Source organism: Niallia sp. FSL M8-0099 (assembly GCF_038006945.1).
Classification (GTDB): domain Bacteria; phylum Bacillota; class Bacilli; order Bacillales; family Cytobacillaceae; genus Niallia; species Niallia circulans.
Map to the genome: position 1 here is coordinate 1,750,344 of NZ_JBBOWF010000002.1, position 115,343 is coordinate 1,865,686.

The window sequence follows — 115,343 nt, forward strand, 5'->3', positions numbered from 1 at the left end:
CTATTAATGTTGATTATATTTCGTCTTGGTACATTTATTCCTGTACCGTATGTGAATGCAGACTTTTTAAAAGCACAAGATGCTTTTAGCGCCTTCGGAATTTTAAATACTTTCGGTGGTGGAGCACTAAAGAATTTTTCTATTCTTGCAATGGGAATCATGCCGTATATTACAGCGTCTATTATTGTAAGCTTATTACAAATGGATGTTGTACCAAAATTTACGGAATGGTCAAAACAGGGTGAGGCTGGACGAAGAAAATTAACGCAGTTTACGCGTTACTTTACAATCGTTCTAGCACTTATCCAAGGTTTTGGTATGTCATACGGTTTTAATAATCTTGCTGGTGGTGCATTGATTACAAAACCTGGATTTTCATCCTATTTGGTAATTTCTCTTGTGTTAACAGCTGGTACAGCCTTTTTAATGTGGTTAGGAGAACTAATTACTTCTAAAGGGGTTGGGAATGGTATTTCTATTATCATTTTTGCTGGTATCGCAGCCGGAATTCCTTCTATTGCTAATCAAATCTATGCTCAGCAGTTTGACAACCCGGGTGATCAATTATTCCTTAATATTGTTACGTTAGCTTTAATCGTTCTAGCTGTCATTGCAATAGTAGTAGGAGTAATTTTCATTCAGCAAGCTCTTAGAAAGATACCAATTCAATATGCTAAAAGAATGGTAAACGGAAATAGCAGCACAGGTGGACAATCAACACATTTACCGTTGAAAGTAAACTCTGCTGGTGTTATTCCAGTTATCTTTGCAGTTTCCTTCTTGGTTACACCGAGAACTATTGCATCATTCTTACCGCAAAACGACGTTACTTCCTGGATACAAAGAGTATTTGACTATACTCATCCAATAGGAATGATTATATATACGGTATTAATCCTTGCTTTTACTTATTTCTATGCTTTCATTCAGGTGAATCCAGAACAAGTTTCTGAAAACCTGAAAAAACAAGGTGGATATATTCCAGGTATTCGACCTGGTAAAAGTACGCAAGATTATTTATCACGTGTTCTATCTCGTTTAACACTAGTTGGAGCTCTATTCTTAGCCATTATTGCAATACTTCCTGTATTTTTCATTAATATTGCAGGGCTTCCACAATCGGCTCAGATTGGCGGAACAAGTATTATAATCGTGGTTGGGGTGGCATTGGAAACAATGAAGCAATTAGAATCTCAATTAGTAAAACGACACTATAAAGGTTTTATTAAATAGTATAATTTAGGGGACGCTTGTCCCTTGAATTTTATGTAAGAGAACTTGAGGGGGAATACGCATGAATTTAGTCTTAATGGGGCTCCCTGGCGCAGGTAAAGGTACACAAGCTGAGAAGATTGTCGCGAAGTACGACATCCCTCATATTTCAACTGGCGACATGTTCCGTGCGGCTATGAAAGACGAAACAGAACTTGGACTAAAGGCAAAATCTTTTATGGATAAAGGTGAATTAGTACCAGATGAAGTGACAATTGGTATTGTTCGCGAAAGACTTAGCAAGGATGACTGTGAAAAAGGTTTTCTTTTAGATGGTTTTCCTCGTACAGTTCCTCAAGCAGAAGCTTTAGAAAATATTTTGTCTGATTTGAATAAGAAACTAGACTTTTGTATCAATGTTCAAGTGGATCAAGAGATATTAATGGAGCGTTTAACAGGCAGACGTATTTGTAAAAGCTGTGGTGCGACCTATCATCTAGTGTTTAATCCGCCAACCAAGCCAGATACATGTGATCGTTGTGGAGGCGAATTATACCAACGCGCTGATGATAATGAAGCAACAGTGAAAAATCGTTTAGAAGTTAATATCAAGCAGTCTCAACCATTACTTGATTTCTATGAGTCAAAAGGTTATCTTCGTAATATCAATGGACAACAAGATATTAATAAAGTATTCGTAGATCTTGACGAATTATTAAGTACTTTAAAATAAGAGTAACTTTTGCTTTGACTAATCTGTTCTCTAGCATGGAATAAATCAGAGATAATAAATAGAAGAATTGGGATGAAATGGCTGAGGAGTTTATTCCTAAACATGATGCATTTCCTTTTTTCAAAAGGTATAATAATTTTCATGGTTATATCTGTAACAAAAAAAGCATAACCGTGTTATTTTGACATGTTTATCTTCGTTAAAAGATTAATCAATTTAGATAATTGGTGCAGAGTATTTTGGATTTCATGGTAACTCCGCTTGAATTGCTTTTTTATCTAGTAGTGAAGAAGGTAATGTAACTATTATTCTTTCTATTATGACGATTGGTATTAGAACAGGTGTGCAGTTGTCGAACAGTCTACGAAATCCTTGAAATACGAAATCTATGTGGCTTTTCAAGTGAAACCAAGTATGAGTGGGAAGTTTTAAGGCTAGACTCATGAAGAATGATAATTTTTCTTGAAAAAGGTCATATAAATGCTTGTATACTTCGATACGATAAGACACAAGGCTGTTGATAGAATGTTCGTAATGAGAGGAAAGATCATTTCTTTCTTAAAATGAATGATCTAGCAATGCTAAGTTTAGTTGGTAGCATTAAACCTTTTTCTATTTCTTTGCCTATTATTATATTTTTTTATAATTAATAGCGGACGAAGTACCTTCTCTTATGGTATAATCAATTAGTTGCAGTTAAATGCAGTTTTATTATATTATAGGAGCAGTTCAGAGTAGTTTAATGTACACCGATCGTGTGACAAGAAGAGCTACACTTTGCTATATTAGTTAAGATGGATCTCGTATTTTTTTATGGAAAGGAGAGATTTTCGATGGCTAAAGACGATGTAATCGAAATTGAAGGCACAATCACTGAAACTTTGCCGAACGCCATGTTTAAGGTAGAATTAGAAAATGGTCATACTGTATTGGCTCACGTTTCTGGTAAAATTCGCATGCATTTCATCCGTATTTTACCTGGTGATAAAGTAACGGTTGAGTTATCTCCATATGACTTAACTCGCGGAAGAATTACTTACCGCTTTAAATAATCTGATTGCACTCCGTACTATCAAGGAGGTTAGGATAATGAAAGTTAGACCATCTGTTAAACCAATCTGCGAAAAATGTAAAGTTATCCGCAGACGTGGTAAAGTTATGGTTATCTGTGAAAACCCTAAACACAAACAAAAACAAGGTTAATAACAAGGAGGTGCGCATATAGATGGCACGTATTGCTGGTGTGGATATTCCACGTGAAAAACGTGTAGTAATATCTTTAACTTACATTTACGGTATTGGAAAAAATACTGCACAAAAAGTATTAGCAGAAGCTGGTGTTTCTGAAGATACACGCGTTCGTGATTTAACGGAAGATGAATTAAACAAGATCCGTGATATCATTGACGGTTTAAAAGTAGAAGGGGATCTTCGTCGTGAGATTTCTTTAAATATTAAGCGTCTAATGGAAATTGGTTGCTACCGTGGCCTTCGTCACCGTCGTGGTTTACCAGTTCGTGGACAAAACACGAAAAACAACGCTCGTACTCGCAAAGGTCCTCGTAAGACTGTAGCTAATAAGAAAAAATAATCGGTAAAGGAGGTACATTATAATGGCACGTAAAACTAATACACGTAAACGTCGTGTTAAAAAGAATATTGAGTCTGGTGTTGCTCATATTCGTTCTACTTTCAACAATACTATCGTAACTATTACAGACGTTCATGGAAATGCTCTTTCATGGTCAAGCGCTGGTGCACTTGGATTCAGAGGTTCTCGTAAATCTACTCCATTCGCTGCACAAATGGCTGCTGAAACTGCTGCAAAAGCATCTATGGAACACGGTATGAAAACTTTAGAAGTAACAGTTAAAGGACCTGGTGCAGGTCGTGAAGCTGCTATTCGTGCTCTTCAAGCTGCAGGACTAGAAGTTACAGCGATCAGAGACGTAACTCCAGTTCCTCATAATGGTTGCCGACCACCTAAACGTCGCCGAGTTTAATTTTTCTGTATAAATTTTCTATCCTTGTCTATAATGGGATATGACTAAAACTTTTAGAACCCGTACAGATTTATTAACTAACCCAGTTGTTGTGCACAAGCGGGAACGTAAACATGGGGAATTTCGGTAAAAATTGCCGAGGTTTCGACGTTTTGAAGGAGGGTATATCTTGATGATCGAAATAGAAAAACCAAAAATCGAAACGGTTGAGATCAACGATGATGCCAAATATGGTAAGTTCGTCGTAGAGCCACTTGAGCGTGGATATGGTACTACTTTGGGTAACTCCTTACGTCGTATTCTACTATCCTCACTGCCAGGTGCCGCTGTCACATCCATTCAAATTGATGGGGTACTTCATGAGTTCTCAACTATTGAAGGCGTCGTAGAAGATGTTACAGCTATCATATTAAATATCAAAAAGCTAGCATTGAAAATATACTCTGATGATGAAAAAACTTTAGAGATTGATATGCAAGGTGCAGGGGTAGTAACAGCAGCAGACATTACACATGATAGTGATGTAGAGATCTTAAATCCAGATCTTCATATCGCAACATTAGGTAGTAACGGAAATTTCCGCATGCGTTTAACTGCAAAGCGTGGCCGTGGATACACACCAGCAGAGCAAAATAAACGTGAAGATCAACCTATTGGTGTAATTCCTATTGACTCTATCTTTACGCCAGTATCTCGTGTTTCTTATCAAGTAGAGAATACTCGTGTTGGTCAATTGACTAATTATGATAAGTTAACTTTTGACGTGTGGACTGACGGTAGTACAGGTCCTCAAGATGCTATCGCACTTGGTGCAAAGATTTTAACTGAGCATTTGAATATCTTTGTTGGATTAACTGACGAAGCACAGAATGCTGAGATTATGGTAGAAAAAGAAGAAGATCAAAAAGAAAAAGTTCTTGAGATGACAATCGAAGAATTAGATCTTTCTGTTCGTTCTTATAACTGCTTAAAACGTGCTGGTATTAATACCGTACAAGAATTAGCGAATAAGACGGAAGAAGATATGATGAAAGTTCGAAACTTAGGTAGAAAATCTCTTGAAGAAGTAAAACATAAATTAGAAGAGCTTGGATTAGGATTAAGAAAAGACGACTGAGAAGTCTCTTGATTATGAACGATATCTATAAAGCTTGTATTTTAACAAAAGGAGGGAATCTCACATGGGTTACAGAAAGTTAGGACGCACAAGCGCACAACGTAAAGCTATGTTACGTGACTTAACTACAGACTTAATCATCAATGAGCGCATTGAAACAACTGAAGCTCGTGCAAAAGAACTTCGTTCTGTTGTAGAAAAAATGATTACACTTGGTAAACGTGGAGATCTACATGCACGTCGTCAAGCAGCTGCTTATGTACGTCATGAAGTTGCTAATGCTGAAACAAACCAAGATGCTGTACAAAAGTTGTTCAGTGATGTTGCTGCTCGTTATACTGATCGTCAAGGTGGTTACACTCGTATCATGAAAATGGGACCTCGTCGTGGAGACGGAGCACCAATGGTAATTATCGAGTTAGTGTAATAGGATTTTCAAAGAAACTTAGGGTGCGGGACAGTTTATATTGTTATGAAACTTGTTCAAGTGCCCTTTTTCTTTAATAATCCTCACTTTTAGATCAAGCCAATATAGAGTGTTATGATGAGCATTTATCTTTTTTAATGACTCGTCTAGCTCGTGCACCTCTTCTTTGGATTTAAATCGTTAGAAAGAGGTGCGGGCTTTTTTCATGTTTTATTAGGACTGCAGGGTGCTAAGAAGTGGAATACCATAAGATATATTTAACAAGCATAGAAAAAGGATATCAAAGATTATACAAATAATCTTATGTTAAACCAATTCAAAGCTCGCCCAATTGGCGAGTTTATTTTTTTATCTTGCTTTAACAATGAGTTAGAATAAAAACTGAAATATTTTCAGTGGGTTATTACATGCAGGTTGATAGTCATTAATAGGAATGTAGTAATTTTACTTTATTTATAATCAACAATATCTGGCAGGTAAATGGTGGGAATGTAATGGACCAAAAGATTTTAGTAAAGGTAGAAGATGTATCTTTTAAATATGAGGAGCAGACAGAATTTGCCCTTAATCATGTTTCTTTTCATGTAAACGCTGGTGAGTGGGTTGCGATAGTTGGACATAATGGTTCAGGTAAATCTACGTTAGCGAAGTTATTAAATGGATTACAATACTCTCATGAAGGTTCTATAGTCATCGATGGTATTCCGATAACGGAGGAGTCTGTCTGGGACATAAGGAAAAAGGTAGGAATGGTATTCCAGAATCCTGATAACCAGTTTGTTGGTACAACGGTGAAGGATGATGTGGCTTTTGGTTTAGAAAATAACGCTGTTCCAAGAAGTGAGATGGTAACAAGAGTAGAGCGTTCTTTGGAAAAAGTAAAGATGTTATCTTTTCTTGATCAAGAGCCGCACCATCTGTCTGGAGGACAAAAACAGAGAGTTGCTATTGCAGGAATAATTGCATTGAAACCTGAAATTATCATATTAGATGAGGCTACCTCTATGCTTGATCCTCAGGGAAGAGAAGAAGTCTTTGATATTATGAGAGAGCTGCAAAAAGAAAATATGACCATTATCTCGATTACTCATGACCTAGATGAAGCTGCTAAGGCAGACCGGATTATCGTAATGAATAAGGGTAGGGTATATAAGGAAGGTAGTCCTAAGGAAATATTTAAACTGCAGAAGGAACTTGTTGAAATAGGTTTAGATATACCTTTTACTATTAAGGTTAGAGAAAGCTTAATAAACAAAGGTATTTCATTAGAGGAAATATATTTAACAGAAGAAGAGTTGGTGACAGGCATATGGACATCTCACTTCAAAAAGTAGAGTATCGTTACCAGGAAAATTCTCCGTTTGAGCGCTTGGCGATAGAGGATGTAAGTTTTAATATTCCTTCTGGAAGCTATGTTGCCGTTATAGGTCATACTGGTTCAGGTAAATCTACCATTTTACAGCATCTTAATGCTCTTTTAACCCCGTCTAAAGGGAAAGTGGTAATAGGTGACCGTATACTTGAGGGTGGACAGAAACATAAGAACTTACGGAGTATCCGGCAAAGAGTGGGCATTGTTTTTCAGTTTCCAGAACAACAGTTGTTTGAAGAAACAGTAGAAAAGGATATCTGTTTTGGTCCTCTCAATTTTGGTATTCCTGAATCAGAAGCAAAGATCAGAGCTGTGAAGGCATTAAGTGAGGTAGGATTGTCGGAAGATTTTCTTATGAAATCTCCGTTTGATTTATCAGGCGGTCAGATGAGAAGAATAGCTATTGCTGGTGTGCTGGCTATGGAACCAGATGTACTTGTATTAGACGAGCCGACAGCTGGCTTAGATCCAAGAGGCAGACGAGAAATTATGGATATGTTTTATAAGCTTCATAAAGAGCGAAATTTAACGACTGTTCTAGTTACACATAGTATGGAGGATGCTGCTCATTATGCAGATCAAATAGTCATTATGAATAAAGGGAAAGTTCATCGTCAAGGGACTCCAATAGAAATTTTTAAAGAAGCAGAGGATTTAGCTGCGATTGGATTGAATGTTCCTGAAGTTGTACGATTCCAAAAGAAAGTAGAAGCAAAATTCGGAATGAAGATGGAACGAGTTCACTTAAACATGGAAGATTTTACGGATGAGTTAGCAGTGTATCTTCAGAAGAAAGTAGGGAGCAGTTAATGGGAAAAATGATTATAGGGCGTTTTATTCCCGTTGATTCTACATTACACAGAATGGATCCTCGTTCCAAGTTACTACTTGTTTTCCTATTTATTTGTATTGTATTTTTGGCTAATAATATTTGGAGCTATTTGCTATTGATTGTATATGTAGGTACTTTAGTCGCCATCTCCAATGTACCGATTAAGTACATTTATTTAGGACTGAGGCCAATTTTTTGGTTAATTATTTTTACGTTTATTTTGCATATTTTTTTCACGAAGAATGGAGAGCTATTGTTTGAATGGGGATGGATTACGATTTATAAAGAAGGTATTAGAATGGGGATTCTCATTTCTATTCGCTTCTTCTTGCTCATTATCATGACATCCTTGCTTACGCTGACAACTACGCCAATTGAGTTAACGGATGCAATTGAAACATTATTAGGTCCACTAAAAAAGGTGAAATTTCCTGTTTATGAGCTGGCGCTTATGATGTCTATCTCCTTGCGATTTATTCCGACTTTAATGGATGAGACAGAAAAGATTATGAAGGCTCAGATGGCAAGAGGGGTAGAATTCTCTAGTGGCTCCATTAAAAGCCGTGTACAAGCAATTATTCCTTTATTGATCCCTTTATTTGTTAATTCCTTTAAAAGAGCAGAGGAGCTTGCTATTGCGATGGAGGCACGTGGCTATCAAGGTGGAGAAGGAAGAACGAAATACCGCCAATTAATCTGGAATCCTATTGATACCATAATGATTATTATTTTGTTACTAATAACAGCTATGCTGTTTGTGTTAAGAACATAATGGAGAATGCGATGCAAAGATATAAATGTACAATTAGCTATGATGGATCGAATTATAGTGGGTTTCAAATCCAGCCAAAGGATCGAACCATACAAGGGGAAATCGAAAAGGCTTTAAAAAAGCTCCATAAAGGAGTAGAAGTAAAGATTCAAGCTTCGGGTAGAACGGATGCTGGCGTACATGCAAAGGGACAAGTTATTCATTTTGATAGCTCTCTTGATATACCTGCAGATAAGTGGCCGATTGCCCTAAATACTCTTTTACCTCACGATATTGTGGTTGCAGATGCAGAGACAGTACCCGACTCCTTTCATGCCAGATATCATGTAACGGCGAAAGAGTATCGCTATTTTATTCAATTAGGAGAGCGGAGAGATCCCTTTAAACGTAATTATGCCTATTATTATCCATATGCTCTAAATATGGAGGCGATGAGGGAAGCACTAAGTTATTTTATTGGAGAGTATGATTTTACTAGTTTTTGCTCTGCTAAAACAGACAAAGAAAGAAAAGTAAGAACGATTACTGGAGTAAAGCTTACAGAGGAAGACAATATGTTAATTTTTTCTTTCCAAGGGAATGGATTCCTTTATAATATGGTGCGGATTATGGTCGGTACCTTATTAGATGTAGGAAGAGGGAAAAAGTTACCACAAGATATTCCCGTAATTTTAGAGAAAAAGGATAGAAAGGCAGCAGGAAAAACAGCCTCTGCAAATGGATTGTATCTTTGGAAGGTATGGTATTAAACCATGATTCTTGCGACGCTGGGGAGAGGAGACTAATGCTTTCCTCCTTTTCCAAAAAGAGTACAGAAAGTGACCAAGGAATCCTTTTCTTATAAGTAAAAAGTGTTGTTCTTTGAGTAAAAGTCACGAAAAAAAGATTTTTTTCTCATAACAACTAAACCTGGTGTAACATTCCCTTGACATATGCTACTCTAGGATATATCATAATATGGTATGTATTTTAAACCCACATTAAGCCCCGGAACTTAATTGTGTGAACATATAGACGTAAGAACAGACATTTATATTTTAAAACAAACTATAACTTTAACATTTCAGGAGGGAAACTCATGCGTACAACGTTTATGGCTAATTCAAACAATGTTGATCGTAAATGGTACGTGATTGATGCTGAAGGCCAAACTTTAGGGCGTCTTGCTAGTGAGATTGCATCAATTCTACGTGGTAAACATAAACCAACTTTCACACCTCATGTGGATACTGGTGATCATGTAATTATTTTAAATGCTTCAAAAATTGAATTGACTGGTAAAAAATTAACTGACAAAATTTACTACCGTCACTCTATGCACCCAGGTGGATTAAAGCAAAGAACTGCTTTAGAAATGCGTACTAAATATCCAGAGCAAATGTTAGAACTTGCAATCAAAGGTATGCTTCCAAAGAATTCTCTTGGTCGTCAAATGTTTAGAAAATTACACGTATATGCTGGTAGCGAACATCCGCACCAAGCTCAACAACCAGAAGTTTACGAACTTCGTGGATAATTAATAAAGGGAGGTAAAACAAATGGCACAGGTTCAATATATCGGTACTGGTCGTCGTAAAAGCTCTGTTGCTCGTGTACGTTTAGTTCCAGGTGACGGACAAATCATCATCAATGGTCGTGAAATCGAAAATTATATCCCGTTTGCAGCTTTACGCGAAGTTGTTAAACAACCATTAGTGGCTACTGAAACAACTGGAAGCTACAATATTTTAGTAAATGTTAACGGTGGAGGTTATACTGGTCAAGCTGGCGCTATCCGTCATGGTATCGCTCGTGCTTTACTTCAAGTAGATCCTGAATACCGTCCAACATTAAAACGCGCAGGATTATTAACTCGTGACGCTCGTATGAAAGAACGTAAAAAATACGGTCTTAAAGGCGCTCGTCGTGCACCTCAGTTCTCAAAACGTTAATCAATGGGGTTCAAAGACTCTTTTCACTTCGGTGGAAGGAGTTTTTTTATGTCTAAAAGTTGTCTGTTATTATATTTGATGACACCTCATAACAGAATCCTTCATGAACCTCAGACTATATACTATTATTTTTCTCCAGCGAAACGATGGAGTGTAATTTTCCACCTTACTCCTCATTAAACTAGATTATTGCCCAATTTTTATTGAAAAATGAAGAATTATTTAGAACGAGAGTTGCGCTGTTTCTGTATAAATTGGACAAATGGATAAAATTAGTCTCAAATTGTTCCATTTTTGAACCACAGACTTTTTTTATTATTATAATGAAATTGAGAAAAGTGTTATATTAGAGCTTAATGGGAGGCGCAATTGAGCGAGATGAATAATAGTTATGAGTTTTTATGGGGGATCAACCACTGCAGTTTATCAATGTTAAAGAGCATGGAATGAGGAAGGGATATTGTTAACCATGAGAGTCCATTGTATATTTTGAATGTAAATGGTGTGCTGCAGGTGATCTTATCAAAGATATAAGGAACAAAGTAGATTTTCTGCTCATTGCACACTTACCTCATTTATAGAGCGGAGTACCCTAGAACATGTTTAATACTATGTTTTGTAATCAGGGGTTTAAAGAAATATTTTTTATTACATCCAATCATTCATATCTTCACATACTTGGAACATAATTTCAAAGATTGGGTTTGTTACTTTAAAGACACTGAGAGGGTAACTTTAATTGGCGAGAGCAAATTTTTTGGAGGATGAAGTATTGAAAAAATGTTATGGTCAGAATTAAGATTGACTGTTCTTAAGTAAAGGAAAGGCTGAATCGAAATTTAGATTTCTTACATTTACGACAACAGAGGCAGCTTTTGGGATTCAAGGCTAAATTCAAAATTTGTAAATACAAAAAAGCTAATTCACATTGATGCTAGATTAAGTGTAATCCTTAAAAAATATACTCTATAATGTGAGGTGAAGATACCATGATAGATAAAAAAACCACAGTACAATTTACGCTACTGACTTTTAGCATAGCCTATTTTGTGTCTGGTGCTTTGATTGTTCTTGAACCATTTGGATATTCGGTTTACAATTGGGTTCACACATTCAAGCAATTCTTAATGAATATTCCTTTTGCAATCTATATTTTGTCGCCTGCAATTGCTTCGTATGTCGTTTTAAAGAAAAATAAAAAAATAGCTGATTTTAAGGAATGGTTGAAAACTGTTTTCTACGTCAGAAACAACATATTTGTCTATTTGTTTGTTGTTGCAGGGCTTGCACTGTATTTCTTGATCCATATTGTAGTTTCAGACCGCCTAGAAATGATGCTGCCATTTTATACGTTTTTTCTTTCACTTCCTGGTAATCTTATTATTGGTGGCTTGGAGGAAGCTGGCTGGATGTACATATTGCAGTCTAAACTCGACAAAAAATACGGCTTTGTTTTATCTTCTGTTTTTACCGGAATTATATGGACTGTATGGCACATCCCTCTTTTCTTCATTCCGGGGACGAATCATGGTGAAGGGCTCATTAACTTTTGGATGTTTGTAGTTCAACTCATGGCCTTTCGATTTTTCCACGGGGCAATCTACAAAATTTCAGGAAAAGGCTTTGTCTTTATGTCCGTATTATTCCACACCATGTTCAATGCAGCATCCCCTATCTTTGGCACCATGACGATGACCTGGATGGGAACTATTGCTGCAAATGCTGCGATCGTTCTTGTGTCCATTTTAACCGTTGTGATATATGAAAAAAAGAGCATGACAATAATGCAAGTTAGAAAGCTATAGCATGATTGTAATTCCGCGGTTTAACCACTTTAACGAAGAATAGTTAAAGGAATTTTTAAATGCCTGACTTTAAATTTTTAATGGATATAGAATGACCTAGAGATGAAAAAAACTAAACTGAACACGTTAGTAGTAAAATAGAACATAAATACAGGGGTGAAACTTTAACATGCAATATGATGCAAAGAATGCTGAAGAATATTTGGAAATGCTTGAAGATGATTGGAGAAAAGAGAAACTGCTCGCGATTCGACAAATGATTTTTTCATACGCACCAGAACTAGGAGAGGTCATCCGCTATAAGATGTTGAATTATGGTAAAGAAGATAACTATATTTTTGCATTAAATGCCCAAAAACATTATGTCAGTCTCTATGTGGGTACAATAGAAAAAATCGAAAATGCAGAGGCCTTACTAGCGGGCTATAATTACGGGAAAGGCTGCATTCGCATTAAAAAATCGATAAAGATGGAAGATACGGGGTTGGCACAATTTATCCACAAAACCGTCGATAGGTGGCGTGCCGGTGAAGATACGGCATGTTAGCCATATAGGATGGAAGCTTTTTTGTGAGCTGAAATATTTATGGACAGCTGCAACAGTATAGAACAAGACCGCTAGTTAAAAGATAACTGATGAAGAAATTATGCAAAAGCTTGAAAATAGCGGTTCAGGGATTCAGAATTTAGGTAAGTGAGGAGATTTATATGATTAATAAAATTGGTAAAATCACCATCTATGTAGAAGACCAAGAACAAGCAAAATCGTTCTGGATAGAAAAGCTTGGCTTTATATTAAAGCTAGAACAACCGATGGGGCCTAATGCGACGTGGATCGAAGTCGGTCCTAATGAAGATGAATTTACTACGTTAATCCTTTATTCTAAATCATTAATGGAGAAGCAACAGCCCTCTAAAGTTGCTCATCCATCTGTTCTCTTCAGTACCGCTGATATTGAAGCGGCTTATGAGGATATGAAGCAAAAGGGGATAAAAGTGGATGAGTTATTAAAAATGCCATATGGAAATATGTTCGTATTTTATGACCAAGATGGAAACGAGTATATGTTAAGGGAAGATAAATAATCATGAGTGTCAGTTCCCCACTCTATTGTACTGTGAGAGAATAGGAGGACTGACCTTATTAAAATAGAAGCTTATATGGATTGTAAAGAAATCATCGAACAATATAACCTCGGCTATCATCCTCATTTCATGAAAGTTTTTCCCACAAAACGTGCTATAAACATGAAAGCTGTAAATAGTGCTGAAACCTTACTCCATATTGGATTGGGAACCGTATCTATGAATGGGGAGGGATTTACTGTACATGTTACAGAAGGAAAAAGCTAAAGTCGGGAATGCGCTTGTAACTGTTGATCTAGATATGATAAGAAAACGAGCAAAAAGGACAGTCATTCCAATAATTAATGGGAATACAAATGAAAATGCTGAATATAGATAAGCCATTATTATCGGGAAAGATTATTATAGCTAAAGAGACAATCTTGGCAGTTACAGTAAATAGTCACTTTTAATAATAAAAAATAAATGGTAGATAAATGACATGCAGCGGGGCATGATTGAATATGCAAAATGTATTATAGTAGAAACTTACTGTTACTAATAAAGTAAATGGAGAAAGGATATACATATGAAGTATAAATCAAGAAATGTACAGTTGAGAGAAATCGAAGCACCAATGCCTGATTGCAGTAGAGAACAGTTATTAATCGATGATGAAACGATAAAGACTAGATATGAAAATGTATTGCAAGAGATGAGAATGGATGGGCTTGATGCGTTATTGGTATATGCAGATCTTGAACATGGTGGGAACTTTGAATATTTAGTGGGATTTGTTCCAAGATTTGAAGAAGCTATATTGGTTCTTCACTCTAAAGGCAATGCCTTTCTAATCTTAGGAAATGAAAACTTTAATAAGGCACAATACTCTAGAATTCCAGCCCAAGGAATACATTGCCCGCACTTTTCCTTACCGAATCAGCCTATGGAACCAGATACTCCATTTTCAAGCGTCTTTCTTAAAGCAGGAATCCGAGAATCGATGAAAATTGGTTTAGTGGGGTGGAAGCACTTCACAAGTAAAGTTGAGAATAATCGAAATTTCTTTGATACACCTTCTTTTATTGTGGATACGATCAGAGATATTGTTGGGAAGGAGGGTTCCCTAACTAATAGAACAGATATTTTCATTGCTGGAAACCGTGGAGTACGGAGAGTGAATAATGCAAATGAAATAGCACACTATGAGTTTGGAGCATCTCTTGCGTCGGATTGCATCTTGCGTACTATAAATAAATTAGATGTTGGTGTCTCTGAAATGGAACTAGGTAAAGAACTGAATGATTTAGGCCAAAGAAATAGTGTAGTGACGATAGCATCCACGGGTAAAAGATTTGAAAAGGGAAATTTATACCCTATGTCTAAAAAGGTGACGAAAGGAGATGCCATTTCTTTAACTGTGGGATACAAAGGAGGATTATCCAGTAGGGCAGGATATGCTGTTATGGAACGCTCTGAGTTACCAGAAAGTAAAAAAAATTATGTAGAAGACTTAGCTGCTCCTTATTACACTGCTATTGTAGCATGGCTTGAGAATATTCGAATTGGGATGTCTGGTGGGGACATGTATAGCTTTATTAATTCTGTTCTTCCTAAAGAAGTGTTTCATTGGGAGCTATGCCCAGGACACTTGACGGCTGATGAAGAGTGGCTGGCCTCTCCGATTTATGAGAACTCGGATGAAATTATTAAAAGCGGAATGATTTTTCAAACTGATATAATACCACGTGTCGCTGGATATGATGGAGTATCAGCTGAAAGTACAATTGCACTAGCTGACGATGCATTAAAAGAGGATATAAGAAAAAGTTATCCTGAACTTTGGATGAGGATTCAAAAAAGAAAAGAATATATTAATGATTTCCTTGGAATTAAATTGAGTAATGATGTTTTACCATTATGCAGTACGGTTGCTTATCTAAGACCGTATCTATTAAATAAAAAACTTGCATTTTGTTACAATCATAATGGCTGAATTTAAGATTCTTCGTATAGTAGTTTAAAAAGTCATGTAATGTAATTGAATATAGGATACTTATCACCTCCTTGTAGCCAAATTTTCTTGTCAGAAAACTTATTACAAGGAGGTTTTATTATTAATAAATCAATTAAGCATATAAAAATAAATATTGCATAGAAATTAAATCTAAAATATAGGTAATACCATATTTTCCATAAATACTAAGATAGTCATTTGAAATGCTATTTTTGCTTATATAAAATATATTTTCATAAGCAATTTTTATACTCTTGTCCTGATTACCAGTTATTAAGAATTTATATCCTCGCAAACTTTTAACAAAATCAAGTGATAATTCTGCGAATTTACCGGATGCCGACACAGTTATAATTATATAGCAGCTTGCTGGTGCTTTTTTGCATTAATTCCAAATAATAATTTTGGTGTGGTTTGAATATTTTTGTGTCCTAAACGTTTCGATACATATGTAATATCTATATCATGGGCAAATAGAAACATTAATTTTGAATTTTGTGTTTTTAACGAAGTGATATCAAAAGTAGAACTAATTAAATGTCTAACTATGGTTGTATTGCTAGCAGTTCTCCATGTTGCATCCCGTTTCTCATACTGAAGTTTCCTTATTTTTATCGATACAAGATTGTATAAGTATACAGCTCGAAGAAGTTTGACGAGAAGGCAAAACAAAAGATATACAGAAGAAATATTATAACGTTTGATGTTGTTTTTCAATTTTCAAAATTGTAAGATCAACTTATCTACTCGGAGGTGATGTTAATGTATATAGGAAATGGCCATTACTGTTATTCAAATTCAACTGCAATGTTTCTTTCATCAATAGGAGAAAATGTATCTCCTCAACTTGTAGAAGTATTAACTGGTGTTGGATTAGGTGCCATGATAGAAAATGAAAAAAACCTTTTTTTTAGTATGAGAGATCCCGATGATGGTATCAATTATGCTCTAAACATCCTTGGATTTACTGCAGAAGAGCATCAGCAAGCTAGTGACTTAGATGACTCATTTACGTTGTTAAAAAAGCAAATCAAACAAAACCCTGTCATTCTAGGCCCTTTAGATATGGGGGAGCTAACATACCATCCGAATCATAAAAATTTACATGGTTCAGACCATTATGTGCTAGCTTATCAAATGGATAATAAAAATATTTATGTACAAGATCCAGCTGGCTTTCCATTTGTTCCATTATCACTGGACCAATTTAAGAAGGCTTGGATGGCGGAAGGGATTCCATATAGGAAGGGAATCAATAAATATTGGTCTACAGCAAAAAAGGTTGTCACATTAGACAATAACGAAATATATGAGAGAGCAATTGATTACTTTAAGAGAACTTATCGGGAATTCGAAAAAGCGGATATAGGGTTAATTGGAAGGGAAGCAATTTGTTTTTATGCGGATCAGTTATTAAATGCCCCTATTACAGCTGATACTATAGGGCATACAACATTCTTCCTTTTCCAATTAAGTGCAAGAAGAGCCAACGATTATGCAGTGTATTTTAAAGATAGGCATTCACGTCTATCAGAGTTGAAGATTGAACAGGCTAAGGTTCTTGGGATGTGTCATTCTATGTCTGTAAATAAAGATTGGAAAGGTATATCGGAGAAGTTAATGAGGCTAGCCGATTTAGAGGAGGAATTTAGATTGGAACTTTTAAAAGTCGGCAACTAATTATAATTATAGAGATTTCCACTTTAACAAACGAGTGCGTTGATATAAGAAGGGTTAACCTCCCTTTAAAGGGCAGCATTACTGCAAATTTATTAAATTAAAGTTAGTTTTAATACATTCGGAATGCTAAATGCTAGCACGCAACTTGCCGTTCTTATCTACTTTAATTACCGGGAAACAAGTAGACAGAACAGGGTTGCGTGTATGTGAATAGAGTATTCTATTATCAGTGGATTCTTTTAGAATTCAGTTTTAATTATTTTAATCAATTTTTCGACTTCTTCGTCATTACCAGGTTGAATATAGATTTCCTTTGGATACTCAATAATGTTTTTCGTATATTCCTGCATAGGTTCTTTTATTTGTTCTGCACTCGGCTAATGGGAAGGAATATCATATAATTGATAGTGCCATCTTCATTCCCACTGTATGTGATGGCACCATCAGCCATTGTTTTCCCTGATAACGATATAATGTCTTTCAGATATTGGACACTATTCTCACCCTAAGGATTTGCTGGTTCTCCAGCTGCAATATGCTGAACGCGTAATTCTTCAATATCCCCCTTTTTAATAAGTTGTAACCAAACGCGAGCATACTCAATGAATAGGCAGATAATATACTACCCTTTTTTTTCTTCTGGCTGATTATTAGAACTATTATTATTTGAAGGTTTATCGTTAAACTTATTACTGTCGGTTTTATTCCCTTCTGACTCAGCTGTTGTATCATCTGGTTCACTTGCTTGGTTGTCATCCTCATCTGAGTTATTCTGTTTTTCTTCTATAGAGCTATTTTCCGAGTTGCTCTTGATTTTACTTTTATCATTACTGTAGGCTATGAGAATAAATGACATTGTCGCAAGTATAGCTATAAGTTTTAAGTACTTTATCATTTTCTTCTCTCCCTTTGAAAAAAAATACGAGGATGTTACGATAAGAAATTATGTGGCAGTAAGAGGATGAGACTCCTTCTCTTACAGAGCTAAAAGCTTGGATGCGTGGTCATAGTTCAATTTGATAAAGAAATCTCCTTGAAAAAGGAGATTTTTTTGTCATTGGAGGAAACTTTTTTCATTAAAGCAACGTAGATAAGTAGAATATTTAAGGAGCGTGTTTACATGTATTTTTCTATCCCTGAACCAACAAAAAAAGTATCTAAAGAGGCTGTGAAAGTATGGCGGATATCGGAGGTGATATCTAATAGTACGATTCTTGTGGTATTGGGTGTTTGCTACTTCCTCTATTTTTATTTTTCATGGAAGGCGTGGATAGGTCCAATCATTATAGGTCTTGGCGTATTAACAATCTTGGCGGCATTATGGGGAATTTTTATTGCACCGCCATTAAAACAGCGTTATTGGCGTTATGACGTCAGTGAAGAGTTTATTCAACTGAAATGGGGAGTAATGGTCGAGAATCATCAATTAATCCCGATGACAAAAGTACAGTCGGTTGAATTAACACAAGGACCACTGCAAAGGAAATATCAATTATATTCCATAACGGTGGGGACGATGGGCACTTCGCATGAAATTCCTGCCATTCCAAAGGAAGAGGCTTATCGTTTACGTGATCAAATTGCTCATTTTGCAAAGATTAAGGAAGTGGAGTAATGGAAGGTATCAGGAAGCGGCAGCATCCGATTAAAATAGTTTTTGATATAGTTGGATTTGTAAAAAGTAATTTTTTCTTATTTATTATTTTATTTGTGTCACATTTTGGATCTGAAAAAATGTATATGAAGATATTCCAAGTTCTCTTTCTCCTCTATGCAATTGTGCAGCTTCTTAGCATCATACTGGATTGGTTTACACATACTTATTCAGTAGAAGAGGAAGCGCTACATATAAGGTCTGGGGTTTTTACAAAGTCGCATCGAGTAATCCCCTTTTATAAAATTCAAAATATACATCGACACACCTCTGTTTTTCATAAAGGGCTCCACCTAACTTCCTTAACATTGGAAACAGGAGAGACCGGAGATTCTAGTTCGATACCTTTAACAGTTATTCGCAAGAAAGAGGCAGATTGGTTAGAGTCTTATATCCATCAACCGGAAAATGTCTCAGCAGGAGACGGAGAAGAAGCTAAAACAGTTGCTGGAAGCGAAAGAACGGTTCACTTTCAGGTAACAAGAAGAGACTTAGTGAAGGCTTCTTTTTCTTCTTTGAGCTTTTTAGCGCTAATTCCATTATTAATTTCTTTTTTCTCCAATATAGAATCAATCTTTCAAATGGAAGTGGAGACAAGTAAGGTTCTTACTTATCTATTGGATCATATCTGGATGATAATTGGCGTAAGCATTGCTCTTTTGATTATAGGGGTTCTATTTGGTCTTGGTGTGACCTTCTGGAAATATGGCCGTTTTCAAATATCCTCTGATAAGGATAAGATTTATATAAAAAAAGGACTAGTTTCCGAAACGTCCTTTTCCATTCAAAAGGAGAAAGTGCAGGCGGTGAAAGTGATCCAACTTCCAATGCAAAGACTTTTGAAAATAGCTGAGGTGAAATTGGTGAGTGCCGGGGATATCGGGGATGAAGATTTAGAGGTAAACTCCTTGTTCCCATATATGCCAGTGGACCAAGCATATGAAATCATAGAAAAGATTCTGCCGGCGTATCGATTGAAAAAGCAAATGAAGAAGCTGCCTAAGAAAGCTCTATATGCCAGACTGCTTAGACCTAGTTATTTTGGGATAATCGCAGCAATTGGTCTTGTCTATTGGAAGCCAGAGATATGGTATATGGCGATATTATTGTTTATTTGGATTTATTTGTTGAGAGTATTGGATTACTTTAATAGCAGGTACATCCAAAATGAAGAATTTATTCAAGTGAAGAAGGGGACCCTGCAATCAACATTAATTTTGACAAAAAGAGCAAAGGTTATGGAAGTTAATGTGAAGAGATCCCGGTTACAGAGGAATTTTGGTCTTGCCACTATTGAATTCATCAATCGATCGCAGCCGATTGAGCAAACGGATTTAATCGATGTTCCAGCTTCAGATGCTAGTGAATTTTATCATTGGTATAATAAGCGACTGCGTGACATACATGTAAAAGGTTATATAGAGAACAACGAAGATGAAAATGGTAAGAAAGCACTGAAATAGCAACTATTCTTTTAATTGGATGCTAAAAGGTTTGTTAGACTAGTATCGTCTCATCTTGTTGGTTGAAAAATAACAGCAAGAGGTGAAATCAATTGGCAGTCATTACAAGCTTTGATATAAAAAAACGCGAGAAACAAATAAAATATGAAAGAGCAGTTCTTAAGGAAATATCCGTTAAAGAATTAAAAGAAAAGGTAGCTCACTATTTTGGCTCCTCTAACCTTACTTCTAGTATCTTAATGAACAGTGGTATAGAAGAGGCATGTTATGATGTGGCAATAGAGGCCTTTCTTTTAGGAGCGAATTACAGTAAATTTAGTGAATATGGCGAAGAAATTCAAGCTATAAAAAATAGATGCAAGGAAGAAGATGTTCATTTAAAAGAAACACTTTATCATTTTCTTCTTTATTGGGGCAGTGAGGAAAGCAATAAAAATGAATCCCTTTACTATTTATGCGAACAATTTGTTGATGAATGGTGGCTGGAAGGTTATATGAAAGCGAATAAGAGAAGAAAGCTTCGCTTACATTGAAAGATGGCATGAGGATGCCATCTTTTTGTTATGACCTGAAAGAAGGACTTGCTGTTCTAAAACCTCGTATTCCTCCATATAGTATGAATAAGGACGGGCATAGGGGGGAATGAGGTTAACTGTGAGTAAAAAGTGGAAAATAAGTATATATATCCTAGGACTAGCACTCCTTTTCTTTATTTTGCAACTTGATTTCTCAAATGATGATTCATGGGATGCCTGGAATTTGCCATTAACCGGAAAAGTAATCATTATTGATCCTGGACACGGCGGGCCTGATGGTGGTGCAGGGGATAATGAGGTATTGGAAAAGGATATTGCCTTAAGCGTTTCCTTAAAGCTTCGAGATTATCTGCAAGAGCAAGGAGCGTTAGTCATCATGACAAGAGAAGTGGATAAGGATTTGGCTAGTGAAAGTACGAAAGGCTATCGCAATCGAAAAGTTGAGGATTTAAAAGAAAGAATAAGCATTATCAATAAATCGGATGCGGATTTATTCTTGAGTATTCATTTAAATGCTATCCCTTCATCGAAATGGAGTGGAGCACAAACCTTCTATTCCTCTAAGCAAGAAGGAAACGATAGAGCTGCCAAGTTTATTCAAGACGAATTAATTGATAACTTAGAGAATACTACCCGAAAGGCAAAAACGCTGGAGAGTGTATACATACTTAAATATGCCGAGAGACCAGGAGTGCTAGTGGAGGTAGGTTTCTTATCAAATCCACAAGAAAAGGCAAAGCTTATGAAAGAAGACTATCAGGAGAAAATAGCAGCGTCTATTTATAAAGGGGTTAATCGCTTTTTTACAAATGAAGAGGAACTTGAAATTCAAGAATAGAGACGAATCATGTCTCTATTCTTATTTTTGTCGATTCTATTCCCGGGAAATAAATGCTGGTAATAACGTTTGAATCTTCAGAATGTAAACGATAACTATTTTTATGCTATACTGTTAGTAAAAATAGGAAAGGGGATTGCGTCATGATAACAAAAGAAGAAATTGAGAAGATAGTGGAGAATATGATCGATCCTTTTTTACATAAATCATTGCTTGAACTGAGCGCAGTGAAAGATGTCAAATGGAATGAAGAAAAAGGGCATGCCAGTTTAAAGGTTGCTGTAGCAAAGCTTGGTTCCGCCTATCAAATCGAGTTGCAAAATCAAATTGTCAGCGCGCTTAAAGAAAGAGGAGTAGAAAGTGTTGGGTTACGTTTTACGGAATTATCTAGTGCGCTTGTAGAGGAAATAATAAAGGAAACAGAATCTGAAGAGAAGAAGCCAATTTATATTGCCATTGCTAGTGGGAAAGGTGGAGTAGGAAAATCAACGGTTTCCGTAAATTTAGCTGTCTCTTTAGCAAGGATGGGGAAAAAAGTTGGGTTACTGGATGCTGACATATATGGTTTTAGTGTTCCAGATATGATGGGGATCACGAATAGACCAGAAGTAATAAAGGAGCGTATTATTCCGGTTGAGCGTTTTGGGGTTAAAGTTATTTCGATGGGATTCTTTGTTGAAGATAATACGCCTATTATCTGGAGAGGGCCAATGCTTGGTAAAATGCTGACAAGCTTTATGGATGAAGTAGAATGGGGAGAGCTTGATTATCTCCTATTAGATTTACCACCAGGAACAGGTGATGTGGCCCTAGATGTCCACTCTATGCTGCCGACAAGTAAAGAAATTATCGTAACAACACCTCATCCAACTGCTGCGTTTGTTGCAGCACGTGCTGGAGCGATGGCATTAAGAACAGAACATGAGATATTAGGTGTCATAGAAAATATGTCTTATTTTGAAAGCCGTTTAACAGGGGAAAAGGAATATGTGTTTGGCAAGGGGGGAGGAAAGAAATTAGCAAAGGATTTGGAGGTACCCTTACTTGGAGAACTGCCATTGGGGCAGCCAGATTGGAATGAAGAGGATTTTGCTCCATCCGTCTATAAAGAAACGCATCCTATTGGTGAAAGATATAAGGGGATTGCTGAACAAATAGTAGAAGTGTTAGAGATGGCAGTAGATAGAGTAGAAAACTAACTGCTGATAGCAAAGAGGTACCTTCCTTTGAAGGTACCTCTTTTTATATTTTATTTTCTTCAGATAATAAAGAGGAAGAGGCTTCTTTCGCAGCTTTATCTAGTAATTCTTTAAATTTGGACTTGAATTCAGGTGTTTCCATTGTTTCTTGGAGGATTTGTTCTACATGCTCTCTATATTCTGTGCTTTTTAAAATGTTCTTCATTTCTGATTCTAGTGAAGGATCTTGCAGCAACTCGACCATCATTTTCCGATATCCTGGATCCTTCATTAGGTCTTTGATCAATTTTTCATTTTCGGATTTCATGCTTTTTGCCATTGTTTCAGCAAACTCAGGATCTTTGAATTTCTTTTGCCAAAATTCAGCCGCCTTGTCAGAAACAAGTGTTTTTTCTATTGTGTTTGTTACTGCTTTTTCATTCATAACCAAGTTTTGTTTTATTTCTTCATCGTTCATTACTTCACGAATAGCTTTTTTCCCTTCATCTGTTTTTAATATATCCACAATCATTTTTTTCGTTTGATCATAGTCCATTTGTTGAGAATTTTCACTTTCTGAGCATCCGCTTAATAAAGAAATGACTAACAGGAGGGTAATCCCTTTTTTTAGCATGATAATTACCTCTTTCATTAAAGATATCTATTAAGTAGAATGGATTCTTTTTGAATTTTTATTCCTGATGGTAAGGAAAAGATAATGAAATAAGAAAGAAAAAAACTGACCCTAAAAGAGTTTCTCGATCTTTATTCAATCGATTCCCTCTAACTTAAGGCACAGCTTTTTTGATTTAATGTACTTCTTTCGATTTGGAATCAGCGTTGGAGATCATTTCTGAAACAGTAACAAACTTTAAGTTCTTTTTTTGTAATTTACCAATAATCTCTGGTAGGGCTTTTGCAGTTTGTTTGGCAGAATCAGAAGCATGTAATAAAACAATGTCCCCTTTTTTAGCTGAAGCAGCTTTTTTAATGATTTGTTGTGCTCCGGGATTGGTCCAATCCTTAGAGTCGATGCTCCAGTGGACTAATGTATAATCATATTGGTCTGCAATAGTTAAGGTAGATTGGCTGAAATGACCAGTTGGGGCTCTAGCTAATAAAATATTTTCGACTTTTAATTTTTGAAATGCCGTTTTTGCTTTAGATATGTCTTGGCGAATTTTTTCTTCTTTTACTTCAGAATAGTCCACATAGTCATAACCTAGTATTCCAATTTCATGTCCTTCCTTTACCATTCTGCTGACTAATTCAGGATGCCTTTCTGCCCATGAACCAGCAAGAAAAAATGTTGCGTTCACTTTCTTTTCTTTCAAGATATCAAGAATTGGTTCTGCTTTTTTGTCACCCCATCCAATATTAAAGGTGAGTGCAACTCCTTTTTCCCCTTTATAAACAGCCTTTGGTCCATCCTTTGAAGAAAATACAGGGATTTGGACAATATTTTCCACATACAAAAACCAGGCTGTGAAGAAGGATACTACAACTATCAATGCCATTTGTTTTAAGGATTTACTGTTAAGAACATAGAAAATATTCATCTGTTTGTCACCTCGTCCACTTTACTGCTCGTCTCATATTTATGTTGAAAAGAAAAAAATAATGACAAAACTTTTATAAAAAAAGAAAAACTAGTACATAATACAGAGACCAAAATATGGATGCAGCAGGAGGATTAGTAATGATTGGATTATTATTAAATAAAAAGGAAATAAAAGAGATTGAATATCTAATAAAAAGGGAATTGGATGAAATTTTATTAGATTTAGGAGATAAAAGAATTGATCTTGCTGTGAAAAAGGCGATGGTTGAAAGGTATAAGAATTTATTTATTTTACTTAAAAGAGTGGCTTCCCCTAAAGAATGTCTGGCATATATCCTGCCAGAAAGTAAACTGTTGGATGAAAAATATAAAATGTGAAAAAAACTGTTGACGAATAATAGTTATCTTGGTATATTAATAAACGTCACTTCGACATGAGAGAAATCAATGAATAAGAAAATAAAAAAGTAGTTGACTCTTAGGTTTGGGTGTGTTAAATTAATAAAGTCGCTTGTTGAGCGGCCAATCAATTGCTCTTTGAAAACTGAACAAACAAACGTCAACAATAATCGTTTTATAACGAATGTTGTAAAACAAAAAAGTAACAAAAAGCTAGAGTTTAGCAATGAGCTAATCAACTCTTTATTGGAGAGTTTGATCCTGGCTCAGGACGAACGCTGGCGGCGTGCCTAATACATGCAAGTCGAGCGGACTTTAAAAGCTTGCTTTTAAAGTTAGCGGCGGACGGGTGAGTAACACGTGGGCAACCTGCCTGTAAGACTGGGATAACTTCGGGAAACCGGAGCTAATACCGGATAATCCTTTTCCTCTCATGAGGAAAAGCTGAAAGACGGTTTACGCTGTCACTTACAGATGGGCCCGCGGCGCATTAGCTAGTTGGTGAGGTAACGGCTCACCAAGGCGACGATGCGTAGCCGACCTGAGAGGGTGATCGGCCACACTGGGACTGAGACACGGCCCAGACTCCTACGGGAGGCAGCAGTAGGGAATCTTCCGCAATGGACGAAAGTCTGACGGAGCAACGCCGCGTGAGTGATGAAGGTTTTCGGATCGTAAAACTCTGTTGTTAGGGAAGAACAAGTACAAGAGTAACTGCTTGTACCTTGACGGTACCTAACCAGAAAGCCACGGCTAACTACGTGCCAGCAGCCGCGGTAATACGTAGGTGGCAAGCGTTGTCCGGAATTATTGGGCGTAAAGCGCGCGCAGGCGGTCCTTTAAGTCTGATGTGAAAGCCCACGGCTCAACCGTGGAGGGTCATTGGAAACTGGGGGACTTGAGTGCAGAAGAGAAGAGTGGAATTCCACGTGTAGCGGTGAAATGCGTAGAGATGTGGAGGAACACCAGTGGCGAAGGCGACTCTTTGGTCTGTAACTGACGCTGAGGCGCGAAAGCGTGGGGAGCAAACAGGATTAGATACCCTGGTAGTCCACGCCGTAAACGATGAGTGCTAAGTGTTAGAGGGTTTCCGCCCTTTAGTGCTGCAGCAAACGCATTAAGCACTCCGCCTGGGGAGTACGGCCGCAAGGCTGAAACTCAAAGGAATTGACGGGGGCCCGCACAAGCGGTGGAGCATGTGGTTTAATTCGAAGCAACGCGAAGAACCTTACCAGGTCTTGACATCCTCTGACACTCCTAGAGATAGGACGTTCCCCTTCGGGGGACAGAGTGACAGGTGGTGCATGGTTGTCGTCAGCTCGTGTCGTGAGATGTTGGGTTAAGTCCCGCAACGAGCGCAACCCTTGATCTTAGTTGCCAGCATTCAGTTGGGCACTCTAAGGTGACTGCCGGTGACAAACCGGAGGAAGGTGGGGATGACGTCAAATCATCATGCCCCTTATGACCTGGGCTACACACGTGCTACAATGGATGGTACAAAGGGCAGCAAAACCGCGAGGTCGAGCAAATCCCATAAAACCATTCTCAGTTCGGATTGTAGGCTGCAACTCGCCTACATGAAGCTGGAATCGCTAGTAATCGCGGATCAGCATGCCGCGGTGAATACGTTCCCGGGCCTTGTACACACCGCCCGTCACACCACGAGAGTTTGTAACACCCGAAGTCGGTGGGGTAACCTTTTGGAGCCAGCCGCCTAAGGTGGGATAGATGATTGGGGTGAAGTCGTAACAAGGTAGCCGTATCGGAAGGTGCGGCTGGATCACCTCCTTTCTAAGGAAAATGGAATTTACATTCCATCAAAGATTGTTGACGATTTGATTGTTCAGTTTTGAGGGAGCAATTCCTCAAAATGATAGGCTGAATAAGCCTGATTGTTCCTTGAAAACTAGATTATGAAAAGTAAGAACCAAGAAAGAAACCGAGTAATCGCCATCTTAGATTCTCTATTTAGAGAATTACTTCTTTGAAAAGTAGTCGTATTAAACGAATACTCCTTCAAAGATTGGAGAGCAAAGAGAAGCAAGTAGGTCAAGGAAGCGACCGAACGAGCACCGGAGCGTACGACAGTACGTGAGGAGCAGAGTGAAGAAGCTGACGAAGAGATACGCCGCTTATCTTTGGTCGAAATTAAGTTAAGTTAGAAAGGGCGCACGGTGGATGCCTTGGCACTAGGAGCCGATGAAGGACGGGATTAACACCGATATGCTTTGGGGAGCTGTAAGTAAGCTTTGATCCAGAGATTTCCGAATGGGGAAACCCTCTATCCGTAATGGGATAGAATCTTTACCTGAATACATAGGGTACTGAAGGCAGACCCGGGGAACTGAAACATCTAAGTACCCGGAGGAAGAGAAAGCAAACGCGATTCCCTGAGTAGCGGCGAGCGAAACGGGATTAGCCCAAACCAAGAGGCTTGCCTCTTGGGGTTGTAGGACACTCTATATGGAGTTACAAAGGAACGGGGTAGACGAATCGATCTGGAAAGGTCAGTCGTAGAAGGTAAAAACCCTGTAGTCGAAACTTCGTTCCCTCTTGAGTGTATCCTGAGTACGGCGGGACACGAGAAATCCCGTCGGAAGCAGGGAGGACCATCTCCCAAGGCTAAATACTCCCTAGTGACCGATAGTGAACCAGTACCGTGAGGGAAAGGTGAAAAGCACCCCGGAAGGGGAGTGAAATAGATCCTGAAACCGTGTGCCTACAAGTAGTTAGAGCCCATTTATGGGTGATAGCGTGCCTTTTGTAGAATGAACCGGCGAGTTACGATTACATGCGAGGTTAAGTTGAAGAGACGGAGCCGCAGCGAAAGCGAGTCTGAATAGGGCGAAATAGTATGTGGTTGTAGACCCGAAACCAGGTGATCTACCCATGTCCAGGGTGAAGTCCAGGTAACACTGGATGGAGGCCCGAACCCACGCACGTTGAAAAGTGCGGGGATGAGGTGTGGGTAGCGGAGAAATTCCAATCGAACTTGGAGATAGCTGGTTCTCTCCGAAATAGCTTTAGGGCTAGCCTCAAGATTTAGAGTATTGGAGGTAGAGCACTGTTTGGACTAGGGGCCCCCATCGGGTTACCGAATTCAGACAAACTCCGAATGCCAAATACTTATTCTTGGGAGTCAGACTACGAGTGATAAGATCCGTGGTCAAGAGGGAAACAGCCCAGACCACCAGCTAAGGTCCCAAAGTATACGTTAAGTGGAAAAGGATGTGGAGTTGCTTAGACAACCAGGATGTTGGCTTAGAAGCAGCCACCATTTAAAGAGTGCGTAATAGCTCACTGGTCGAGTGACTCTGCGCCGAAAATGTACCGGGGCTAAACGTATCACCGAAGCTGTGGATTGACATCTATGATGTCAGTGGTAGGAGAGCGTTCTAAGGGCGTTGAAGCTAGACCGTAAGGACTGGTGGAGCGCTTAGAAGTGAGAATGCCGGTATGAGTAGCGAAAGATGAGTGAGAATCTCATCCACCGAATGCCTAAGGTTTCCTGAGGAAGGCTCGTCCGCTCAGGGTTAGTCGGGACCTAAGCCGAGGCTGAAAAGCGTAGGCGATGGACAACAGGTTGATATTCCTGTACCACCTTTAAATCGTTTGAGCAATGGGGGGACGCAGGAGGATAGGGTAAGCGTGCTGTTGGATTAGCACGTCCAAGCAGTTAGGCTGGTAATGAGGCAAATCCCATTACCACATAAGCGGAGCTGTGACGGCGAGGGAAATATAGTACCGAAGTTCCTGATTCCACACTGCCAAGAAAAGCCTCTAGCGAGATTTAGGGTGCCCGTACCGCAAACCGACACAGGTAGGCGAGGAGAGAATCCTAAGGTGAGCGAGAGAACTCTCGTTAAGGAACTCGGCAAAATGACCCCGTAACTTCGGGAGAAGGGGTGCTCTTGCGGGTGCAAGCCTGCGAGAGCCGCAGTGAATAGGCCCAGGCGACTGTTTAGCAAAAACACAGGTCTCTGCGAAGCCGCAAGGCGAAGTATAGGGGCTGACACCTGCCCGGTGCTGGAAGGTTAAGAGGAGGGGTTAGCACGTTAGTGCGAAGCTCTGAATTGAAGCCCCAGTAAACGGCGGCCGTAACTATAACGGTCCTAAGGTAGCGAAATTCCTTGTCGGGTAAGTTCCGACCCGCACGAAAGGTGTAACGATCTGGGCACTGTCTCAACGAGAGACTCGGTGAAATTATAGTACCTGTGAAGATGCAGGTTACCCGCGACAGGACGGAAAGACCCCGTGGAGCTTTACTGCAGCCTGATATTGAATTTTGGTACAGCTTGTACAGGATAGGTAGGAGCCTTGGAAGCCGGAGCGCCAGCTTCGGTGGAGGCATTGGTGGGATACTACCCTGGCTGTATTGACATTCTAACCCGCACCCCTGATCGGGGTGGGAGACAGTGTCAGGTGGGCAGTTTGACTGGGGCGGTCGCCTCCTAAAAAGTAACGGAGGCGCCCAAAGGTTCCCTCAGAATGGTTGGAAATCATTCGTAGAGTGTAAAGGCACAAGGGAGCTTGACTGCGAGACCTACAAGTCGAGCAGGGACGAAAGTCGGGCTTAGTGATCCGGTGGTTCCGCATGGAAGGGCCATCGCTCAACGGATAAAAGCTACCCCGGGGATAACAGGCTTATCTCCCCCAAGAGTCCACATCGACGGGGAGGTTTGGCACCTCGATGTCGGCTCATCGCATCCTGGGGCTGTAGTCGGTCCCAAGGGTTGGGCTGTTCGCCCATTAAAGCGGTACGCGAGCTGGGTTCAGAACGTCGTGAGACAGTTCGGTCCCTATCCGTCGTGGGCGTAGGAAATTTGAGAGGAGCTGTCCTTAGTACGAGAGGACCGGGATGGACGCACCGCTGGTGTACCAGTTGTCTTGCCAAAGGCATCGCTGGGTAGCTATGTGCGGAAGGGATAAGTGCTGAAAGCATCTAAGCATGAAGCCCCCCTCAAGATGAGATTTCCCATAGCGCAAGCTAGTAAGATCCCTGAAAGATGATCAGGTTGATAGGTCAGAGGTGGAAGCGTGGCGACATGTGGAGCTGACTGATACTAATAGATCGAGGACTTAACTAAAATGAAAAGCGGAAACGCTGTTAATCGGCGATAAGCTGGACATAATGATTACTTGTTTCTTTCTTCTTACCATAATCTAGTTTTCAGGGAATAATTTTCTAAAATTATACTTGAAAAAATCTCAAAAACATGTATAATAAAATATGTCTTGAGAAAAGTCTGGTGGCGATAGCGAGAAGGTCACACCCGTTCCCATACCGAACACGGAAGTTAAGCTTCTCAGCGCCGATGGTAGTTGGGGGTTCTCCCCCTGTGAGAGTAGGACGTCGCCAGGCATACCATTATTCCGCAGTAGCTCAGTGGTAGAGCATTCGGCTGTTAACCGAACGGTCGTAGGTTCGAGTCCTACCTGCGGAGCCATTATTTTTATTATATGTTAGCCAAGGTGCTTCCATAGCTCAGCAGGTAGAGCACTTCCATGGTAAGGAAGAGGTCACCGGTTCGAGCCCGGTTGGAAGCTTACGAAAATAAATATGGCCCATTGGTCAAGCGGTTAAGACACCGCCCTTTCACGGCGGTAACACGGGTTCGAATCCCGTATGGGTCACCATTTGGAGGATTAGCTCAGCTGGGAGAGCATCTGCCTTACAAGCAGAGGGTCGGCGGTTCGATCCCGTCATCCTCCACCATTGATTCTTAAAAGTTTATAAATTTATTGCCGGTTTAGCTCAATTGGTAGAGCAACTGACTTGTAATCAGTAGGTTGGGGGTTCAAGTCCTCTAGCCGGCACCACTTTTTTAAATTGTCATTAGTTTGAATATCGGAGGGGTAGCGAAGTGGCTAAACGCGGCGGACTGTAAATCCGCTCCTTCGGGTTCGGCGGTTCGAATCCGTCCCCCTCCACCATTTATGATTGGACAATATTAATTATATGTCCTTTTTATATTTTTGGGCTATAGCCAAGCGGTAAGGCAACGGACTTTGACTCCGTCATTCGTTGGTTCGAATCCAGCTAGCCCAGCCAACGAGCCATTAGCTCAGTCGGTAGAGCATCTGACTTTTAATCAGAGGGTCGGAGGTTCGAATCCTCCATGGCTCATCTTTCTTTAAACCAAACACAATCGTGTTTGGTTTTTTTGTGCTTTTTAAGCATGGCATTCTTGTTGTTTCCTCTTGGGATTTATAGAATATTCGCATATATATACATAAAGATGTTGAGTTGAGTCATTGTTTCAGAAGAAGGTACAATAAAAGAAGAATATGACTGGAGAGATGGGGGAGGATTTTCATGAGAAAGCTGACTATTATTGGAATGCCGATGGATCTTGGACAAATGCGCAGAGGTGTAGATATGGGGCCTAGTGCAATCCGTTACGCAGGTATTTTTGAAAGATTATCAAAGCTATTTTCCTCTATAGAAGATTGGGGAGATATATCAGTAGGAAGACCAGAAACCATAATAGATGTCCAAAGCAATCTTAGAAATCTTCATTTAATAGCAGAAAAAAATCAAATGCTTGCAGAAATGGTTGATAAGATTATTCAATCAAAGTCATTTCCTCTTGTTTTAGGCGGAGATCATAGTATAGCAATTGGGACACTTGCTGGAGTATCTAAGCATTACACCAATTTAGGGGTCATTTGGTATGATGCACATGGAGATTTAAATACGGCAGAAACCTCTCCATCAGGGAATATTCATGGCATGCCACTGGCTGTAAGTTTAGGATATGGGCATGAGCTATTGACCAATATATTAGGAGCCTCTCCTAAAATAAAACCAGAGCATGTAGTGATAATAGGAGCTAGATCTTTAGATGAAGGTGAGCGCAGGCTTATAAAAGAATTAGGAATAAAAGTTTTTACCATGCATGAAATTGATCGACTAGGGATGACGAAGGTGATGGAGAGTACGATTGATTATTTAAAGGAAAAAACAGATGGGGTACACTTGTCTCTAGACTTAGATGGATTAGATCCAAATGATGCACCAGGAGTTGGAACACCAGTACCTGGGGGAATAAGTTATAGAGAGAGTCATTTAGCTATGGAAATGTTAGCGGAGTCTGGACTTATTACTTCCGCTGAATTTGTAGAAGTTAACCCGATATTAGATGAAAGAAACAAGACTGCCTCGTTAGCTGTAGCATTGATGGGTTCACTATTTGGAGAAAAATTACTATAAATTAAAATCTAAAAAGCAGGCGTGGATATGCACTGCTTTTTAGATGATAATTGGACTGAAAGCAAGATAAAAGCAATCTTATTATTTAACAGATAGTTCACTACATATTTTTTCATATTTATTTAATAACAAATCTAATTTTGTACTTAAGTCAACAACTTTTGGGTGCGAAAAAGAAGTGTTGTTTGCCAAATAGATCATCATTTCACGATGTTCTTCAATGTCTTTTAATAATTTTCTATCACTCATTTGCTTCACCCTCTATATGTTTTTATAATTCTTCATAATCTATATAGCCGTAGTAAATTCAAATGTTGCTTGTCTTGATTTTAGCATATTATTACTTTTTTTATAACCAATTCTAAAAATTTTAAACATTATGTGGCATTATTTGTTAAAATAAGAATGAGTATCCTAAAAAAGATAGATGTGCATAATAGGGAGATTTTTCACTACATATAAGTGAGAATATTATTTTTTTTATACATAAATAAAATTTTTTTAGAGAAAAAATGAAACCTTTCCTGCTGTCGATTCGTAAATCGATTAGCCGCACTAGAGCGGAGGTAAATAGATGGAAGCATTAGTAAAAAAAAGGATTCAACAAGTTTTAAAAGGGGATAAAAATGCATTTGGTGACATAATCGAACTATATAAAGATAAAGTGTTTCAAATTTGTTATCGGATGTTGGGGAATAGGCATGAAGCAGAGGATATAGCACAAGAGGCTTTTATTCGTGCATATGTGAATGTTCATCGCTATAATATGGAATATAAGTTTTCAACATGGCTATATCGTATTGCGACAAACCTATGCATTGACCGTATAAGAAAAAGGAAACCAGATTATTATCTTGATGCAGAGGTTCCAGGAACAGACGGCTTAAATATGTACTCGCAAATTTCCTCGGATGGAAAATTGCCTGAGGAAGATATAGAGAGTATGGAACTGCAAGCAATGATACAAAGGGAAATCTCCAAACTTCCTGAAAAGTATCGAGCAGTCATCGTTTTAAAATATATCGAAGAACTTTCTTTAAATGAGATAAGTGAAATTCTGGAGCTTCCTTTAGGAACAGTTAAAACGCGTATTCACAGGGGAAGAGAAGCGTTGAGAAAACAATTACGGTATGTCTGATAAAGAAGGTGAAAATAATATGACTTGTTCAACAGAGATTATTTCCTATATGCATCAATATCTTGATGAAGAAATAGAAGAAGAGAATTTAAAAGAATTAAAGAAGCATTTAGATCAGTGTGAAGAATGTGCAACTCATTTTCATGAACTGAAAAAAACTATCGCACTGGTCCAAAGTACTTCTCACATTCAAGCACCAATGAACTTTACAGAAAATATACTTGCTAAATTACCGGAAGAAAAGAAGCAAGTCAGAGTGAAACGATGGCTGCGTCATCATCCTATGCTTGCTGCTGCTTCCCTTTTCCTTATATTAATGATATCGAGTCTAATGTCGTCATGGAATGAGGATCATCAGTTTTCTGTTTCGAAACAGCCAAATATAATAGTAGAAAATAATACAGCTATTGTGCCAGAGGGAGAGACAGTAAAAGGTGATGTGATCGTTCGTAATGGAGATATTAAAATAGAGGGACAAGTTGAAGGAAATGTAACAGTAATCAATGGAAAGAAGTATATGGCTTCTGCTAACCAAGTAACTGGTGATATTAAAGAGGTAAACGAGATATTTGATTGGTTATGGTACCATATAAAGAAAACTGTAACGGATATTACAGGGGTATTTAGTGATGAGGATAATACCCAAAAAAATAGCCTTCCTGCAATTTAATTTTAAATTGCAGGTTTTTTTATTTAGTTTTACATGTATTTTTCTTTCGAGTAAAAATAGGGCTTAAATACAATGGAGACACATATACTACTGATATGGACAATCTAATTGTTTTCAAGATAGTTGGTTATGCTTTTCTTTGTATTAATTGGAATTGTGTTATAATATGATAATTGTAGGTTTTCTCCTGACATGTTTGAGTTAGGGAAAAATCTTCTAAAGCGTCACTTTTGAAATATATACTTTGGAGGAAGGAAAATGTCGTTTGCAGATTTCCCTTTTTTAAAATATTTAGCGAATACAGTAGACATTATCCTTGTTTGGTATGTCATTTATAAGATTATTACAATTATCCGTGGGACAAAAGCGGTACAATTGTTGAATGGAATATTTGTTATTTTAATTATTAAAATGTTAAGTGACTATTTCCAACTACAAACATTAGGCTGGATGATGCAGCAGGTAATACAGTGGGGTGCATTAGCCCTTATTATTATTTTCCAGGGAGAATTAAGAAGAGCTCTCGAACAATTGGGGCGAGGGAAGTTTTTTTCACGATCCGTTGTTCAAGAACATGAACTCCAAGCCCAGTTAGTGGAATCCATTGTAAAAGCAGTAGACTATATGGCTAAACGAAGAATTGGTGCGTTAATCACAATTGAAAGAGAAACAGGAATGAGTGATTACATAGAAACAGGTATAGCGCTTGATTCAAAGATATCTGCAGAGCTATTGATTAATATTTTTATTCCGAATACTCCACTGCATGATGGAGCCGTTATTATACAAAAAACAAATATTGCCGCAGCTGCATGTTACCTTCCTCTATCGGAAAGTCCCTTTATTTCAAAAGAGCTGGGAACTAGACATAGAGCGGCACTGGGCATTAGTGAAGTAACAGACAGCTTAACCGTCGTTGTTTCAGAGGAAACGGGTGCAATCTCCATAACGAAAAACGGTGATTTGCACAGAGAATTAAAACTAGATGCATTTAGAGAAATGTTATCTAGTGCCTTGATAACACCTTCTACCAAACAAACCACGTCTAGTAAGTGGAGCTGGAAGGGGAAGAAAAATGAGTAAATTGTTTAATAATGTAATAGGTAAAAATTGGTTTACAAAAGTTTTATCCTTAGCTTTTGCTCTTTTACTTTTTTCCTATGCATATGATCCCAATGAAAGTTCAACAGATGTAAATGTTCCAGGTGATTCTGAAACTGTTATTTTAGAGGATATTCCGGTAACAGCCTATTATGATACTGAAAATGTAGTTGTCACAGGGATACCGAAAACAGTTACCGTCACTTTAAGAGGTCCAACGGTTCATATACAGCAGGCTAAATTGAAAAAGGATTTTGAGGTATATGTTAATTTAGCAAATGCTAATTTAGGAAGTAAGACCGTTCCCCTTCAAATAAAGAACTTATCTGATAAAATTAGGGCAACGATTGATCCCGAAACGATAAAAGTCACGGTTAAAGAAAAGGTTACTCAAGAATTTAATGTAGAAGCAGAATTTAGCAGTAACGCTATTGCGAAGGGATACGCTGCTGGAACACCGAAAATTGAGCCAAAAACAGTTAAGGTTACAGGAGCAAAAGATGAGATTGAAAAAATTGCCTATGTAAAGGCAAATGTAAATCTTGATGGAAATACAAATGAGGCAGTAAGCCAACAGGCGAAGGTTTCTGTATTGGATGGTAGTTTAAATAAATTAAATGTGCAAGTGGAACCAGAAATAGTAGAAGTGAATATTCCTGTCAAAAGAACGAGTAAAACAGTACCTATAAATATAGTGGAACAAGGTAAGCCACAGGATGGTATAACGATTGACTCGATAACTTTGGATACAAAGGAAGCAACTATCACTGGTCCAGAAGATGTTTTAAAAGATGTGGAAAGCACAAGAGTTGAAGTTGACCTAAGTAAAATAGAAAAGGATGAAGAATTAACATTACCTGTCATTATATCCAATGGGGTAACATCTGTTGATCCAGAGCTTGTAAAGGTTACAGTAAAGGTAACAGCAGCACAGCAAGAACAAGAAAAAGAACAGAAAGAGGATGAGCAGGAGAATCAAGATTCAGAGGAAGCCGCGACGACAGAAAAAACAGAAACAAGAACGTTAAGCAATGTACCTATTACTATTATAGGCTTAAATAGCGATTTGGAGGCAACCATTACTAAACCAAAAAGTAGTAGTACAAGTCTTCGGATTTCTGGGGAGCAAAATAGGGTAAGGGAATTGAGTGTCTCTGATTTTAATCTCTATATAGATTTAACAGGAATGGATGATGGGGAGCACGAAGTCCCTATTAAAGTAAATGGGCCTGACAATATAGATTGGGAACTAGCTACGAATACGGCGAGTGTGTCTATTACAAATAAAGAGGCTTAACATAAAACGTGATCTATACTAGTTAGAAGGAGCGATATAGAAATGGGTAAATATTTCGGTACGGACGGAGTACGAGGTGTGGCAAATAGTGAACTAACACCAGAAATAGCGTTTAAGCTAGGAAGATATGGTGGTTTCGTCCTAACAAAAGACCACGACAGACCAAAGGTATTAATCGGACGAGATACTCGTATTTCCGGACATATGCTGGAAGGAGCGCTTGTAGCAGGATTGCTTTCCATTGGTGCAGAAGTAATGCGCTTAGGTGTTATCTCTACACCAGGTGTATCTTATTTAACAAAGGCATTAGGAGCACAGGCGGGAGTAATGATTTCTGCATCGCATAACCCGGTCGCAGATAATGGAATTAAATTTTTTGGTCCTGATGGTTTTAAACTATCGGATGAGCAAGAGTTAGAAATTGAAGCACTGATTGATCAAGCAGAAGATACGCTGCCTAGACCAACGGGTGCAGATCTTGGTCAGGTTGATGACTATTTTGAAGGTGGTCAGAAGTATCTGCAATTCTTAAAACAAACAGTGGATGAAGAATTTGCAGGTATTCACATTGCATTAGATTGTGCACATGGAGCAACTTCTTCCTTAGCAATGCATTTGTTTGCAGATTTGGATGCGGATATTTCTACAATGGGCGCATCACCGAATGGATTAAATATTAATGATGGCGTAGGTTCTACACACCCTGAGGCGCTTTCTAAATTTGTCCTAGAAAAAGAAGCAGATGTTGGGTTAGCCTTTGACGGTGATGGTGATCGTTTGATTGCTATTGATGAAAATGGGGATATCGTTGACGGCGATCAAATTATGTATATATGTGCAAAATACTTAAAAGAAACAGGAAGACTCAAAAACAATACAGTTGTGTCTACTGTCATGAGTAATTTAGGCTTCTATAAAGCGCTAGAACAACACGCAATTACGAGCATTCCAACTGCTGTTGGAGACCGTTATGTAGTCGAAGAAATGCGTAATAATGGCTATAACCTTGGTGGAGAACAGTCAGGACATATTATCTTCCTTGACTACAACACAACAGGTGACGGTCTTTTAACTGGGCTGCAATTAGTTAATATTATGAAAGTAACAAAGAAAAAGCTATCGGAGCTTGCAGGAGAAATGAAGAAATTTCCGCAAAAATTAGTGAATATTAGAGTGACAGATAAATTTCATGTAACAGATAATGAAAAAGTAAAAGAAGTAATTGCAAAAGTGGAACAAGATATGAACGGAAATGGAAGGATTTTAGTTCGTCCTTCTGGAACAGAGCCACTTGTACGTGTGATGGCGGAGGCTCCAACAGAGGAATTATGTGAAGCTTATGTGAATGTTATTTCCGAAGTTGTTAAAGAGGAAATGGGTTTACCAGAAGAATAAACTTAAACACATAAGGGACTTATACTAATATCTATGCAATTTGGAACACAATTAGCACGATAGAATACATTATTAGGGTGAAAGACATTTCCGAAGGAATGTTTTTTACCCTATTATTTTTTCCGCTTTTCGTGTCGGAATGTATCCTACCTCAGTTAATGAAATAAAAATTTACGATTTTGTCATAGGATTGTATTTGACGGAACGATTCTTGGTAGGGTATGATTAAATTGCTTTTTGAATAAAAGCAAACCTGTTGTTAAGGAGGATAGGAGTTATTTTAGGAATTTGAAGCGCCTGGACTAGTAATGGACGACACGAAACTAGTTGACGAGGAGGAGGTTTATCGATTTTTCGGCGGATGCCTCCCGGTTGTATTAGCCAATCGTAAGTCATACTTTAAAACATTAAGGTAACTTAATGCACAAAGAGTAGGGCATGCTAATCAGAAGCGTAATCTTTAAGTTGTATTATCTACAACCTTTTGTTTTTATCTGTCTTTATGCAGGACAAAAGATGCAGTATATTACGACTTATAACCCCAAAAAAACAGAGATAAGGGAGCAAGTTTGTTCCCTAAATAGTGACTTCTTGCTCCCTTAGAACGGAGGAAAAGAAGTATGTGCGGAATTGTTGGTTATATTGGAAATCAGGATGCGAAAGAGATTTTATTAAAAGGTTTAGAAAAACTAGAATATAGAGGCTATGACTCAGCTGGTATTGCATTAAGCAATGGAGAGGGAGTTCAAGTTTTTAAAGAAAAAGGACGAATTGCTGACCTACGCAGTATTGTGGACGAAGAGGTATTTGCACCTGCTGGAATTGGTCATACACGCTGGGCAACTCATGGCGTGCCAAGCAGATTAAATGCGCACCCACATAAAAGTGCATCAGAACGCTTTACAATTGTTCATAATGGCGTTATTGAAAACTATGACTTATTAAAGAAGGAATATCTTGCTGATATCACTTTGAAAAGTGATACAGACACGGAAGTCGTTGTTCAACTTATTGAACATTTTGTAGAAGCTGGAAGTGATGTAAAGGCAGCATTTGTTCAAACACTAAAGTTATTAAAAGGGTCTTATGCATTTGCCTTATTAGATGAGCAAAACAAAGACATGATATATGTAGCAAAAAATAAAAGCCCATTATTGATAGGTTTAGGGGAAGGCTTCAATGTTATCGCAAGTGATGCAATGGCTATGCTTCAAGTAACTGATCAATATGTGGAATTAGTAGATAAAGAAATTGTGATCGTGACAAAAGACGAGGTAACGATTGAAACATTAGAGGGAGAGGTTATTTCCCGGGAAGCATATACGGCAGAACTAGATGCTAGTGATATTGAAAAAGGGACATATCCTCATTATATGCTAAAAGAAATTGACGAACAGCCAGTAGCTATTCGCAAAATTATTCAGGAATATCAAGACAAAGATGGAAAGTTGACAATTGATCCAGCGATCATTGAAGCGGTGAAAGCTGCCGATCGACTGTACATTGTAGCTGCTGGTACATCTTATCATGCCGGTCTTCTTGGGAAGCAATTTATTGAGAAATTAGCAAAAATCCCTGTAGAGGTTCATGTGGCAAGTGAGTTCGGCTACAATATGCCGCTGCTTTCTGAAAAACCACTGTTCATTTTCATTACACAAAGTGGAGAAACTGCAGATAGCCGTGCTGTGCTTGTGCAAGTGAAGGAAATGGGTTATCCAACTCTAACTATCACAAATGTACCAGGCTCCACATTGTCTCGTGAAGCTGACCACACCTTATTATTGTATGCTGGTCCGGAAATTGCAGTAGCTTCTACTAAAGCTTATACTTCGCAAATGGCTGTATTGTCTATCCTTGCAGAAGTAACAGCAAGAAGCAAAGGCTACCAGATAGATTTTGATCTTATTCATGAATTAGGTATCATTGCCAATGCCATGGAAGGCGTTTTTGAAGATAAAGAAGAGCTAGAGGCTATTGCTCGAGAATATCTGGAAACATCAAGAAATGCTTTCTATATCGGGCGCGGCATTGATTACTATGTTGGCCTTGAAGGTTCTTTAAAGCTAAAAGAAATCTCTTACATCCAAGCAGAAGGATTCGCAGGTGGAGAATTAAAGCATGGAACAATTGCTTTAATTGAAGATGGAACACCTATTATCGCATTAGCAACACAAGAGAGTGTTAACTTAAGCATACGTGGTAACGTGAAAGAGGTAGTAGCTCGCGGAGCAAACCCATGCATCATTTCAATGAAAGGCTTAGAAATGGATGGCGACCGCTACATCGTACCAGCTGTGCACGACCTGTTAACACCCCTTATCTCTGTAGTACCATTACAATTAATTGCTTACTATGCAGCACTTCATAGAGGCTGTGACGTAGATAAACCACGTAACTTGGCTAAGAGTGTTACGGTGGAGTGATTTATTTTGTAATTCTTTATGTGAGTTGTCTTCAAATAAAAGTTCCCTTCCTTAGATAAAATTAAGGGTTCTTAGATAAAAATAACGTTCCAATTCCGAAGGTTCTCCGGTACTTTTCCCGGCAGACCTTCGGTTTTTTTTATGCGAAAAAGCGGGTGAAAACCAGATTGAAATCCAATGGGGATTCGGCAAATTTTCATTCTGTTTTTAGGTGCAAATTCAATCGCTTCGTTCTATTCCATATTCCTCCAATCCTTTGTCCAATAAGGGTTGGGACTGACTTTTTGTAGTGGAATATAATTAAAGGGGAGAATTGGAAGAGAATAATAATCAAATAGAAGGTGTATTACATGATGCTGGTATGTTTGTAGGATTAGCAGATGATCGTCCTATTGGATATGGCCGTTTGATATATTATCAGTAATTATTCAATCCAAAGAGGTGTTCAAAAAACAATGGAGCTATAAACTATTTGCCAATTAACAGATAGAAACCATGCAGTGTTAGGTTTTACCTATTTTAGTATTTATTAAAATAAGTAAAACAGATAAAATAAGATTAGATATTAAAGTATTCATAAAGTGAGGTATTTCTATGAATAATGAATTATTTGAGAAAGTTTTGAGTAAAGATGGATGTAACATCCACTATTGGGTTTCAAATAAAGGAAAGAGTTCATGGTTAATATTCTTACATGGTGCTGGTGCTGATCACGAGATGTTCAATGAGCAAGTACCAATTGTAAGTAATGAGTTCAATCTCTTGCTTTGGGATGCAAGAGGTCATGGTTTATCTAGGCCCATGGGTGATAAATTTAGTATAAAGTTATTGATGGATGATTTAGTAGAGATAATGAATAAAGAAGGTATAAAAAAGGCGACATTTGTTGGTCAATCAATGGGTGGCAATACAGCACAAGAGATGGCATTCTATTATCCATATAGAGTAGAGAAGCTAGTATTGATTGATTGTACTTGTAATACAATGAAGTTGACAGGTTTAGAGAGGTTTTTTTTGAACTTAACCCCACTTATTATTCGGATGTACCCATGGAGCTATTTGGTTAACGCAAGTGTGAAAGCAAGTGCGATAAAACCGCATGTACAAGTCTATTTGAAGCAGGTATTTGATCTGGTAGGAAAAAAGGATTTTATGAAAATATTTTTAGCAACTGCAGCATGTTTACATTATGAAGAAGAATATAAAATAAACAAACCTATCTTGCTTGTTTATGGAGAACATGACCAAACAGGAAATATTAAGAAAATTGCTTCTTCATGGGCATCTAGTGAATCAAATTGTAGGTTGTTTGAAATATCCAATGCAAGTCATTGTGCTAATCAGGATAATCCTTCACAATTTAATACTGTTTTTTGGGACTTTTTGAATGATCAATAGATAACTGTAAAAAGAGAGGGATATTCAGTCATGGACATTAATGAGTTGGAGTATGATGAAGAAAAACAGGTATTTGTAGAAAAGTTAGGTATTTATTATGAGGACTATGGGATTCCACGAATTGGTGGAAGAATTTTAGGATTATTATTAGTTTCTAATCAACCTATATCAGCTGAACAAATGTCCAATCTTTTAAAGGTAAGCAGAGGGAGTGTATCGACAAACGTGAGACTCCTAGTTTCTATGGGATTGTTAGAGAAAGTATCAGCTGTTGGAGATAGAACAGATTATTATTCCGTTAGTGAGTCCATATGGGATAATGCCATAAAAACGAGGATTGATGGTTTTAAAAACTTGAAGAATATTGTAGAACTAGGTTTAAAAGCATTAGAAGAACACTCTGATGCAAATAAGAAATTTTCTGAAATGCTCCTTTGGGTTGATAGTATGATCTCTAGTCATGAAAAAGTGTTGTTAGAATGGAGGAAAGAAATCAAAGATAGAAATTAGTAGTAGATATAATTGAGCAGGAACATCAGGTGGTCCAGTCTATAAAAAAGATTGATCATTTAAAACAAAGTTCGGTTATTTAAAATAAAGAATGATAATTTATAATAAAGTTTGTTTAAAATCCTGTTTTTACAGGATTTTTTTCTTTAACTCTAGGGTAGCGTTTATCGAAAAAAGATTAACGCTTTTTTATTGTAATCAAAAGGTGCAGTTTTAGATTTAAAATAAAGTTGCAACTTCGCAACATAAATACCCTATTTCCTGAATATCTTTATGACATAAAATCCATCACCTCCCATTCCTCCGATACTAAATTAAACATACAGCTCTTTTTACAAGAACTTCAATTCCTTGCCGGGCAATTTGGTTTGTCTTTTGATCACTTGTCAAAACATGCCCATATTGATTACATGTTTGTCTATGCCATAAAGAAAAAACAAAATAAAACGGAGGTGGCGATGTGATTTCAATCAGTTTATGCATGATTGTAAAAAATGAAGAAGAGTTGCGGTATCCATTAACGACGCACAAGACCGAATTTTTGGGTTGAAAATCCTAAAATACAACATCCAAAGGCAGTTGTGGAATTGGTATTTTGTGACTCTTCAGTAATTCTGCTACTTAGCAAAGATAATGCCTTATCCGAGAATTTTAGAAAACTTTTGAAGACTGGAAGGGTTTAAATTCCTACAATCGTTCGTAAACCTTATTGAGGGGGCATTAGTTCAATAAGAAATAATCAAACTTTTTTATAAAACCGAAAATTAAATATGCCAAAAAGGAATCCATTTTGATCAAACTTTATTTCAAAGCAACAGTGAGTGTGGCTTTGAAATAAAGTTGCGATGTTTTGAAGAAAGTCACGAACTTTATCCCTTTAGAAGGGGTGTTTTTATGTCTAAAAGAAAAAGAGCATCTGAAATTGAGAAGTGGATTAAAGAAGCTAATTAGAAAAAATGGTAGAACATTGGACTGCTCATAACTTTGATTTAGAGATATCAAGATATTAACTCCTGACACAGCATCAGAATATACATTTCTTTAGATACATGGGCATTTTTATAATGGTACTGCATTCTTAGTACTGATTATGAGTTAGATGATTTTAAATATATGTTAGGATAGCTAAACAGTAAAATCATTAATTTCTTTCACAAGAAAAGAAGTACCACACATTTAGAGTCAAATAAAAATAAATAAATATAGATTTCAAACGCCAATTATGAAGAAATATCCATTAGTTTGATTAGATAAAGAAGACTGCAGATATATAGAATAGTTAATAAAATTTAACATAAAAATACAGAAATTCAGCAAGCAGAAGATAGAATAAATGATTAGATTTCGGAAAAATTTGAAGAGGATGAGATAGAACTGTTGGAAACGGAATTAATGACATAAATATTTTATATTTAAACTTTTTTACAAGATAATGGATAAATTTAAAATAAGAAACTATTTTGCTCAAACTTTAATTAAAATGGTTCCTTTTATTCACTTACAGTACCGTATAAGAGAAAGAGTCATTAACCAGTTTTTAAATATTATTGCATATTATACCAAGTATAATTAGAATAGTTATGTAAACCACAAAATGGAACAATCAGATTTGAATTCGCAAAAAAATCATTTGCTAAGCCAAAATAACAAGCTAAAATCCCCATCATAAGTGATAAGGATTGTACATTTGTGAACTCATAATAAGTCCGAAAAAACCAGTGCCTATTCTAGACTGACACTGGTTTCTGTTTTTTTTATTTATCTTGGTAAGTTAAAGGTAGCAGATTTTCCTTTGAATTGGTCTTTGCCATCTGTACCGACAAATGGACCAAATCTCATATCAAACTTTTTATATATTTCAAATTCATCTTTTCTAAGTAGGAAAACATGCAGTTTTTCACCTTTTTGTCCCGCAGCAATCTCCCTTTGTTCACGAGGTTCCACCATACCCTGACTTAACACTTTCGCACGATTGTCATCAATATTAAGAGTAGTTTTTAGATTCGATATGTCAACAGGTTCTGATGTTTGATTATCAACATTCAATTTGACAGTCACAGCCACAATCCCATTATCACCAAAATTTCTAAAGCGTTCTTTATTGGCTTCTGTTGGAATCACTTCAGTATATTGTACACCTTCAAGGGTAATTTTCACTTTATCTATCTCTTTGCTATCATTAATTCCAGATTTTTCAAAAATCATTTTTTTGTCAGCCATATTATCAGTCGTTAAACGATCTTGATAAAATTGGGGTTGTTCAGCTGTTTGTTTTGCTTGTTCTTCGCTATAAATAAAATCATAAGCCGGCGACTGCTGCATGTTACTATTTTTAGCTTGGTCATTATCAGCTAAACCGCCTTCAATTATATATTTTGGTTTTACTGTTTTTAATTTTTCAAATTCAGCATCTGATAATCTGAAACTCATTAAGCCAGTTACCTTCTCGCCAGCTTCATATAAAGTAATCTTTTCTTTATTCTTTTTGATTCTATTAATCTGCTGATCTTCAGGTACAAGAGTTTTCCAGTCAGCCGGAATATAATCATACTCATTGCTTAGCTGGATCTTATGATTATTATTATAATACATTGGTTTATCGGTTCCATTTTCAATGGTAACTTTAGTCGTTATTACGTATCCATTATTCTGGCCATCAAAACGCAACTTAGAATCTTCGTTCATGTCTGTTACTTTAACAATTTGGTACTCGTTAACGGATACTTTGAAACCTTTAATATCATTTAAAAATCCAGGTTCTTTATTGGTATAAACCACTTCAACATTTCCTTCTGTTTCTTCTGCAATACTTGGATTCAATACCTCACCTGATTTAGTATCTGATTCTTCTGCTTTTTCATTCGTTTTCCCTTTATTACTTGTTTCCTCTGTTTTAGCCTTTGAATCATTCTCCTTTGGAGATTCAGAAGCTTTTTCTTCATTTCCGCAAGCCGCCAACAATAACATTGCTGCAGAAAGGATTGATACCGATAATACTTTCGTTTTTTTCACATTTACACCCCTTCTTTTTATGTAGACCATAATTATTATAAAGGAAAATAGATAAGAATTCCTTTAATATTACAAAAATGGTATATTTTATCTAGTTTTGAAGAAGACTTTATCCCCAATTTCAATAAGTTTTGTAGTATGAAACTTTCTGAAAATTTTGATAGAAAAATGGATGAATGAACGGCGAAAAGTCATTAAAGCATAGATTGATCAACCTGCTTTCACGAGAAATTAAGAAAGAAGAAGCTAGATTTTTCGATTTTGCTGTCTTGGATAAAAGAGTCAGGAGCATATTTGAGCTGCGTATCGGCATCAATTATACTTAAGGAAATGGATGGAACTAATAGAAAGACTGCCATCCGTCTATCCAGTAAAAATCTAACTAGATACCGGGAGGAGAACTGCTTACGATGACACAATTTGAGGCGTTCAATTCACTTAGGGAAATAGGAAAAAAGCCGGTCTTGGCGCAAATTGGCGGATTTCGTCCGGAGGAAGCGAGGATGAGTTGGTTTGGCGGGCATTTTTATATCGATAAAGAAGCGGGATGGCCTCATGACAAAGATGGTCCCATGATTCCCGTATTGCAAGCGTATGTGCCTGAAATACCTGGTGGGATCGATGGTGTGGGAGAGGCAAGTTTGATCCAGCTATTTCTGAACAGGAAACAGCTTCCAATCTATCCTGTCAAGAACGGAGAAGGCTGGCTACTCATCGAGCATCAGTCGGTGGAAGAGCTGCAATTAATGGAAACACCGGAAGAAGCAAGAGGTCTCAGGGAGTTTCAGATTAGATGGCACAAGGCTGATAGCGATGATTACCCGTGCTGGGAAGAGGCTTGGGATTATGTTGACTTGACGGAAGTGAACGAGGATGAAGATGCGAGCGATCAGTTCTTCGATGAATTCGGCAGTTACCCGCAAACGAAAATAGGAGGATACGCATCCTATATCCAGTCACCGGTTTCCTTAGAAGATTGTCAGTATATCATGCAGATCGGAAGCGAGGAAAAGCCGAGATTTATGGTGGGTGACAACGGGACGATTTACTTGTTCAGGTCTTGTTCGACTGGTGAATGGCATATGCATTGGGATTGTTATTGAGGGTTTGGCGGTCAGATAAGATAAACTGGCGCTAAAAAGTAGGTTTTTCTACCCATGCCCGTCAGCATGAAATAATTTAAGCTGTTTCCGGACTGCAAATGGTAAAATTATGTTAGGGTTAAGCCAGCGGTCGGTGGAGTCGTTTCGTCTTGTCTCTTGGGATTTTGGCGAATCGGGACAGTTTAAGCCGCGAGATTCAACCGTTTTCGGTTTAGTTAGCTTAGCTTGTATACGACTGGTTTTGTTTAATACTTAATGTTTATAATGTATTTTCCAGAGAAGGCAAAACACAATGCTATTTCCTTAAGTTACTTTATTTTAAAGCTGCAGGTAAAATACTTGTATATACTATCTAGAATAAAGAGACACTATAAAACAACTTCGAAAAGGTACACTTAAACAAAGTACTAATTCGAAAGATGTTTTGCATGGGAAAAACTATGTGATACATATTATTCTAGGTAATATGCACTAAATAAACTATTCATGTCCTTCATATGGGCATACCTCCTTCTTGCGTGAGATAAAGTGGTTGAGGAAACCAACTCTTTATCCCACGCAAGAAGGAGGTTTCTTATTACCTCGCTAAAAAGCTTTCTGGAACTCCCTGCATAGACAGGGGTTTTTGAAAATCATTAATCAAACCCACAAATTTTATTCCAAACCAACAAGATTTGAAACGAAATTAATCAAATTTTATTTCAAAGTTACAAAAGGAAAAATAAAAATACTTGCATTTTAAATCCAATTGAGTTAAATTATTTGATGGGTCAATGATTGATAGGTCAAATAATTTCAAAAAATAAAAAAGGAGGGAAGTTATTGACAAATTCTTGCTCTAAGGAAGCAATTATTTTATATAAATTATTTTTTATTAATAAAGAAATCAATTCGAAATTTGAAGGGTGTACAGGTGTTAGTCAGTCGCGCCTTGAACTTTTGAGCCATCTTTATCAAGTGGATGAAATGAGCCAAAAAGCGCTTCAAAAGGAGATGAATATTGACAATGCTGCCATCACGCGGCATTTAAAACAACTCGAAGTAAACGGGTTGATTTTAAGACGAAAAAAAACAAGTGACAATAGGATTACGCTTGTGACGCTTACTGATTATGGACGTCAAAAAATTAGTTGCTATCAAGAAGAAAAGAAACGTTTCGTCACTTCTATGCTAAAAGATATTAGTGAAGAGGAACGAGATTTGCTATTTGATATGCTAAATCGTATTCAAAATAACATAAAAGAAATCTAATACGTAAAATTTTAAGAGGACGCCGTTCAAATATGCAGCTAATGCTTGTAGCACGCGAACATGGATACGATACATGCCTAATCGGTAGTTTTAGAAAAGGATCGTTATATACCAGTGATGCTTATTTCAATTGGGAAAGCAGCAGACAGAGGTTATAAATCTGTTCGAATTGTACAGTGGAAGAAAAAAGGGAAAGAAACAAGTCCTGTGGTGGATTGATATACACACTGCGTGTTCATGGATGTTTTAAATTTTCTTTAACATAAAAAGATTCAGAGAAGAGGAGGAGAACGATGATTATTATTCATGCTGTAATGCAAATAGACTCAACAAAGCAACAAAGTTTTTTAGAAGAGATAGAAACACTAATGCGTGCTTCTAGACAAGAAAGTGGAAATATTTCTTACAATTTATATAAGGATATAGAAAAGAACCATACATTTACCATGGTTGAAGTATGGCAAGATGCAGCGGCGGTAGAAAGCCATAATACAAGTGAACATTTTACTTCTTTCGTGGCCAAAGCTAGTAACTTTTTAGTTGCGCCACTTGATATAAAAGCATATGATGGACACCCTTTGCAAAGTTAGGGAGTTCTAGTGCAAAAAAAATCTTTGGTGAGTTATAAGTAGACATCACTTTTTTATTGCGAATTATAAATGGTAAGATTGTTAATTAAAAAATATCTGGATGATAATGACATGTCCGAATCTTACTAAGAATAGTAAAGTTTACATTTTTAAGAGATTCTCCTGCATGGCTATCGACTTAGTTATAAAACACCTTTGAAAATTGCGAATTAATTAGAAGTAGAAGGAACAAAAAACTAATGAATATCGATGGCGCAGCCGTATTTATCCTTGTTCGCTCAACCGAGCAAGTCAGAGTCTTCACCGGAAATGTCAGCATAGAAGACTGTTCTGTATTTAAGAAAGTGCTGTTGTAAATCAAGAAAAATATAGAAAATATTAAAAAATTATAGGAGTTGTTTGCACATGAAAACTACATTAAAAACAAACGATTTTATGAAAATAATGAAAGGGCGCCGATCCATTCGCAACTATGATCCAACAGTTAAAATCAGCAAAGAAGAGATGACTGAAATATTAGAGGAGGCGACTACAGCTCCATCTTCGGTTAACGCACAGCCATGGCGTTTTCTTATCATTGAAAGCCCAGAATCCAAAGAAAAACTTGCGGGGCTTGCTAAATTTAATCAGTCACAAGTCACCACTTCATCTGCCGTAATCGCCGTATTTGCAGATATGAACAATGCAGACTATTTAGAAGAAATTTATTCAAAAGCCGTTGACTTAGGATACATGCCACAGGAGGTAAAAGACAGACAAATCGAGGCTTTGAAGGCACATTTTGAACAACTACCGGAGCAAGTAAATCGGGAAACGATTCTAGTTGACGCTGGTCTCGTCTCCATGCAGCTTATGTTGACAGCACGCGCGCACGGATATGAAACAAACCCAATAGGGGGCTATGAAAAAGAAAATATCGCTGAAGCTTTCGGATTGGAAAAGGAGCGCTATGTACCAGTCATGCTTCTATCCATCGGAAAAGCAGTCGATGAAGGATATGCTTCATACCGTCTCCCTGTCGATAGAATTGCGCAATGGAAATAATATAAATTGATATTAGGAAACAGAAAAGGGGGGGATTAGTGAGTGGAAGTACTTGCGGCCATTTTAGTTGGGATAGTAGCAATAGAACATTTATTTATTATGATCCTTGAAATGTTTTTTATTGATTCAAAATTGGCAAAACGAGCTTTCAATTTACCGAAGCACTTAGAAAGAGATCGAAATGTAGCCATCATGTTTGCAAATCAAGGTTTATATAATGGGTTTTTAGCAGCTGGTCTCATTTGGGGACTAATACTTGGACTTAATTCAATTGGCTATATGATTCAGTTGTTTTTTGTAATTTGTGTGGTAGTGGCAGCCATTTTCGGAGGCTTTACATCCAACAAATCAATTATTGTGAAACAAGGAATTCCAGCTATTTTAGCACTGGTTACCCTTTTGTCTGTAATGTAGAACCGAAGCTTTTATATTTTATAAATATATGTATGTTGAAGATCATAAGATGAAAACAATCAAACTTTTTTATAAAAAAATCTAACAGAGTTATTAAAAGAAAATCCATTTTGAAGAAAACTTATTCAAAATGGATTTTTTGTATTCTTTGGTAAATAAAGAGTCAATAAAATGTTTTAATTAATCTTTATTTGAAAGCTACATTTGTATAAAGTTGCAACGTTTATCCCCCTTTAGTTCTAATAATTGGCAGGGGGTTTTTTAGTGAAGGGAAGAGGTATGCATATTCAAATGGGAGAATGATTGAAGGGGAGTAGCGGGTATTTCATTAACTCAGTAGATTGCCCATAAAGTAGTTTCCTAATAACAAATATAGTAAAATAAAGGAAAAAGAAAAGGCGGTTTTTGAATGCAGCGCAACTTTGGAAAGTATGATATACCAGCAAGCCTTCAAAAATTAATGGAATTAGAGAAGGAACTAGGCGATTGTGAATCTTTTTATAATGGGCTTCACTTTTATATTTCATTATCCGACTTTCGCTATTTTAACACACCAAGCGATGTTATTGTATTTGGCCATATTGGAGTAGATGGTATTCATTATGGATTTTTAACAGACTATGGGTCGGTTTCTGACCTTGAAGAGGCGCCTATTGTCTGTATAAGTCCAATGGAGTTTGAAAAGCCAACCCGTATAATCGCAAAAAATTTGCGCGAATTTTTACGTATCAATTGCACAGATAGTGATTTATTTTATAATTATTTCGCTGATGAAGACAGTTATTTAGTATTCAAGGAACGGGAAGTGGATGATGAACTTCATCCTCAGTCTGAACGACAATTATTAAAGTATATCGATAACTTTTTAGAAAAAAACATTCAAATGCCTATTATTGCTAATCCTTATCGCTATATTCAAACGCTTAGATTGCAGCGACAAAAAATGATAACTATTCAAACCCAGGATGGTCTTGGTGTAATTGCTCCATTTCTTGCTAATGAAACGCACATTCCTTTTAAAATTAATATAGACGTTGAACCAGACTTAGCAGCTTTAAAAGCATACTTATCTCGTGCACCAATACCATCACAATATGCTGTGTTTCGAGATATACAACTTCATCATGTTCTATCTGATGAACCATTGTTAAAGAAAATTGTGCTGGAATCCATGTATAATATAGGACTTATCGATGAAGCGAATAGACTATCTTAAAAGCTTTTTCGTTGTCATGATTCAAAGACCAAATGTGGTAACCCTTTTTATAAAGATTGGATAACACTTAGCAAATAAAAAATCCATTTTGATAATTTTTTCAAAATGGATTTTTCTTTTTTTACACAAAAAGAGGGTGTGAACTATCTTTAAGCAAACTTTATTTTTAATCGATATTAAGCTTAAAAACCTATTTTAATTCCCGCTTATTTTCTTTTAAAAACTCTTTGTAATTTTCTCCCCATTCATTCATTAGAGAAATAATTGGTTCGAGCGTTCTTCCAAATTCCGTTAATGAGTATTCCACTTTAGGGGGGATTTCGGGATATACTTCTCGATGAACAATTCCGTCTTCTTCCAGTTCCCTTAATTGGAGAGATAACATTCGTTTGGTAATACCAGGCATTAATCTACTGAATTCATTAAATCTTTTCTTTCCATCTAATAAATAAAACAAAATAACGCCTTTCCATTTACCCCCGATCACATCAAGCGTTCCTTCAACCGGACATCCTTCAGGGCATCCATACCCTTTCTTTCGATTTCTCATCGGTACTCATACCTTTCTCATTTCTGCTTGTTCTTCTTTTCTTAATTAGTAACATAGTTAATAGCAGATTACAAGAATGTCAGTTGCAGCTGCTTTCATTTCTCTCCTAATAGGTAACATGTGTGATACCAGATTACAAGAATGTGCGTACTTACTCTTAATATATTTCTTTTTTATAATAAACATGAATAAAAAAGGAGGGCTTTTAAATGAAAGCAGTTGGATTGTATAAATATTTACCGATTGAAAAGGAAGAAAGTTTGATAGATGTCCAAGTGGAAAAACCTACACCAACCAAAAGAGATATACTTGTTAAAATAAAAGCTGTTTCGATTAATCCGGTTGATGTAAAGGTACGTGCTCCTAAAGATAAAGAAGAAACAGAACCAAGAATTTTAGGCTGGGATGCAAGTGGAGTGGTGGAAGAAATTGGACCGGATTGTACAATGTTTAAACCTGGAGACGAAGTGTTTTATTCTGGTGACCTAACTCGACCAGGGACGTATAGCGAATACCATTTGGTTGATGAAAGAATTGTCGGATTAAAGCCAAAGTCTTTAAATTTTGCACAATCAGCGGCTTTACCACTGACATCGATAACAGCATGGGAAAGTTTATTTGATCGATTAATGATAGATATTAATAACTACGAAGAAAATCAATCTAAGAGCATTCTTATTATTGGCGGGGCTGGGGGAGTGGGCTCCATAGCGATTCAATTAGCTAAAATGGCAGGTTTACAAGTGATTGCCACAGCATCTAGAGAAGAGAGTAAGCAATGGGTGAATAAATTAGGTGCTGATTATATCATTAACCATCACGAAAACTTTCGAACTCAACTACAAGATCATGATATAAAAGGCGTTGAGTACATTTTATGTTTGAACGAAACAGAGCAGCATTGGCAAAACATGGCCGATATTATTTTCCCTCAAGGAAGGATTTGCTCGATTGTAGAAATGGCTAATCCTATCGACCTTACTGCTTTAAAAAATAAAAGTGTCACGTTTGTTTGGGAATTTATGTTTACAAGATCCATGTATGAAACTCCAGACATGATCAAACAACATGAACTTTTATCCAAACTAAGTAAACTAATAGATGACGGGAAAGTAACAACAACCCTTACAGAAACTCTTAGACCAATTAATGCCGAAACCTTACGTAAAGCACATAAAATTGTAGAAACGGGAAGTATGATTGGTAAAATAGTAGTTGAGAATGAATAAATGCCTAATGAGATGGTCATCTTATCTAAAAAGTAGACTGTTTGGTTAACAATGACTTAGGATTGAAGATTATTAGTCTATTTAGAACTTAATTTTGGGGATTAGCCTTATAAAAGGGAGGGGAAAACCAGCAAAGCTGTTATCCCCTCCCTAAATAGATTTTTTATTATTGAATTATTCTCTATTCCTCACTATTCAAAAATTCCCTCACATAAATCCTATGTACTCCCTCTAAAACAATGGAACTATATTCAGCAAATGTAACCTTCGTGCTTTTCCCCTTTACAATAAAGTCCCCAGAAACTGCTCCAGTCTTATCCATTGCGGCATCGTAGAGTAAAGCAGCCCCTTTTGTCGGTGGGGAAAAGAAAAACTTCATCAATGGTTTTATATAAAAGGGAATACCTGATTTTTTTTCTTTCCGTAACGTATTGTTACTCCCGGGGTCTACACTTAGAAAACAGGCGCTACTAACCTGATTTTGAAAAATAGTTATGGAAAAAGAATGATTTTAACAAAGATGCTTATGCCAAAGCGGTAGCAGTTTATAATCAATTGACTAATCAATGCAAAGGCCTCTGCTAGTAATAATAAATTTTACAGAAAGATGGAATTCATCAGCAGTGGAGAATTAAAGTAATAGCGCTTTATATCTTTTCTACCAAGATGTATCAGAAATAGAGTCTATTGCTTAAGCATTTAGTAGTGAAAAAAGATTTGAATTTAAATAAGATAGATTAGTGTAAATTTTTTGAAAAAATAGTTTACGTGCAATATATTATTTAGTATACTCTAATTGTAAAATATTGGAGGTGAAATTCGAATGAATATAATGAAAAGATTAACGGTTGGTGGATTGGCAATAGGTATATCTCTAGGAATAGGTTTATCTAACGTATCTGCAGCAATACCAACTGAAGCAAAGATTAGTGGTCCGAAAAATGAAATTAGATTTGGTTCTTCTGCTATAATGACTAAAACTATTTCTTGGGGTGGGGGTAACGGAATTTATAATGTAAAGTACCATGATGGTATTACTACTCGATTTACAGATCCTGCTGCTAATTATTATAGTACAACTAGATCATCTACATATCATCTAGGTTCCTTAAGTACCGACAAATGGAACCTTACACTAACTGTTTCATCCGCTGGGGGTGGAACTGCACGTGCAACAGGAACAGTAACACTAAGAAAATAAATGTAAAATTCTATGGCACCCTAGTCAACTGACTAGGGTGATTGTAATTAATCAATTTAAGGAGGAACGTCATGATTGATATAAAGTATTTACAAAAGTCATTTTCTGAATCCAATTCCATAATAGAAAATGTATCCTTGTCTATTGAAGAGGGACAGTGGTATACGATCGTAGGCCCTTCGGGTACAGGAAAGTCTACTTTACTTAAATGTATTTCAGGACTTTTAAAGCCTGATAAAGGCGAGGTCTTATATGAGAGAACTAATATTTATCACATGAATGAAAATGCGAGAAGCGAGTATAGAAAAAAAAATATTGGTTTTATATTTCAGGACTTCAAACTTTTGCCCCACTACTCTGTTATTGATAATGTCATGTTACCTCTTATTTATGATTATCCGAAAAAGGAACTATATATTAGAGCGGAAAAATTACTTGAGAGTGTGGGAATTAATAATTCTTTGTTTGCTAGACTGCCAGAATCTTTATCAGGAGGGGAAAAGCAAAGAGTGGGGATTGCTAGAGCTTTAATGGCTAATCCAAAGGTACTGATATGTGATGAACCGACTGGGAACTTAGATATTGAAAATAGAGATAACATTCTGCGCATTCTGATTGAATGCAAAAATAAAGGACAAACGATTATTATTGTAACCCATGATGAGGAAGTTGCGAAACTTGGTGATAAGACCTATAAATTATACAAAGGTAATTTGAAGGAAAACGAGGTATTTGTATGATACGTTTTGCTTGGGTTCGTATTTTAAGCAGAAAGTTGATCTCCATTACCATTTTATTAGCATTTATTGGTTTATATACACTTATTCCATTAGGTTTTCAGAGCACAAAAGAAATTAAGTTAGCAGTTAATCATTCCGTAGAAGAATACGGACGAGGTACATATGACATCCTAGTACGACCAAGTTCTACAAGAACAGATGTTGAAAAAAAATTAGGAATGATTGAAGAGAATTATATCGGTGATGGGGGAGGTGGTATTTCTATTTCTGATTGGGAACAGATTAAAAGAAACCCGGACATAGAATTGGCCGCTCCAGTAGCATCTCTAGGGTATTTTAGTGGTAAAAGGATGTCTATTGAACTTCCAGTATTAAAGGAACCAACAAGATTTTCTTGGCAATTTTATACCTCGGATGGGATTCATAAATATCCTATTGATCAGAAAGAGGAGTTATATTATTTTGATGGTTCGGTTCCAGGAAACATACAATATATTGACGCTTCGTATCCAAATTCCTTAACAGGTGTAGCAATGACAGTCCTAATGCCTTTTAATTATTATCTATTAGCTGCTATTGATGTTGAGAGCGAAAGTAAGTTAACTGGAATTGACTATTCTGAATTAGATAAAGAGATTAATGATATTGAATTTAAAGAAGTTCGGGAAAGTTTAGGAAATCCACCCGTTATCAAAGTTATACAGCGGCAGGATATAAATATTCCATTATATATGACTGTGAAGACAGATAGGATAGATGTAGATCTCGGAGAATATCAGGAGAAATTAGGCCTGATGAAAGATGACTCACTATTAATGGGCTATGAAAAACCTGAAAAAATGGAGCAAGTAATTAATGAACTATCTAAAGCTAAAGCGCTTGATAATAGAGAATATAATTTAGATTTATCAAAATTCCAAAAACCGTTTGAGGGGACAGCTGTAAAGATTGGGGAGGATTTCAGTATAAGTGAGACTGATCGCTTTATGTCTGACCAAGATACCTCGATTTATTACATAGCATCAAAAATCAACTATAAAATAAATGAAAATAATCTAGAAGTGCCCATACTTGAAGATGGACCTCCCCCAATATATAAAACAGTAAATAAAAAGGGGATAAGTGCCTATCAAAGTCAAAAGGTGCCCTTTATTATTGAACAAGTGGGAGAATTTTCACCTAATAAGGATACTAACCAGTTAGCTTCAAGCCCATTAGGTATATATTCTACCACAGAGTCAAAAAGCTTAGACGGTAAAGTGGTACAATCTACAATCTTTCCTGGAAGCTTTATTCCTACACCAGCGAGCGGGATAACAACCCTGGAAGCTGCTGAAATGGTAAAAGGTCAAAAACCGATTGATGCAATAAGGATCAAAGTGGCCGGGATAAATAAATATAACGTGGATGCTCAAGAGAAAATTGAACAAGTTGCAATAGACCTACTAAAATCTGGTTATGAAGTGGATATTGTTGCTGGTTCCTCTTTTAAACAAATGAGATTAGATGTTGAAGGTTTAGGCCAGATACTGGAGCCTTGGACAACTCTGGGGGTAGCACAAGAGCTGAGTGAAAATTGGAATCACATGTCCGTGATTTCTTTCATATTGTTTTCTCTTTTTGGGTTTCTATGGTTATATTCAAGAGTAACTTTTGAAAAAAAAGCCTTATATAAGGAAGATGAGTTACTATATCTATTAGGGTGGAAAAGGAAATTTATTTTTCTACGGAACTGTCTTGAACAATTTATTATTATTACTATTGGGTATGTAGTTAGCATTATTTTATTTACTCTATTCAAACAAGATGCATTCCCTTATTTACTCTCTTCATTATTATGGTTCCTAACCGTGGTCATGGTATGTTTATTATTTTTAAGAAATGGATCAGGGAATAAAACTAGGATAATGGAATATAAGAAAGTTCCAGCAATTATTCATTATAAAGAGTTTATATTACCAACCATTTTTGTTTTGTTCATTTCGATTATACTACTGATTATTCAGATATCTAACTTAGGATATTCCATTGAAAAAGCTAAGGAAACAACACTAGGTCAATTTACAATGGATGAAACATTAATCATACAAATTTCCATTATAGTGATAACCGTACTGCTTTCTTACCTAGCAGTTAGTGAGAGTATTACAGCACTCCTTCAATACCGAGCGAAGGAATTTTCTATGTACCATATTATTGGGTGGACTAAAGGTCGTATATTGATTCATTTCTCTAAAGAAATCTCTCTCTGGTCAGGAGTCCCAATTGTTTTAGGGGTTCTTTTAGGAAGTTTGATTTTATTTGGAATGAATGTTTCATACAGTTGGATTTTTATTAGTATATTAATCTCTATAGGTATTTTATCAATTGCAATCGTCGTGACTACCATTACAAAATTAAAACCGTTTAGCAAGGGATAGCCTTGAATTAGTTTTTTACTAATTTGTATCAAATAAATTGTGTTTCAGAGTCAAAACATAATTAACTTCACTCTTACAGTGACACTCAAGGAAAAAGGAATGGAATGTCGAGTGCTGTGGATAAATTAAGCTAGCAATTATGAGTTTTGATACTATTGGTCGATATCTGAACTAGAGTTAAGGATAAAATACACTTCATCTTTTATTAGATGAGGTGTATTTTGTACAATCAAATATTCAACAATAATTAAAAAGATAATGCAAGGAAAATCATTCTTTGTCGATGAGCATATTAGATTACAAGACATGAAGAGGAGGACTATTAATGAAAATGAAGGTAAAACATATTTGAGTATAAACTATAATCAAACTTTATTCGAAACAAACCCTGATTATCCTGCAGACCTTCTTTTTATTATCCTCTATTCCTCACTATTCAAAAATTCCCTCACATAAATCCTATGTACTCCCTCTAAAACAATGGAACTATATTCAGCAAATGTAACCTTCGTGCTTTTCCCCTTTACAATAAAGTCCCCAGAAACTGCTCCAGTCTTATCCATTGCGGCATCATAGAGTAAAGCAGCCCCTTTTGTCGGTGGGGAAAAGAAAAACTTCATCAATGGTTTTATATAAAAGGGAATACCTGATTTTTTTTCTTTCCGTAACGTATTGTTACTCCCGGGGTCTACACTTAGAAACCGGAATCCATTGGCACTCTCTCTTTTTGCTATTTCTTTTGTCCATAAAGATAAAGCTAGCTTTGCTGTCGCATAGGGACCAAATAACTTTTTAAAGGAAGATGGGTTTTCCAATGTATCTGGATCAAACTGTTTCACGCGAAGGATGACAGCTGAAGATGTATTAACAATTGTCTTATCTTCTCCCATTTCAAATAAAGGGGACAGCTCCTTAAAAATAATATAAGGCACTACTGTCTGAAGTTCATAATGTAGTTCGCGATTTTGCTTAGAAAATAATAACGAAGGAAAACTGCCGCCAGCGTTATTGAAAAGGAAATCTATTTTCTTCTCCGTTGCTTTTATTTCTTCCAGCGCATTTTTTAGACTGTTAAAATCAGATAAATCGGCTTTATAAATTCGTAATTGTCCTGTAGTAATTTTTGATTGAATAAAGAGGTCGTCCTTTGAAAAAGAAGAACGTATTAATGCAATAACTTGACTCCCTTCTGCTAGCATTTTTTTGGCTAATTCTAGACCAATCCCATTATTGGCTCCAGTAATGACTACTACCTTTCCTGTTCCCAAAATAATTACCTCCGATATGATAAATAATTTTTGTTGGTAAATGAACAATTGACACTTAAGTTACAATTGTCACTTAGATTGAAAGGATTGTATAATAAATTTAAGCAAAGAAAAAGCAAAGAATTTTTTTATGTGACACAGGAAAGGAAATTGGTGCATAAATGGATAAACGGGTCGAAAGAACACAAAAATTATTGCTGCAAAGTTTAATGATGTTTAATCTTAAGAATAAAAACTTTTATGAGATTTCCATCCGAGATTTATGCGAGCAAGCTGGAATTGCAAGGCAAACATTTTACAGGAATTATTTAGTGAAAGAAGACATCATTATAAGACAGATATCCAACGTCATGAGTGATTTTAAGTCGGTTTTAAAGCAGCAATCTTTTAACGCTTCAGGCTTTATTCAACTACTAATACAATTTTGGAAACAAAATCAACAGACATTTGCATTAATTGAATGGGCGGGCATTAGTAACGAATTTATTCGTCAGTTAGCCAATTTTAATAAGCTTGTAATGGAGCAACATAAAGCGTTCGGTAAGAATAGTGAATATATTGCAAACTATTATGCAGGCGCTACTTACATGTTTTTAAAGACATTTATGGAAAAGAACGATTTTAGCCAAGAGGCTTATGCCAAAGGAGCTGCGGTTTATAATCAGTTGACCAACCAATGCAAAGGTTTGTTTGAACCACTTAATTAGGAATGGAGTTAAGCTCCTACCATAGGAATAATAATATTTCCCATAATAGAAAAATGGAGGACGAATATGAATAGAGAAACAGATGATTCAAAACAGGTAGTTATTCAAGTTGGAACAGTGCTTAAAAAATTGCGAAAGGAGAGGCGGTTGAGTCTTGAAAATTTATCTGAGATATCAGGTGTAAGTAAGCTGACGCTGGGAAATATTGAGCGAGGAGAAACTAATCCAACAATTGGGGTATTGTGGAAGATTTCGCGAAGTTTATCGATCCCTCTGATGGCGTTATTTTCCTCAGGAAGCAGTGTGAATGTATCGCGGGCTGGTAGCGGGGTAAGAATTTTCGGAGATGATGGCAATTGGGCTGTAGAGCCGATTTTTCAAAATCAAAAGGATGAGATGGAAATGTGTCGAGCATATTTACAACCACATAGTTCTTATTATCCAGAAATGCATCACCCCAATACGACGGAAATAGCTACGGTGATGTCGGGAACCATAACCATTAATGTAAATAATGAGTCATATATCTTAAATGAATATGATTCGATTAGTTTTGATGCAAATGGAAGCCATTCCTATATAAATCATACCGATAAAGTTGCTGTACTCTATATCTTATTGAGATACGGGAGGTAGTGGTTAGGTTATTCCGTCCAATAGCGGGGATATATTTTGTTTCTTCAACTTCTAGAAAAAAGAATGGACAAACACCTGCTTGTTATATTATATTATTCATTATCATAGTGAAAATATATTATAGTATACCAAATTGCTTAACTGACTACTTCTTATTAATGATGAAGGACTCATTTCATAGTCATTTGGCTACTATAATCAGGAGGAAACAATGACTAATCAACATATACAATCAAATCGAGCTGTTCATAAGTCAGCCGTTTGGATGGTTATTATAGGAATAATCTTTATTGCTGCCAATTTAAGAGCTCCGTTAACATCAGTGGGTCCAATAGTAGGATTTATTAGGGATGATCTTCATATTTCTAATACATTAGCAGGGATGATTACCACATTGCCATTATTATCTTTTGCGCTTTTTTCTCAGATTGTACCTAAATTGGCTCGTAAATTTGGTGTGGAAATGATGATTCTGATGTCTATAATCTTTCTTACACTAGGCATTATTTTACGTTCATTATCTGGGGTGGCTGCTTTATATATTGGTACTGCTGTGCTAGGATTGGCGATTTCAATTTCTAATGTGCTATTACCTAGTCTGATTAAACAAGAGTTTCCAACTCGAATTGGATTAATGACAGGCGTATATTCTATTTCGATGAATTTATTAGCTGCTATTGCTTCGGGACTAAGTGTTCCAATTGCCATTGGACTTGGAATTGGCTGGCAGGGTGGATTGGGAATTTGGGGGATACTTAGCTTCGTATCCATTTTATTCTGGCTGCCTCAAATAAAGCATCTCAACAAGGAAACAGCAGCTGTTCGAAATAAAGTAGTAGATTCTCAGGTGAACTTGTGGCGCTCTCCATTAGCTTGGCAGGTGACCTTATTTATGGGGTTACAATCGATGGTCTTTTACATTCTTATTGCATGGCTGCCTGAGATTTTACAACAACAAGGAATAAGTTCAGATCAATCTGGCTGGCTCCTTTCTGTGATGCAATTAGCATTACTTCCCTTTACCTTTATTGTACCTATTATTGCAGGGCGTATGAAAAGTCAGCGTTCTTTAGTCACTATCATGAGCGCTTTGCTTTTAGCGGGGACACTTGGACTAATTTATGGAAGTGCAAAGTTAATTGTATGCTGGATTATCATGATAGGTATTGGGGGAGGTTGTGCCTTCAGTTTATCGATGATGTTTTTTGGCTTGCGAACGGAGAATGGCAGACAGGCAGCAGAACTATCTGGCATGGCTCAATCAGTTGGTTATTTACTAGCGGCTATTGGTCCTACGCTTTTCGGATATTTACATGATGTAACGAATAGCTGGACTATTCCGTTGTTCATTTTAGCTGGTGCGTCATTGCTGCTCTTTGTATTTGGATTAGGAGCAGCTAGAGATCGGTATGTAAGCACAAGTAAATAGTTTATCATAACGAAGGTTTTTTCCGGTGCAACACTGGAGAATCTTCGTTTTTTTTACGGATAACAAAGGACCTGTGAGGAATGAGATAGAAATGGAGATTATTGCTAAGTCGATATAAAGTTTCGCGCGGCTTTTCTGGGGAATAGTTAAGGGACAAACAAATAATTGGAGGGAAGATTATTGATGAATAATTATAATGCAGATCCCAACAAGGCCGAAGAAACAGTGAAAGAAATGGATAGAAAAACAATCCAAGAGAAGCTAGAGAATTTTAATGAGTTTAAATCTTATCTAAGCAGTAAAATAGAAGTGGGCAAAAATCTTGGCATGGATGAAGAGCAATTAGCGAAAAGCGCAGAGAAAGTCGCTGGCTATCTTGCTAACAACGCAGAACCGCAAAATCGTGAGGAGGCACTTCTTCAGGAACTGTGGAAAGTGGGAAATGAAGAGGAACGCCATAAATTAGCACATATGCTTGTAAAATTGGCAAATTAATTCGTGATTTCAATTTTTAAAGGATAAAAGAAATGATGGAAAGTGAAACTCGCCTTTGGCGAGTTTTCTTTTTGCAAAAAATTAGAAGAAGGTGAGACCAAATGATTAAGTCTTTCGTAGAAGAAATAGAGAAACATCATTATTTATAATGATAAACAGTAATAGATTGTAATAACACGGAGGAAGAAATCATGCATTTGTATGATAATGTTTATTATTTGTTTGCTACCTAGCTCTTACTAGCACATTAAGCTTTCATATCGTTTTTGCCAATATTTAATCATTTGGAAAATCTACAAGCATTTAAAGCAAATGAATAGAGTAAAAGTTAATGAGAATTTAAAAAGGGCAATCGCTTTAGCGTTGCCCTTTAAATATGCCTAAAAGAGTTTAAATTTATTAGTAGTCTACTTGATTTTATGGTCTCTTAGTTGGTGAAATGGAGAATTTTCATCAAAAGATGGCAAAATCACGTATAACTTACTATTTGTAATTGACAGAAAAATAGAAAACAAGTATTATAATTGAGAATGATAATCATTTATATTATAAAATTATATAGAAAAAGAGGGACATACATATGTTTAAAAAACAAAGAAAGCCATTTATTTCTATTTTCTTATTCTCAATTGTAGCCATTCTTTTACTAGCGGGTTGTTCAAGTCAGTCATCCTCGAAGGCAGATAAAGAAAAATCAGCTGATTCTAATACAGATTCATCGTATCCAATAACGATTAAGCATGCGCTTGGAGAGACTGTCATTAAGGAAAAACCTGAACGTGTTGCAACAATTGCATGGTCTAACCAAGATGTAGCACTTGCGCTTGGTGTTGTACCTGTAGGTTTCTCAGCAGCAAATTATGGTGTTCAAGATGATAGCGGAATGTTACCTTGGACTGCAAAAAAACTAGAAGAGCTAGGTGAAAAAAATCCTAATATTTATCAAGATACAGATGGCATAGACTTTGAGGCGATTTCTGATTCTAATCCAGATGTCATTCTTGCCGCGTACTCAGGACTTACACAAGAAGAGTATGATACTTTAAGTGAAATTGCTCCTGTTGTAGCATATCCAAAAAATCCTTGGGTTGCTTCTTGGCGTGAACAAGTAACATATAATTCAATGGGAATGGGTATGGAAAAAGAAGGGAAGCAGCTTATTGCAGATACAGAAAAATTCATTGCAGATAAAGCAAATGAGTTTCCTGAATTGAAAGGGAAAAAAGCAGCATTTGTAAGTGTTAATGGTGCTGACTTATCCAAATTTTATATCTATTCACCAACAGATCCACGAGGTGAATTCCTTACAGAGTTGGGGATGGAATATCCGGAAAGTATTACAAGTCAAATGACGGATCCAACTAGTTTCTATTTGGAAGTAAGTGCTGAAAATGCAGACATATTAAATGATGTAGATATTTTTGTATCGTATGGAAATGATGAAACACTTGCTGCTTTACAGAAAGATCCGATTTATGGAAAGATTCCAGCTGTACAGAGAGGGTCTGTTGTCATTATCGAGGATAATACGCCACTTGCAGCAGCCGGAACACCAAGTACACTTTCGATTGAATATACGCTCGACGAGTACCTAAAATTACTCTCAGAAGCTGTAAGTAAAGTGAAGTAAATGGAACAGACATCCGTTCTAAAAAATAAGCAGTTATTAATACCGAGAAAATTTATTAGTGTATTAGTAATTTCTATTATCTTACTCGGTATAAGTATATTGGCGTCTCTTGCTTTTGGATCTCGCACTGTTGGCTGGAATGAAATACTGGATGGATTATTCCATCCAGAAGTACAGTCTCACGGAGCAAATGTTGTCCGCCAAAGAATTGCTAGAACTGTATTTAGTTTGTTGTGTGGTGCTGCATTGGGAGTTTCTGGTGCTCTTATGCAATCCGTCACTCGTAATCCGATTGCAGATCCTAGTATATTAGGAGTAAACACAGGTGCAGCTCTATTTGTTGTTTGTGGGATATCCTTTTTTCATATTGGCACTGCTGGTCAATACATTTGGTTTGCATTAGCAGGAGCAATCTTAACTGCCATTTTTGTATTCGGAATTGGTTCGATGGGGAGTGGCGGTGCCACCCCCCTTAAACTTGTTTTAGCGGGGGCAGCGACAAGTGCAGCATTATCCTCTCTTGTAATGGCTATTATGATTCCGCGTTCCAATGTTATGGATCAATTTAGATTTTGGCAGGTAGGAAGTGTTGGTGCTGGAAATTGGGATTCTATCTCTATTTTCATTCCTTTTCTCGTTGTAGGCATTCTAATCGCCTTGTTCTCTGCCCCGGGCTTAAATGCTTTGGCCTTAGGGGATGAAGCAGCAAAGGGGTTGGGAGTGCGGACCGGCACACTTAGACTTGTTGCGGCATTTGGAGGGGTCTTATTGTGTGGTGCAGCAACAGCTCTAGCGGGCCCAATTGGTTTTATAGGTTTACTTGCAACCCATGTGATCCGTCTTATTATTGGTCCTGATTTGCGCTACATTATTCCAATGTCCGCTCTAGCAGGAGCGATTATCCTAACGATTTCAGATGTGTGCGGCCGGATTATTGGCAGTCCCGGTGAACTGGAAGTGGGCGTAGTTACAGCCTTTATCGGGGCCCCGATTTTAATCTTAATAACTATGAAAGCGAAAATGCGTACGTTATGATGAATGAATCAATGAATCTTATTATGGTAGGTAGAACAAAAAGGCGTCGTCGTTTTATTATTGTGACTAGTTTGTTAGCAATCATTGCTTTTGCTTTATGCTGCATGATGCTTATGCTTGGAAATACGATTTATCCAGTTGGGGATGTAATTAGTGTTTTACTAGGCGAGCAAGTAAAAGGAGCCTCTTTTGCGGTCGGAACAATCCGTTTTCCAAGGATGGTGGCTGGGGTTTTTGCTGGTTTTGCTTTTGGTATTTCTGGACATGTGTTTCAAACAATGCTTCGTAATCCTCTAGCAAATCCAAATGTTATTGGAATAACAGCTGGCTCAAGTGCTGCTGCGGTATTTTGTATCATTGTTCTTCATGCAAGCAGTACGTTTGTTTCCATTGCTTCTATTATCGGTGGACTAGCTACAGTACTGGTTATTTTTCTATTATCGAAAGGCACTTCTTTTTCTATTGGCAGGTTAATATTGATAGGTATTGGAATACAGGCGATGTTAAATGCTGTAATATCCTATTTATTGCTTATTGGACAGCATCATGATGTTCCGACAGCAATGAGATGGTTAAGTGGTAGCTTAAATGGTGTGAAAATGGAGAATCTTTATCCGCTTATGATTACCGTTCTACTTTTGGCACCTATCATTATCTTACTTGGAAAACGATTAGATATGTTAGAGCTTGGGGAACAAACTGCTGCATCACTAGGCGTTAACACAGATAGAACAAGAGTTGTACTGGTTATCAGTTCGGTTCTAATTATTGCGTTAGCTACTGCTACCACTGGCCCGATTGCATTTGTTGCATTCCTTTCTGGCCCTATTGCTAAACGATTAGTTGGGATAGGATTTTCTAGTGTTATTCCGGCAGGTCTTGTGGGAATCATTTTGGTTTTAGCATCTGACCTGATTGGACAGTTTGCATTTGTCGCTAGATACCCAGTAGGTGTGATCACTGGTATTCTAGGTGCACCATACTTAATCATGCTATTAATTCGAATGAATCGAAAGGAAGAGTTGTAATGGATAAGATACATGAGTTTCGAGCGGAAAAGTTAACATCAGGCTATGAAGGCAAAATGATATTGCAAGATATTGAGCTTGAAATTCCGAGTAATAAAATTAGTGTGATTATCGGCGCAAATGGCTGTGGAAAATCAACGCTTTTAAAAACACTATCCAATCTTATTAAGTCTTCCTCTGGCAGCATTGCACTCGATGGAAAGGCGATTAGTAAATTTCCGCCAAAACAATTAGCTCGCATTCTCGGTATTTTGCCACAATCCCCTATTGTACCAGAAGGAATAACAGTAGCAGATCTAGTTGGGCGAGGGAGATTTCCTCACCAAAATTTCTTTAGTGGCTGGTCCAAGAAGGATTATGAAGCAGTTGCAGAAGCAATGGAAATTATGAAGATTACAGAATTTGCTAATCGAAATATTGATGAGCTCTCAGGCGGGCAGAGACAACGTGTCTGGATTGCGATGGCACTTGCTCAGCAAACGGATATTTTATTTCTTGATGAGCCAACCACTTTCTTAGATATCACCTATCAAGTGGAAATATTAGATTTGCTGACAGATCTTAATCGGAAATACGGTACAACGATCGTAATGGTCCTGCATGATATTAATCTTTCGGCACGGTATGCGGACTATATTTTTGCACTAGACAAAGGCAAGCTTGTAGGAGAGGGGAAGCCAGCTGACATCATTACAAGTAAGTTGGTTAAAGACATCTTCGGACTTAATTGTACGGTGATTAATGATCCAGTTTCAGGAACTCCTTTGGTTGTGCCGAAGGGCCGATATCATGTTAATGCATAGGTTTATGATGAGAAAGCCTTCAAGTATGAAAACTTGAAGGCTTTTTGTGTCTATATACCGGACGATCTTAATACTGGCAATAATAGTTTATTTTGGAAATAATATTGTTTTTCTTGGGCATATTACATGTTATATGCCAAATCTTTTAAAGGATGATTATTTATGTCCATCGCTATTATGTCACTATTAGCATGTATAGTATTGATTGTATTTGCTATTGTTCCGAAAGGTTTAATGCTTACGGAGATTGTTTTTTTGTACTTTATTATTGGAATTTTAACAATTACGATATTTACAATATTAGATGTTAATTTGCACTGGGTCCCTCTTACTCGCACGGTTGAAGGTTCATTTGCTATGTATATTTGCCGATTTATTGTGATACCATTTCAAATTCTCCTGTCTATTTGTATCCTTTGCTCTTCATGGAAGACAAAATGGCGATTACTATTTACTGGGCTCATTGTGTTGTTCTTATGCTTGGAGGATCGGATTTATATATGGGCAGATCTTCTTGCCTTCGAGAATTGGAATCAGTTATATTCTGCTCTTTTGTATGTTATATCAATAGTTTTAGTATGGTGGATAGCCTGCTGGTTTATTGGCCTGGATAAAGGAGAGTTGGAAGAAAAATGAAAGAATTACATTATGATTTTCATTTTAGTTTAAATGAGTGGAGTATCCTTATCTCGATTTTTTTGGGATTTTTATTGGTGATATTGCTCCCAAGGCGTTTTACCAAAAAGACGATGAGTATATATCTCATGTGTGGTATTTTTTTTGGTTTCGTTTTTGACCATACGTTAAGTATTTTACCAGTGCGTTATTATATAATAAATGACAGTTCTTCTTTTGAAATAATGGATTTCTTTTCCCATGTAATGTATGCCCCGATAAGCTACCTTTTCTTTTATCTATATGATCTCTTCCATATTAAACCTAATTTTACGCTGTTATACATTTTAGGTTGGGCCCTTGTGAGTGTTGCGATAGAGAGAATTTGTGGCATGATAGGGATTTTTCATTATCAACATGGATATACGATTTATTATTCCTTTGTTATTTATTTATTAGTTATTAGCATTTGGATTATCTTTTACAGATTGATTAAAGAACATGGAGAGAAACAATATTAGCCGAATTCCGTATGAAATAAATCAAGATTTGTTATCCGAAAGAGGATATTTTAACAGGATGAATAAAAACGGGGACTGTTTTCAGGAAGAAAACAAGCCCTTTTTTTAAGAAGTATAACCAATTAAGAAGCTGATAAATAATATTATTAATACTATGGCTGTTATTCCAACATATAACCAGTCCTTTTCTTTATAGAAAGCATAACAGGATATTCCAACTCTTAATACAGGGGTTAGGATTAAACAAAAGAGACCTAGCATAATAATGGCAAATGGTTTAAATGCAGCAACCCCAATAAAAATGTCTTTAAAATTAGTAGGGAACGTTTCCTTATAACCAGAGTTATTTGTAATCAAATAAGTAATAATGCCTACAAAAATAATTAGGGCAGAGACAAGAACCCCGAATCTAAGTATTTTTCCGATTGTTTCCTCAATAATGACTAATTCTTCTTCAGAAGTTTGTTCTTTTTTTTGTGCTTCCATTAAAATTTCACCCCAAATCCTTCTAATATCATTTGAGCACCGATATAGCATAAAAGTGGAATAAAAATAATTCGGATCCATTTTGCTGGTAATATTTGCATTACTTTTGCTCCAATTGTGGATCCAATTAATACCCCAATAGCAACGGGAGCAGCAACTTCTGGTAAGATAGAGCCGTTGAAAAATAATACAGTTGCACTTGCAGCAGCAGTAACTCCCATCATTAGGTTGCTAGTTGCGCTAGAAGGCTTGAGTGGCATTTTCATAAATGTATCCAATGCCATTACTTTAAAGGCACCACTGCCAATCCCTAGTAACCCACTAGCTAATCCTGCCCCAAACATCACACTAAACCCTGCTGGGACTTTTTCGACTTGATAATCAATTTGTGTCTTTAGGCTTTTATCATAATATGTATTATTTAGTTTTAGCCTGTCCGATAAATAGTCAGGTTGCGCCTTTTTCAATACTTCTTCGCCCGAACGGAGCTTTTGTACCATATTGATCGCTGAGTAAAGTAAGAAAGAACCAAATAAAATAAACATAAGAGTCGGCGAGAGAATGCCTACTAAGATTGCTCCTATGATCGCTCCAACCGTAGTAGCAATCTCTAAAAACATGGCCACGCGAATATTGAGCATTCGATCTCTTAAGTATGCTACTGCTGAACCGGAACTTGTTGCAATAACAGATATTATACTTGCTCCAATCGCATGGTGGATATCAAACCCAAATCCTAGTGTTAGAACTGGAGTAAGAATAATCCCTCCACCTATTCCGAGGATAGAGCCCAGAAGCCCGGCAAAAATACAAATAAAAAGAAGTAAAATGAAAGTTAGCATTACATAGCCTCCTAGTGAATAAGGTAATGTCTTAAACATAGTGGTAAATCTCTACATAAAAGAATCGAATGAAAACTAATTCTTACTTAAGAATTAGATTGATAGTTTAAAAGAAAACAAAGATTTGTTGTAAGTCATTTGAACCATACTATTTCATTGACAATATGTCAATATATTTGTTCATTCTAATGTTCTAATCAAGTAATAACCCATACATAGACATAAGTTCATAGATGTTTATGCGTTTTTTATAGGGATAGATAATAGAAAACGATTTGTTTGTTGACAAAAAATCAACAGTCCGCTATTTTAGTAGTATATTGCGTGTTAATATTACAAATTCTTAATATAAAAGAATAATAAAAGATAGGAGCTTAATCTAATATGAGGGACATCAATGAGATTGGATTATTATTAAAAAATCTTTTGAAGAAAAATGCTATGTCAATGAGAAAGCTCAGTGTGTTAACGAATATTGACACAGCTACAATCTCACGAATAATTAACGGCAAAAGAAGACCAACCCCAGAACATCTTCAAAAATTTGCAAAGTTTCTTGATTTTCCTGTAGATAAAATGTTTACAGCGGCCGGTTATTTACCTTCAGAAGTGTCAAGTCAATCAGAAGATATCTTCGATTCTATCGAAACCATTCAAAGTGAATTATTCTCTTCTAACCACTATAAGGAGACCTTTTCTATCAAAGAAGTGCAAGAACAGCTTCAAAAATATAATCATTATGCATTGACTGATGAAGGAAAGGGATTAGTAGCTGATAAATTTGAAGAAAAAGTGCAAAAAGTAGAAGGGGTAGGACCATTCATACAACAACTAAAAGAGTATTATCAACGTTTTTCCAACAAAAAAGGAAATATTACGGAATTAGCTGTTATGGGAGCCGCTCTTATCTATTTTATAATTTCCGTTGATGTTATTCCGGATTACATTTTCCCAATCGGATATTTAGATGATGCGGTAGCAATTAAGATTTCGGCTAAGCTTTTGCCTGCAAAGGGTTAGAGAATAAAGGAGATATAGAATGGAAAATAATACGAGAGTAAAAAGAAAAAAGGGAATAAGGTGGAAGAGGGTTTTTGGTTTTGCAATTCTTATTTTTGCTTTAGCCGTTTTTTATTCTGTTTATCAATATAATAAAGGCTTAAAACAAGCAACCCAAATGAAAGGAAATAATAAAATAGAAAGTAGTTTTGAAGACTTTGAAGGACCTGAGCCACAATTTGGAGAAATTAATATTATGTTGTTAGGAAGTGATTCGCGAGGAGAGGAACATGCTAGAACGGATACACTAATGATTGTGCATTATAATCAAAATACACATAAAATGAAAATAGCCTCTATTATGAGAGACATATATGTAAATATTCCGGAAATAGGATATCAAAAAATGAATGCGGCATTTGCTTATGGCGGACCTGAATTAGTAAGAAAAACCTTGAAAGAGAACTTTGGTATTGATATTAACTATTATGCGATTGCAGATTTTGAGGGTTTTTCCAAAATTGTAGATATAGTAGCTCCTAAAGGAATTGAAGTTGATATACCATATGAGATGTCCTATGGGATTGGTATGACATTACATCCAGGGAAACAAGTATTACATGGCGATCAGTTATTAGGTTATGTCCGTTTTCGCCATGATCGATTAAGTGATTTTGGCAGGGTGGAGAGACAGCAGGAAGCAATAGAAAAGCTGAAAGAACAAGCAGTTAGTATACACAGTGTAGTGAATTTACCTAAAATCCTAGGTACTGTTACGCCTTATATTGAGACAAACTTAGATACACCTACAATATTGTCGATAACAAAAGGGTTAGTAGTAAATAAATCAGACGATTTGGACCGTATTAGAATTCCAGTTCAGAACTCCTATGAAAATGATACGGTTAATGTGGGAGCAGTATTAAAAATAGACATGGATGAAAACGCAAGAGTATTAAATGAATTTTTAGCTGATGGACATGGACTTGTAGAAGGAAAGGCAGGTAATTAATCAAATAAATCTTCCTTTGCTGATGGCTATGCTTTTCTATAGACTTAGTTCAGCAACAATCCTCATCCTAATTATGGATGAGGATTGTTTTAAGTGATAATAAGGTTTACTAGAATAATATTTTTTTGGTAGAACAAGAAATTTGAATGGTGAAACACTTTTTTTATGCTTGGGATTTCCCTATATATAGTTTGTATACAATGAGAGTAAGAAAAGAAATGAATAGAATTCTCTAGCATATTTTGTCAGAAAATATGCTATTATTATTTTATTCATAATACAAAGAGAATTTATTTGGAACAATATGGGGGAATAAGATGAAGACCTGGATACTACAGAAATTATATTGGATCATACCAGGGGTGCTGATTTTATTAGGACTGTTTTTATTGTTTTTTGAAAATTTTTCTAAGGTGACAGCGCAGCCAGGGCCGGATTGGAGCAAAGGATTGTTAGTTGGACAATCTGAAGTAAATAAACTGCCGGCAATCAAGGAGACGGGTGATGGAGGTTACTTGTTCTCTTTCTTTCAGGAAAATAAGTTAAAGACGGCTATCATGACCAATGACTTTAGGATCAAGGAAGAGAAAAATTATGATATACCTGTAGACAAATGGACACAAATATATCAGGGAAATGATGAGCTTATTTATTTTGATTATGAAAATATTTTTGACCAAGATAAGACACAATTAGTTGCGGATGTAGAGGAGTTTATTCCACTCGAGAAAACTATTCTCTATATAAAAGAAAATAAGCTTTTTCAATTAAATCCTGAAACAAAAGAAACGTCGGAAATTATGGATATTGATCTAGAAAAGGAAAAGTTAGCAGTAGAGGAAAATGCGGATGGCATTCACCTTCTATTATTTGCAAAGGAAAAGGGCAATGTTGACCTTGCTTTATCTCGTGTCCAAGATGGGAAAGTCAACCACTTATATGAAACAAAGGTAAAGGTTGATCCTGGGAAGATAGTAAATGGCATATCTTTTACGTTTGAAGATCAAAAACTGGCGTTATTGCTTCAAGAGGAATTAGAATTAACGCAAGGAAAACCAGAGTTTTTCAACTATTATGCAGAAATTGATATTACAAAAGGACAAGAGGCTGTGCAATATGAGTTAACGTTCCAAGATCCTGCAAGGGAGAATGGGAAGCTAACAGAAATTTCAGATGTTGCATTTACCTTTAGGGATGGAAAGCCGCGCCTGCTATTTAAGGCGAATGGTTATACAGAAACGAAATATAATGAGAAGACTGGATTCAATATTTATGAATCGGAAATAGGGGAAAACGGAAGTACAAAGACGGAGCGACGAAGCAATACAGCTGCGATATCGACTATTCCACAATGGTTAAATGAAGATATGATTGCATGGATGGATTTACATGGAGATGGCAATAAAGTCTATGTTTCTTCCAATGAAATTACAAAAATAAACAAACAAATAAAACATACATCTGAGGATTGGCTGCAGGCATTTGGCAAAACATTTGGAATGATTTCCACCTCTTTTTTCGCCTTTGCACTTTCCTTTATATGGTTATTGTGGCCAATACTATTTGTTATTTTCATGTATGTATTTTTTAGTAGAAAGGTTGATTACAATCCACCGTGGATTTTCTATACCGGAATTGGAATCTATTTGATTGCAGCAGTTATATGGAAGGATCGTTTCTTTGTTCCGAATATACTTGCAACTGCACCTAAGTACCTAACATTTACGGGCAGTACTTATTTTTATTTGTTATTATTTGCGGTTATTTCCTATTTTTTATCCATACTAACAAAACGTATCAATGAATGGACAGGTGCACCGAGGATTATCTATTTTGTTGGTGTACACATTATTTTGTTAACTGTATATTTTGGTCCGTATATTATCTATTAGAAAGGAGTGGCTTTTATGAACCTATTTGAGGGATTTTTATAACGACATTGGAGCTGGATTCGTGCCCCTCCAATTATAAATAGAATAATAGAAACATATGAATAAATATAATTGGAGGGATAGCATGAGAACAGAGAAGCAAATATTAGATTTAGTGTTAAAAGTGGCTAATCAGGATAAGAGAGTAAGAGCTGTTTGCATGAATGGCTCGAGAACAAATCCAAATGTACCGAAGGATGCTTTTCAGGATTTTGATATTGTTTATCTAGTAGATGATATGGAATCTTTTATGAATGAGCCTAACTGGATTGATGTTTTTGGGAAACGAATCATTATGCAAACCCCAGAGGATTCCTCGCTTTTTCCGGCAGAGCTAGGCGGAAGATTTTCCTATCTTATGCTATTTACGGATGGTAACCGCATCGACTTAACCCTTGTTCCGCTGGAGGAAAAGAACAAGTATTGTCAGGAGGATGGGTTGACGGTGATTCTCTTAGATAAAGACAATAGTCTCCCTTGTATACCCCCTAGTACAGATAAAGATTATTGGGTAAAAAAGCCAACTGCCGAACAATTTTCTGATTGCTGTAACGAATTTTGGTGGGTCTCTACCTATGTTGTTAAGGGATTATGGAGAAGAGAAATTCTTTATGCGATTGACCATATGAATATCATAAGGGCGATGCTGTTAAAAATGTTGGAATGGAAGGTAGGCATCGAAACAGATTTTTCCCTTAGTGTAGGAAAAAACAGTAAATACTTAAAACAGTATATTGATGATGATACATGGAAAAGGCTCATGCATACCTATCCGAGTGGCGATTATAGTCTAGTCTGGAAATCGTTATTTTCTATGACAGCATTATTTGAGGAAATCGGATTAGAAGTTGGCAGAAAGATGGATTTTCTTTATCCCTTAGAAGAGGCGGAAGGGGTGAAAGCTTATTTAAACCATGTTCGTCAATTGAAGCCTAATGCAGCAGAGGTATATTAAAGATAATAGGCGGTTTTTTTGCAGCAGCAGAGACCGCCTTTTGATGATATGGGAACCTTTAAATAAAAAGCTGAATATCAGACTTTAAAGCATCTTTAAGATAAACCTTAGCGTCGACAATTTCGACTTCTGGATAAAACTCTTCTTGCTTAAATCCAAGTATATCAACTGATAATTTGCAGGCAAGAAACTTAACTTGTTTTTTTCTTGCCCCTTTTAAGAAAGCTATAAGTGGTGAAGCTTCTTCCTCCTCAAGCATTTCCTTCATCATTATTTTACCTAGACCAGCATAATTCATTTTAGATAAAGGAAGCTGCTCTACGTCTTTAGGTTGGAAGGTGCTAAACATTTTTTCATAGAAGGACTTACCTTCCAAATCGACTTTTTCGGGATCACGAAGTAATAAAAGCCCCCAAAAGGTGAAAAACATGGTTACCTCCACATTTATTTCCCGGGCACTATTAGCTAGAATGAAACCAGCCATTGCTTTATCGTAGTCCCCGCTAAACATTAATACGTTTAATTTTTTTTCCATGGAAAAATTCCTTTCTTGTTTAAGAATATCTTTAGCTTTCATCAAATAGTTTTGGATATGCGGATTTCACTATATTGTCATATTTACGGAAGAGAATAGAAAAAAGCGGATATAATAGGAAGGTGATGAGCAGTCATGCTATATCGTAAATTTACAGCAAATGATTTTGAGTTATATTACCAATTAGTTTCTAATGAGCGAGTGATGGCCCAGATTACAGAAAGAGCTATTCCGTTAGAAGAGGCAAAGGCTGACTTTGAGAAATTATTGATCCGCAATGACAAGAATCAGATCTTTGGATCATATGCTTTTTTTCAACCAGCCTCAGAAGTATTTATAGGGCTTGGTCATGTGACTTTAACGGAGCAAGAGCTTGCTGAAGCAGAACTTGGCTATATGCTTTTGCCAGAACATTGGGGGAAGGGATATGGCGGTCTGGTTGCGGATAGATTGATGTCATTAGTGAAGCATACAGATATAAAGGTAATAAAGGCAATTATAGATCCTGCTAATAGAGCCTCGAGAAAAATATTAGTGAGTAGAGGATTTACTTCAGCATGGATTGGAGAAATAGAAGGCCTGCCAGGAGAGATTTTGAAGAAAGTTCTTTAATAGTCTAGAAGGTATTATGTGAAAATTCATTTAAAAAGTTGTTGTGTACTTTTAAACGTTCCCGTATTATCTAATTTATATGTATTTATAAAGGAGTATTAGATTTATGCAATCAAGAATTTCTTTTTCAACTTATGCTCTAATTGGGACGATGCTTTTTGGTATGTTTTTTGGAGCGGGAAACTTAATTTTTCCTATTCAGCTTGGACAGCTTGCGGGAACAAACTTTTGGCTTGCGCTAGCTGGCTTTTTAGTAACAGCGATTGGGCTTCCTTTTCTCGGTATATTAGCAATTGGCTTATCAGGAAGCAATGGCCTGCGCGAGCTTTCAAGTCGCGTTCATCCAGTGTTCGGATTTCTCTTTTCGTTATTTCTTTATTTAACGATTGGTCCATTCTTTGCTATTCCACGTACAGCGACAGTTCCATTTGCAATAGGGATTGAACCGTTTGTCGCTAATAGCCATATTGCTTTATTTTTAGCTATTTTTAGTTTTCTTTTCTTTTTACTGGTTTACTATTTTTCCTTAAATCCGGCAAAGATTATGGATGTGATTGGGAAATATCTGACACCTGCTTTTCTGCTGTTTTTATTTTTATTAATAATAGTAAGTGTTGTTCGCCCGATGGGGAGCTTTCAAGAGCCACAGGGAGCATATCTAAATAATGCTTTTATGACAGGTTTTAAAGAAGGATACAACACCATGGATGCCCTAGCATCTCTAGCCTTTGGTATAGTGGTGATTAACGCTATTAAAGGGAAGGGGATTATGGATGTAAAGAGTATTGCGAAGACAACATGGAAATCAGGAATATTTGCCATGCTGCTAATGATGCTTATCTACGGATTTATCACTTATATGGGTTCTTCTAGTGTACAAGCTGTAGGAACTTTTGAAAATGGCGGACTTATCTTTGCTGCAGTAGCTAAGCATTATTTTGGTCCTTTTGGCGGCATTTTGCTTGCGGTTATCATTGTGCTTGCCTGTTTAAAAACAAGTATTGGATTAATAACGTCTTGTAGTGAATTTTTTCATGAAGTATTTCCGAAGATTGGCTATAAGACTTTTGTGCTTAGTCTATGTGTTGTTTCTTTCTTATTTGCCAATTTAGGCTTAAATAAAATTATTCTATTTGCAGTACCTGTGCTCATGTTCTTATACCCTTTAGCAATTGTGCTTATCATACTTGCTCTTTTTTCGCCATTATTCAAAGGCAAGCAAAGTGTGTACCTAACGGCAATGGTGCTAACATTCTTTGTAAGTATATTGGATGGCTATCAAGCACTTGTAAAAAGCATCCCAGAAGCTAAGCTTAGCTTTTTTGAGGAGATTGGTCATTTTTACGAGAATATTCTCCCCTTTTACGAGATAGGGTTAGGCTGGGTTTTACCCGCCCTTATTGGTGCGGTGATTGGATATTTCGTTCGTAAATAGTACGCAGAGGGCGGTTCTCCTGCATTCCATAGAGGAAGCGGGAGAACCGTCTTTTTATTACCATATTTATCAAGTTTATTATTTGATAAACATTCTAAATAATACACCGATAGTAATAGTGCTATTAGTGTTTTATAAAAGAGTCATGTAAGTTAGGGTGGTAGCTTATAACAGGTCAATCTGTAATTAGGTGTAGTAAATACTCTTTATTAAGAGTCTTTTTTTAACGCTTAATGATTCTACTTGGGGGAAGCAGAGCAATATAAAGAAAATGAACAGGGAACAAGGGTGAAAGGTATGAAAATCAAATTAAAGCTAGGAACAAAAATAAATATAATTGTTTTTGCAATTATTATTGTTCTGTCTGGGGTTATCGGTTTTTTAGTAAATCAGGAAATAACAAGAGGAATGAAACAATTTGCTACAGAGAAAGCAAAAGGGGATATTGGACTTGCTTATCGGTATATAAATAATAAATATCCAGGTGATTGGGAAATCAAAGAAGATAAACTATATAAAGGAAATACGGTTCTCAATGATAATTTTGAGGTTGTAGATAAAATAGGCGCGGATACTGGTGATACCGTAACTGTTTTCCAAGGAGATACACGCATTGCGACGAATGTCATGATGAATGGAGAACGAGCAATTGGCACACAGGCCTCCCCAGAAGTTGTGAGTACAGTATTAGATCAAGGAGAAAGATTTTATGGGGAAGCAAATGTAGTTGGCCAATTGTATCAAACTGCGTACATGCCTCTAGAGAACAAAGCAGGAGAAGTTATTGGAATTCTATATGTTGGAGCTTCTCAAGAAATTATTGATAGTATTATATCCTCCTTTTTATGGAAGTTTATCGTGGTCTTGGTGATGATGATAGTGTTAGCTTCTGTTGTCGTATACTTCTATACAAGTCAATTGAAAAAGAGACTTTCTAATTTAACAGCTGCCTTAAAATTGGCTGGAGAAGGCGACTTTACAAACAATATTCAAGACAATGCTGGTGATGAATTAAGTCTCTTGTCAGATAGCTATAATAAAATGGCAGACAACCTTAAGTTGATGGTAAATGAATTGATGTTGTCCTCTGAGCGACTTGCTTCTTCTTCAGAAGAATTAACAGCAAGTGCGGAAGAGACTAGCAAAGCAACAGAGACCATAACAGAATCTATACAGCAAGTTGCGGATGGGGCAGATCAATCGACTACTAGTGTTCAGGAAAGCTCGTTTGCTTTAGAAGAGGTCTCAAAAGGGATTCAATCAATTGCCGCTAATGCTGTTATTATTACTGATATGAGTAAAAGTACAACAGAGAAGGCAAAGGAAGGCAGCTTTTTTGTGGATAAGACTGTAAACCAAATACACGAAATCAATCGTTCTGTGGCAATAAGTGGAAAGGTAATGAAGAATTTAGATAATCGATCCCAAGAGATTGAAGAAATTACAAAGGTCATTACAGATATTGCGAACCAGACGAATTTATTAGCATTAAATGCGGCCATAGAAGCGGCTAGAGCTGGAGAACATGGGAAAGGCTTTGCGGTAGTTGCAGATGAAGTGAGAAAATTAGCAGAGCAATCTCAAAAATCATCTTCTCAAATTGCCTTATTGATTAAAACAATACAGGAAGATATGACACAATCCAATCAATCGATGGAAAAAGTAAATACGGATGTAAAAGCAGGATTGGAAGTTGTTAATCAAACAAAGGATAATTTTCAAGAGATTTATCACTTTATGGAAAAAATGACAGAGTTGACGGAGGATATGGCGGCAACCTCTGAACAAATTTCTGCAAGTACGCACCAAGTTTCATCAACCGTATCTGGAATCATTAACATATCAGAGAATACTTCTATGCATTCTCAAAATGTGGCAGCTTCAGCAGAAGAACAGCTTGCATCCATGGAAGAAATTGCGTCCTCTGCTTCCGACTTATCGAATTTAGCGGAGAATTTACAAGAACTAATTAGTAGATTTAAAGTATAAGAATATGAAGGGACGATACTCCTGCTTTTCTTCGGGAAGGAGGGAGAACTGTCCCTTTGTGTATGCTAAGTCAGCAATAAAACCAAAGAATTAATGGCAAAGTCAATATTGATTCATCATTTGCTGAATTCTCCTTTTTATTTCATTTCTTATGTCTGTGGGTTCGATCACTTCTAAATAATTCCCGTAGGATAATAGGTAGCTGTATAACCATTCCCCTTTTATATGAGAGGTGCAAATGATATGATAGCCATCCTTCTCTTTTGAGATATCCTTTTCCTCAAATTCATCATAAATCCGATAACTGGCTCTGGAACTAATTCTGAGCACTAAGTCTGCCCATTCTAAATAATCCCCATCCAAAGAATCATTTAAAATTAATTCTTCCGTTTTTTTTATGTTGTCATAAATTTCATTAGTTAAAGCTATATTAGACATACGGTTTATTTTAAAAGTTCTATTCGCCGATTTTTCTAGGCAAAAACCTTCTAAATACCAGGCTTTATCCTTAAACAATAATTTTGTCGCAAGAATTCGCCGTAAGCTCTTTTCCCCATTCGAATTGATATAGTGAAACGAGAGGATATGACGCTCTAGAATGGCTTGTCTAAAAAGGGAGAAGTATTCCTTTCTTTTTGTATCACTGCCCCATGCTGAAAAATCTACCTCAATCCACTTAGTTTCGCTTTTTTGAAATAGATGACTTAGTTTCGCTAAAATATCGCTTGTATCTGGGTAATTAGTGGCAGATAGACTTTGCAGGGAAAATAGTATTTCATCCTGCTCTTTGTCTAAAAGGAGTGATTTGTTGAGTACAAACTGATCCATCAAGGTAATTCCGCCACCTTTACCTTGGGTTGTATAAATAGGAATGCCAGACTCCGTAAGAACTTCAATATCGCGGTATATAGTTCGAACAGATACTTCAAGTTTATCGGCTAGTTCGTTAGCCGTGATCATTTTTCTTTCTAGCAATATATAGATAATTTGAAACAGTCTACTTATTTTCATGGGAAGACTCCTTATTGAGGAATATGGAGAGAAACGGAAGAACCGCTCCTCTGTCACCATTTTAATGGTGGTTTATCTAATTGAGCTTCTATTCCTAATTCTTCGGCTGCTGCTAAAATAAATTCTTTGCGGAAGAAGTAGCTTTGGTGGCTGACGATTTTGCCATTCTCGATTTCTTGTATTTGAATATCGTGAATTTTTAATTGCCCATCGATTTCTGCTAATACAATAATAACAGGTTTTCCCCATAAGATTTTTGACATTGCTGTATGTCCGGGTAATCCGTAGATGAGAGAGCCGTTACGCATTTCGTCTTTGGAATACTCTTGGAAGCCAAGGAAAGCTTCATTTTGAGCATAATCACTATAAAGACGTAACATCTTATCTAAATTTCCTTCATTGAATGCCTGCAGGTAAGCTTGAATAGTTTCTTTTTGTGCAAAATTAGCTTCTGTATATGTTCCAGAATTAGAAAAGTCTAAGGATTTAATTTTTTTTCGAGCGCGTTGAACGGAAGAATAGACCCCGCCTGGAGTACTTTTTACAATTCCTGCAACTTCTTCGGCGCTAAAATGAAAAACATCTAGAAGAAGAAAGGCAGCTGTTTGTTTAGGCGTTAAATTTGATTCCAAAGAAAGTAGAATCTCTTCTAAGAGTAGATGATCTGTAAAAGCAACGGAAGGGGTTGGAATATCTTCTAAGATTCCAATCTCTCTTTTCCTTTTTCTACACTGATCAATCCAAGTATTTGTCGCGATTCGAAAAAGATAGTTCTTTTTATCTGTAATCTCATGCCACCTTTGTGGAACCATTCCAAATGATTTAATAATTGTATCTTGAAATAAATCTTCTCCATCCCAAGGGGAACCTGTAACATATTTACAATAGTTCCATAAGGATTCGGAGTAGGATGAAATCATTTCTTCCAATTCATTTAATAATTTTCTTGATTCCTCTGTAAAATGCTTAGTGAACATTTTTTTCATTATTTTACCTCCTAAAGTCTTCTCCTATATATAACGGCCAGGTAGAACAAAATTAAACGGGTAAAATTATTTTTTTTAATTAAGTGTATCATCCAAAGAAAAGAGAAGCGAGAAGTGGTCTCAAATATGACATACTGTTGTCAGGTTAATTGGATTATACTAAGAATAAGAATAATTTTTAAAAGAGGATGGTTTGATGGAAACTAGATGTGCCTGGGCAAATTCCAGTGACTTGATGCGAGAATATCATGATAAAGAGTGGTGTATTCCAAGTCATAATGATCGATATTTGTTTGAAATGCTTGTACTAGAGGGAGCACAAGCTGGATTGTCTTGGTCAATCATTTTAAAAAAGCGAGAAGCATACAAAAAGGCCTTTCACGATTTCGATTTAGAATACTGTGCAAACCTAACAGAAACAGAGTTGGAAAATATCCGAATTAATACAGAGGTTGTGAAACATCCGTTAAAGATTAAATCAGTTAAAAGCAATGCCTTAGCAATGATAGAAATACAGAAAGAATACGGAAGTTTTGCTGAATTTTTATGGTCTTATGTAGATGGAAAACCAATCATATCAAATTGGCAGTATGACAGCGAAATACCAGCGCAAACTGACCTATCAAAGAAAGTCAGCAAAGATTTGAAAAAAAGAAGGGTTTAAGTTTGTAGGACCCATAACTATCTATTCCTATATACAAGCAGTCGGAATAGTCAACGACCACATAACTAGCTGTGCTTTTCATAAAGAATAAAGGAAATCGAGGAGGTTCTCCTGTTTTTGAAAGTATTCCAAGCTTTTAAACAAACTGGATAGGAATCTTACAAAAAAGTATCGAGAGTACAAGGGGAAGCTTGACTAAACCAGCGCTTTTCTTATAAGAAAAATATTCAGCAGAAAACAGAAAAATTGCCCCTCTACTTCCCATTTATGGTATAATAATGTTAATTAGATGAATGGAGGGTTGCTTTAAGATGTGGAATTCTATCTCGATTGTATACTTTATGTAACTAATTTTATAGTACTTAAAGGCTCTGCCTGTGTGTAGAGTAATCGGGATTAGTTTGCCTATTTTTAAAAGCAACCTTTCATTAACGTTATTTATAATGATGTGGTGTAAAAGGGGAGAATTATGCTCTCTTTTTATTAAAATGGAATAATATTTTCTTTAGAAACCCATTTTAGACTTAGGGTTTACTTTATATATATACTATTCCTCTTCCTTATTCCGATTGCTTCACACACAGGTGGCCACCTGTGTGTTTTTTTATGAACAGAATGGAGGAACAGGAATGGAAGGAAAACAAAAAGCGATAGTAGTAGGCGTTCATTATGATCAGAAAGAAGACTTTGCTAATTCAATGGAAGAGCTAATTCAATTGGCAGAAGCTTGTGATATAGAAGTAGTGGGAGAGATAACGCAGAAGTTGGATCGGGTTCATTCTGGACACTATATTGGGAAAGGGAAACTGCAGGAGTTAACTGCATTGCTTGCGGAGAAGGACGTGCAGGCTGTTCTTTTCAATGATGAGCTGTCTCCTTCCCAAGTTCGTAATTTAGAGGAAGCAACAGATTGCCGAATCATTGACAGAACAGTATTGATTTTAGATATATTTGCTCAAAGAGCGAAGACAAAAGAAGCGATGCTCCAGGTTGAAATCGCAAAATTGCAATATATGCTGCCTCGATTAGCTGGTTTAGGAGAATCACTAGGTCGTCAAGGAGGAGGATCTGGCCTTATAAATAGAGGATCAGGGGAAACGAAGCTTGAATTGGATCGAAGACGGATTGAAGACAGAATTAGTCGCTTGCATAAAGAATTAGATACGCTCGTGGTCCAACGTAAAAACCAGCGAAAGATGCGAAAAAAGAAAGAGTTGCCAAGTATTGCACTCGTTGGCTATACGAATGCTGGGAAGTCGACTTTAATGAATGTGCTGCTTGAAAAATATCATGCTGCAACCGAGAAAATGGTGTTTGAAAAGAATATGCTCTTTGCAACCCTTGAAACATCAGTGCGCAATATTACATTGCCAAATAATAAATCCTTTTTATTAACAGATACAGTTGGATTTATTAGTAAATTACCGCACCAATTAGTAAAAGCATTCAGGTCGACCTTGGAGGAAGTGGCGGAAGCTGATTTGCTTATTCATGTCGTTGACTACTCTAATCCAAATTATCAAGAGCAAATCAATGTGACTAATAAGACTTTAAAAGAGCTTAACGCGGAAAATATCCCAGCTATCTATGCTTTTAATAAGATAGATTTAGCAGCAGGAGATACATCGATGGCAGGAACAGATGGAGTTTACCTTTCTGCTAAAAGGCAAATTGGAATAAATGAACTAGTGGAAGCTATTTCTAAAAATGTCTTTAATCAGTATATTTCCTGTGAAATGACTATCCCGTATGATAAAGGGAATGTATTATCCTATTTGACGGAAAAGGCAAATATCCTTTCAACAGAATATAAGGAAGAAGGAATATTCCTATCTATCGAATGCAAAGAAGAAGACTATAATCGTTATCGAGAATACGTAATATAAAATACGCAGAGGGACGTTTTACGGCTTCTATTTTTGAAAAAGGGAAGCGCAAGAACCGTCCCTCTGCTCTCATTCTACATCCTGCAAGTACATAGAAAAATCTGCTGCCTCTTCGTTTACTATTAAGGATCCATCATCGGTGAAACGGGGCATGACTAGGCGTTCTTTTATGTTATTGAATATGGGTAGTTCCTTTAAATTTTCATTTTCTAATTGATATAGTTTAACTGTATCTGTATTTTTTTCCACTACACTTAATGCGATGTAATTTTTATAGACAGCATAAGTAGTGAAAGGTGGTGTGTGGATTTCATGGAATTCTCCATTAGAGAGATCAATATACCCTAAAATAGATGGTCCCTCATCCTCATTTGAAAAGGCTGCATATATTTTATTATTTATTAAAGTAACGTTTTCAGCTGCTTTATAGGGAACGCTATATTTCCCAACTTGTTTTCGGCTGGTTAGATTATAGACAAAAAACTCCGTTTTATTTCTGTTATTTGATTTAAACTGCTCAGGAATAACAAGTAAATTACGATTTAAATCAGCTTTACTGTTTCTGGAAATTCCCGTGAAACCATGAATGCTAGTTTCCTTAAGTGTTGATAAATTTAACTGCTTATATCCAGAAGTATCATCATAAATTAATGTATTTCCTTTCAATTGAACATCTCCTATAATGTCTATTTTATATTCTTTCTGCGACAGTGTTTTTCGATTTTTAATAAAAAGCTTATTATTTCTTTCTCCCCACACAAGCCAATGCGCATTTGCTGTCAGTGCATATGTATCAATGTTTGCACTAGATTCGACTAGTACTTGCTGTGAGTGCGACGTGAGGGAATAAGAATAAATGTTTTTTTTATCAGCATAAATCAATTCGTTCGTTTCCTTTATATAGAAAGAATGGATTAAAGATGAATAATCAACATTTGGTATAGTTACTTTTTCCAGCGGTGTATGAAAAGAAGAGTGTGTTGAAAGCCGGTTTACTAGAGAAGGACTAATTAAAATAAGGAGAAGACTAATAATGGCAACTACACTAAATATTGGACGGACTATTCGTTTTCTTTGATTAATATTTTTCATTTGCTGGTTTGCATTTCGTAAAATCTTTTGTTTGTTATCTTCGGAAAGGGTGATATCCGCTGGGATTGTTTCATCAAATAATTGTTTAATGTTCTTTGGCATGATTTATCTCCTCCTCACTCATGGTTAGTTGTGCTTTCTTCCGTCCTCTCGCTAGTCTAGTTTTAACCGTATTGCTGGAACAGTTTAATATCTCGCTGATTTCCTGTGTAGATAATTCAGCATAGTAATATAACCATAAGACTTCCTTATACTTTATTGGCAGTTTATTAAGTAAGTCGGCAAGATAATTTTTACTTTCTTGTTTTAAATAGGCTTCTTCGGGTGTTTCTTTATGGATCATAAAAGTGTTCTTAATCTTCGAAACTTCGACTTTTCGATAAGCCCAGCTTTTAAAGTAGTTTCGGCATTCATTTACCGTTATACGATATAAATATGTTTTCACACTAGATCGACCTTCAAATTGATCAAGCTGCAAATAATAACGAATAAACACATCCTGCACAATGTCCTTTGCTTTTTCCCTATCTTTCACAAGGGCGTAGGCAAGTCGGGATAAATAATGGCCATATGCATCCATCGCGTTTGTAAGCAATTTATCTTTTTCTTGATTCTCCACAATTCCCTCTCCTTTCTACCTACAAATTAGACAAAACAAACAGACGAACGGTTTCTTTTTTTACAAATTTATTCTAGCACTACGAAGGAAACGTCGTTCATATACTTAAAATAGAAGAAAAAGGGGGAATCTATGGAGATGAATATTCTTGATTGTATAGTTATTGGTGGTGGTCCAGCTGGGATGAGTGCTGCGCTGACACTGGGGAGAGCGAGAAGAAGTGTGGCTATTTTTGATGATGGGACGAATAGAAATAGAGTAAGTCATGAATCACATGGCTTTCTAACAAGAGATGGAATAAATCCGCAGATGTTTAAGGATTTAGGGATGAATGATTTAATGAATTATCCGAGCATTTCTCCCTATAAGGATACGGTAACGGAAATTGAAAAGTTAAGAGAGGCTGAAGTGTTTCTTGTTAAAACGAAAAAACATAAAGAATACTTAGCAGATAAAATCATTTTAGCGACTGGTGTGCAAGAGGTCATTCCCATTCCTAATGCGAGACAATATTATGGGAAAAGCCTTTTTAGCTGCCCATACTGCGATGGCTGGGAGCTAAGAGATCAAGCTCTTCTTATTATTGCTTACACGGAAGCACAAGCATTACATATGGGAAGGTTAGTTTATAATTGGTCGAAGGATTTAGTAATAGCAACAAATGGTGCAGCGATTTCCCAAAATACAAAAGAAATATTTCTTAAGCGGAATGTTCCAATCGTTACCGAACCAATAAAGAGCTTAATAGGAGAAAACGGGTATCTTCAGCAAGTTGTGTTTACATCAGGAAGGCAGATTAATAGAACGGGGGGCTTTGTTTCTCCTTCTTATTATCGTTCCAATCAGTTTGTCGAGCAGCTAAGATTAGATGTCCATGAAAATGGAGTGCTAGTAACAGATGGATCAGGGAGAACATCCCAAAAGAATGTTTATGTTGCTGGAGAAACCGAAAAAGAAGGGGCATCATCCTTACTATTTGCTGCTGCTGATGGAAGCAAAGCAGCTATAGCCGTAAATACTGATCTTATGCTGGAAAGATTCTAAAGGAATCAAAGGGCCAACTTCTTATGCTCCTATTGTTTCAAAAAGGGAAGTTAAGAACCTTCCCATCTGATTCTTTATCCTCTCGTCATTGGTAACGAATTACTGCTTTTCTTAACCAATAAATATTGAATAACATCAATGTTGCTGGCTTTAAAGGAAGCGGCACAAGCTTGCAAATACAAGTCCCACATGCGGATAAAGCGTTCATCCTTTATTTTCCTGATTTCCTCTAGGTTAGCGATAAAGTTAGCATGCCATATTTCTAATGTTTTTTGATAATGGCGACGAAGGCTTTCTAAGTCTACTAATTGCAGATTTTCAGCTGTCATATGGCTGACTAGCTCCGCGACACCAGGAATATAGCCTCCAGGAAAAATATATTTATTGATCCAAGCATTAGTCGCGCCACCTTGCTGGCGTGAAATTCCATGAATTAAGGCTGCCCCATCGTCTTTTAGCAATTGGTGTACCTGGTGGAAATAGGCTTGGAGATTTTCTTTGCCTACATGTTCAAACATCCCAACACTAGTGATGCGGTCAAAGGTCCTATCCTTTAAATCTCGATAATCCATTAAATAGACGGTTATGCTTTCCGATAATCCCTTTTCCTTAGCTAATTGGGTAACATAATTATACTGTTCTTGGCTCAAAGTAATGCCGGTTGCCTTCACCTGATAATCTTTTACCGCAGTAAAAATAAGATTCCCCCATCCGCAGCCAATGTCTAATAGATGCTGGCCCGGAGATAGATTTAATTTTTTTAAAATATGATCCACCTTATTTTGCTGTGCGGTTTCTAATGTGTCTTCTGGATTTTTGAAATAGGCACAGGAATAAGTCATGGAACGGTCTAGCCATAGTTTATAAAAGTCATTGCCGATATCGTAATGATTTTGGATATCTTCTTTACTTCGCGCTTTCGTATGAGATTGTTTGGGAACAAATTTCCTAAACTTATTATTTTGCATAAAGCTAGATGCATTTTCATAGGCAGACGCAATTAAATCCTCGATACTTCCCTTTATTTCAATCTTCCCGTCCATGTAAGCCTCTCCTAAGGCTAATGACGCGTTATTGTGAATGTCTTTAATACGAATAGGTTTCCTAAAAATAAGCTCTATTGCAGGATCGCCGTTACCATAAACAGCTGATTTTCCATCCCAATAAGTAACCTTCACTGGAATGGTGAAGGAATTGCTTAGAATAGTTTTATATATAGATTTCTCGAACACACCATTCACCCTTTACTCTTATGTTATATGTATAATTTTACCTCTATTCCATGAAATATGTGTTCGATATGCTCAAACGAGAAAATGGATACTTTAGGAAAAAAATTATCCATCTACAAGAATGAGAATGATAAAATAGAGACAAACATCATGAGAGGAAAGAGGTGGAATGAAATTGCAATTTATAACAGCAAGCGCCGAGATGCTTGAAGAAGTTAATGATATCTATATCAAATGCAGAGAAAATCTAATTAAGCATGATATTTTCCAATGGGATGATCATTATCCGAATAGAGGCTATTTTCAAGACTGTATCGAAAATAAGATGCTATTCGTTTTATTAGAAGAGGATAAGATAGTGGGACATGTGGTATTAAATGAATGGCAAACAGAGGAATGGCAGTCCATTCCATGGAATGGAAATAATCCTTTGATTATTCACTCTCTTATGCTTAATCCCCGTTACCAAGGAAAAGGGATAGGAGCAATCATGGTCCAGCATATGGAGGAATATGCTCTTGCCAAAGGATATGATAGCATCCGATTAGATGTATTTTCAGGAAACCCTCAAGCTTTAAAGTTATATAAAAAGCATAGTTATATAGAAAAAGGGGAAGTTTTCTTTGCCTCTAAGCCTATTGGGCATCAAAAATATCTTTGTATGGAGAAGGAATTGATATGAATATTACCGCGATTACTGAAACTAACCGTGAAAAAGTAAAATTATTTTTCCAATCTCATTGGGGAAGCCCCGAAATGGTACTTTCTACAGGCATCTATGATTGCAGTGCTTTAGATGGATTTATTGCCTGGAATAAAGAAGGGGAAATGATTGGTTTAATAACCTATATTTTAAGAGATACGGAGTGTGAAGTTATCTCTTTAGACAGTATCGAAGAAGGAAAGGGTGTTGGGACAAAGCTTTTACATACTGTTGAACAAACAGCCAAACAAGTCCTATGTGATCAGGTCAAAATAGTTACAACAAATGATAATTTACTAGCTTTAAAGTTTTACCAAAAAAGGGGCTATTGTTTAGCAGAATTGCTCGTAGACGCAGTAAAAGAAGCTAGAAAAATTAAACCAGAAATCCCCTTCCTCGGAAACGATGGTATTCCTATTAGAGATGAAGTGGTGCTCATAAAAAATCTATTAACAACCAAAGTGAATGAAAGGTGAAGATAGTGTCTATATCATTGGAAGTTTATGAAGAAAAATATAAGCAGCAATTAGAAGAATATCTTTTGTCAGATGAACAGCTATATTATACAAGTACGCCGCTTGATGCTTTAGAGAAATGTTTAACGGAAGAGGATCGTCACCCTATTGTTATCTTAAATGATGGGATGGTTGCGGGCTTTTTTGTCCTTCATGGATGGGAGGGAGTAAAAGCGTATAGTGACAATAAAGAAGCTATTCTTATGCGAGCTTATTCTATCCAGCATTCATTTCAGGGGCAAGGAATAGGCAGGGAATCAATGGAACAATTAATCCCCTTTGTGAAAAAGCATTTTCCTGCGAAAAAGGAAGTAATCTTGGCTGTGAATGTGAAAAATACTAGAGCGCAATATGTTTATCAGAAAGCAGGATTTGCTGATACAGGAAGAAGGGTAATGGGGCCAAAAGGAGAACAAATTATTCTCAGCAGAAAAGTGTAAGTAGGACTGTTTAAAAAAACAGTCTGAATTAAATAGTTGCAAAATGCAAATAATAAGATATAATAAAAATAACTTCATAAAGAAAAGGGGAAATAGGATGGAGAATATCCGTGAGATTTTACAAATTACGATGAGAAGATTTGGTGTACTTGATAAAAATTGTTGTTCTGTTGGAAAGACAGAAATTTCGCTTGTTCAAAGTCATATTTTATATGAAATTGATAAGAGAAGTAATCCGTCAATGCAAGAAATAGCGGAGCTTATTGGAATGGATATTACCACCTTTAGCCGGCAAATTCAATCTTTAGTAAAAATGGAATTAGTGAATAAGCAACAATCAATGAACGACAAGAGGGTATACGTACTCCAATTAACAATGCAAGGAAAAGCGATTGCGACTTCTATTGATACACAAATGAATCAATATTTAGAAGAAGTTCTCTCCTTTATGTCAGACTTTGAAAGAGATACGGTAATCCGGTCGTTAAAGTTATTAAATAGTTCCATGGCAAAAAGCAATATGTGTTGTCATCCGGTTAAGTGATGGAAAAAGGCTATGTTAGATTTCCTTCTTAATATAGCTCTGATATAATACTTGTATTTTGCAAATAATAGGAGGCTTTTAAGATGTGGTATGAAGTGCTGAAAAATTTCGCATGGTTAGTAATCGAATTAACTGTTCTGTTTGTGGTTGTATCTTTCATTGTTAACCTGCTACAAGGACTTATTCGCTATAACAAAGTGGAGATGTGGATGAAGGAGGCTCCACCTATTGTTAGTGCGCTGATTGCAGTAGTCTTTGCTTTTATTACCCCTTTTTGTTCCTGTTCTACCATACCGGTTGTGGTGAATTTATTGAAAAGTAAAATCCGGTTTAGCACCGTTATGATTTTTTTATTTACTTCTCCCGTTCTTGATCCAACTATTTTAACTGTAATGGCTGTTCTAATGGGATGGAAAGTAGCTCTCACATATACGGCAATTACAACGATACTTTCAGTTATACTTGGCTTTGTATTAGAGAAATGGGGGTTTGAAAAAGAAGTAAAAAATGTCATCATCAAAAATGCGTCTCAAGCAGAGAAGGGATTTAGCTTGAAAAATACAGTTTCTGAAATTTTAACATTAATGAAAACTGTTTACCCTTTTTTGTTAATAGGAGCAGGTATTGGAGCAGTGATAGGAGGAATCGTGCCAACAGAGTTTGTAGCAACCTACTTAGGCGGAGAGAAGTGGTGGTTGATTCCAATCGCAGCCATTATTGGTATTCCTTTATATATTCGGTTATCATCTATGATTCCGATTTCCCAGATTCTTATTGCGAAGGGGATGGCGCTCGGACCAGTCATGGCAATGATGATCAGTTCAGCAGGAGCAAGTCTACCAGAGCTAAGCTTATTAAATAGCATCTTTAAGCGGAAATTAGTGTTCGCGTTTATTTTATCAGTTATTTCGATGTCTACGATTTCAGGGTTTTTGTTTTATTTTATCTAAAAGGGAAACAATTAGCAGGAGGAATGATTTATTATGAATATTTTAAAAAAAATAATGAAAAAAGAGCAGAAAAATGATTGTTGTACCATTATGATAGAAGAAGTAGGAAAGAAAAAAGATAGCTGTTGTGTCGTGAAGGAGGAGAAGGAGGATGAGCGTAAAGGTTGAGAAGATTTCGGAGAAATACTGGGAAGCAATCGCAGCTATTTATAGGTTAGGGATACAATCAAGACAAGCAACATTTGAGACAGATGTTCCCACTTGGGAAAAATGGAGCAATAATAAAGATTTAACTGCTAGCCTGGTCCTATTAGATAAAGAGACGAATAGAGTTATTGGTTGGGCTGCTATCAGCAAAGTATCGAACCGCTATGTATATCAAGGGGTTGGGGAGCACAGTGTATATATTCATCCAGCTTATCATCGCAAAGGATATGGGAAACTTTTATTAGAAAAATTAATTGAACATTCTGAACAAAGTGGTTATTGGACACTGCAATCAGGTATATTTCCAGAAAATAAAGCAAGCATCTATCTTCATAAGAGTTGTGGCTTTAGAGAAGTCGGCATTCGAGAGAAAATTGGCAAGCTAGATGGTGAGTGGAGAGATATAGTATTGGTGGAAAGAAGAAGTAGGAAATTCTAATTGTAATCCGAGGAAGTGATAGATGCTTTCTTGGATTTTTTTAGTTGGGTAGTAAATACAATAAATCGCTAAAGAAAGTCTCTTACCCATATTAAAAGAAAATATGGAGAAAAAACAGAACCTAAAGGAGGTTTGTGTCGTCTAAACGTAATAGGAAAAAGGAGGAGGTTTTAGATGCTTGAGAAACAGCACACTATGCATCAGAGAGAGCAAATGAGCTCTAACGATCCTCTTGAAAAGGAAGAGCGCCTTATTTGGTTAATGGATGAGTACGGAAAAAGTGTTGTCCGATTAGCATATACTTATGTTCGCCATAAACAAATGGCAGAGGATATTGCCCAGGATGTATTTATAAAGTGTTATGAAAATATCGATGATTTCCGAAACGAGGCATCCTATAAGACTTGGGTATACCGCATTACGGTAAATCGCTGTAAAGATGTATTAAAAAGTTGGTCTTATAAAAATATCCTTTTTGCAGACTTTCTTTCTTTTAAAAGAGATAGTAAAGAACAATCTGTAGAATCACAAATTCTTTTAAATGAGGAGAATCGTTACATCTCCGAGCAAGTCATTTCTTTATCTGTCCCACTTCGAGAAGTGATTATCCTGTATTATTATGAAGGTTTATCCCAATACGAAATAGCAGAATTACTAGAATTGAATGAGAATACGGTAAAGTCCAGGATGCATCGTGCACGTCAGAAGCTAAAAAAACTGCTTGATGGAGGAGATGGCAATGGATGAAAAACTAAAAAATTTAGATGAGAAAATGAATGGAACGATATTAAAGGAAATAAATTTTTCTGAGGAACAGAAGCAAAGGATATTGAAGCAGATTAATTATTCTGGAAAGAAAAGAAAAAGCCCATGGTTTGTTCATAAATATATTCCGGCAACAATTAGTGTAGTCATGATTATCCTTTTTTTTATTGGTATAAAAAGTCTTATGATAAATCAGAGTGTTTCAGCACAATATCGAGATAAAAAGGAAATTGTTGAAAGATTATCCCAAACATTTAAGCCTGTGCATACTGTTGTTGGCCAATTCGAGAATAGAATGAGAGATGGAGATAAAGCTAATACTATAACTTTTACATTAAATCTAGACAAAGAACTATATAAATCCAGCGAGAAAGTATGGACCGAAGATGGTTATCAAACAATAAATATATTATGGAAAGATGGAAAGCTAATCTATAAAAATTCCACAATAGGCGTTTCTGATGAAAAAAAATTAACAAAACAGGAATTTATAGAATCAGGATATTTAGGTTCCATTTTTGAAGGCAGAAAGTATATTTCACTTCTTGAAAATTATAATAATTGGAAATACAAGGAAGTTGAGCGGTTTGGGAGAGTGCTCTATCAGATTGAAGGTAAGCAGCCGGATAATACTCATTTTCCCAAGAAAGATGCTTTTGCTCTGACAGTAGATAAGGAAACAGGTATTATTTTGTATTTAGCTTTATATGATCAAAATGGCATGAGCAAAGTAATAATAGACACAATTGATATATGGATAAATAAGGAAGTTCCGGATGATATATTCCAACTTTTTTAAATAAGGAGTAATAAAAAGAAAGAGAGATAACCATGAAAAAACATAAGAAAATTACTATAAGTATATTATCTATTATTTTTATTAGCATATGTAGTTTTGTATTTTACTTGTATAAAACGATAGATAATACAGTAGATAAGGTTTACGAACCTATTGATGGAGAAACAAAAACGGAAAGTAAGCTAAGAAGTGAAAATGTCAAAAATAAAAAGCCTATCTCCATTTTATTAATGGGAGTGGATGAGCGGAAGAACGATGTGGGGAGAACTGATGCCTTGATTGTTATGACGTTAAATCCGGTGAAGGAAAAATTACAAATGATAAGTATACCGAGAGATACAAGAGCAGAAATAGTCGGAAACGGGGCGATTACTAGAATTAACTCTGCTTATGCGTTAGGGGGAGTGAAGATGGTATTAGATACAGTAGAGGGATTTACTGGCCAAAAATTGGACTATTATATAAAAATTAATATGGAAGCACTAAGTGGGATGGTCGATGCTTTAGGTGGCATAACCGTAGATAATGAAATTGAATGGCTTGATGAAGGGTACTACAAGAAAGGATATCATTATCAATTAGGAAATATAGATTTAGATGGGGAGCAGGCATTAGGTTATGTGAGGATGAGAAAACTGGACCCTAGAGGAGATTTTGGCAGGAATGAAAGACAAAGAAAGGTGATAGCAGCGATTATTGATAAAGGAACTAGTATCTCCTCAGTTACTAAATTTAAGGATATATTAGAGACTTTAGGTGAAAATGTGAAGACTAACATTCCCTTGAATGAGATGGTATCTATTGAAAGAAGTTATAAGAATACTAGAAATAGTATGGAACAATATGAAGTAAAAGGTGAGGATGCTTATATAGATGGTAAGTATTTCTTCGTGGTAAATGAAGCGGAAAGAAATCATGTTAAGGAAATGCTTGCGAATAATCTTTTAGACTGAGACGAGAAGAATTAAATATGCGTTCGACTGTGAAAATAAAGCAAGTATCCATCTACATTATGATTCTGGTGGAAAAGTAGGAAGGTTGATTCTGCTCTTAACAGACGGTAAGACCCCAACTGCCAGCTAATCCCGAATGAGAGAAAGATAGCAGGCATATCAAGAGCCAGTAAAAGCCAATAGAAAACGACTAGCCATTATTTTTATCAAATCGGTTCTCGTTCTATGCAAACATATTATAATAAGGTATATCTAAATAAAATGGGGAAGAAGGTTATTTTATATGGGTCCAATTAATCTATTAGAGCAATATATTGATGCGACAAATACGCATGACTTCGAAAATGTAGAACGGCTGCTGCACCCACAAGCGATCTATTGGTTCTCAGATCAAACATGCAGAAGTAAAGAGGAGATAAAAAATTATTTTGAGAATGCGTGGGACACTATTAAGGAAGAAAAGTATTCAGCTGCAGACATACAGTGGCTAGGTATGGGAAATGACACAGCAACATGCGTCTATCATTATCATTATGAAGGATATTATAAAGGCGAATTTATAAAAGGCAGTGGACGAGCAACGAATGTGTTCGTAAAAGATACAGATGGAAATTGGAAGATTATTCATGAGCATTTGAGCAGCTTGTAATACTGATTAAAAGGAAGATAAAGGCCAAAGTCCGTTTCCAATTATTCATTGTGAATTAGTGGAAACGGAATAGGCTGCAGTATAATCGAATGAATATTTAAAATTTTATTTTTCTAATGCTAACGTCATAAAAACACTATTCGGATCTTCGGTATAATCCGAAAATGGGCCGCAATACTCAAATCCTAAGCTTTCGTATAGTTTTTTGGCTGGTAGAAAAGCATCCATGGAACCTGTCTCTAAACTTAATCGGCTATAGCCACGATTTTTGGCTTCTGCGATAATATGGAGAAGCAATTTTCTTGCTACTCCTTTTCGTAAATGATGAGGGGAGGTTTTCATAGACTTTATTTCTCCATGCTTGTTATCTAGCTCTTTTAATGCACCGCAGCCAGTTAGCTCTCCATCCTCCCATGCACTCCAAAAGGTTACATCTGGTTTTCTTAATCCTTCCACATCTAATGCATGAATGCTCTCAGGAGGGGAGTGGAGGGTCATGCTATGTAAATGATCCTCTAATAAAGCAATGATTTCTTTTGATGTAACAGGGTCGATTATAATGTGCATCCTCATCATCCTTTTCATTGTTTTACCTACTATTCTACTAATTTCCTGATTCAAGTGGAATAGCTTATTTGCATTTTGATTGGAAATATTTAATTAAATATCTTTAATTAAAAATATTTGCCTTTGAACCATTTTTTTTGTTATGATGTTCACATAGATTTAAATTTGTATAAGGGAAAGGAAAATGAAATAAATGAATGTATTAGTAGTAAAAGCAAACAATCGTCCGGCAGCTGAAGCTGTATCAAGCAAAATGTATGAAACATTTATGGAATCTGTTAAGGGTGCTGAAAACCTTAATGTGAATGTATATGATGTCTATGCAGAAGATACTCCTTATTTTGGTCAAGAATTATTTGATGCTTTCGGTAAAGTACAAAGCGGAGAAGAATTAACAGATATAGAGCAACGCTTATTAGCTGCAAAGCAAAAAGCGATGGATGCTTTAACAGCTGCTGATGTAGTAGTGTTCGCATTCCCACTTTGGAACTTAACTATTCCAGCTAAATTACAAACATTTATTGATTATGTATATGCTGCAGGCTTTGCCTTTAAATTTGATGCAGAAGGTAACATGATTCAATTAATGACAGATAAGAAAGCAATCCTTTTAAATGCTCGTGGCGGCGTTTATTCTACTCCAGAAGCTGCTTCTTCTGAAATGGCTGTTAACTATATGCGTGCTGTATTTGGTGGCGTATTTGGTATGGAAATCATTGATGAAGTTATTATCGAAGGTCATAACGCAATGCCTGATAAAGCTGCTTCTATCATTGAAGAAGGATTACAAAAAGTTGCTGCTGCTGGAAAGAAATTAGTAGCACAAACTGTTTAATAAATATTTAACTAGTTAAATAGATAAACTCCGTTTGAAATTAAGTTTTCAGACGGAGTTTTTTTATGGAAAAAAGATTATACTAGGAGAAGGAATGTTTAGGACATATGTCCTTTTCCTATTTTTAGAAATCGATTATCTTTAAAAAGGAAATCAAACAACAAGGGGTCGAACAAATGAGAGGTATTTTATTTGCACTAATGGGTGGGGCATTCATTACCCTTCAAGGAGTGGCAAATGCAAAAATTAGTCAGGATATTGGTTCTTGGCAGGCAGCTACCATTACACAATTTACTGGTTTTGTACTTGCATTTCTAATCTTATTAATCGTAAAGGAAGAAGCATTTTCAAAATATAAACAAGTAAAGCCATTATATTTGGCGGGAGGTTCGTTTGCTTCGGTTGTTATTTTCAGCACGATTACCGCCATGCATTTAGTGGGGGCAACGTTAACAATCTCAACTGCTTTGATTGCCCAGTTATTTATAACCTTTCTAATAGATAGCAATGGCTGGTTTGGACTGGAAAAGCAGCAAATGAGAGCTCCGCAGTTTATTGGAATTGGTATGATGATAATAGGTGTTCTTTTATTAAAAATGTAAGGAGAACCATCCGTGAAAGAAATGGGAAATCTAGAGCAGATAGAAAAATATATTCGCAAGTTTCAATTAGAAGCAATCTTTCCGAAAAAGTTGAAAGACCATTTACATCTTTATGCTTTTAATCAAGGGGAATTTATTTGTACGCAAGGACAGGCAGCGGAATATCTTTACATTTTGGTAGATGGCAAGGTGAAAATATATACGACAACAGCAGAAGGAAAAACGTTAATTCTATCCTTTAAAACACCAATCGAAATGGTTGGGGACGTTGAATATGTAAGGAATACAGATATTTTGAACACGGTGGAAGCTATCACAGATGGGGTGGTCATTGGTGTACATAAACGATATTTAAAGCAATATGCGAATGATTATGCCCCTTTCTTGCAGTTTCTATTGGATATTATTACGAAAAAATTCTATATAAAATCTAGTTCGATGCGTTTCAATTTATTTTACCCAGTGGAAGTGAGACTGGCTAGTTATTTAGTATCTGTTTCTTTTGATAAGGAGGATCCTTTATACAATACGGATGGTAATGAAATTAATCTTAAGGATACAGCCAATCTAATTGGCACTAGCTATCGTCATTTAAATAGGGTAATACAGCAATTCTGTCAGGATGGATTGATTGAACGGAAAAAGGGGTTTATTATGGTGAAAAACCGCGATGGTTTATTGAATTTAGCTGGTAAAAGTATTTACGAAGAAGGGGCAGGTGAATAAAAAACATGATATATGGATTACTGATTGCATTTATTAGCGGGAGTCTCGTTGGGGTGCAGAATATATTTAATAATCGAGTAAATCAGAAGGCTGGTCTTTGGGCAACGACGACTCTAGTGTTAGCGTTAGGCTTTATTGCCTCCTTTACTTTGGGTATTATTTCAGAAGGTACAGGCCTTTTTCACTTAGAAAATATGCACACATGGTATTGGTTCAGCGGAATTATTGGTGTCGGTGTTGTTGTATGCATGACAAAGGGGATTAAGCATTTGGGAGCAACATATGCTGTGTCGATTTCTTTGTCTTCTCAGCTTGTTTTTGCCTTGCTATTTGATTCCTTCGGTTTATTGGGATTAGATCAGGTTCCGTTTACTTTCAAGCAATTAATAGGAGTATTAGTTATTATCGGTGGAATTCTCGTGTTCAAAATGGGTGGTGCATCAGAGAAGAAACAGCCAGTGAAAGAACTGCTGAAATAATAGGAGTGAGTTTACATGCAAGGATTACTGAATAATAAGGAAGAAACAATCAGCAAAAACGCTGGGAGCATGAAGTATTATCAAACATTGCTTTTTGATGTGGACGATACTTTACTAGACTTTGCAGCTGCAGAGGATCACGCCTTTCGATTATTGCTGCAAGAGCAAGGAGTTTCCTACAGAGATGAATGGAAAAAGCAATATCAAGAGCTCAATAAAGATCTTTGGAAAGCCTTTGAAGAAGGAAAAATAACGCGCGATGAGGTCGTCAATACAAGATTTACCCTCTTCTTTGACACATTGGGCATAAAAGTAGATGGTGTTGTATTACAGCAAAGCTACCGCAAGTATTTAGGAGAAGGAAATCAGCTGCTAGATGGAGCACTTGATTTAATACAAAGGATTTCCAATCGTTTTGATTTATATATTGTGACCAATGGAATATCAAAAATCCAAGAAAAGCGGTTAAAATCCTCAGGTCTTTACCCATTCTTTAAAGCTATATTTGTCTCAGAAGATACTGGCTATCAAAAGCCGATGAAGGAGTTCTTTGATTATTGCTTTGAACGAATCCCGCAAATCAACAAAGAGACAACTTTAATTATTGGCGATTCGCTAAGCGCCGATATACAAGGCGGCTGCAATGCAGGAATTGATACATGCTGGTTTAATCCATTAAAAAAGAAAAAGGAATTAGAAGTCCAGCCAACATATGAAATAGCCAAACTAGAAGAATTGCTTATTCTTCTAGACCAAGAAGAACAATCGAACCCTTAATGGATCGATTGTTTTTTATCTTCTTTGTCTAATTTTCGGATAAGTCCAATACAAGTTCTGGAAATTAAGAAGGTACAAGTTTCGGTTAGCAATGTATCATACCAATTCCAGCCCTTCTTATAGGAGATTAACTTTGTGTATTTTTCGAACAGAATTTCTACAATCGTCATCGGGATACTAAAACAAAGTGCTTTGAGAATAATTCCCGGTAGTTTGGAATGATAGCTTATTTGATTATAAACAACACAGGTGATCGGAAATAGTAAATAATCAAATAACACATTTATTTTAAAATGCTTTGGTAAAAATCGAACAGGGAAACTAAGGCGTTTTTTCGAAGTAACAATACCGTCAATAAAACTAGACAGATACCCTTTTAAAAAGAAAACAAGAAACCAATCCTTTGCTTGTTTTTTTCTAAAGATAATTGGTAAAAGTCCAATTCCTAAAAATAGGAGGAATCTTAATATTTTCCGTTCCACTAATAATCACCCGTCTAGTTACGATTATCCTTTCTCTAAGTTATCACAGGATTTTTTTATATTCCCCCAATACGAAGAAAGTATGAAAAAAAAGCATCTGTTTGGATGCTTTTTTTGTGACAATGAAACCTCGCTGCCTTTTTAATCATGTGCTTTTCCGTTTAATTAATTCTGACTGCAGTAAAACAGTTTTTGGAATTTTTCTTTGATCTAGAATTTGCTCAAGAAGTAAAGAAACACCCGTCTTGCATAGTTCCGGTATATCAATATGAAAGGTTGTTAAGGGAGGTGATACATATTTCGCCACACTTATATTATTGACGCTTATAATACTGACTCTATTTGGAATCGAAATATTATATTCATTAAAAGCTTGAAGACTTCCGACTGCAATTGGATCAGAGGCAATAAAGAAGGCAGTCGGCAATTCTTCTTTTAAGCAGTCAATTGCTTTCTTTGTAACGGTATAGCCATCATTTACGGAAAAATGCCTTTCGCCAAATATATATCTTTCATCGAGCAATCCTATATTCTGCATATGTGCACGAAACGTGATTTCGCGAATATCCATTTCATCTTCATTCGTATCTGGATTATGATAGGTTCCACCAATAAACCCAATTTTTTGATGTCCATTTTCAATGAAGTAATCGATTGCCTTTTTGGTGATTCTTATAGTATCCGGTAATACAGCATCATATAGGTCAGGGACAGGATTAGTATCAATGAAAACCCCTTTTTTCGTTTTCTTTCTTAGTTTTTGAATTTCTTCCATCGAAAAGGCACCAACTGCAATAAAGCCAGAAATATCATGGGGGATACTATTTATACCGTCTTCATGTTTGTATAGATGCAATTCAATATTATGGTTAATAGCATTTTTTTCAAGTTCTAATCGCATTTGTTTAAAATAAACATCCTCCAGCTCTTCTTTATCCGTAATCCAGTAAAGAAGTGCAACCTTTTCAATAAGTGGTTGAATACTTTTTCTTTCATATCCTAACTCAAATGCTGTATCTAAAATTCTCTTCTTGGTTTCTGGAGAAATAGAGAGTGTTGAATCATTATTTAATAATCTCGAAACGGTAGATGGTGAAAAACCTGCCTTTTTTGCAATATCTTTTATGGTGACCATGTAAACCTCCTAAAAGCACTGTTCTCAATACATTCATTATAAGCGATTTGTTTATAAATTAGTAATGTTTTTTAGTAAATTATTTTCCTGATGTTATTCTTAATAAGTAAATATTTTTATTAGTATTTATTATATTATTAAATTTATTAAGTATTGTATTTTTCTTTTTTAATAAAATATATTACTAAATATATTTACAAAAAATTCTTTGTATAGTATTCTTTTGTTAGAAAACGTTTTCAGACAATAGAAAAAGCAAAGGGTGGAAAAAAGATGAAAAAGAGGCTTACCGCAATACTTTTGAGTAGTTCTTTAGCTTTAGCATTAGCAGGTTGTGGACCATCAGATGAGGCAAATAGCGATACATCTTCAAAGAAAAATAACAATGGCTATGATCTCCTTGTATGGGAAGATCAAAGCAAGTCGGAAGGAATTGCAGATGCAATTAAAAAATTTGAAGAAGAAAATAACGTGAAAATTAAAGTTGAAGAGAAAGCTTATGCAGATCAATTAGAAGATTTGCGATTAGACGGACCAGCAGGTACAGGAGCTGATGTTATCACAATTCCCGCAGATCAGATTGGAACGGCTGTAACAGAGGGGATTTTAAAGGAAATCACAGTTGATGATACGCAAAAGTCAATGTATACAGAGGCAGCGATGGAATCCCAAATGGTTGATGGCAAAGTATATGGGCTTCCTAAAGCCGTGGAAACGACCATTTTATACTATAACAAGGACTTAGTAAGTGAAGACCAATTGCCGAAAACAACAGAGGAATGGTATGAGTTCTCTAAAGGGGTAACCAAGGATGGAAATTATGGCTTATTGGCTTTATGGGATCAAATATACTATGCAAATGGTGTTCTAAGTGGATATGGAGGTTATGTATTCGGGCAGGACAGTTCTGGAGCATACAATCCAGAGGATATTGGTTTAGCAAATGAAGGAGCCATTGAAGGAGCAGAGTATATTTCTAAATTTTATAAAGATGGATTGTTCCCATCCGGAATTATTGGCGAGCAAGGGATAAATGTTCTGGATTCTCTATTTACAGAAGGGAAAGCCGCTGCGGTTATTTCTGGACCGTGGAATTTAGAGCCGTATGCGAAAGCAGGCGTCAATTATGGAGTAGCAGAGCTCCCGATGTTAGCAAATGGAGAACATATGGGATCCTTCATCGGGGTGAAAAGCTATAACGTAAGCACTTATAGTAAAAATGCAGAACTAGCAGAAAAATTAGTTGGATTTTTAGCAAATGAAGAGAATTCGAAAACACGCTATGAAATTACGAAAGAAGTTCCAGCAGTAAAGGCGTTAGCAGAAGATCCAGCTGTGACAGAAAGTGAAAATGCAAAGGCAGTAGCGAATCAATCTCAATATTCACAATTAACACCAGGCATTACAGCAATGGATGCAGTGTGGCAGCCAATTGACTCAGCACTTCAAACGATTGCAACAGGAAAAGCGAAGCCAAAAGAGGCTCTGTCAACAGCGGTCGAGACAATCAAAGGTTCCATTGCTGCTAATAGTGGAAACTAACTAGGAACAAGGAGGGGCACAGTATCCAAAAAATACTGGTCCCTTTTAAAAGGAGAGAGGTGAAGTTTAAGTATGAGCTTCCAAGCAAAGGCAGTTGATACAGATACAAAGACAGCGAAAAGGGCTGCATTATTATCAATCATTCCAGGTTTAGGGCAGTTCTATAATAAACAATGGGGAAAGGGAGCATTCTTCCTTATCTTTTCTATCGCATTTATTGTTGTTTTTAAGGATTTATTTAATATGGGACTATGGGGGATTGTTACGCTTGGGGAACAAGTGCCCCGAGATAATTCCATCTTCTTACTTGCAGAGGGCATTATCGCTGTAATTGTTATTTTTTTCGGATTAGCTTTTTATTACTTCAATATAAAAGATGCGTATGCGATTGGAAAGAGAAGAGAAGAAGGATTTGCTATTCCCTCCATAAAAGAGCAGTATCAGGTTCTTTTAGCAGAAGGATATCCATATATCATTACAAGTCCAGCTTTCCTTTTACTTATTTTCTCTGTTATTTTTCCGATCCTATTTTGTTTTGCACTTGCCTTTACTAACTATGACCTGTACCATTCCGCTCCCGCTAATTTAGTGGATTGGGTAGGACTTGAGACATTTAAGAAGATATTTACCGTCGATATATGGCGAGCTACTTTTTTTGATGTATTAGGATGGACTTTAATTTGGACACTGATTGCCTCAACGCTTCAAGTGGCAATAGGGATTTTTTTAGCGGTGGTGGTTCATCAGAAGGAATTACGCTTTAAAAAATTCTTTCGTACTATTTTAGTGTTACCGTGGGCTGTACCTGGATTTGTAACAATTTTAGTATTTGCAGGCATGTTCAATGATAGCTTTGGGGCGATTAATACTTCCATCTTAGCTTTTTTTGGGATAGATAGTATTCCTTGGCTGACAAGCCCAAACTGGACACGATTGGCATTATTGCTTATACAAGGATGGCTTGGGTTTCCGTATATATTCATTGTCACCACCGGGGTACTTCAATCGATTTCCGATGATCTATACGAAGCAGCAACGATTGATGGAGCTTCCCCCATTCAAAAGTTCAAAAATATTACGCTGCCACTTATTTTATACTCAATGGCACCTATTATTATTACGCAATATACGTTTAATTTTAATAACTTTAACATTATCTATCTGTTTAATGCGGGAGGACCAGCTGTGCCAGGATCAACAGCCGGTGGTACAGATATTTTAGTTTCCTGGATTTATAAATTAACGATGCAGAACAGTCAATATGCACTTGCTGCTGCATTGACGATTTTACTTAGTATTTTTGTTATTAGTATTGCTTTATGGCAATTCAGAAGAACGAATTCTTTTAAGGAGGTAAAATAAGATGGCCAAAAAAACGGTCAGTATCAAAAAACAGCGGACTATTCGAATGACACTTACTTACCTCCTTTTGCTTATTGTATGTACCCTTATTATTTATCCGTTAGTATGGACGATTGGTGCTAGCTTCAATCCGGGTAACAGCTTGGTAAGTACGAGTATTATCCCAGATAATCCAACAGTGGGTCATTATAAAGACCTTTTTCAACAGGAAGGTACTCTTTACTATGGAAAATGGTATATGAATTCGATGAAGATTAGTATTCTCACAATGGTGTTTTCGATACTATGTGTCTCTTATACAGCATATGCTTTCTCTCGTTTTCGGTTTAAAGGGAGAAAAAATGGTTTAATGTTATTCTTGCTATTACAAATGATTCCACAGTTTTCTGCTTTAATCGCAATCTTTGTTTTGGCGCAAATGCTTGGGTTAATCAATAGCCATTGGCTCTTAATATTTATTTATGTTGGTGGCCAAATCCCAATGAATACATATTTAATGAAAGGATATATTGATTCTATACCGCTTGACCTGGATGAAAGTGCGAAAATTGATGGAGCTAGCAACACCAGAATATTTTGGAGAATACTCATGCCCTTATCTAGACCGATGCTTGCGGTAGTTGCAATGAATGGATTCACTGCTCCGCTGGGAGACTTCGCGATATCATCGGTTATATTGAGAAATCCAGAATACTATACACTTCCGATAGGCTTGTATAAATTAGTCAGCGACAAAATGGGAGCAAGCTACACCACCTTTGCAGCTGGAGCTATTCTGATAAGTATTCCGGTTGCGATTGTATTTGTAGCTTTACAGAAGCATTTCGTATCTGGATTAACAGCAGGAGGAACAAAAGGATAAGAATCGGAGGGCATTAAGATGACAGATAAAACAGTAGCAGATAATCGCTTATTGCATGGTGGAGATTATAATCCAGATCAATGGCTCGATTATCCAGAAATATTGAAAGATGATTTACGATTGATGAAATTAGCAAAAGCAAATACGTTCACTTTAGGGGTATTTGCATGGAGTGCACTTGAACCAACAGAAGGGGAATTCCAGTTTGACTGGCTCGATGAAAGAATAGAGGCCATTTATCAAATGGGCGGGAGAGTTATCTTAGCTACTCCAAGCGGCGCTAGACCAGCATGGATGTCTAAGAAGTATCCAGAAGTCTTAAGAACCACCGAAAATCGCATGAAAATGTTACATGGGGGACGCCATAATCATTGTTTTTCTTCCCCTATCTATCGTGAAAAAGTAGCAATTATTAATAGAAAGCTAGCGGAGCGCTATGGAAATCATCCTGCGTTACTAATGTGGCATATTTCCAATGAGTATAGCGGCGATTGTCACTGTGGACTTTGCCAAGATAATTTCCGTAATTGGCTGAAAAAGAAGTATGGGACCTTAGATAAACTAAATCATGCTTGGTGGGGACCATTTTGGAGTCATACGATCACAGATTGGTCAGAAGTTGAATCTCCTTCTTCCATTGGAGAAAGTATGGTTCATGGTTTGAATTTAGATTGGAAACGTTTTGTCACTGACCAAACAATTGATTTTTACAAGCATGAAATAGTGCCATTAAGGGAAATCTCTCCATCTATCCCTATTACAACAAACTTTATGGCAGACACGCATGATTTAATACCCTTTCAAAGTTTGAATTATAGTGAGTTTGCAAAGCATGTGGATATTGTTAGTTGGGATTGCTATCCTGCTTGGCACAATGATTGGGAGGAAACAAAGGACTTAGCTGCAAAAGTTGGTTTTATCAATGATTTGTATCGCTCTTTAAAACAACAGCCTTTTCTCATTATGGAAAGTACACCAAGTGGCGTCAACTGGCATGATGTGAATAAAACGAAGAGACCTGGTATGCATTTGCTATCCTCCATGCAATTTATCGCACATGGTTCAGACAGTGTTCTGTATTTTCAATGGAGAAAATCAAGAGGATCCTCCGAGAAATTTCATGGGGCAGTAGTGGATCATGATAATAGTGAAACGAATCGAGTCTTTCAAGAGGTTTCAGCAGTTGGTGGAGCTCTAGAGAAGATTGCTGAAGTAAAGGGAACACATAAACAAGCAAGAGTAGCAATTGTATATGATTGGGAAAATAACTGGGCGTTAAACGATGCACAAGGATTCTCCGATTCAACAAAGCAATATCCTCAAACGTTGCAAAAACATTATCAAAGTTTTTGGAAAAAGGATATTAGTGTCGATATAGTTACATTAAATCAAGAGCTTGCTTCCTATGATTTAGTTATTGCTCCAATGCTCTACATGATGTCTCTTGATACAATTTCTAAATTAGAAAACTATGTTGCAAATGGAGGAACACTTGTAAGTTCATATATTAGTGGCCTTGTTAATGAAACGGATCTTGCCCATTTATCAGGTTGGCCGGCAACGCTAAAACGAATATTTGGCATTGATGTAAAAGAAACAGATACTCTTTATCCAAAAGATAGAAATACCCTTATCTATAAAGGGAAGCAATATGAAATAAAAGATTATTGCACCATTTTTGAAAGGAAAGAAGCGAATATTTTAGCGACGTATATGGAGGACTTTTATCAAGGGAATCCTGCTGTTGTAGAAAACTGCTACGGGAAAGGAAAAGCCTATTTTATAGGGGCAAGAACGGAACAGGCCTTTTTAGATGATTTTTATGAGGAATTGCAAAAAGAAGGTAATCTTGACAGCGAAAGGGAAATTCTGCATAAAGAAGGTGTTTCCGTCCAAAGAAGGGATTCGGCTGAGTGCTACTATTTATTTGTCATGAATTTTACAGAACAAAAGCAAACAGTAACGTTAAAAGAATCCTTTTTCGATTTACTTACACAAGAAATAAAGCAAGAACAGATAGAACTTTTGCCATATGAAGTAAGGGTGTTAAAAAGAGAAAAATAATGAGGAATAACAAAAGAGGACGACGGATATCGTCCTTTTTTTGCTGTTCTAAGTCGTAACCATAGCACCGCCATTTACATGAATCGTTTGTCCTGTCATATAAGAACCATCATCAGAAGCAAGCAACACATAAACTGGAGCAATTTCATACGGCTGCCCCGCCCGCTTCATTGGTACATCTGAGCCTAATGTAGCAATATTTTCAGCTGATTGTGAAGCAGGCTGGATGGGTGTCCAGAAAGGTCCAGGAGCAACAGCGTTCACACGGATACCTTTTTGCACAAGGTTGTTGGCTAGCGCTCTTGTATAACTAACAATCGCACCTTTAGTCGTCGTATAATCAATCAAGTCACTTACCCCAATATAGGCAACCAAAGAGGTCGTATTAACAATACTGGCTCCTTCTTTTAAATGAGGCAAGACAGCCTTTGTTAAGTGAAAATAGGCATGGATATTTACATCAAACGTTAATTCCCATTGTTCATCTGGTATGGAAGTTAAGTCTTCTCGCAAAAATTGTACAGCTGCATTATTAACCAAAATATCAATTTTCCCAAACGTTTCTAATGTTTTTTGCACAATGAATTCACAATGTTCTCTTCTTCGCAAGTCTCCTGGAATCAGTAAGCAGGAACGACCATATTGCTCGACAACTCGCTTTGTTGTTTCTGCATCTGTATGCTCGTCAAAATAAGAGATAACAATGTTCGCCCCTTCCTTCGCAAAAGCGACGGCAACGGCTCTGCCAATGCCGCTGTCTCCGCCGGTAATAATAGCTGTACGATCCTTTAACTTACCTGTTCCGATATATTTAGGGTTATCAAAAATTGGAAGTGGATCCATCAAATATTCAAACCCCGGCTGCCGTGTTTGCTGCTGAGGAGGAAACGTCCATTCAATTTCTTCACATTTTACTTCAGAACCATAATGTTGTTTCTTTGTCACAGTAATAACCTCCATCCTTTCTTACTTTTCCTGGTTAATAAGCGTGGGGAGGAGAGGAAAGATTGAGATAAGGATGTATAGTGGGTGAAGGCTGAGTGGCATGGTATGGATAGTTTAGGACTCCTCCGATTTGGTCACATCCTGGTGGTGGCCCGAGAATAGTAGACTGGGTAATGGGGGCAATGGCATGTGCGTAGGCGGCTTCGTTTACACAATAAGCTCTGTTAGCAATTTCCTTTGGCAAAAAACGTAGAAAATCAGAACCAAACACGATATCAGGTTGCGGCTGGTCGAAAATAGTAAGAAAATGAGTATTGTTTCGCAATGCTACTATCCAGTGGAACCACCCCTTTGGAAATTGGGAAGCTTGCCCGGGTTTTACATGATAAGTCATGATGCTTTGTGTAAAGGGGTTGAAGACAGAGGTCATAACTTCCCCACTAATGACAAAAACAAGTTCATTCACATTTGTGTGCCAGTGCGGCTGAACAATGAATCCTTGATTAAGATGGACATTGAATAACCCAGTATGTATCGCAGGTAATTGTTCAGAAAATAACTGTGTAATGTAATTATAAGAATCCCTTTTATAATTAACAGACTGGGTAGAATCCCCGAATAGTTGAAAGGAAGGGGAAGCTGGATTAACAGACATGATGTAGCCTCCTATTTTTCATATGGAAATATTTATATGGCTTACAACTTTAAATATATACAAAACTAGGTTGGCCTATGAGTGGGAAAATCAGTTTGTTTGTAGGAAAAGTAGGCAATGGCTTGATATGGATAGGGAAGGGCGGAAATCGAAGTGGGAGAATCGGCAAAATTTTGGGTATAACAGTTAAAATAGTGGGGAAATCAGTAAAAGTATAAGTATTATATTAGTCAAAATAGTAGGGGAATAGGTGAAATTATGAGTGTACCAGCCAAGGTGAAGGGGTAAATTAGCTAAATTATGGATATATTAGCCAAAGTGTAGGAGAAATCAGCCAAACTCTGAAAATATCAGCCAAAAGGGAGGTAGAATCAGCCAAACTCCGAATATATCAGCCAAAAGGGAGGTAGAATCAGCCAAACTCCGGATATATCAGCCAAAGTGGAGGTAGAATCAGCCAAACTCCAGATAAATCAGCCAAAGTGGAGAGGGAATCAGCCAAACTCCGAATATATCAGCCAAAGTGGAGGTAGAATCAGCCAAACTCTGAATATATCAGCCAAAGTAGAGAGGGAATCAGCCAAACTCCGAATATATCAGCCAAAGTGGAGATAGAATCAGCCAAACTCTGAAAATATCAGCCAAAGTGGAGAGGGAATCAGCCAAACTCCAGATAAATCAGCCAAAGTGGAGATAGAATCAGCCAAACTCTGAAAATATCAGCCAAAAGGGAGGTAGAATCAGCCAAACTCCAGATATATCAGCCAAAGTAGAGAGGGAATCAGCCAAACTCTGAATATATCAGCCAAAGTGGAGAGGGAATCAGCCAAACTCCGAATATATCAGCCAAAGTAGAGAGGGAATCAGCCAAACTCCGAATATATCAGCCAAACCTCAACCACCCAATCAAACACCCCCCCACCCTCCAATTCCAACCACAAAAAAGCACCACCCAATCAAAAACGATTAAAGTGGTGCAATGACTCATCTGTCAATCATGAAAGTTTGTACCGTCGGTTACTTCTTTAACAATGCCAGCGCGAATAACAAAGTCTCCAAAATGTTCATTTGCCGTTCTTTCTTTCGCATAGCGCGGGAGCAGTACGCGAAGTTCTGAAAGGATTTCTTCCTCGCCAACATTTTCGCGATAGAGTTTGCTTAAGCGGCTACCATTAAAGGCGGCGCCTAGGTACATATTGTACTTTCCAGGTCCTTTTCCAATGAAGGCGATTTCCCCTAATGCATGGCGGGCACAGCCATTTGGACAGCCTGTCATACGGATTGTAATTTCTTCATCACGAAGCCCATTTTCATCCACAATTTCTTCTATCTTATCAATTAAGACTGGTAAGTATCGTTCTGCTTCTGCCATCGCTAGCCCGCAGGTTGGCAGGGATACACAAGCAATAGAATTACGACGCAGTGCAGAGAAACGTTTTCCATCCATAATGCCATATTGCTCGATTAAATGAGCGATTTGCTTTTTATTACGGCTGGAGACATTCGCAATGACTAGATTTTGATTGGCTGTTAACCGGAAGTCGCCAGTATGTACTTTAGCAATTTCGCGCAAGCCTGTCATTAATGGATAATTTTCATAATCTTTAATGCGGCCGCCTTCCACGAATAAAGTGAAGTGCCATTTTCCTTTAATGCCTTTTTCCCAGCCATAGCGGTCGCCGTTATGATTAAATTGAAATTCTCTCGCTTCTTGAAGTTTCCAGCCTAAGCGATTTTCTAGCTCTTCTACTACAGTATCTAGACCAAGACGATCTACGGTATATTTAAAACGGGCGTTCTTTCGAACAGAGCGATTTCCATAATCACGTTGAATCGTAATTACTTTTTCTGCCACATCAAGAATTTGCTCAGGTGTACAGAATCCAATAACTTTTGCAAGCTGAGGATAGGTTGCTTTATCTCCATGGGTCATTCCCATTCCGCCGCCGATGGCAACATTAAATCCAACTAATTTTTCTTCTTCCGTAATGGCAATTAGCCCCAGGTCTTGGGAAAAAACATCAATATCATTAGAAGGAGGAACGGCAATACCAATTTTAAATTTTCTAGGTAAATATAATTTCCCGTACATTGGCTCCACTTCTGTTTCCTCGACAGTTGGAGTGAAAGCTACCTTTTCCTTATCTAACCAGAGCTCATGATAAGCTTGTGTACGAGGCAGTAAATAATCACTTAATTTTTTTGACCATTCATACACTTCACTATGCAAAGCTGATTGATACGGATTAGGGTTGCACATCACATTTCTATTGACGTCGCCACAAGCAGCAATTGTATCAAGTAGGGATTGGTGTATATCTTGAATAGTCTGTTTCATATTCCATTTTAAAATGCCATGCATTTGGAAAGCTTGGCGTGTCGTTAATTTTAATGTTTTATTTCCATACTTTTGTGCAAGATCATCCATTGTTAGCCATTGAGCCGGTGTAGCTACTCCACCCGGTGTTCGAACTCGCAGCATAAATTGGTAGGCAGGCTCCAATTTTTGCTTAGCGCGTTCGTTGCGTATATCACGATCATCTTGCAAATAACTTCCGTGGAATTTCATTAAGCGGTTATCATCGTCTGAAATACCAGCGCTTAATTCTTCCTCCATGGATTCCTTCAATGTGCCACGTAAATAATTACTCTCTTCTTTTATTCGTTCTACATCACTTGGTGGTCCATCTGGTGCTTTTAATACTTGTTTTGCCATTTTCGAAAAACTCCTTTCCTGCCAACTATTTAATAGACGTCACGTTGATAACGCTTGGTTTGAGTCATAGAAGCTATATATTCCTCAGCCTTTTCTAAAGCCATTTTGCCTTCTTTTTGGATAATAGTAAGGAGTGTTTGGTGAACATCATGCGCCATATGCTTTTCGTCTCCACAAACATAAAGAACAGCTCCTTCTTCCAGCCATTCAAATAACTCTTTGCTATGCTCCAGCATGCGGTGCTGCACATATACCTTTTCCGCTTTATCGCGGGAAAAAGCAATACTCATTTTTGTTAAAACCCCATCTTTAAGCCAATTTTGCCATTCGGTTTGATAGAGAAAGTCTGTAACAAAATGTTGGTCGCCAAAGAATAGCCATGCTTTTCCTTCTGCACCGATTTCTTCTCTTTCCTGCAGAAAAGAACGGAAGGGTGCCACTCCTGTCCCAGGACCAACCATAATAATAGGAGTATCTGGGTTTTCCGGAAGTTTGAAATTTTCATTGTTTTGTATATAGATAGGCAGTTTATCGCCTGGCTGAATACGTTCCGCTATTTGAACAGAGCAAACACCATTGCGATCTCGTCCATTTGCATGGTAACGAACGGCGCCAATCGTCAAATGTGCTTCATCAGGGTTTGCTTTGTAGCTGCTGGCAATCGAATAAAGGCGGGTAGGCAGTTTACGAAGCAAGGCTACAAATGTCTGCACATCTGCCTCAATTGGCCCATAATCTCGAATAAGGTCTAATAAGTCACGCCCATTTATATATGCCTTTAATTTATCTTCATTTCCTTTAGCAAGTAAGTCTTCTAAAGCTGGATTGGTTGTTATTTTTGCAAATTTCTCTACCAATGGTTTGGTTAAAACTGTAATTTCAAAATAGGTTAATAAAGCTTCTCGAAAAGCCAGAACTTCTCCTTGTTTATTGATTGTGACACTTTCTGTTGGAGAAAAGCTTAATTCTTGTATTAAAAGATCAACTAATTCTGGGTCATTATTTGGGAATATTCCTAGGCTGTCACCTGGTTCGTAAGAGATTCCAGAATCCTCAAGCGAAAGCTCTACATGCAATGTTTCTTTATTAGAGCCACGTCCATTTAAATTAATGACCTCCAGTACCTCTGCATAATACGGATTGCTGCGAGAATAACCAGAATCTAGAAGAGATGGTGGTGTTATACTTATGGACTGAGCGGTTGATTCTGATTGAAGGCTCAAGCTGCTGACGATGCCTTCGAACCATTCACTAGCTGGTTCATCATAATCAAGGTCACAATCCACACGTGGATAAAGTCTTGTTCCACCCAATTCTTCTAAACGCTTATCAAATTGCTTCCCTGTTTCGCAGAAGAATTCATACGAGCTGTCACCAAGCGCTAACACGGAATATTGGAAGTTCTCCAGCTTAGGTGCTCGCTTTCCATGTAAGAATTCATAGAAGGCTATAGCGGTATCTGGTGGATCGCCTTCTCCATGAGTACTAACAATAACAAGGAGATTTTGTATTTTTTTAAGATTATTAGGTTTAAAGTCACCCATTGACTGTACAGTGACATTAAACCCTAATTCTTTTAAACGATTGCCATGATTTTTGGCAAGGCTTTGTGCATTTCCAGTTTGGGATCCAAAAAGAATCGTAATGTCTTTTGTAATTGGTTCAGCTGCCTTTTGCTCTGTTAATGCAGTATTGGAGATAGGTTCTGCTGATGCTGCGATTGCAGTGGAAGCAGATAAATACCCGCTTAGCCAAATTTTCTGTGATTCAGTTAAAGTTGGTAAAAGACGGTTTAATAATTCTGTTTGTTCTTGATTAAAAGGACTATTTATTACTTGAAGCTGCAACACTTTCACCTCGCATAGATAATGGTATTCCCTATTGTTATTTGATTAGTGGGATAATTCTTGCAATTCATTTTATAATGAAGAGGGAGGATTGTCACTCTGTATTTTATTAATCCTATCAGACAAATCGGATTAGAAATACAAAAGAAGCTTGTTACTAATTAGAACAAGCAAGGGATATTGTTTTTCTAAATAAATAGATTAGTATCTAATTGGAGATTAATTTAAGCATGTGACGAAAGCTTGATAGGCGTTAAGGTATCCATACATGAAAGCAGCCGCCTTAAGCATCCTCGTATGAGATGTATTCTAATTGTACTTTACTGGAAATTAAAGAATTAGTAAAATACATATAACTAATAGCAACTATTAGTATTCTTAATAATTAATTTTCCTATTAGCGAAAAGGAGGAGGAAAAATGCAGTATGAAGCTCTAAAAACATTTGTGACGCTTGTTGAAGTAAAGAATTTTACAAAGACAGCAGAAATGCTGTTAATGAGTCAGCCGAGTGTAAGTCTACATATTAAAAACCTGGAAAAGGAGTTTCAAACAAAACTATTGGAGCGTTCACCAAAATATTTAAAAGTAACACCCACCGGTCAAATGCTTTATGATTGTGCCATTCAGATGATACGCTTATATGACCAGACGAGACAGCATATTTTAGAGCATCATCATGCGATTAAGGGTGAATTAAAAATAGGTGCTAGTTTTACGATCGGCGAATATATTCTTCCTGCATTACTGCTTGATCTGCAAAGAAAGCATTCTGAATTGCAAATTCAAGTGACGATTGGTAATACAGAAGAAATTGTCCAAGCGGTAAGATTATATGAAGTAGATATCGGTTTAATTGAAGGACAAACAAATGATAAGGAATTGCAGGTGGTGCCATTTATGGAGGATGAGTTATTTATTGTGGCATCTGTTCATCATCCACTTGCGACTCGGGAAGGCATTTCCATTTCTGAACTCCATGATCAGACATGGATTACAAGAGAGCTTGGATCGGGTACAAGAGAGTACTTAGATCATGTTATTCGATCCAATGGGTTAAGAGCTGAATCCTTTTTAACCATTAGCAGTAATCAAGGCATCAAGGAAACGCTTATTAATGGCAATGGCTTATCACTCTTATCCAAAAGTGTGATAGAAAGGGATGTGAAGAATGGAAACCTAAGTATTATTCCAGTCACAAAAACGCGATTTACAAGGAGATTATCTTATCTCTTTGCTTCAATTATGAAGGAGAAACAAAATGTTATCACCTTTATTGAAACCCTTAAAGAGACTTTTCCTTATAACGAGTAATCCGATAATGTATAACAGCAAGTAATTAACCCCATCCTAAGGAAAATGCAGAAAATCCTTCTTATTATCATAGAAAAAATACTTGTATTTGTAGTATGATAACAAAGGAATTTTATTAAATTGAGGGAAAAGTGGATAATGCTTTTTCCACATAAGGAGAACTACTTGCAGATGAAGAAAAAAAATAAAACTACTCGTTTGGTTCTACTAGGACTTCTTACGGCTATTATTATTATTCAAACCTTTGTTCCAATATTAGGGTATATTCCGACTCCTGTACTTAGTATAACAATCATTCAGATCACAGTTATTATCGCAGCGATTGTTTTAGGACCATTAGAAGGCGCAATTATTGGAGGAGTATGGGGCATCATCACATTTATTCGTGCTTTCACTTATCCGACAAGTGTTCTTGCTCCGATTATTTTTACCAATCCGTTAATATCTGTTTTTCCTAGAGTAATGATTGGAGTAGTGGCAGGACTGTTATTTTATAAGGTGCTGAAAGACAAAATGAATGAGACAGTAGCAATGAGCATTTCGGGTGTGATAGGATCTCTAATCAATACAATTCTTGTGCTAGGTTTTGTCTATTTATTTGTAAGAGAGCCGTATGCAAACGCAATTGGCGTGAATGTGGAAGATCTCTTGCCGGCGATACTAGCTGTAGTTGGTACAAATGGTGTCCCAGAGGCAATTTTATCAGGTATTTTAACACCTATCATTGCAAAGCCGTTATTAAAGATACGAAAAAAATAAGAATGGAAAGATAGCTGATATAGTCTAGTGCTAATCAGCTATTTTTGCCAACAATAGTAATAGGACATTCACTAATACTATATTTTTTTCTATAATAAGAAAAGTATTCCCCCTAAAATACTAGGAAATAAATCATTAATCCCGACTAAACAACTAGAAAAACTTATTGACAATAATGGCAATTATGATAAAATTTAGAAAATAACAATGCCTTTCAAGAGAGATGGAGAGAATCAGCCCAAGGAAGTCTGGCAACTTGCTGGATGCAAGGTGCAAAATCCAACAAAATGGATACCCATTTTGAAAGAGAGGGTAAGGAATAATACTCAACTCTTTCCAAATGGAAGGATTTTTTTAATCGTAAATGCATTTCACTTACGATGGTCGAGCATTCCTTTGATAGGCGTTTTCGATTCAAAAATATGTCTGGCGTAAACGCTATTCAAATGGTTTAGTAAGATTTCACCTTTTTTAAGGAGGGATTTGTTGGTGGGGGAAACAAATCAGCTGGACAAAGTGAAAATTCAATTAGAGCAAATTCTAAACACAATGAAATTTGGATCGGTCACATTAGTCGTACAGGATGGAAAAATTATTCAAATCGAAAAAAATGAAAAGATACGCTTAGGGAAATAATAAGAATTTCCTGTTTAAGGCGTTTGATAAAGAAGCTGACTAGACAAACTAGAGGCAACTTTAACTGAGAAAGTGGGTTAAAGCTGCCTCTTTTTATATTTTGGGCACATAATCCACGAACAAAATACCATTATTAAATTGGAGGATTTTTAATGAGTCAGTTATTAACCTATGAAACTATTGATACGTATCCTCCTGTGAACTTTTCAAGTGAAACGGAAACAAAGGGAGCTTTAGAGGTTTTAAAGTGGGCTTATGATACGTACCGAGAGGATATTGTCTATGCTTGTAGTTTTGGAATTGAAGGGATTGTTCTTATCGATTTAATTTCGCAGATAAAAAAGGACGCGCGTATTGTCTTTTTAGATACAGATGTACATTTTGATGAAACTTATGAATTAATTGAAAAAGTGAAACAGCGGTATCCAGATTTGCAAATTGAAATGAAAAAACCAGCCATTACGTTAGAAGAACAGGCTGCACAATATGGAGAAGAACTTTGGTTAACTAATCCAAATAAATGCTGTGAGATTCGCAAGGTTGTTCCTTTACATGAAGTGCTGTCTGAACCGATTGCCTGGATTTCAGGACTTCGCAGAGAACAGTCAGAAACAAGAAAAAACACGCAATATCTAAATAAGGATAATAAATTTAAATCCATAAAGGTTTGTCCACTGATTCATTGGACATGGAAAGATGTTTGGAGATATGCCCATAAGTACTCTTTGGACTACAATATTCTTCACGATAAGGGTTATCCGAGCATTGGCTGCAGAACATGTACCCAGCCTGCTATTAATATGGATGATTTACGTTCTGGAAGATGGACGGGAAAAGGAAAAACAGAATGCGGGCTACACTTACAATAATGAGTAGAGGTACAAAGAAATGATCATTATTTTAGCAGGTATTATGTCATTGTTTTTTGCAATGAACATTGGTGCAAGTGGTGCAGCAGCAAGCCTTGGTGTTGCCTATGGATCAGGCGCCATACCAAAAAAGAGAGTTGCTCTGCTTATATGTGCGGTAGCGATTTTTCTAGGAGCGGTAATTGGCGGGAGTGAAGTAGTAAAAACAGTTGGGGAAGGATTAATTCCGAGTAGTATCCTTGATGCCAAAATTGTCTTAATCATTTTATCATCAGCTGCACTCTCCCTATTTATAGCTAATATAATGGGGATTCCATTATCAACAAGTGAAATTACAGTTGGCAGTGTAGTAGGAGTAGGTGTGGCTTTTAAAAGCTTATATATTGCGAATATATTATGGATTGTCTTCTTTTGGCTTCTTGTTCCAATCGTTTCTTTTTTTATAGCTCTATGGGCTGGGAAATATGTAAGAAAGCTTGAGAATCAAAATGAATGGATTCGCAATCCGAGTAATGAAAAATACTTGTCTATTTTTGTTATTATCGTTGGGTGCTTTGAAGCTTTCTCTGCGGGAATGAATAATGTTGCAAACTCTATTGGACCATTAGTTGGCGCTGACATGATATCCATGCAAACAGGAGTAGTAGTGGGTGGATTTTTTATTGCAATCGGCGCTTTTCTGTTAGGGGGAAGAGTCTTGCAGACAAATGGAAAGAAAATTGTCCAATTCACGAAGCTGGAAGGAGGACTAATTTCTGGCACGGGCGCGACATTAGTGACAATAGCTTCTATATTTGGAATACCAGTTCCGTTAACGCAAGTAACTAGCTCTGCCATTATCGGAATAGGTGTCTCGAAGAATGGATATGAGATTCTGAAGAAGAAACTAGTGTTAAGAATTTTTAAGGTATGGATTGTTTCACCAGTCCTATCATTAGTTATTTCTTACGGTTTAGTTCAATTATTTATTGAAGCAGATATCTATAATGTACTTATTATTCTTAGTGTATGTATTGCTACACTTGGAATTATAAGCCTAATGAAAACGATTCGTGAAGATAACAGTACTATTTATGAAGATGGTGGCGGAATTTAACGGAAATCATTTATAAGAAAAGGTCCGAAAAAAGAAAGGTGTGCTAAAAAATGTCATTAAGTCAACCACATGGTGGAAAATTAATTAATTTATACGATCCTAA

Annotated in this window: 113 protein-coding genes, 8 tRNA genes, 3 rRNA genes, 2 pseudogenes and 1 riboswitch (2 of these 127 cut by a window edge); of the genes and pseudogenes, 104 read left to right on the forward strand and 22 right to left on the reverse strand. The window is 36.7% G+C overall.

Annotation, left to right across the window (positions count from 1 at the left end):
- The 21 genes from secY to NSQ92_RS23285 form a co-directional block, all read left to right on the forward strand.
- On the forward strand, positions 1 to 1,233 hold the 3' portion of the coding sequence (gene secY / locus NSQ92_RS23190) for a preprotein translocase subunit SecY (protein ID WP_047943724.1). It extends 63 nt beyond the left edge of the window; 1,233 of the gene's 1,296 nt are visible here — the last part of the coding sequence; its start codon lies off the left edge, out of view; the stop codon is at positions 1,231 to 1,233.
- A 61-nt stretch (positions 1,234 to 1,294) separates the two neighbouring features.
- On the forward strand, positions 1,295 to 1,945 hold the full coding sequence (locus tag NSQ92_RS23195; protein ID WP_061800912.1) for an adenylate kinase: 651 nt from the start codon (positions 1,295 to 1,297) through the stop codon (positions 1,943 to 1,945).
- Positions 1,946 to 2,778: 833 nt separating this feature from the next.
- Positions 2,779 to 2,997 carry a translation initiation factor IF-1 gene (gene infA, locus NSQ92_RS23200; RefSeq protein ID WP_016204578.1) on the forward strand — a complete coding sequence of 73 codons (219 nt, stop codon included), beginning with the start codon at positions 2,779 to 2,781 and terminating at the stop codon, positions 2,995 to 2,997.
- Positions 2,998 to 3,034: 37 nt separating this feature from the next.
- Entirely contained in the window at positions 3,035 to 3,148 is a 114-nt protein-coding gene (gene rpmJ, locus NSQ92_RS23205; RefSeq protein WP_000868344.1) for a 50S ribosomal protein L36, read from the forward strand.
- A 22-nt stretch (positions 3,149 to 3,170) separates the two neighbouring features.
- Positions 3,171 to 3,536, forward strand: coding sequence for a 30S ribosomal protein S13 (gene rpsM / locus NSQ92_RS23210; RefSeq protein ID WP_016204579.1), 366 nt, complete (start codon positions 3,171 to 3,173; stop codon positions 3,534 to 3,536).
- 22 nt (positions 3,537 to 3,558) lie between these two features.
- Complete coding sequence (rpsK, locus tag NSQ92_RS23215) at positions 3,559 to 3,948, forward strand: 30S ribosomal protein S11 (RefSeq protein WP_016204580.1); 390 nt, start codon at positions 3,559 to 3,561, stop codon at positions 3,946 to 3,948.
- 172 nt (positions 3,949 to 4,120) lie between these two features.
- On the forward strand, positions 4,121 to 5,065 hold the full coding sequence (locus tag NSQ92_RS23220; RefSeq protein WP_016204581.1) for a DNA-directed RNA polymerase subunit alpha: 945 nt from the start codon (positions 4,121 to 4,123) through the stop codon (positions 5,063 to 5,065).
- A gap of 64 nt (positions 5,066 to 5,129) precedes the next feature.
- Complete coding sequence (gene rplQ, locus NSQ92_RS23225; protein ID WP_016204582.1) at positions 5,130 to 5,492, forward strand: 50S ribosomal protein L17; 363 nt, start codon at positions 5,130 to 5,132, stop codon at positions 5,490 to 5,492.
- 494 nt (positions 5,493 to 5,986) lie between these two features.
- Positions 5,987 to 6,826, forward strand: a complete 840-nt coding sequence (locus tag NSQ92_RS23230) for an energy-coupling factor ABC transporter ATP-binding protein (RefSeq protein ID WP_047943726.1) — start codon at positions 5,987 to 5,989, stop codon at positions 6,824 to 6,826.
- Positions 6,802 to 7,674 (forward strand): energy-coupling factor ABC transporter ATP-binding protein, encoded by an 873-nt coding sequence (locus tag NSQ92_RS23235; protein ID WP_047943727.1) that lies wholly within the window; start codon positions 6,802 to 6,804, stop codon positions 7,672 to 7,674. Before NSQ92_RS23230 ends, NSQ92_RS23235 begins: the two co-directional genes overlap by 25 nt.
- The gene (locus NSQ92_RS23240; protein WP_047943728.1) at positions 7,674 to 8,468 is read left to right on the forward strand and encodes an energy-coupling factor transporter transmembrane component T family protein; all 795 of its coding nucleotides are present in this window, start codon (positions 7,674 to 7,676) and stop codon (positions 8,466 to 8,468) included. Before NSQ92_RS23235 ends, NSQ92_RS23240 begins: the two co-directional genes overlap by 1 nt.
- A gap of 11 nt (positions 8,469 to 8,479) precedes the next feature.
- A complete protein-coding gene (gene truA / locus NSQ92_RS23245; protein WP_341153246.1) occupies positions 8,480 to 9,217 on the forward strand; it encodes a tRNA pseudouridine(38-40) synthase TruA in 738 nt (245 codons plus the stop codon).
- 329 nt (positions 9,218 to 9,546) lie between these two features.
- Entirely contained in the window at positions 9,547 to 9,984 is a 438-nt protein-coding gene (gene rplM, locus NSQ92_RS23250; protein WP_047943730.1) for a 50S ribosomal protein L13, read from the forward strand.
- A 22-nt stretch (positions 9,985 to 10,006) separates the two neighbouring features.
- Positions 10,007 to 10,399: a 30S ribosomal protein S9 gene (gene rpsI / locus NSQ92_RS23255; RefSeq protein WP_047943731.1), complete on the forward strand. Its 393-nt coding sequence runs from the start codon at positions 10,007 to 10,009 to the stop codon at positions 10,397 to 10,399.
- Positions 10,400 to 11,388: 989 nt separating this feature from the next.
- Positions 11,389 to 12,204 carry a CPBP family intramembrane glutamic endopeptidase gene (locus NSQ92_RS23260; protein WP_061800911.1) on the forward strand — a complete coding sequence of 272 codons (816 nt, stop codon included), beginning with the start codon at positions 11,389 to 11,391 and terminating at the stop codon, positions 12,202 to 12,204.
- A 169-nt stretch (positions 12,205 to 12,373) separates the two neighbouring features.
- Positions 12,374 to 12,751 (forward strand): iron chaperone, encoded by a 378-nt coding sequence (locus NSQ92_RS23265; RefSeq protein WP_047943738.1) that lies wholly within the window; start codon positions 12,374 to 12,376, stop codon positions 12,749 to 12,751.
- Positions 12,752 to 12,912: 161 nt separating this feature from the next.
- Complete coding sequence (locus NSQ92_RS23270) at positions 12,913 to 13,290, forward strand: VOC family protein (RefSeq protein ID WP_061800910.1); 378 nt, start codon at positions 12,913 to 12,915, stop codon at positions 13,288 to 13,290.
- Between the two features lie 162 nt (positions 13,291 to 13,452).
- Complete coding sequence (locus tag NSQ92_RS26890) at positions 13,453 to 13,557, forward strand: PTS glucose transporter subunit IIA (protein WP_413783478.1); 105 nt, start codon at positions 13,453 to 13,455, stop codon at positions 13,555 to 13,557.
- Complete coding sequence (locus NSQ92_RS23275; RefSeq protein ID WP_341153247.1) at positions 13,535 to 13,669, forward strand: hypothetical protein; 135 nt, start codon at positions 13,535 to 13,537, stop codon at positions 13,667 to 13,669. The genes NSQ92_RS26890 and NSQ92_RS23275 overlap by 23 nt, the downstream gene beginning before the upstream one ends.
- Positions 13,670 to 13,858: 189 nt before the next feature.
- Positions 13,859 to 15,265 carry a M24 family metallopeptidase gene (locus NSQ92_RS23280; protein WP_341153248.1) on the forward strand — a complete coding sequence of 469 codons (1,407 nt, stop codon included), beginning with the start codon at positions 13,859 to 13,861 and terminating at the stop codon, positions 15,263 to 15,265.
- A 777-nt stretch (positions 15,266 to 16,042) separates the two neighbouring features.
- The gene (locus NSQ92_RS23285; protein ID WP_095259485.1) at positions 16,043 to 16,966 is read left to right on the forward strand and encodes a BtrH N-terminal domain-containing protein; all 924 of its coding nucleotides are present in this window, start codon (positions 16,043 to 16,045) and stop codon (positions 16,964 to 16,966) included.
- 622 nt (positions 16,967 to 17,588) lie between these two features.
- Here NSQ92_RS23285 and NSQ92_RS23290 read toward each other — a convergent pair.
- Complete coding sequence (locus NSQ92_RS23290; protein WP_341133316.1) at positions 17,589 to 17,861, reverse strand: hypothetical protein; 273 nt, start codon at positions 17,859 to 17,861, stop codon at positions 17,589 to 17,591.
- A gap of 225 nt (positions 17,862 to 18,086) precedes the next feature.
- Here NSQ92_RS23290 and NSQ92_RS23295 point away from each other — a divergent pair, with 225 nt between their 5' ends.
- The 5 genes from NSQ92_RS23295 (at position 18,087) to NSQ92_RS23315 (ending at position 22,656) form a co-directional block, all read left to right on the forward strand.
- Positions 18,087 to 18,581, forward strand: a complete 495-nt coding sequence (locus tag NSQ92_RS23295; protein WP_061800903.1) for a PH domain-containing protein — start codon at positions 18,087 to 18,089, stop codon at positions 18,579 to 18,581.
- Positions 18,581 to 20,083, forward strand: a complete 1,503-nt coding sequence (locus NSQ92_RS23300) for a PH domain-containing protein (RefSeq protein ID WP_336044781.1) — start codon at positions 18,581 to 18,583, stop codon at positions 20,081 to 20,083. Before NSQ92_RS23295 ends, NSQ92_RS23300 begins: the two co-directional genes overlap by 1 nt.
- A gap of 92 nt (positions 20,084 to 20,175) precedes the next feature.
- Complete coding sequence (locus NSQ92_RS23305; protein WP_047943744.1) at positions 20,176 to 20,616, forward strand: DUF2521 family protein; 441 nt, start codon at positions 20,176 to 20,178, stop codon at positions 20,614 to 20,616.
- 121 nt (positions 20,617 to 20,737) lie between these two features.
- Positions 20,738 to 21,457 carry an N-acetylmuramoyl-L-alanine amidase CwlD gene (cwlD, locus tag NSQ92_RS23310; RefSeq protein WP_095259490.1) on the forward strand — a complete coding sequence of 240 codons (720 nt, stop codon included), beginning with the start codon at positions 20,738 to 20,740 and terminating at the stop codon, positions 21,455 to 21,457.
- A 143-nt stretch (positions 21,458 to 21,600) separates the two neighbouring features.
- Positions 21,601 to 22,656 (forward strand): P-loop NTPase, encoded by a 1,056-nt coding sequence (locus NSQ92_RS23315; protein ID WP_047943745.1) that lies wholly within the window; start codon positions 21,601 to 21,603, stop codon positions 22,654 to 22,656.
- Between the two features lie 43 nt (positions 22,657 to 22,699).
- On the opposite strand, the gene gerD is transcribed toward NSQ92_RS23315, so the two are convergent.
- Both gerD and pdaB read right to left on the reverse strand, forming a co-directional pair.
- The gene (gene gerD, locus NSQ92_RS23320) at positions 22,700 to 23,269 is read right to left on the reverse strand and encodes a spore germination lipoprotein GerD (protein WP_047943746.1); all 570 of its coding nucleotides are present in this window, start codon (positions 23,267 to 23,269) and stop codon (positions 22,700 to 22,702) included.
- A gap of 175 nt (positions 23,270 to 23,444) precedes the next feature.
- Positions 23,445 to 24,194 carry a polysaccharide deacetylase family sporulation protein PdaB gene (gene pdaB / locus NSQ92_RS23325; protein ID WP_047943747.1) on the reverse strand — a complete coding sequence of 250 codons (750 nt, stop codon included), beginning with the start codon at positions 24,192 to 24,194 and terminating at the stop codon, positions 23,445 to 23,447.
- 140 nt (positions 24,195 to 24,334) lie between these two features.
- Between pdaB and NSQ92_RS23330 the strand changes: the two genes are divergently transcribed.
- From NSQ92_RS23330 to rocF, 13 genes are all read left to right on the forward strand, one after another.
- Positions 24,335 to 24,574: a hypothetical protein gene (locus tag NSQ92_RS23330; protein ID WP_047943748.1), complete on the forward strand. Its 240-nt coding sequence runs from the start codon at positions 24,335 to 24,337 to the stop codon at positions 24,572 to 24,574.
- Between the two features lie 264 nt (positions 24,575 to 24,838).
- Positions 24,839 to 26,386: ribosomal RNA gene (locus tag NSQ92_RS23335) — 16S ribosomal RNA — on the forward strand.
- Positions 26,387 to 26,746: 360 nt separating this feature from the next.
- A 23S ribosomal RNA gene (locus NSQ92_RS23340) occupies positions 26,747 to 29,682 on the forward strand.
- A 158-nt stretch (positions 29,683 to 29,840) separates the two neighbouring features.
- Positions 29,841 to 29,957, forward strand: a 5S ribosomal RNA gene (gene rrf, locus NSQ92_RS23345).
- The 16S, 23S and 5S rRNA genes sit together here with 8 tRNA genes alongside, the layout of an rRNA operon.
- A 10-nt stretch (positions 29,958 to 29,967) precedes the next feature.
- Positions 29,968 to 30,042 (forward strand) — tRNA-Asn (locus NSQ92_RS23350).
- 27 nt (positions 30,043 to 30,069) lie between these two features.
- Positions 30,070 to 30,142: transfer RNA gene (locus NSQ92_RS23355), tRNA-Thr, on the forward strand.
- A gap of 15 nt (positions 30,143 to 30,157) precedes the next feature.
- Positions 30,158 to 30,232, forward strand: a tRNA-Glu gene (locus tag NSQ92_RS23360).
- 3 nt (positions 30,233 to 30,235) lie between these two features.
- Positions 30,236 to 30,311, forward strand: a tRNA-Val gene (locus NSQ92_RS23365).
- 28 nt (positions 30,312 to 30,339) lie between these two features.
- Positions 30,340 to 30,415: transfer RNA gene (locus NSQ92_RS23370), tRNA-Thr, on the forward strand.
- Between the two features lie 30 nt (positions 30,416 to 30,445).
- Positions 30,446 to 30,529: transfer RNA gene (locus tag NSQ92_RS23375), tRNA-Tyr, on the forward strand.
- Positions 30,530 to 30,572: 43 nt separating this feature from the next.
- Positions 30,573 to 30,647 (forward strand) — tRNA-Gln (locus NSQ92_RS23380).
- A gap of 2 nt (positions 30,648 to 30,649) precedes the next feature.
- Positions 30,650 to 30,722, forward strand: a tRNA-Lys gene (locus NSQ92_RS23385).
- A gap of 189 nt (positions 30,723 to 30,911) precedes the next feature.
- The gene (gene rocF / locus NSQ92_RS23390; protein WP_095257897.1) at positions 30,912 to 31,808 is read left to right on the forward strand and encodes an arginase; all 897 of its coding nucleotides are present in this window, start codon (positions 30,912 to 30,914) and stop codon (positions 31,806 to 31,808) included.
- Between the two features lie 81 nt (positions 31,809 to 31,889).
- Here rocF and NSQ92_RS23395 read toward each other — a convergent pair whose 3' ends face one another.
- Entirely contained in the window at positions 31,890 to 32,057 is a 168-nt protein-coding gene (locus NSQ92_RS23395; RefSeq protein ID WP_082138414.1) for an aspartyl-phosphate phosphatase Spo0E family protein, read from the reverse strand.
- 325 nt (positions 32,058 to 32,382) lie between these two features.
- Between NSQ92_RS23395 and sigW the strand changes: the two genes are divergently transcribed.
- The 8 genes from sigW (at position 32,383) to NSQ92_RS23435 (ending at position 41,740) form a co-directional block, all read left to right on the forward strand.
- Positions 32,383 to 32,946, forward strand: a complete 564-nt coding sequence (sigW, locus tag NSQ92_RS23400; protein ID WP_341153249.1) for an RNA polymerase sigma factor SigW — start codon at positions 32,383 to 32,385, stop codon at positions 32,944 to 32,946.
- Between the two features lie 19 nt (positions 32,947 to 32,965).
- A complete protein-coding gene (locus NSQ92_RS23405; RefSeq protein WP_047944013.1) occupies positions 32,966 to 33,616 on the forward strand; it encodes an anti-sigma factor family protein in 651 nt (216 codons plus the stop codon).
- Positions 33,617 to 33,874: 258 nt separating this feature from the next.
- The gene (gene cdaA, locus NSQ92_RS23410) at positions 33,875 to 34,699 is read left to right on the forward strand and encodes a diadenylate cyclase CdaA (protein WP_047943946.1); all 825 of its coding nucleotides are present in this window, start codon (positions 33,875 to 33,877) and stop codon (positions 34,697 to 34,699) included.
- Positions 34,692 to 36,014: a CdaR family protein gene (locus tag NSQ92_RS23415; RefSeq protein ID WP_047943947.1), complete on the forward strand. Its 1,323-nt coding sequence runs from the start codon at positions 34,692 to 34,694 to the stop codon at positions 36,012 to 36,014. The genes cdaA and NSQ92_RS23415 overlap by 8 nt, the downstream gene beginning before the upstream one ends.
- 42 nt (positions 36,015 to 36,056) lie before the next feature.
- The gene (gene glmM, locus NSQ92_RS23420; protein WP_047943949.1) at positions 36,057 to 37,409 is read left to right on the forward strand and encodes a phosphoglucosamine mutase; all 1,353 of its coding nucleotides are present in this window, start codon (positions 36,057 to 36,059) and stop codon (positions 37,407 to 37,409) included.
- Positions 37,410 to 38,029: 620 nt separating this feature from the next.
- Positions 38,030 to 39,832 (forward strand): glutamine--fructose-6-phosphate transaminase (isomerizing), encoded by a 1,803-nt coding sequence (gene glmS / locus NSQ92_RS23425; protein ID WP_341133314.1) that lies wholly within the window; start codon positions 38,030 to 38,032, stop codon positions 39,830 to 39,832.
- Between the two features lie 594 nt (positions 39,833 to 40,426).
- The gene (locus NSQ92_RS23430; protein WP_095322864.1) at positions 40,427 to 41,230 is read left to right on the forward strand and encodes an alpha/beta fold hydrolase; all 804 of its coding nucleotides are present in this window, start codon (positions 40,427 to 40,429) and stop codon (positions 41,228 to 41,230) included.
- 30 nt (positions 41,231 to 41,260) lie between these two features.
- Positions 41,261 to 41,740: a GbsR/MarR family transcriptional regulator gene (locus tag NSQ92_RS23435; protein WP_341153250.1), complete on the forward strand. Its 480-nt coding sequence runs from the start codon at positions 41,261 to 41,263 to the stop codon at positions 41,738 to 41,740.
- A 1,758-nt stretch (positions 41,741 to 43,498) separates the two neighbouring features.
- On the opposite strand, the gene NSQ92_RS23440 is transcribed toward NSQ92_RS23435, so the two are convergent.
- Entirely contained in the window at positions 43,499 to 44,752 is a 1,254-nt protein-coding gene (locus tag NSQ92_RS23440; protein ID WP_341153251.1) for a DUF5068 domain-containing protein, read from the reverse strand.
- A 410-nt stretch (positions 44,753 to 45,162) separates the two neighbouring features.
- On the opposite strand from NSQ92_RS23440, the gene NSQ92_RS23445 reads away from it, so the two are divergent.
- From NSQ92_RS23445 to NSQ92_RS23475, 7 genes and pseudogenes are all read left to right on the forward strand, one after another.
- Entirely contained in the window at positions 45,163 to 45,855 is a 693-nt protein-coding gene (locus NSQ92_RS23445) for a DUF1963 domain-containing protein (RefSeq protein WP_341153252.1), read from the forward strand.
- 822 nt (positions 45,856 to 46,677) lie between these two features.
- Entirely contained in the window at positions 46,678 to 47,106 is a 429-nt protein-coding gene (locus NSQ92_RS23450) for a MarR family winged helix-turn-helix transcriptional regulator (RefSeq protein ID WP_047943954.1), read from the forward strand.
- A gap of 32 nt (positions 47,107 to 47,138) precedes the next feature.
- Positions 47,139 to 47,325, forward strand: a pseudogene (locus tag NSQ92_RS23455) (hypothetical protein); the annotation flags it as partial.
- 74 nt (positions 47,326 to 47,399) lie between these two features.
- Positions 47,400 to 47,696 (forward strand): putative quinol monooxygenase, encoded by a 297-nt coding sequence (locus tag NSQ92_RS23460; RefSeq protein WP_047943955.1) that lies wholly within the window; start codon positions 47,400 to 47,402, stop codon positions 47,694 to 47,696.
- Positions 47,697 to 48,101: 405 nt separating this feature from the next.
- Complete coding sequence (locus NSQ92_RS23465) at positions 48,102 to 48,740, forward strand: nitroreductase family protein (RefSeq protein ID WP_047943956.1); 639 nt, start codon at positions 48,102 to 48,104, stop codon at positions 48,738 to 48,740.
- A gap of 42 nt (positions 48,741 to 48,782) precedes the next feature.
- Positions 48,783 to 49,154 carry a DUF1304 domain-containing protein gene (locus tag NSQ92_RS23470; protein ID WP_047943957.1) on the forward strand — a complete coding sequence of 124 codons (372 nt, stop codon included), beginning with the start codon at positions 48,783 to 48,785 and terminating at the stop codon, positions 49,152 to 49,154.
- Positions 49,155 to 49,563: 409 nt separating this feature from the next.
- Positions 49,564 to 50,370 (forward strand): hypothetical protein, encoded by an 807-nt coding sequence (locus tag NSQ92_RS23475; RefSeq protein ID WP_047943958.1) that lies wholly within the window; start codon positions 49,564 to 49,566, stop codon positions 50,368 to 50,370.
- Between the two features lie 190 nt (positions 50,371 to 50,560).
- Here NSQ92_RS23475 and NSQ92_RS23480 read toward each other — a convergent pair whose 3' ends face one another.
- Positions 50,561 to 50,920, reverse strand: a complete 360-nt coding sequence (locus NSQ92_RS23480) for a winged helix-turn-helix transcriptional regulator (RefSeq protein WP_047943959.1) — start codon at positions 50,918 to 50,920, stop codon at positions 50,561 to 50,563.
- 209 nt (positions 50,921 to 51,129) lie between these two features.
- On the opposite strand from NSQ92_RS23480, the gene NSQ92_RS23485 reads away from it, so the two are divergent.
- From NSQ92_RS23485 to NSQ92_RS23500, 4 genes are all read left to right on the forward strand, one after another.
- The gene (locus NSQ92_RS23485; RefSeq protein ID WP_341153253.1) at positions 51,130 to 52,149 is read left to right on the forward strand and encodes a zinc-binding alcohol dehydrogenase family protein; all 1,020 of its coding nucleotides are present in this window, start codon (positions 51,130 to 51,132) and stop codon (positions 52,147 to 52,149) included.
- An 823-nt stretch (positions 52,150 to 52,972) separates the two neighbouring features.
- Positions 52,973 to 53,350 (forward strand): hypothetical protein, encoded by a 378-nt coding sequence (locus NSQ92_RS23490; protein ID WP_144546773.1) that lies wholly within the window; start codon positions 52,973 to 52,975, stop codon positions 53,348 to 53,350.
- A gap of 71 nt (positions 53,351 to 53,421) precedes the next feature.
- On the forward strand, positions 53,422 to 54,090 hold the full coding sequence (locus NSQ92_RS23495) for an ABC transporter ATP-binding protein (protein WP_144546771.1): 669 nt from the start codon (positions 53,422 to 53,424) through the stop codon (positions 54,088 to 54,090).
- Positions 54,087 to 56,510 (forward strand): hypothetical protein, encoded by a 2,424-nt coding sequence (locus NSQ92_RS23500; RefSeq protein ID WP_144546769.1) that lies wholly within the window; start codon positions 54,087 to 54,089, stop codon positions 56,508 to 56,510. The genes NSQ92_RS23495 and NSQ92_RS23500 overlap by 4 nt, the downstream gene beginning before the upstream one ends.
- Before the next feature lie 422 nt (positions 56,511 to 56,932).
- On the opposite strand, the gene NSQ92_RS23505 is transcribed toward NSQ92_RS23500, so the two are convergent.
- A complete protein-coding gene (locus NSQ92_RS23505; RefSeq protein ID WP_235844539.1) occupies positions 56,933 to 57,778 on the reverse strand; it encodes an SDR family NAD(P)-dependent oxidoreductase in 846 nt (281 codons plus the stop codon).
- 161 nt (positions 57,779 to 57,939) lie between these two features.
- On the opposite strand from NSQ92_RS23505, the gene NSQ92_RS23510 reads away from it, so the two are divergent.
- The 10 genes from NSQ92_RS23510 (at position 57,940) to NSQ92_RS23555 (ending at position 66,677) form a co-directional block, all read left to right on the forward strand.
- A complete protein-coding gene (locus tag NSQ92_RS23510; RefSeq protein WP_053215771.1) occupies positions 57,940 to 58,485 on the forward strand; it encodes a TetR/AcrR family transcriptional regulator in 546 nt (181 codons plus the stop codon).
- A 66-nt stretch (positions 58,486 to 58,551) separates the two neighbouring features.
- A complete protein-coding gene (locus NSQ92_RS23515; protein WP_061800697.1) occupies positions 58,552 to 59,121 on the forward strand; it encodes a helix-turn-helix domain-containing protein in 570 nt (189 codons plus the stop codon).
- A 211-nt stretch (positions 59,122 to 59,332) separates the two neighbouring features.
- Entirely contained in the window at positions 59,333 to 60,550 is a 1,218-nt protein-coding gene (locus tag NSQ92_RS23520) for a CynX/NimT family MFS transporter (protein ID WP_341153254.1), read from the forward strand.
- A 183-nt stretch (positions 60,551 to 60,733) separates the two neighbouring features.
- Positions 60,734 to 61,045, forward strand: coding sequence for a DUF3243 domain-containing protein (locus tag NSQ92_RS23525; protein ID WP_061800693.1), 312 nt, complete (start codon positions 60,734 to 60,736; stop codon positions 61,043 to 61,045).
- Positions 61,046 to 61,625: 580 nt separating this feature from the next.
- Positions 61,626 to 62,675, forward strand: a complete 1,050-nt coding sequence (locus NSQ92_RS23530) for an iron-siderophore ABC transporter substrate-binding protein (RefSeq protein ID WP_047943963.1) — start codon at positions 61,626 to 61,628, stop codon at positions 62,673 to 62,675.
- Positions 62,676 to 63,710 carry a FecCD family ABC transporter permease gene (locus NSQ92_RS23535; protein ID WP_172885210.1) on the forward strand — a complete coding sequence of 345 codons (1,035 nt, stop codon included), beginning with the start codon at positions 62,676 to 62,678 and terminating at the stop codon, positions 63,708 to 63,710.
- Entirely contained in the window at positions 63,707 to 64,738 is a 1,032-nt protein-coding gene (locus NSQ92_RS23540) for a FecCD family ABC transporter permease (RefSeq protein ID WP_061800688.1), read from the forward strand. The genes NSQ92_RS23535 and NSQ92_RS23540 overlap by 4 nt, the downstream gene beginning before the upstream one ends.
- A complete protein-coding gene (locus NSQ92_RS23545) occupies positions 64,738 to 65,541 on the forward strand; it encodes an ABC transporter ATP-binding protein (protein ID WP_047943965.1) in 804 nt (267 codons plus the stop codon). The genes NSQ92_RS23540 and NSQ92_RS23545 overlap by 1 nt, the downstream gene beginning before the upstream one ends.
- 162 nt (positions 65,542 to 65,703) lie before the next feature.
- The gene (locus NSQ92_RS23550; RefSeq protein ID WP_172866940.1) at positions 65,704 to 66,177 is read left to right on the forward strand and encodes a hypothetical protein; all 474 of its coding nucleotides are present in this window, start codon (positions 65,704 to 65,706) and stop codon (positions 66,175 to 66,177) included.
- Positions 66,174 to 66,677, forward strand: a complete 504-nt coding sequence (locus NSQ92_RS23555; protein ID WP_047943968.1) for a hypothetical protein — start codon at positions 66,174 to 66,176, stop codon at positions 66,675 to 66,677. The genes NSQ92_RS23550 and NSQ92_RS23555 overlap by 4 nt, the downstream gene beginning before the upstream one ends.
- Positions 66,678 to 66,782: 105 nt before the next feature.
- Here NSQ92_RS23555 and NSQ92_RS23560 read toward each other — a convergent pair whose 3' ends face one another.
- Positions 66,783 to 67,163, reverse strand: coding sequence for a DUF1634 domain-containing protein (locus tag NSQ92_RS23560; protein WP_047943970.1), 381 nt, complete (start codon positions 67,161 to 67,163; stop codon positions 66,783 to 66,785).
- A complete protein-coding gene (locus tag NSQ92_RS23565; RefSeq protein ID WP_047943971.1) occupies positions 67,163 to 68,005 on the reverse strand; it encodes a sulfite exporter TauE/SafE family protein in 843 nt (280 codons plus the stop codon). Before NSQ92_RS23565 ends, NSQ92_RS23560 begins: the two co-directional genes overlap by 1 nt.
- A 384-nt stretch (positions 68,006 to 68,389) precedes the next feature.
- On the opposite strand from NSQ92_RS23565, the gene NSQ92_RS23570 reads away from it, so the two are divergent.
- The 4 genes from NSQ92_RS23570 to NSQ92_RS23585 all read left to right on the forward strand — a co-directional run bounded on the left by NSQ92_RS23570 (position 68,390) and on the right by NSQ92_RS23585 (position 72,902).
- Positions 68,390 to 69,025: a helix-turn-helix domain-containing protein gene (locus NSQ92_RS23570; protein ID WP_047943972.1), complete on the forward strand. Its 636-nt coding sequence runs from the start codon at positions 68,390 to 68,392 to the stop codon at positions 69,023 to 69,025.
- 19 nt (positions 69,026 to 69,044) lie between these two features.
- Positions 69,045 to 70,016, forward strand: a complete 972-nt coding sequence (locus NSQ92_RS23575) for an LCP family protein (RefSeq protein WP_047943973.1) — start codon at positions 69,045 to 69,047, stop codon at positions 70,014 to 70,016.
- A gap of 317 nt (positions 70,017 to 70,333) precedes the next feature.
- The gene (locus NSQ92_RS23580; RefSeq protein ID WP_061800683.1) at positions 70,334 to 71,908 is read left to right on the forward strand and encodes a hypothetical protein; all 1,575 of its coding nucleotides are present in this window, start codon (positions 70,334 to 70,336) and stop codon (positions 71,906 to 71,908) included.
- A gap of 124 nt (positions 71,909 to 72,032) precedes the next feature.
- On the forward strand, positions 72,033 to 72,902 hold the full coding sequence (locus NSQ92_RS23585; protein WP_341133304.1) for an aminoglycoside 6-adenylyltransferase: 870 nt from the start codon (positions 72,033 to 72,035) through the stop codon (positions 72,900 to 72,902).
- 58 nt (positions 72,903 to 72,960) lie between these two features.
- Here NSQ92_RS23585 and NSQ92_RS23590 read toward each other — a convergent pair whose 3' ends face one another.
- Positions 72,961 to 73,437: a DsrE/DsrF/DrsH-like family protein gene (locus tag NSQ92_RS23590; protein ID WP_047943977.1), complete on the reverse strand. Its 477-nt coding sequence runs from the start codon at positions 73,435 to 73,437 to the stop codon at positions 72,961 to 72,963.
- A gap of 135 nt (positions 73,438 to 73,572) precedes the next feature.
- Between NSQ92_RS23590 and NSQ92_RS23595 the strand changes: the two genes are divergently transcribed.
- From NSQ92_RS23595 to NSQ92_RS23605, 3 genes are all read left to right on the forward strand, one after another.
- Entirely contained in the window at positions 73,573 to 74,049 is a 477-nt protein-coding gene (locus NSQ92_RS23595; protein WP_047943978.1) for a GNAT family N-acetyltransferase, read from the forward strand.
- Positions 74,050 to 74,155: 106 nt separating this feature from the next.
- Positions 74,156 to 75,484, forward strand: a complete 1,329-nt coding sequence (gene brnQ, locus NSQ92_RS23600; RefSeq protein WP_095320607.1) for a branched-chain amino acid transport system II carrier protein — start codon at positions 74,156 to 74,158, stop codon at positions 75,482 to 75,484.
- A 297-nt stretch (positions 75,485 to 75,781) separates the two neighbouring features.
- Positions 75,782 to 77,473, forward strand: a complete 1,692-nt coding sequence (locus tag NSQ92_RS23605) for a methyl-accepting chemotaxis protein (RefSeq protein ID WP_047944021.1) — start codon at positions 75,782 to 75,784, stop codon at positions 77,471 to 77,473.
- A 102-nt stretch (positions 77,474 to 77,575) separates the two neighbouring features.
- On the opposite strand, the gene NSQ92_RS23610 is transcribed toward NSQ92_RS23605, so the two are convergent.
- Positions 77,576 to 78,544 carry a helix-turn-helix transcriptional regulator gene (locus NSQ92_RS23610; RefSeq protein ID WP_328587767.1) on the reverse strand — a complete coding sequence of 323 codons (969 nt, stop codon included), beginning with the start codon at positions 78,542 to 78,544 and terminating at the stop codon, positions 77,576 to 77,578.
- Complete coding sequence (locus NSQ92_RS23615) at positions 78,538 to 79,470, reverse strand: RNA polymerase sigma factor (RefSeq protein ID WP_095257921.1); 933 nt, start codon at positions 79,468 to 79,470, stop codon at positions 78,538 to 78,540. Before NSQ92_RS23615 ends, NSQ92_RS23610 begins: the two co-directional genes overlap by 7 nt.
- 196 nt (positions 79,471 to 79,666) lie before the next feature.
- Between NSQ92_RS23615 and NSQ92_RS23620 the strand changes: the two are divergent.
- A pseudogene (locus tag NSQ92_RS23620) lies at positions 79,667 to 80,225 on the forward strand (DNA-3-methyladenine glycosylase I).
- Between the two features lie 538 nt (positions 80,226 to 80,763).
- On the forward strand, positions 80,764 to 82,020 hold the full coding sequence (gene hflX / locus NSQ92_RS23625; protein ID WP_016201421.1) for a GTPase HflX: 1,257 nt from the start codon (positions 80,764 to 80,766) through the stop codon (positions 82,018 to 82,020).
- 69 nt (positions 82,021 to 82,089) lie between these two features.
- Here the strand turns inward: hflX and NSQ92_RS23630 are convergent, their stop codons facing one another.
- Both NSQ92_RS23630 and NSQ92_RS23635 read right to left on the reverse strand, forming a co-directional pair.
- Positions 82,090 to 83,214, reverse strand: a complete 1,125-nt coding sequence (locus NSQ92_RS23630; protein WP_341153255.1) for a hypothetical protein — start codon at positions 83,212 to 83,214, stop codon at positions 82,090 to 82,092.
- Positions 83,198 to 83,731 carry a sigma-70 family RNA polymerase sigma factor gene (locus tag NSQ92_RS23635; RefSeq protein WP_341153256.1) on the reverse strand — a complete coding sequence of 178 codons (534 nt, stop codon included), beginning with the start codon at positions 83,729 to 83,731 and terminating at the stop codon, positions 83,198 to 83,200. The genes NSQ92_RS23630 and NSQ92_RS23635 overlap by 17 nt, the downstream gene beginning before the upstream one ends.
- A 138-nt stretch (positions 83,732 to 83,869) precedes the next feature.
- Here NSQ92_RS23635 and NSQ92_RS23640 point away from each other — a divergent pair, with 138 nt between their 5' ends.
- The gene (locus NSQ92_RS23640; RefSeq protein ID WP_047944024.1) at positions 83,870 to 84,775 is read left to right on the forward strand and encodes an NAD(P)/FAD-dependent oxidoreductase; all 906 of its coding nucleotides are present in this window, start codon (positions 83,870 to 83,872) and stop codon (positions 84,773 to 84,775) included.
- A gap of 74 nt (positions 84,776 to 84,849) precedes the next feature.
- Here NSQ92_RS23640 and NSQ92_RS23645 read toward each other — a convergent pair whose 3' ends face one another.
- Complete coding sequence (locus NSQ92_RS23645; protein ID WP_144581014.1) at positions 84,850 to 86,007, reverse strand: class I SAM-dependent methyltransferase; 1,158 nt, start codon at positions 86,005 to 86,007, stop codon at positions 84,850 to 84,852.
- 175 nt (positions 86,008 to 86,182) lie between these two features.
- Between NSQ92_RS23645 and NSQ92_RS23650 the strand changes: the two genes are divergently transcribed.
- From NSQ92_RS23650 to NSQ92_RS23700, 11 genes are all read left to right on the forward strand, one after another.
- Positions 86,183 to 86,689 carry a GNAT family N-acetyltransferase gene (locus NSQ92_RS23650; protein WP_341153257.1) on the forward strand — a complete coding sequence of 169 codons (507 nt, stop codon included), beginning with the start codon at positions 86,183 to 86,185 and terminating at the stop codon, positions 86,687 to 86,689.
- Positions 86,686 to 87,186 carry a GNAT family N-acetyltransferase gene (locus NSQ92_RS23655; protein WP_047943983.1) on the forward strand — a complete coding sequence of 167 codons (501 nt, stop codon included), beginning with the start codon at positions 86,686 to 86,688 and terminating at the stop codon, positions 87,184 to 87,186. The genes NSQ92_RS23650 and NSQ92_RS23655 overlap by 4 nt, the downstream gene beginning before the upstream one ends.
- Before the next feature lie 5 nt (positions 87,187 to 87,191).
- Positions 87,192 to 87,665 (forward strand): GNAT family N-acetyltransferase, encoded by a 474-nt coding sequence (locus tag NSQ92_RS23660; RefSeq protein ID WP_144580967.1) that lies wholly within the window; start codon positions 87,192 to 87,194, stop codon positions 87,663 to 87,665.
- Between the two features lie 97 nt (positions 87,666 to 87,762).
- Positions 87,763 to 88,209: a MarR family winged helix-turn-helix transcriptional regulator gene (locus NSQ92_RS23665; protein WP_341133296.1), complete on the forward strand. Its 447-nt coding sequence runs from the start codon at positions 87,763 to 87,765 to the stop codon at positions 88,207 to 88,209.
- Between the two features lie 83 nt (positions 88,210 to 88,292).
- Positions 88,293 to 89,159, forward strand: coding sequence for a permease (locus tag NSQ92_RS23670; protein WP_341133295.1), 867 nt, complete (start codon positions 88,293 to 88,295; stop codon positions 89,157 to 89,159).
- A gap of 33 nt (positions 89,160 to 89,192) precedes the next feature.
- Positions 89,193 to 89,327, forward strand: a complete 135-nt coding sequence (locus NSQ92_RS23675; RefSeq protein WP_341133294.1) for a hypothetical protein — start codon at positions 89,193 to 89,195, stop codon at positions 89,325 to 89,327.
- Positions 89,311 to 89,805, forward strand: coding sequence for a GNAT family N-acetyltransferase (locus NSQ92_RS23680; RefSeq protein WP_341133293.1), 495 nt, complete (start codon positions 89,311 to 89,313; stop codon positions 89,803 to 89,805). Before NSQ92_RS23675 ends, NSQ92_RS23680 begins: the two co-directional genes overlap by 17 nt.
- A gap of 174 nt (positions 89,806 to 89,979) precedes the next feature.
- Positions 89,980 to 90,552 carry a sigma-70 family RNA polymerase sigma factor gene (locus NSQ92_RS23685; protein ID WP_341153258.1) on the forward strand — a complete coding sequence of 191 codons (573 nt, stop codon included), beginning with the start codon at positions 89,980 to 89,982 and terminating at the stop codon, positions 90,550 to 90,552.
- Entirely contained in the window at positions 90,545 to 91,369 is an 825-nt protein-coding gene (locus NSQ92_RS23690) for a hypothetical protein (protein ID WP_061800670.1), read from the forward strand. The genes NSQ92_RS23685 and NSQ92_RS23690 overlap by 8 nt, the downstream gene beginning before the upstream one ends.
- A gap of 32 nt (positions 91,370 to 91,401) precedes the next feature.
- Positions 91,402 to 92,322 carry an LCP family glycopolymer transferase gene (locus NSQ92_RS23695; protein WP_047943987.1) on the forward strand — a complete coding sequence of 307 codons (921 nt, stop codon included), beginning with the start codon at positions 91,402 to 91,404 and terminating at the stop codon, positions 92,320 to 92,322.
- Positions 92,323 to 92,605: 283 nt separating this feature from the next.
- Positions 92,606 to 92,971: a YybH family protein gene (locus NSQ92_RS23700; protein WP_061800669.1), complete on the forward strand. Its 366-nt coding sequence runs from the start codon at positions 92,606 to 92,608 to the stop codon at positions 92,969 to 92,971.
- Between the two features lie 105 nt (positions 92,972 to 93,076).
- Here the strand turns inward: NSQ92_RS23700 and NSQ92_RS23705 are convergent, their stop codons facing one another.
- Positions 93,077 to 93,538 (reverse strand): GNAT family N-acetyltransferase, encoded by a 462-nt coding sequence (locus NSQ92_RS23705; RefSeq protein WP_061800667.1) that lies wholly within the window; start codon positions 93,536 to 93,538, stop codon positions 93,077 to 93,079.
- 193 nt (positions 93,539 to 93,731) lie between these two features.
- Here NSQ92_RS23705 and NSQ92_RS23710 point away from each other — a divergent pair, with 193 nt between their 5' ends.
- The 5 genes from NSQ92_RS23710 to NSQ92_RS23730 all read left to right on the forward strand — a co-directional run bounded on the left by NSQ92_RS23710 (position 93,732) and on the right by NSQ92_RS23730 (position 96,957).
- Positions 93,732 to 94,373 carry an FMN-dependent NADH-azoreductase gene (locus NSQ92_RS23710; RefSeq protein ID WP_047943995.1) on the forward strand — a complete coding sequence of 214 codons (642 nt, stop codon included), beginning with the start codon at positions 93,732 to 93,734 and terminating at the stop codon, positions 94,371 to 94,373.
- 176 nt (positions 94,374 to 94,549) lie between these two features.
- Entirely contained in the window at positions 94,550 to 94,975 is a 426-nt protein-coding gene (locus tag NSQ92_RS23715; RefSeq protein WP_047943997.1) for a DMT family transporter, read from the forward strand.
- Positions 94,976 to 94,987: 12 nt separating this feature from the next.
- Positions 94,988 to 95,701: a Crp/Fnr family transcriptional regulator gene (locus NSQ92_RS23720; protein WP_047943998.1), complete on the forward strand. Its 714-nt coding sequence runs from the start codon at positions 94,988 to 94,990 to the stop codon at positions 95,699 to 95,701.
- Positions 95,702 to 95,706: 5 nt separating this feature from the next.
- A complete protein-coding gene (locus NSQ92_RS23725; RefSeq protein ID WP_061800661.1) occupies positions 95,707 to 96,180 on the forward strand; it encodes a DMT family transporter in 474 nt (157 codons plus the stop codon).
- A 69-nt stretch (positions 96,181 to 96,249) separates the two neighbouring features.
- Positions 96,250 to 96,957, forward strand: coding sequence for a YjjG family noncanonical pyrimidine nucleotidase (locus tag NSQ92_RS23730; protein ID WP_061800743.1), 708 nt, complete (start codon positions 96,250 to 96,252; stop codon positions 96,955 to 96,957).
- Here NSQ92_RS23730 and NSQ92_RS23735 read toward each other — a convergent pair.
- Both NSQ92_RS23735 and NSQ92_RS23740 read right to left on the reverse strand, forming a co-directional pair.
- Positions 96,954 to 97,439 carry a CBO0543 family protein gene (locus NSQ92_RS23735; RefSeq protein ID WP_047944002.1) on the reverse strand — a complete coding sequence of 162 codons (486 nt, stop codon included), beginning with the start codon at positions 97,437 to 97,439 and terminating at the stop codon, positions 96,954 to 96,956. The genes NSQ92_RS23730 and NSQ92_RS23735 overlap by 4 nt on opposite strands.
- A 145-nt stretch (positions 97,440 to 97,584) precedes the next feature.
- Positions 97,585 to 98,574 carry a LacI family DNA-binding transcriptional regulator gene (locus NSQ92_RS23740; RefSeq protein WP_047944004.1) on the reverse strand — a complete coding sequence of 330 codons (990 nt, stop codon included), beginning with the start codon at positions 98,572 to 98,574 and terminating at the stop codon, positions 97,585 to 97,587.
- Between the two features lie 273 nt (positions 98,575 to 98,847).
- Here NSQ92_RS23740 and NSQ92_RS23745 point away from each other — a divergent pair, with 273 nt between their 5' ends.
- From NSQ92_RS23745 to NSQ92_RS23760, 4 genes are all read left to right on the forward strand, one after another.
- A complete protein-coding gene (locus NSQ92_RS23745; RefSeq protein ID WP_047944006.1) occupies positions 98,848 to 100,116 on the forward strand; it encodes a sugar ABC transporter substrate-binding protein in 1,269 nt (422 codons plus the stop codon).
- Positions 100,117 to 100,188: 72 nt separating this feature from the next.
- Positions 100,189 to 101,478, forward strand: a complete 1,290-nt coding sequence (locus NSQ92_RS23750; RefSeq protein WP_047944007.1) for a sugar ABC transporter permease — start codon at positions 100,189 to 100,191, stop codon at positions 101,476 to 101,478.
- Position 101,479: 1 nt separating this feature from the next.
- Positions 101,480 to 102,340 carry a sugar ABC transporter permease gene (locus NSQ92_RS23755; protein WP_047944009.1) on the forward strand — a complete coding sequence of 287 codons (861 nt, stop codon included), beginning with the start codon at positions 101,480 to 101,482 and terminating at the stop codon, positions 102,338 to 102,340.
- An 18-nt stretch (positions 102,341 to 102,358) separates the two neighbouring features.
- A complete protein-coding gene (locus tag NSQ92_RS23760) occupies positions 102,359 to 104,404 on the forward strand; it encodes a beta-galactosidase (protein WP_341153259.1) in 2,046 nt (681 codons plus the stop codon).
- A 48-nt stretch (positions 104,405 to 104,452) separates the two neighbouring features.
- Here the strand turns inward: NSQ92_RS23760 and NSQ92_RS23765 are convergent, their stop codons facing one another.
- The 4 genes from NSQ92_RS23765 to NSQ92_RS23780 all read right to left on the reverse strand — a co-directional run bounded on the left by NSQ92_RS23765 (position 104,453) and on the right by NSQ92_RS23780 (position 110,567).
- Entirely contained in the window at positions 104,453 to 105,349 is an 897-nt protein-coding gene (locus NSQ92_RS23765; protein WP_341153260.1) for an SDR family oxidoreductase, read from the reverse strand.
- 34 nt (positions 105,350 to 105,383) lie between these two features.
- The gene (locus NSQ92_RS23770; RefSeq protein ID WP_341153261.1) at positions 105,384 to 106,004 is read right to left on the reverse strand and encodes a cupin domain-containing protein; all 621 of its coding nucleotides are present in this window, start codon (positions 106,002 to 106,004) and stop codon (positions 105,384 to 105,386) included.
- 991 nt (positions 106,005 to 106,995) lie between these two features.
- Positions 106,996 to 108,720: an assimilatory sulfite reductase (NADPH) hemoprotein subunit gene (gene cysI / locus NSQ92_RS23775; RefSeq protein WP_172864929.1), complete on the reverse strand. Its 1,725-nt coding sequence runs from the start codon at positions 108,718 to 108,720 to the stop codon at positions 106,996 to 106,998.
- Between the two features lie 29 nt (positions 108,721 to 108,749).
- Positions 108,750 to 110,567, reverse strand: coding sequence for an assimilatory sulfite reductase (NADPH) flavoprotein subunit (locus tag NSQ92_RS23780; RefSeq protein ID WP_095257938.1), 1,818 nt, complete (start codon positions 110,565 to 110,567; stop codon positions 108,750 to 108,752).
- A 419-nt stretch (positions 110,568 to 110,986) separates the two neighbouring features.
- Between NSQ92_RS23780 and NSQ92_RS23785 the strand changes: the two genes are divergently transcribed.
- The 6 genes from NSQ92_RS23785 to sat form a co-directional block, all read left to right on the forward strand.
- Positions 110,987 to 111,880 carry a LysR family transcriptional regulator gene (locus NSQ92_RS23785; RefSeq protein ID WP_341153262.1) on the forward strand — a complete coding sequence of 298 codons (894 nt, stop codon included), beginning with the start codon at positions 110,987 to 110,989 and terminating at the stop codon, positions 111,878 to 111,880.
- 171 nt (positions 111,881 to 112,051) lie between these two features.
- Entirely contained in the window at positions 112,052 to 112,639 is a 588-nt protein-coding gene (locus tag NSQ92_RS23790; protein ID WP_047944970.1) for an ECF transporter S component, read from the forward strand.
- A 208-nt stretch (positions 112,640 to 112,847) separates the two neighbouring features.
- Positions 112,848 to 112,953, forward strand: a riboswitch (SAM riboswitch).
- A gap of 193 nt (positions 112,954 to 113,146) precedes the next feature.
- Positions 113,147 to 113,275, forward strand: a complete 129-nt coding sequence (locus NSQ92_RS23795) for a YezD family protein (protein WP_235973290.1) — start codon at positions 113,147 to 113,149, stop codon at positions 113,273 to 113,275.
- A 152-nt stretch (positions 113,276 to 113,427) separates the two neighbouring features.
- Complete coding sequence (locus NSQ92_RS23800) at positions 113,428 to 114,144, forward strand: phosphoadenylyl-sulfate reductase (RefSeq protein ID WP_061801266.1); 717 nt, start codon at positions 113,428 to 113,430, stop codon at positions 114,142 to 114,144.
- A 19-nt stretch (positions 114,145 to 114,163) separates the two neighbouring features.
- Positions 114,164 to 115,240 carry an inorganic phosphate transporter gene (locus tag NSQ92_RS23805; RefSeq protein ID WP_047944975.1) on the forward strand — a complete coding sequence of 359 codons (1,077 nt, stop codon included), beginning with the start codon at positions 114,164 to 114,166 and terminating at the stop codon, positions 115,238 to 115,240.
- Positions 115,241 to 115,290: 50 nt separating this feature from the next.
- Positions 115,291 to 115,343, forward strand: partial view of a sulfate adenylyltransferase gene (gene sat, locus NSQ92_RS23810; protein WP_061801263.1) — the 5' portion only. 1,096 nt of this gene lie beyond the right edge of the window; the window shows 53 of its 1,149 coding nt (coding positions 1–53); the start codon lies at positions 115,291 to 115,293; the stop codon falls past the right edge of the window.

What these genes read in the sequence shown, in the direction of transcription:
- rplQ (WP_016204582.1), top strand. Translation starts at nt 5,130, where the DNA reads ATGGGTTACAGAAAGTTAGGACGCACAAGCGCACAACGTAAAGCTATG.
- NSQ92_RS23770 (WP_341153261.1), bottom strand. Translation starts at nt 106,004, where the DNA reads ATGTCTGTTAATCCAGCTTCCCCTTCCTTTCAACTATTCGGGGATTCT.
- NSQ92_RS23715 (WP_047943997.1), top strand. Translation starts at nt 94,550, where the DNA reads ATGAGAGGTATTTTATTTGCACTAATGGGTGGGGCATTCATTACCCTT.
- NSQ92_RS23465 (WP_047943956.1), top strand. Translation starts at nt 48,102, where the DNA reads ATGAAAACTACATTAAAAACAAACGATTTTATGAAAATAATGAAAGGG.
- NSQ92_RS23575 (WP_047943973.1), top strand. Translation starts at nt 69,045, where the DNA reads ATGGAAAATAATACGAGAGTAAAAAGAAAAAAGGGAATAAGGTGGAAG.
- rpsK (WP_016204580.1), top strand. Translation starts at nt 3,559, where the DNA reads ATGGCACGTAAAACTAATACACGTAAACGTCGTGTTAAAAAGAATATT.
- NSQ92_RS23280 (WP_341153248.1), top strand. Translation starts at nt 13,859, where the DNA reads ATGAAGTATAAATCAAGAAATGTACAGTTGAGAGAAATCGAAGCACCA.
- NSQ92_RS23670 (WP_341133295.1), top strand. Translation starts at nt 88,293, where the DNA reads ATGTGGTATGAAGTGCTGAAAAATTTCGCATGGTTAGTAATCGAATTA.
- NSQ92_RS23615 (WP_095257921.1), bottom strand. Translation starts at nt 79,470, where the DNA reads ATGAAAAAAATGTTCACTAAGCATTTTACAGAGGAATCAAGAAAATTA.
- NSQ92_RS23570 (WP_047943972.1), top strand. Translation starts at nt 68,390, where the DNA reads ATGAGGGACATCAATGAGATTGGATTATTATTAAAAAATCTTTTGAAG.
- NSQ92_RS23285 (WP_095259485.1), top strand. Translation starts at nt 16,043, where the DNA reads ATGTTAATGTATATAGGAAATGGCCATTACTGTTATTCAAATTCAACT.
- NSQ92_RS23220 (WP_016204581.1), top strand. Translation starts at nt 4,121, where the DNA reads ATGATCGAAATAGAAAAACCAAAAATCGAAACGGTTGAGATCAACGAT.
- rocF (WP_095257897.1), top strand. Translation starts at nt 30,912, where the DNA reads ATGAGAAAGCTGACTATTATTGGAATGCCGATGGATCTTGGACAAATG.
- rpmJ (WP_000868344.1), top strand. Translation starts at nt 3,035, where the DNA reads ATGAAAGTTAGACCATCTGTTAAACCAATCTGCGAAAAATGTAAAGTT.
- NSQ92_RS23800 (WP_061801266.1), top strand. Translation starts at nt 113,428, where the DNA reads ATGAGTCAGTTATTAACCTATGAAACTATTGATACGTATCCTCCTGTG.
- infA (WP_016204578.1), top strand. Translation starts at nt 2,779, where the DNA reads ATGGCTAAAGACGATGTAATCGAAATTGAAGGCACAATCACTGAAACT.
- rpsM (WP_016204579.1), top strand. Translation starts at nt 3,171, where the DNA reads ATGGCACGTATTGCTGGTGTGGATATTCCACGTGAAAAACGTGTAGTA.
- NSQ92_RS23730 (WP_061800743.1), top strand. Translation starts at nt 96,250, where the DNA reads ATGAAGTATTATCAAACATTGCTTTTTGATGTGGACGATACTTTACTA.
- NSQ92_RS23610 (WP_328587767.1), bottom strand. Translation starts at nt 78,544, where the DNA reads ATGGTGACAGAGGAGCGGTTCTTCCGTTTCTCTCCATATTCCTCAATA.
- NSQ92_RS23655 (WP_047943983.1), top strand. Translation starts at nt 86,686, where the DNA reads ATGAATATTACCGCGATTACTGAAACTAACCGTGAAAAAGTAAAATTA.
- NSQ92_RS23585 (WP_341133304.1), top strand. Translation starts at nt 72,033, where the DNA reads ATGAGAACAGAGAAGCAAATATTAGATTTAGTGTTAAAAGTGGCTAAT.
- NSQ92_RS23195 (WP_061800912.1), top strand. Translation starts at nt 1,295, where the DNA reads ATGAATTTAGTCTTAATGGGGCTCCCTGGCGCAGGTAAAGGTACACAA.
- NSQ92_RS23550 (WP_172866940.1), top strand. Translation starts at nt 65,704, where the DNA reads ATGTCCATCGCTATTATGTCACTATTAGCATGTATAGTATTGATTGTA.
- NSQ92_RS23230 (WP_047943726.1), top strand. Translation starts at nt 5,987, where the DNA reads ATGGACCAAAAGATTTTAGTAAAGGTAGAAGATGTATCTTTTAAATAT.
- NSQ92_RS23595 (WP_047943978.1), top strand. Translation starts at nt 73,573, where the DNA reads ATGCTATATCGTAAATTTACAGCAAATGATTTTGAGTTATATTACCAA.
- NSQ92_RS23560 (WP_047943970.1), bottom strand. Translation starts at nt 67,163, where the DNA reads ATGGAAGCACAAAAAAAAGAACAAACTTCTGAAGAAGAATTAGTCATT.
- NSQ92_RS23445 (WP_341153252.1), top strand. Translation starts at nt 45,163, where the DNA reads ATGACACAATTTGAGGCGTTCAATTCACTTAGGGAAATAGGAAAAAAG.
- NSQ92_RS23525 (WP_061800693.1), top strand. Translation starts at nt 60,734, where the DNA reads ATGAATAATTATAATGCAGATCCCAACAAGGCCGAAGAAACAGTGAAA.
- NSQ92_RS23755 (WP_047944009.1), top strand. Translation starts at nt 101,480, where the DNA reads ATGGCCAAAAAAACGGTCAGTATCAAAAAACAGCGGACTATTCGAATG.
- rplM (WP_047943730.1), top strand. Translation starts at nt 9,547, where the DNA reads ATGCGTACAACGTTTATGGCTAATTCAAACAATGTTGATCGTAAATGG.
- NSQ92_RS23555 (WP_047943968.1), top strand. Translation starts at nt 66,174, where the DNA reads ATGAAAGAATTACATTATGATTTTCATTTTAGTTTAAATGAGTGGAGT.
- glmS (WP_341133314.1), top strand. Translation starts at nt 38,030, where the DNA reads ATGTGCGGAATTGTTGGTTATATTGGAAATCAGGATGCGAAAGAGATT.
- NSQ92_RS23680 (WP_341133293.1), top strand. Translation starts at nt 89,311, where the DNA reads ATGAGCGTAAAGGTTGAGAAGATTTCGGAGAAATACTGGGAAGCAATC.
- glmM (WP_047943949.1), top strand. Translation starts at nt 36,057, where the DNA reads ATGGGTAAATATTTCGGTACGGACGGAGTACGAGGTGTGGCAAATAGT.
- NSQ92_RS23540 (WP_061800688.1), top strand. Translation starts at nt 63,707, where the DNA reads ATGATGAATGAATCAATGAATCTTATTATGGTAGGTAGAACAAAAAGG.
- NSQ92_RS23630 (WP_341153255.1), bottom strand. Translation starts at nt 83,214, where the DNA reads ATGCCAAAGAACATTAAACAATTATTTGATGAAACAATCCCAGCGGAT.
- NSQ92_RS23500 (WP_144546769.1), top strand. Translation starts at nt 54,087, where the DNA reads ATGATACGTTTTGCTTGGGTTCGTATTTTAAGCAGAAAGTTGATCTCC.
- NSQ92_RS23530 (WP_047943963.1), top strand. Translation starts at nt 61,626, where the DNA reads ATGTTTAAAAAACAAAGAAAGCCATTTATTTCTATTTTCTTATTCTCA.
- NSQ92_RS23240 (WP_047943728.1), top strand. Translation starts at nt 7,674, where the DNA reads ATGGGAAAAATGATTATAGGGCGTTTTATTCCCGTTGATTCTACATTA.
- NSQ92_RS23740 (WP_047944004.1), bottom strand. Translation starts at nt 98,574, where the DNA reads ATGGTCACCATAAAAGATATTGCAAAAAAGGCAGGTTTTTCACCATCT.
- NSQ92_RS23725 (WP_061800661.1), top strand. Translation starts at nt 95,707, where the DNA reads ATGATATATGGATTACTGATTGCATTTATTAGCGGGAGTCTCGTTGGG.
- NSQ92_RS23760 (WP_341153259.1), top strand. Translation starts at nt 102,359, where the DNA reads ATGACAGATAAAACAGTAGCAGATAATCGCTTATTGCATGGTGGAGAT.
- NSQ92_RS23590 (WP_047943977.1), bottom strand. Translation starts at nt 73,437, where the DNA reads ATGGAAAAAAAATTAAACGTATTAATGTTTAGCGGGGACTACGATAAA.
- NSQ92_RS23480 (WP_047943959.1), bottom strand. Translation starts at nt 50,920, where the DNA reads ATGAGAAATCGAAAGAAAGGGTATGGATGCCCTGAAGGATGTCCGGTT.
- NSQ92_RS23460 (WP_047943955.1), top strand. Translation starts at nt 47,400, where the DNA reads ATGATTATTATTCATGCTGTAATGCAAATAGACTCAACAAAGCAACAA.
- NSQ92_RS23520 (WP_341153254.1), top strand. Translation starts at nt 59,333, where the DNA reads ATGACTAATCAACATATACAATCAAATCGAGCTGTTCATAAGTCAGCC.
- NSQ92_RS23435 (WP_341153250.1), top strand. Translation starts at nt 41,261, where the DNA reads ATGGACATTAATGAGTTGGAGTATGATGAAGAAAAACAGGTATTTGTA.
- NSQ92_RS23290 (WP_341133316.1), bottom strand. Translation starts at nt 17,861, where the DNA reads ATGATAAAGTACTTAAAACTTATAGCTATACTTGCGACAATGTCATTT.
- NSQ92_RS23675 (WP_341133294.1), top strand. Translation starts at nt 89,193, where the DNA reads ATGAATATTTTAAAAAAAATAATGAAAAAAGAGCAGAAAAATGATTGT.
- NSQ92_RS23235 (WP_047943727.1), top strand. Translation starts at nt 6,802, where the DNA reads ATGGACATCTCACTTCAAAAAGTAGAGTATCGTTACCAGGAAAATTCT.
- cysI (WP_172864929.1), bottom strand. Translation starts at nt 108,720, where the DNA reads ATGGCAAAACAAGTATTAAAAGCACCAGATGGACCACCAAGTGATGTA.
- NSQ92_RS23665 (WP_341133296.1), top strand. Translation starts at nt 87,763, where the DNA reads ATGGAGAATATCCGTGAGATTTTACAAATTACGATGAGAAGATTTGGT.
- NSQ92_RS23695 (WP_047943987.1), top strand. Translation starts at nt 91,402, where the DNA reads ATGAAAAAACATAAGAAAATTACTATAAGTATATTATCTATTATTTTT.
- NSQ92_RS23700 (WP_061800669.1), top strand. Translation starts at nt 92,606, where the DNA reads ATGGGTCCAATTAATCTATTAGAGCAATATATTGATGCGACAAATACG.
- NSQ92_RS23260 (WP_061800911.1), top strand. Translation starts at nt 11,389, where the DNA reads ATGATAGATAAAAAAACCACAGTACAATTTACGCTACTGACTTTTAGC.
- NSQ92_RS23605 (WP_047944021.1), top strand. Translation starts at nt 75,782, where the DNA reads ATGAAAATCAAATTAAAGCTAGGAACAAAAATAAATATAATTGTTTTT.
- NSQ92_RS23805 (WP_047944975.1), top strand. Translation starts at nt 114,164, where the DNA reads ATGATCATTATTTTAGCAGGTATTATGTCATTGTTTTTTGCAATGAAC.
- NSQ92_RS23295 (WP_061800903.1), top strand. Translation starts at nt 18,087, where the DNA reads ATGTATTTTTCTATCCCTGAACCAACAAAAAAAGTATCTAAAGAGGCT.
- NSQ92_RS26890 (WP_413783478.1), top strand. Translation starts at nt 13,453, where the DNA reads ATGAAAGCTGTAAATAGTGCTGAAACCTTACTCCATATTGGATTGGGA.
- brnQ (WP_095320607.1), top strand. Translation starts at nt 74,156, where the DNA reads ATGCAATCAAGAATTTCTTTTTCAACTTATGCTCTAATTGGGACGATG.
- NSQ92_RS23430 (WP_095322864.1), top strand. Translation starts at nt 40,427, where the DNA reads ATGAATAATGAATTATTTGAGAAAGTTTTGAGTAAAGATGGATGTAAC.
- NSQ92_RS23495 (WP_144546771.1), top strand. Translation starts at nt 53,422, where the DNA reads ATGATTGATATAAAGTATTTACAAAAGTCATTTTCTGAATCCAATTCC.
- NSQ92_RS23745 (WP_047944006.1), top strand. Translation starts at nt 98,848, where the DNA reads ATGAAAAAGAGGCTTACCGCAATACTTTTGAGTAGTTCTTTAGCTTTA.
- NSQ92_RS23640 (WP_047944024.1), top strand. Translation starts at nt 83,870, where the DNA reads ATGAATATTCTTGATTGTATAGTTATTGGTGGTGGTCCAGCTGGGATG.
- NSQ92_RS23485 (WP_341153253.1), top strand. Translation starts at nt 51,130, where the DNA reads ATGAAAGCAGTTGGATTGTATAAATATTTACCGATTGAAAAGGAAGAA.
- gerD (WP_047943746.1), bottom strand. Translation starts at nt 23,269, where the DNA reads ATGCTAAAAAAAGGGATTACCCTCCTGTTAGTCATTTCTTTATTAAGC.
- NSQ92_RS23395 (WP_082138414.1), bottom strand. Translation starts at nt 32,057, where the DNA reads ATGAGTGATAGAAAATTATTAAAAGACATTGAAGAACATCGTGAAATG.
- NSQ92_RS23265 (WP_047943738.1), top strand. Translation starts at nt 12,374, where the DNA reads ATGCAATATGATGCAAAGAATGCTGAAGAATATTTGGAAATGCTTGAA.
- NSQ92_RS23270 (WP_061800910.1), top strand. Translation starts at nt 12,913, where the DNA reads ATGATTAATAAAATTGGTAAAATCACCATCTATGTAGAAGACCAAGAA.
- cdaA (WP_047943946.1), top strand. Translation starts at nt 33,875, where the DNA reads ATGTCGTTTGCAGATTTCCCTTTTTTAAAATATTTAGCGAATACAGTA.
- hflX (WP_016201421.1), top strand. Translation starts at nt 80,764, where the DNA reads ATGGAAGGAAAACAAAAAGCGATAGTAGTAGGCGTTCATTATGATCAG.
- NSQ92_RS23315 (WP_047943745.1), top strand. Translation starts at nt 21,601, where the DNA reads ATGATAACAAAAGAAGAAATTGAGAAGATAGTGGAGAATATGATCGAT.
- NSQ92_RS23785 (WP_341153262.1), top strand. Translation starts at nt 110,987, where the DNA reads ATGCAGTATGAAGCTCTAAAAACATTTGTGACGCTTGTTGAAGTAAAG.
- NSQ92_RS23565 (WP_047943971.1), bottom strand. Translation starts at nt 68,005, where the DNA reads ATGCTAACTTTCATTTTACTTCTTTTTATTTGTATTTTTGCCGGGCTT.
- NSQ92_RS23510 (WP_053215771.1), top strand. Translation starts at nt 57,940, where the DNA reads ATGGATAAACGGGTCGAAAGAACACAAAAATTATTGCTGCAAAGTTTA.
- NSQ92_RS23705 (WP_061800667.1), bottom strand. Translation starts at nt 93,538, where the DNA reads ATGCACATTATAATCGACCCTGTTACATCAAAAGAAATCATTGCTTTA.
- NSQ92_RS23490 (WP_144546773.1), top strand. Translation starts at nt 52,973, where the DNA reads ATGAATATAATGAAAAGATTAACGGTTGGTGGATTGGCAATAGGTATA.
- NSQ92_RS23750 (WP_047944007.1), top strand. Translation starts at nt 100,189, where the DNA reads ATGAGCTTCCAAGCAAAGGCAGTTGATACAGATACAAAGACAGCGAAA.
- NSQ92_RS23330 (WP_047943748.1), top strand. Translation starts at nt 24,335, where the DNA reads ATGATTGGATTATTATTAAATAAAAAGGAAATAAAAGAGATTGAATAT.
- NSQ92_RS23515 (WP_061800697.1), top strand. Translation starts at nt 58,552, where the DNA reads ATGAATAGAGAAACAGATGATTCAAAACAGGTAGTTATTCAAGTTGGA.
- sigW (WP_341153249.1), top strand. Translation starts at nt 32,383, where the DNA reads ATGGAAGCATTAGTAAAAAAAAGGATTCAACAAGTTTTAAAAGGGGAT.
- NSQ92_RS23475 (WP_047943958.1), top strand. Translation starts at nt 49,564, where the DNA reads ATGCAGCGCAACTTTGGAAAGTATGATATACCAGCAAGCCTTCAAAAA.
- NSQ92_RS23685 (WP_341153258.1), top strand. Translation starts at nt 89,980, where the DNA reads ATGCTTGAGAAACAGCACACTATGCATCAGAGAGAGCAAATGAGCTCT.
- NSQ92_RS23690 (WP_061800670.1), top strand. Translation starts at nt 90,545, where the DNA reads ATGGATGAAAAACTAAAAAATTTAGATGAGAAAATGAATGGAACGATA.
- NSQ92_RS23545 (WP_047943965.1), top strand. Translation starts at nt 64,738, where the DNA reads ATGGATAAGATACATGAGTTTCGAGCGGAAAAGTTAACATCAGGCTAT.
- NSQ92_RS23535 (WP_172885210.1), top strand. Translation starts at nt 62,676, where the DNA reads ATGGAACAGACATCCGTTCTAAAAAATAAGCAGTTATTAATACCGAGA.
- rpsI (WP_047943731.1), top strand. Translation starts at nt 10,007, where the DNA reads ATGGCACAGGTTCAATATATCGGTACTGGTCGTCGTAAAAGCTCTGTT.
- pdaB (WP_047943747.1), bottom strand. Translation starts at nt 24,194, where the DNA reads ATGAATATTTTCTATGTTCTTAACAGTAAATCCTTAAAACAAATGGCA.
- NSQ92_RS23790 (WP_047944970.1), top strand. Translation starts at nt 112,052, where the DNA reads ATGAAGAAAAAAAATAAAACTACTCGTTTGGTTCTACTAGGACTTCTT.
- truA (WP_341153246.1), top strand. Translation starts at nt 8,480, where the DNA reads ATGCAAAGATATAAATGTACAATTAGCTATGATGGATCGAATTATAGT.
- NSQ92_RS23710 (WP_047943995.1), top strand. Translation starts at nt 93,732, where the DNA reads ATGAATGTATTAGTAGTAAAAGCAAACAATCGTCCGGCAGCTGAAGCT.
- NSQ92_RS23405 (WP_047944013.1), top strand. Translation starts at nt 32,966, where the DNA reads ATGACTTGTTCAACAGAGATTATTTCCTATATGCATCAATATCTTGAT.
- NSQ92_RS23415 (WP_047943947.1), top strand. Translation starts at nt 34,692, where the DNA reads ATGAGTAAATTGTTTAATAATGTAATAGGTAAAAATTGGTTTACAAAA.
- NSQ92_RS23300 (WP_336044781.1), top strand. Translation starts at nt 18,581, where the DNA reads ATGGAAGGTATCAGGAAGCGGCAGCATCCGATTAAAATAGTTTTTGAT.
- NSQ92_RS23580 (WP_061800683.1), top strand. Translation starts at nt 70,334, where the DNA reads ATGAAGACCTGGATACTACAGAAATTATATTGGATCATACCAGGGGTG.
- NSQ92_RS23275 (WP_341153247.1), top strand. Translation starts at nt 13,535, where the DNA reads ATGTTACAGAAGGAAAAAGCTAAAGTCGGGAATGCGCTTGTAACTGTT.